Source organism: Micromonospora sp. NBC_01412, from assembly GCF_045040215.1.
Lineage (GTDB): Bacteria > Actinomycetota > Actinomycetes > Mycobacteriales > Micromonosporaceae > Micromonospora > Micromonospora rubida.
This window is the reverse complement of the sequence record NZ_CP109528.1, coordinates 6,240,557-6,353,311: the sequence shown is the minus strand read 5'-3', so window position 1 is coordinate 6,353,311 and position 112,755 is coordinate 6,240,557. Positions and strand designations below refer to the sequence as shown.

The following is a 112,755-nucleotide window of genomic DNA, read 5'->3' as shown; positions in this document are numbered from 1 at the left end:
ACGCGGAGGCGGTGATCGGGTCCCTGCTGGGCAGTCTGGTCCCCCGCGACGAGCTGCTGATCGCGACGAAGGCGGGGCTGCGGCCGGGCACCGGCCGGCGCCGGGACACCTCCCGGGGCCACCTGCTGCGCACGCTGGACGCCTCGCTGCGCAGGCTCGGCACGGACCACGTGGACCTGTGGCAGGTGCACGGGTACGACCCGGACACGCCGCTGGACGAGACCCTGGCCGCGCTGGACCACGCGGTGGCCAGCGGCCGGGTCCGCTACGTCGGGGTGTCGAACTTCTCCGGCTGGCAGACCGCGCGGGCGGCGGCCTGGCAGGCGGCGTGGCCGGGGCGGGCCCCGGTGGTGGCCACCCAGGTGGAGTACTCGCTGCTGGAGCGGGGGGTGGAGCGGGAGGTGCTGCCGGCCTGCGAGGCGCTGGGCCTGGGAATGCTGCCCTGGTCACCGCTGGGCAGGGGGGTGCTCACCGGCAAGTACCGGCACGGCCGGCCGGCCGACTCGCGGGCCGCGTCGGCGCACTTCGAGCCGTTCGTGGCGACGTACCTGGAGCCGCGCTGCTCCAGCATCGTGGAGGCCGTGGCCACGGCGGCCGGCGGGCTGGGGGTATCGCCGCTGGAGGTGGCGCTGGCCTGGATCCGGGACCGGCCCGGGGTGACGGCCCCGATCCTCGGCGCCCGGACGGTCGGGCAGCTCCTCGGGGCGCTCCAGGTGGAGCGGGTGACCCTGCCCGACGAGATCGTCGTCGCGCTCGACGACGTGTCGGCGGTGCCGGTGGGCTACCCCGAGCGGGACGGTTGACGGGGAGGGCCGCCACGCAGGTCGGGGCGGAGGCGGCAGTCACCTCGGGAGGGGGTGGCGAACGGCCGGCGGGCTGGGCAGCATGGAACCCATGGACTACGAATACGCGCCGCTGCGGTTGCCCTCGAACGTCGACCGGTTGACCGCCGCGGCGCAGTTGGCGATCCAGGCGGAGTTCTCGGGCTGGGAGCTGGCCCGGGTACGGCTGTACCGGGACGGCACGCGGCAGGTCATGCTGCGCCGCCGCCGGGTCAACCAACCCCAGCCGGGCCTGTCGTACTGAGCGCCGGGTCGCCTCCGGGCGACCCGGCGCGGTGCCGCCCCGGGACGCGAGCGGATGCTCGGGCCCTGAGGCAACCACGGTGCGGCAGCGCCGCCCCGGGACGCGAGCGGATGCTCGGGCCCCGGGGCGGCCACGGCCTAGTGGCGGTGCCCCGCGTGGTCGTGATCCTCGTCGTCGAGGTCGAGGAACGGGTGCTCGTCGAGGCGGCCCACGAGGCGGTCGTCTGCGGCGGGCTGGAACGGGCCGACCGCGTCCTCGTCGTCGAACGACTCCAGGTCGACCGGGGTGTCGACCTCGCTGACCATGACCACGCCGTCGAGCGGTTCCAGCTCCGGGACGTCCAGCGCGCTGAGTGAGCCGTCGCCGCTCTGCAGCAGCTCCAGCACCGCCTCGCCGACGCCCTCGACGGGTGCCGGCTCCTCGTCCTCGGGCGTGCCCTCCCGGCGGGCCGCCTCGGCGACCCTGATCAACGCGGCGACGCTGGGCACCCGGTAGTCGCGGCGCTGGCGCACCGAGATGACCCGCGGGTGCGGGTCGGTCGCCTCGGCGCCCTCAGCAGCGCCGAAGCGCTCGTCGGCCTCGTCGGGGTCGATGGACTCCACGTCCCAGGGCGTGACCTCGCCGAACGCGTCGAGCAGCTGCTCGTCGTACGCGAAGGAGGCGTTGTTCAGCGCGACGTACGCCTGCCAGACGTCGTCGTCGTCGATGCGGCCCTGGGCGGACCGGACGGCGGCCAGGTGCACGCGGGCGGCGTCGATCACCCGCTCCAGGGCAGCGTCCAGCTCACCGTGCTGGTCGGTCATGTGCGTTCCCTTCACAATGGGGATGTTCCGCGCCGAACGGTAGGGCGACGGACACGGTCAGCAACTCCGGAGGAACCGGTCGAGAACCCGCACGCCGAACTGTAGTCCGTCCACCGGAACCCGCTCGTCGATGCCGTGGAACAGTCCGGAGAAGTTGAGGTCGGCGGGCAGCCGAAGCGGCGCGAAGCCGAAGCAGCGGATGCCGAGTTGGGAGAATGCCTTGGCGTCGGTGCCGCCGGAAAGCATGTACGGCACCGGCCGGGCGCCCGGGTCCTCCGCGCGCAGGGCCACGGACATGGCGTCGACCAGATCGCCGTCGAAGGTGGTCTCCAGGGCGGGCTGCCGCTGGATGTACTCGATCACGATGTCCGGGCCGACCAGCTCGCGCAGCTGCTGCTCCAGCAGCTCGGACTGGCCCGGCAGGCTGCGGCAGTCGATGGTGGCGGTGGCCCGGCCGGGGATGACGTTGTCCTTGTAGCCCGCGGCGAACCGGGTCGGGTTGGCGGTGTTGCGGATCGTCGCACCGATGATGTTGGCGATCGGGCCGAGTTTGGCGATGGCGGTCTCCGGGTCCGCCGGGTCCAGCTCGACGCCGAGCAGGTCGGAGACCTCCTCGAGGAACGCCCGCACGGTGTCGGTGACCACCACCGGGAAGCGGTGCCGGCCGATGCGGGCCACCGCCTCGGCGAGGGCGGTGACCGCGTTGTCGTCGTGCACCATCGAACCGTGGCCGGGCCGGCCCCTGGCGTGCAGCCGCAGCCAGTCGATGCCCTTCTCGGCCGTCTCGATCAGGTAGAGCCGCTGGGACTCGTCGATCGTGTACGAGAAGCCGCCGACCTCGCCGATCGCCTCGCTGCAGCCGTCGAAGAGGCCGCGGTGGTGCTCGGTGAGGAAGTGCGCGCCATAGTCGCTGCCGGCCTCCTCGTCGGCGGTGAACGCCAGCACGATGTCGCGGGCCGGCCGGACGCCGGTGCGCTGCCAGTTCCGCACCACGGTCAGCACCATGGCGTCGAAGTCCTTCATGTCGATCGCGCCGCGGCCCCACAGATAGCCGTCGCGGATCTCCCCGGAGAACGGGTGCACCGACCACTCGTCGGGGTCGGCGGGCACCACGTCGAGGTGGCCGTGGACGAGCAGCGCGTCCCGGCCGGGGTCGGTGCCGGGGATGCGGGCGACGAGGTTGGCCCGGCCTGGGGCGGACTCGTGGATCACGGCGTCGACGCCGACCTCGGCCAGCTTCTCCGCGACGTACTCGGCCGCGGCGCGCTCCCCCACGCTGGTGGCGTTGTCCCCGGTGTTCGTGGTGTCGATGCGCAGCAGGTCACGGCAGAGGTCGACGACCTCGTCGGCGGGGTCGGGTCGGGCGGAAGCGGCGTCGCTCGTCATCGGTTCTTCATACCAGCAGCGACCATCGGGCAGGTCGCCCGGCCGGCCCTCCGTTTCGCGCGGCCCCGTGCCGGGTACCGCCGGTCGCGTCCCGCACCGCCCATTGGGCCGCCCCGCCGCACCCGTCGGCCGCCGCACCCGCCACCGAGGAGGGCACCATGACCGTTCCCCTGCCCCCGTTGCCGCCCGTACCCGAGGAGGGCTACCGGCCCGGCGGACCCAGCCTGGTCGACATCGTCGACGAGGAGCACCGGCAGATGCTGGCCCTGGCCGACCGGGTCGGCAGCCCGGACCCGGGCCCGGGGCTCGGCGACCTGGTCCAGGTGCTCACCGCCATGGTCTCCCGGCACCTGTCGGCGGAGGAGCAGTACCTGTTCCCCACCGTGCGGGCCGCCCTGCCGCAGGCCGGGGAGCTGGTCGACCGGGAGCTTGAGGCCGCCGGCGCGCTGCTGACCGCCCTGAAGGGGCTGGCCGGTCCGGCGGATCCCGGGCTGGCCGACGTGGCCGAGCGGGTGCGCCGGCACATCGCCCGGGTCGCCGCACTGGTCGGCCCGCTGCGCGAGGTGGCCACGGACGTGGAGCTGATCCGGCTGGGCAACCGGTGGGAGATCGCCGAGGAGGCCGCGCCGACCCGGCCGCACCCGGGCACCCCGGCGGCGCCGCCCTGGAACCGGATCGTCGAGCCGGCGGTGGGCGTGGTGGACAAGGTCCGCGACGCGGTGAGCGGCAGGCCGACGTACCTGACGGATCTGGAGCCGGAAACGGGCCGGCCGGCGACCGCGTCGGAGGCGCCGTGACCGCCGGGCTGACCGATTACCGGACGGGCCGGCCCGGACATCGGTCAACTCCGATCCACCCAGGGCCTTCCGTCGATCCCCCGAGTGGCCATACCGTCACCCTATGAATCTGGAGCTGCGACACCTGCGGGTGGTCTGCGCCATCGCGGAGACGGGGAGCGTGACCAAGGCGGCATCCACGCTCGGCCTGGCCCAGCCGGCGCTCACCGCCCAGCTCCAACGCATCGAGCGGACCCTCGGCGGCCCACTGTTCGAACGGGACCGGCGGGGCGCCCGGCCCACCGCCCTCGGCGAGCTGGTGCTGTCCCGGGCCCGGGTCCTGCTGCCGGCCATGCAGGGCCTGCAGGACGAGGCGGCCCGGCTGGCCGGCGCCGACCCGACGCCCGCCCGGTACCGATTCGGCGGGGTGAACAGCCCCATCCTCGGCCGCCTGGTGCATCGGCTCGCCGCGGCGTACCCCCAGGCGCAGATCACCACGTACGCCTCCTGGTCCGCCGACGAGCTGGCCCAGCTCGTCGGCGGCGGCCGGATGGACTACGCCCTGGTCGGGGTCTGCGGCGACTCGCTGCCACCGGCCGGACACGGGCTGACCTGGCGGGAGGTGGCGATGGAGCCGGTGCAGGTGCTGCTGCCCGGGGGGCACCCGATGGTCGAGCGGGACGAGGTGCGCCTGGTGGATCTGCGCGACGAGCAGTGGGTCGCCGCCCCCGGCGACGGCTGCTTCGGCGACTGCTTCGCCGCCGCCTGCGCCCGCGACGGCTTCACCCCCAGCAAGATGTACGAGGCCGACGTGCGCGGCTCCATCGACCTGGTGGAGGCCGGCGTGGCGGTGGCGCTGTGCCAGGCCACCTTCCGTCCCGTGCCCGGGCTGGTGACCCGCCGGCTGGCCGGGACTCCGCTGCGCTGGCGGCTGATGCTGGGCTGGCACCCGGACTCGGCCGGTGTGGGCTTCGCCGGCGAGGTGCTGGACACGGCAGTGTCGGCGTACACCGACTCGCTCGCCGCGCACCCGGACTACCTGGCCTGGCTGCTGCGGCACCCGGAGTTCGGGGTGCGCCAGCCCGCCCCGGCCGGCCCGGTGCCCGGTGGGGCGGGTTCCGGGGTGCGAACCGCCTGACGGTGGGTAACTGGGCGACATGACCGATCTCTACCCCACCGCCGACGACCGGGAGACGCTGCGGGCGGCCGCCGCCGCACACACCGCCGCCTCCCAGGACGTGGAGGCGTTCCTGCGCCGCCTGCCCGTGGTCCCCGACCCCGCCGACATCACCGAGTACGCCACCCTGCTCAGCCGGGAGGAACGGGCGCGCGGCGAGCGCCAGGCCGCCGCGGACGCCGTCGGGCTGCAGATCGGCAGCATGGAGTCGGAGTGACCGCAGCCCGCCGTGGTCCCCGTGTGCGGCCGGCACGCGGGGACCGGTGATACGGCGCGGGCGAAGCCGTCGAACGGCGCGCACGGGCCCCGTGAGCGGGCCCGTGCGGGCGTCGGGCCCCGTGCGTGCCGTCAGGAGCCGGTAGGCAGCCGGCGCGGGCCGGCGGGTGGCGTCAGCGTTCCACGAGGATGTCGTGGCCGAGGTCGAGCAGGGAATGCCGCCACTCGTCGTCGCTGGTGCCGCCCTTCGGTCGGGCCTCGGTCAGCGCCCGGATCCGGTCGACGGCGTCCCGCATCACCTCGATGTCCTCCGGGGTCAGGTCGACCTTGCGCTTGCGCAGCACCGCGAGGATCTGCCGGCCCGGCTCGGGCAGGTCGAGGGAGGGGTTCGGCCCGAACGACTCCTCGCCGGAGCCTCGGGTCAGCAGCCAGCTGCGGAGTTGCTCGGAGGTGACGTTCACCTCGGCGTGGAAGTCCTCCCAGAGCACCTCGACCTCGGGATCGAGTCGCGCCTCGCGTACCATCACGCCTCCTCTGCGGGCGGCGGCCCGGACGGTTCCGGTTCGCCGGTGTGGGAATGCAGGCCCTCCGGCGGCACCCGCACCCGGGCGGGGTTGGCCGTCGGGGGGGCCAGGATCGGTTCGGCCCGTTCGTCGTCTGGGTTCTCCTCGCCGCTCTCCTCGGGTTCGGTCATCTCCGCCCTCCGCCCGCTCACCGCGGGTGGGACGTGGTGGCCGAGGAGTAGTCCCGGTCGCCGGCGGTCACGTCGAAGGCGAGCGCGTCGTCGCGGGCGTCCACGGTCACCCGCTGCCCCGGCGAGATCGCGTTCTCCAGCAGCAGCCGCGACATCCGGTTGTCCACCTCGCGCTGGATCACCCGCCGCAGCGGGCGGGCGCCGAACTCCGGCTGGTAGCCGCGCTCGGCGATCCAGTCGATCCCGGCGTCGGTGAAGTCCACCCCGATGTCCTGGGCGTGCAGCCGGCGCCGGGTCTCCTCCAGCATCAGCTCGGTGATCTGGCGCAGTTGCTGCTGCTCCAGCCGCTGGAAGATGATCACCTCGTCGATCCGGTTGAGGAACTCGGGGCGGAAGTTCTCCTTGAGCCGGCGCATCAGCCGCTCGCGCAGCTCGTCGTTCTCCCCCGCCGCGCCGCCCGCGCCGGTGTCGAAGCCGACCGCGCGCTGGCTGCCGGTGATCAGCTCCGAGCCCAGGTTGCTGGTCATGATCAGGACGGTGTTCTTGAAGTTCACCGTCCGGCCCTGGCTGTCGGTGAGCCGGCCGTCGTCGAGCACCTGGAGCAGAATGTTGAACACGTCGGGGTGGGCCTTCTCGATCTCGTCGAGCAGCACCACCGCGTACGGGCGGCGGCGCACCGCCTCGGTGAGCTGGCCGGCCTCCTCGTACCCGACGTAGCCGGGGGGCGCGCCGACCAGCCGGGCGACGGTGTGCCGTTCCTGGAACTCGCTCATGTCCAGCCGGACCATCCGGTCGGCCTCCCCGAACAGCGACTCGGCCAGGGCCCGGGCCAGCTCGGTCTTGCCGACGCCGGTGGGGCCGAGGAACAGGAAGCTGCCCATCGGCCGGTTCGGGTCGGCCAGCCCGGTCCGCGACCGGCGCACCGCCTCGGCGACCGCGCCGACCGCGTCGTCCTGGCCGACGATCTTCTCGTGCAGGTGCCCCTCCAGCCCCAGCAGCCGGTCCCGTTCCTCCTCGGTGAGCTGGGCGACGGGGATGCCGGTGGCCCGGGAGACCACCTCGGCGATCTCCTCCGGACCGACGGCCGGCACCTGGGAGCCGTCGCCCTCGTCGCCCTTGGCCCGGCGGATCTGCGCCTCCAGTTCGGCGAGCTGGTCGCGCAGGGTGGAGGCCCGCTCGTACTGCTCGTCGGCGACCGCCTGCTCCTTGTCCCGGCGCACCTCGTCGAGCTGCTGCTCCAGCTCCCGCACGTCCGAGGCGGGGGTGCGGGTGCGCAGCCGGACCCGGGCACCGGCCTGGTCGATCAGGTCGATCGCCTTGTCCGGCAGGTACCGGTCGGTGACGTACCGGTCGGACATCTCGGCGGCGGCGACCAGCGCCTCGTCGGTGAACCGGACCTGGTGGTGGGCCTCGTAGCGGTCGCGCAGGCCGCGCAGGATGGCCACGGTGTCCTCCACCGTGGGCTCGGGCACCAGCACGGGCTGGAACCGGCGGGCCAGCGCGGCGTCCTTCTCGATGGTGCGCCGGTGCTCGTCCAGGGTGGTCGCGCCGATCACCCGCAGCTCGCCGCGGGCCAGCGCCGGCTTGAGCATGTTGGACGCGTCCATGCCGCCCTCGCTGCCCGCCCCGCCGGCGCCGACCAGGGTGTGGATCTCGTCCAGGAAGATGATCAGCTCGTCGCGGTGGGCGCGGATCTCGTCGATGACCTTCTTCAGCCGCTCCTCGAAGTCGCCCCGGTAGCGGGTGCCGGCCACCAGGCCGGCGAGGTCGAGCTGCACCACCCGCTTGCCGAGCAGGGTCTGCGGCACGTCGCCGTCGCAGATCCGCTCGGCCAGCCCCTCCACGATCGCGGTCTTGCCGACGCCGGCCTCGCCGATCAGCACCGGGTTGTTCTTGGTACGCCGGGAGAGGATCTCCACGGCCTGTTCGATCTCGGCGGACCGCCCGATCACCGGGTCGATCTGGTCGTTGCGGGCCAGTTCGGTGAGGTCCTGGCCGTACTGGTCGAGGGTCGGCGTGCCCCGGTCGGGCTTCGGGCCGGCCATCGGGCCGCGCTCGGCGCTGGCCGCCTGGAGCGACTCGGGCTGGATCCGGCCGGCGGCGAGCATCCGGCCGGCCGGCGACTCCGGGTTCAGCGGGAGGGCCATCAGGATGTGCTCGGGGCCGATGTAGTTGGCGCCCATCGCGCGGGAGAGCTGGTGGGCGTCGAGCAGGGCCCGCTTGGCTGCCGGGGTGAGCGACAGGTTCGGTGGCACCTCGCCCCGGGGCGCCCCGTCGCCGCGCCCGCCCAGGGCGTTGACCAGGGCGTCGGGGTCCGCGCCGGCGCGGCGGACCAGGTCGCGCAGCGGCTCGCGCTGCAACGCCGCCCAGAGCAGGTGATCGGTGTCCAGGTCGCTGCTGTGCCGCTGCGCGGCCCGGCGGGCCGCGTCGGCGAGCATCTCCCGCGCGTCGGCGGTCATCAGCCGGGTGATGTCGACCCGGTGCGCCGGCCTGCGTCCCCCCTCGCCCCGGCCGAAGTACCGGGCCAGGAACTCGTCCCACGGGTCGGAGCCGAAGTCGCCGGATCCCATCATATCTTTCCTCCCGCGGTCGGGCGCGCTCGCCGGTGCAGAATCCGCCGGCACGGACGGCGGTGGCTACCCGGCGGCCGGCGCGACAAACGCCCCCGGATGGCAGGCTGGGCGCATGGATACGAGGCCGCTGCTGATCGTGGACGCCGCCAACGTCGTGGGGTCCCGCCCCGACGGCTGGTGGCGGGACCGGGCCGGGGCCGCCGCCCGGCTGCGCGACGCCCTGACCCCGGTGGCCGAGGGCGGTGTGCCGCCGCTGCTGCCCGGGCCCGCGGAGGTGGTGCTGGTGGTGGAGGGCGCGGCGCGGGCGGTGCCGGCGGTGCCCGGCGTGCGGGTGGTGGCCGCGCCGGGCTCGGGCGACGACGCCATCGTCGAGCTGGTCGGCGCAGCCGCGGACCGCCGCCGGCTGGTGGTCACCGCCGACCGGGAACTGCGCGGCCGGGTGGGTGCCCTCGGCGCGGAGGTGCAGGGCCCGCGCTGGCTGCGCGGCGGGGCCTGACGGGCCGCGCCCGCGGCGACAACCCCGCCACCGGTCCGCTTGATGGGACTGGGCGACCCGCGGACGGGACTATCACCGACCCGCCGAGCGGACTTCCCGCACGTCAGGGCGGTAAGCGGACGGACGGGCGGCAACACTGACAGGGCGGTTGTTCTCTCCCCGACGGGGATGGGTTGTAATGGAGATCTCCCCGCCCCCAGGAGGTCCACGTGGCGAGCGTCGCCGAGCTGAAGGCAGCCATCGATGTCGCCCTCCAACAGATCGGTGACGGGCAGAGCGCCGTGCAGGCCGCCGGCGAGAAGCTCGCCGAGGCGCAGCAGACCCTGGCCGGGGCCCTGGAGGGCAGCGGGCACGAGACCGTCGAGGCGGCCCAGGCCTCGCTGACGCAGGCCAGCCAGGAGCTGGAGGAGTGCCTCGCGGCGACCCTCGTCGCGGTGGAGCAGGCGCAGCTCTACGTCTCGACCCTGTAGGGGCGGGCGTGTCCATCATCGAGGACGTCGGGGCGCAGGTGCGGGCCGCCGCCGAGGAGCTGCCGATCGCCCAGCTCGCCCTGGCGCTGGAGAAGTTCGGCCAGGCCACCGAGCGGCTGCGCTGGGTGCGGCAGGAGTCCGCCAACCCGATGGGGGTGCCCGAACTGTCCGCCGCCACCGAGCATGCCGAGTCCGCCGGGCACGCGCTGCGGGTGACGCAGGAGCAGCTGTCGGCGTACCTGGCGGCGATCGGGCTGGCCCCCGACGGCGCCCCCGCGGCCCGCCCGGCCGGCGACCGGCAGGTGCACGACGCGCCGCGCGGGGGGCCGCCCGCCACCGGGGAGCAGCCGCCGCCCGCCCAGGACGACAACCCGGTGCTGCGCCGCTGGTGGGCGGTGCGGGTGGCGGAGCTGACCGGCGGCCGGGAGGGCACGCCGGACGCGCCGGACGAGAAGGTCGGCGACTCCCGCGAGCTGCTGCGCCGGGTGCTCGACGGGGTCCGTTCCGGCGACCGGGACCGGCTGCACCGGGAGCTGCGCGGCGCGCACGCCGACGTCGGCCTCGGCCTGGCCGCGGTCGCCCCGCCGCTGCTGCGCGAGCTGGCCGGCGAGCTGCTCGGCCACCCGCCCCGCGCCGACGACCTGACCCGGCTGCGCCGGGAGCTGGAGGGCCGGGTCCGCGACCTGCTCCCCGGGCTGCCCCCGCCGGCGTTGGAGACGCTGCTGACCAGGATCTGCCGGATGCCCCCGCCGCAGCGCGGCAGCGGCGAGGAGCAGCCGCACGCCGCCGACCCGGCGGTCACCGCCGGCGTGGCGACCGCCGTGCTGCTGGCCCGCCTCGGCAAGTATCTGCCCCGCGACCCCGGGCAGCCCGACCCGGCCGGCGAGCCCGCCCGGGAGAAGCACCGCGAGGCCGAGCGGGACGCCTGGGACCAGGCGACGCGGGAGCGCGCCGCCCGGGAGCGCGCCGCCCGGGACCGGGCCGCCCAGGGCCGCCCACCCGCGCCGCCCGCCGGGAGCGCCGCCCGCCGGGACTCCGATGGCTGACCGGCGCACCCAACTGGTGACCCGGGTGCGCGGCATGCTCTCCGAGGCGCTGGGTGCCACCCGGGGCTGGCTCGCCGCCGCCGACGCCGAACTCGCCGCCGCCCGGGACCGGCTGGCCCGGGTCGAGCGCGCCGCCGCAGCCGTGCCCGCGAGGGTGGGGGCGCAGCGGGACCGGCGGCTGGCCGAGATCGACGCCCAGCACGCCGCCCGGATCGCCGAGCTGGCCCACCGGGCCGTCGACGCCGCCCGCCGGGAGGCCCCCGGCGCGGCCTCCGCCGACTGGACACGGTGGACCGTCACGCCGGCCGGGCGCGGCGAGCCGCCCGGCGCAGTCCGGATCGGCACCGTACGCATCCCCGGCGCGGAGCCGGTGCCGGCGCTGGTGCCGCTGCTCGACGCCGGGCACGTGCACCTGACCGGGGCCGACGCCGACGGCGGGGCCGCCGTGGTGCCGGCGCTGCTGCTGCGCAGCCTGGGCCGGGCCGACCCGGGCGCGGTGCGGCTGTTCGGGTACGACCCGGAGCACCTCGGCGGGGGCCTGGCCGGGTTCGCCCCGCTGGGCACCGCCGGGCAGCTCACCTTCGTCGGGCCGGGCGGGCTGGGCCGGCTGCTGGACGACCTGGTGGAGCAGATCCGCCGGATCAACGAGACGGTGCTGGCCGGCGAGTACCGCTCGCTGCGCGAGCTGGCCGCCGCGACCAACCGTCGCCCGGAGCCGTGGCGGGTGGCGGTGCTGCTCGGCGGCGACGAGCTGTCCCGGCACGAACGCGGCCAGCTCGACCGGGTGGTCCGCACCGGCGCGGCCTGCGGGGTGCACCTGGTGGTGCGGGGCGCGCCGGTGCCCGACGACCCCACGGTGACCCGGGTCGTGGTGGGCCCGGACGGCGCCCGGGTGGGCGGGCCGCCCGGCCTGCCGGTGACCCTGGACCCGCCGCCCCCGGCGACCCTGGTCACCGAGACCTGCCGGCAGGTCGCCGCCCGGGTCAACGCCGGCCCCCCGCCGGCCCCGTTCACCGACCTGCTGCCGCCGCCGGAGCAGATGTGGCGGGAGGACTCCTCCACCGGGCTGACCGCGCCGATCGGCGAGGGCCCGCACGGCCGTCCGGTGCTGCTCAACCTCGGCGACTACCCGCCGCACGCGCTGATCGGCGGCCCCTCGGGCACCGGCAAGACCAACCTGATCTTCGCCTGGATCGGCGCGCTGGCGTCCCGGTACTCCCCCGCCGAGCTGGAGTTCTACCTGCTCGACTTCAAGGAGGGGGTGTCCTTCGCCCGGTTCGCCCAGGGCCGGCGGGACCCGAGCTGGCTGCCGCACATGCGGCTGGTCGGGATCAACGTCAACACCGACCGGGAGTTCGGGCTGGCCCTGCTGCGCTTCCTCGCCGAGGAGCTGCGCCGGCGGGCCGACGCGGCGAAGAAACACGAGGTCACCAAGCTCGCCGAGCTGCGGGCGGTGGACCCGACCGGGCACTGGCCCCGGATCGTCGCCGTGGTCGACGAGTTCCAGGCGCTGCTGGCCGGCCGGGACGTGGTGGCCCGGGAGGCCGCCGACCTGCTGGAGGACCTGGCCCGCCGGGGCCGCTCCCAGGGCATCCACCTGGTGCTGGCGTCGCAGGACGTGCGGGGCATCGAGGCCCTGTGGGGGCGTCCGGCGCTGGTCGCCCAGTTCACCCTGCGCATCGCGCTGCCCAAGGCGCTGCGCATCCTCGCCGAGCGCAACGACGCCGCCCAGTCGCTGCCCCGCCACCACGCCGTGGTCAACGCCGAGTCGGGGCTGGCGGAGGGCAACGAGGTGGCTCGCATCCCGTCGGCCAGCGACTGGGACGCCTGGAGCGAGTTGCAGCACCGGCTGTGGCGGATGCGCCCGCAGGACGCGAAGCCGGCCCGGCTGTTCGACGGCGACGCGATCCCCCGGCTGCGCGACGCCCCGGACTTCCGGGCGCTGAACCCGCCCGAGGGCGACGGAGCGCCGCGCAGCCCGGTCGCGCTGCTCGGGGAGATCATCGACGTGCAGGCCCGCTCGGCGGTGCTGCGACTGCCCCGGGCGCCCGGGCGGAACCTGGCGGTGCTGGGCACCCGGGTCGACGAGGCGTGCGCGGTGCTGGACGCCGCCGCCCGGTCCCTGGCCCGCCAGCACCGTCCCGGCACGGCCCGGTTCTCCATCGCCTGCCTCGACCCGGACGCCGACCCGGCCGCCCGGGAGCTGTACGCCGACCTCGCCGACGACGCCGCCTGGTACGACGACGAGACCCTGCCGGAGCTGATGGCCGAGACCGCCTCGGCCCTGGACCGGCCGGGCACCCCGGCCACCCCGCACTACCTGCTCCTGTACGCGGTCGACGCGGCGGCCGGCCGGCTGGCCGCACGGGCCGGCGGGCGGACCGGACTGGAGCAGCTGCGCCGGATCCTGCACGACGGGCCGGAGCGGCGGACCCACGTGCTGGCCTGGTGGCGCGGCGTGGCCCGGATGCGGGTGGACCTCGGCGGGCCGGCCGCCCGCACCGACCAGATCGGCGCCTGGGTGGCCCTCGACGTGCAGGGCGCCGAGTTGGGCTCGTCGCTGTACCCGGGCAGCGGGGGGCCGGACTGGTACCCCCGGCCGTGGCGGGGGCTCTTCTTCGACCGGGCGGCGCACCGCACCGGCCAGGTCATCATCCCCTACGGACCGTCGGCATGAACGAACCGGTGACCAGCGAGACGTACGCGGCGCAGGTGCGCCGGCTGGCCGAGCTGACCGACCGGGTGCGCACCCAGCGGGCCGAGGCGCGCACCTGGCACGAGCAGCAGTGCGCCGCCGCCGAGCGGGCCGTCGCCGAGGCCACCGAGCAGCTCCGGTACGCCGAGCGGGAAGCGGTGGACGCGCGGGAGCTGGTGGAGCGGGTGGACGCCGAGTCGGCCCACCTGTGGCAGCAGCTACGGGCCCGGCTGGGCGTCGGCGCCCGCCGCGTCGGGGACCCGCCCGGCCCGGCCCGGGACGCGTCGGGCGACCCGCTGCTGCTGCTGCACGGGGTGCGCGGGCTGCTGGACCGGACCCGGCAGCCCGGGGAGCTGCCCGCGTCGGCGAACCCGCTGCTGGCGCTGTGCGGCGTGCTGGGGGCGGCGCTGATGTCCGCCCTCGGCGCGGGCGTCCGCGCGCTCGGCGCCCGCAACGGCGGCGACCTGGCGGTGGGGCTGCCGGTGTTGGCGCTGGTGGTGACGCTGCTCGGCCCGCTGGTCGGGCTGGCCCTGGCCAAGCGGCTCGCCGACCGCCGGCACGCGGTCCTGTCCCCCCGACCGGTAACCGTCGTCCTGGTGGCGGGCCTGGTCACCACCGGCGCGCTGCTGATCCTCACCCGCTGAGCGACAGGTCCTCACCCGCTGTGCTGCTGGTCCTCACCCGCTGAGCGGGACCACCCCGGCGGGTGGGCGGGCCGGGTGCACGTGGCGGGCGCAGCCGACGCGGGCGGGCGCAGCCGACGCGGGCGGGCGCAGCCGACGCGGGCGGGCGCAGCCGACGCGGGCGGGCGCAGCCGACGCGGGCGGGCGCAGCCGACGCGGGCGGGCGCAGCCGACGCGGGCGGGCGCAGCCGACGCGGGCGGGCGGCGCGGCCCTTCCCTACCGGTCGGCGGGGATGGCGACCGCCTCCCGCAGGAGGCGGCGGGCGAGGACCACCCGGTCGGCGTCGTCGTCGAGGCCGGGCAGGTCGCCGACCCGGGTCACCGCGCCGGTGAGCAGCGCGCGCAGCGCCGGCTCACAGGCGTCGGGCAGGGTGAGCGTACGGTCGAACAGCCGCAGCGCGACCGTGCCGTCCCCGGCCGGTTCGAGCTGCCAGCGCAGCCCCGGGCGGACGGCGAGCCGGGTGTCGGCGTCGAGGGCGGCCAGCGCGGCGGCCTGGGCCAGGGGCCGGATCGGCGCGGGCCGGGCTGCCGGCCAGGATCGGGCGCGCAGCCGCGCGGCGACGGTGCCCGGGTCGGCGCGGAGCAGCCAGTCCCGCAGCGCCTCGACGGTCTCGGTCAGCTCCGGCTCGATCGCGGCCGGGTCGGTCACATCTGTGCCGAACGGCAGGCCGGCGCGCAGCCGGGCGTCGGAGGCGGCGAGGGCGAGCAGCTCCTCGACGATGGCGTACCGGGTCAGCGCCCGGATCCCGACGGTCAGGTGCAGCGAGCTGGACTCCTGGGCCTGGGCGCTGTGCAGCCAGCCGCGCGGCAGGTAGAGCGCGTCGCCCGGTTCGAGGACCACGTCGAGCGCGGCGGGGCCCTCGGCGGTGGCGGAAACCTCGTCGGCCCGACCGCCCCAGGGCTGGCGTTCCAGCGGGTCGGGCAGCACCGGGGGGTGGATCCGCCAGTGCTTGCGCCCGTCGACCTGGAGGACGAAGACGTCGTGGGTGTCGTAGTGGGTGGCGAATCCCTGGCTGCCGGGCGGGGTCAGGTAGGCGTTGACCTGCAACGGCTGGGCGAGGGCGGTGCCGAGGTCGCGGGCGAAGTCGACCAGGGCGGGCCAGGTGCGGTGCAGCCCCTGGAGCACCAGGGTCGCGCCGGAGGCGTACAGCTCCAGCACCCGCTCGTCGAGGACCTGGTCGCCGATCTCGGCGCCCGCGCCGCCGCCGCCGGTGTAGCGCGCCGCCGGCACGAGCTGGCCGTCCTTGGCGATCCGCAGGAACGGGGTACGCAGCCCGCGGCGGCTGAGCAGCTCGTCGGCGTCGGCGGGGCTGAGCAGGTCGGTGAAGCCGTCGGAGTTGGGCAGCTCGGCGGCGCGCGACAGCAGCGGCGCCCGGCCCCAGTGGGCAGCGGCGAACTTGCCCGGCTCGACGGCGGCGCAGCGGGCGAGCGCCCGGGCGGCGGCGAACTTGCCCGACTCGACGGAGGCACAGCGGCCGAGCGCCCGGGTGGCGGCGGACGGAACCGCCGGGCGGTGGCGGCCGCCCGGCGGGTCGATGATCGTCACGACGTTCCGTCAGGCCGTGCCGTCGGCGCCGCCGTCCTGCTGACCCGGGGTCGCACCGCCGTCAGCCGGACCCTCGGCGCTACCGTCCGCACCACCGTCGTGCTGACCCGGAGTCGCACCGCCGTCAGCCGGACCCTCGGCGCTACCGTCCGCACCACCGTCGTGCTGACCCGGAGTCGCACCGCCGTCAGCCGGACCCTCGGCGCTACCGTCCGCACCACCGTCGTGCTGACCCGGGGTGGCACCGCCGTCGGCCGGGCCCTCCGGGCCGCCGCCGCTGGTCGTCTGGATGTCGTCGTCGTTGAGTGCCATTCGGTGCTCCCTCGGAAGTGCCGCCCCGCCGTGCGGCGGGGTCCGTCGTACAGCCGGTGGTACCCCCGGCGCGATCTTCTCTAACCACACCGTAGACGGAGGGTTCCGCCGACATGGCCGGTTCGCCCGGCCCGGCCGGCGCGGCCGCCCCCGCCGACCGGCCCTGCTCCGCCCCGTCTCGCCCCGCCCCGTCTCGCTTCGTCTCGCCCCGCCCTGTCTCGGCATCCGGCCGACGTGTTCGGTGAGTTGTTCGACGTTCGGTGCGGACAGGCAGCGCCCGATTGGGGAGGCGACGAGCGCCAATCCGGCCGCCGGCAGGCTGCCGCGGCGCAACGAGCACGCGGCGTTCCTCCGTACCAGGGCGATTGCGAAGTCGAGCGGGGGCGCTTCGATCAGGGAGTCTGGGGGTTCCTGGCGTGGGCGCCGCTCCACGGCAGGTGTGCCTCCCGGCGCCTATGGAGCTGAGTCGGATACGACATCAGCCGCGCTCGGCGTGCTCGGCGACCGCAAGCGACGACCCGACGGGGCGGTGGGTAACCCGACGGCGGTGGGTGACGCGACGGCGGTGGGTGACGCGACGGCGGTGGCCCGACCGGCGGTGATGACATAACCGACTCAGCTCCAAAGGCGCCGCCCCACGGCATCGACCGCCCCGCCCACAGCTCCGCCCCGGGCCACGATCCGGGCCGACCAGGGACCGCACCCGCGACAACGCAATGCCCCTGCCTTCCGTACCCCGGCAATCCGCGCCTCCTCTCTCCGCGGAATCGGTGAAGCAATTGATCATCGTCGCACGAAGACCTGTTTCGGTCTGTCGCACCGAGAGCGGACAGACTATGCTCGTGCCCGAGCCGCGACACTCCACAATGGTGTTACGACCGCCGAATAGTCAGTCATGGGGGGTTCGTCGTTCGGAAATGCGCCGTAGCTTGCCACCCCCAACCCTTGGGTTGCATATGACGAGCCGGGTGACGAAGGGGAGGATCACGGGTTGCATGTCGTGCTCAGAAGCCGGAGCCTTCGATTTCTACTCTTAGGCCAAACGCTTTCGTCGCTCGGTGATCGGGCGCTCATCATCGCCTTCGGCATCTGGGCGAAGGAGCTGACCGGCAGCGACGGCGCCGCGGGCGTGGCCTTCTTCTTCGTGGCCTTCCCCACCCTGCTGGCGCCGTTCGCGGGTGTCGTGATCGACCGCTACCCGCGACGCCGGGTCTTCCTGTTCGCCAACCTCATCATGGCGGGCGTGCTCCTGCTCGGCCTGCTGGTGCACGGCTCCGGGCAGTTGTGGCTGCTGTACCTCATCATCCTCTGCTACGGGTTCTCCACCATCTTCATCGACCCGACCCAGTCGACCATCATCGCGTCGATCGTCCCGAAGTCCGAGCTCGCCGACGCCAACGGGCTCTTGCAGACGGTCTCGGGTGGCGTCCGGCTCCTCGCCCCGCTCATCGGCGCGGGCCTGTTCACCGTCGTCGGCGGGCGGGCGGTCGCGGTCATCGACGCGGCGACCTTCGTGATGGCCGCGCTCTGCGTGCTCGGAGTCCGGGTTCAGGAGCCTCAGCGAGACGCTGCCACCTCGACCAGCTGGCGACAGGAGATCAGCGAAGGGCTCCGCCACGTGTTCCGGGCGGCGGCCCTGCGCGACGTCGTGCTGGCGCTCGCCCTCACGATGCTCGTGATGGGCTTCTCGCAGACCCTGATCTTCGCGATCACCGACGAGGGGCTACACCGCCCGGTGGCGTTCGTCGGGGTGCTGAGCAGCGTTCAGGGCGTGGGCGTCATCACCGCCGGCTTCGCTGCGGGCCTGCTCGCCCGTCGCGTCGGTGACGTCCGGGTGGTGACGATGGGAATCGCCTGCCTCACCCTCGCCGCCCTGCTGTATCTCGTTCCGCACGTGGCCACGGCGGTCGGCGCCGCGTTCGTGTTCGGTCTCGCGGTCTGCTGGACCACGGTCGGCCTCATCACGACCGTGCAGCTTCGCACCGCGCCCGAGCTGCGGGGCCGCGCCCTCGGCACGGCCATGGGCGCGGTGAGCCTGCCGCAGACCATCTCCATCGCCCTCGGCGCGGGGTTGTCGGTCGTCGTCGACTACCGGGTGCTGCTCGGCCTGATGGCCGGCGTCACCGCGGCCTGCGCACTGTGGTTGGCCTGGCGCGTGCCGGTCGGCGCTGCGGCCACGGAACCTCGGCCGGTGTCCGATCCGGCTGCTGACTGAAGGAGACTGTGATGCCCCTGGACGTGATCGGCGCGGGGTTCCTGCGCACCGGCACCACATCGCTCAAACTGGCGCTCGAGCGACTGGGCTACGAACCCAGCTATCACATGCGAGTCCTCAACGCGGAGCCGGCGCGGGCCGCCGACTGGCTCGCCGCCGCGCGAGATCCCGAGGCCACCGACTGGGACCAGATCTTTGACGGCTTCCGGTCCAGTGTCGGTTCGCCCGGTACGGCGTTCTGGCGACAGATCGTCGACGCGTACCCCGAGGCGAAGGTGGTCCTCACCGTCCGCGACCCGCAGAGCTGGTACGACAGCACGGCGAGCACGATCAAGCACACGCCCGCTTCGCCCGCCCTCGTCCGCCTGCTCACGTGGGGGCGCGCCAAGTCCGGCGACAGCTTGCTGGAGGAAGCGCAGCAGATGCTCAGCGAGCGGGAAGGCAGCCAGTTCACCGACCGGGAGGAGGCGCTCGCGGCGTTTCAGCGGCACGTCGACGCGGTCCGGGCGTACGTGCCTCCCGAGCGGCTGCTGATCTTCAACGTCCGCGAGGGTTGGGGGCCGCTGTGCGCGTTCCTCGGCCGGCCCGAGCCCACCGAGCCGTTTCCCGTGGAGAACGACCGCGCCAGCTTCCGCCGCCGGCAGCGCAAGGCGATGAACCGGGTGATCATGCGTCGAGCCGCCATCGCGGCCGGCATCGCGACCACCCTCGCGTTGACCGTGTGGGCGAGGCGCGGGATGCGCCGATAGCGGGCGGCGGGACCGCAGCACCCTCACTGGGAGCTGCGGTCACGCGCCGATGGTTACGCGCCTGCCAGGAACGGGCTCTGCTCCGTCCACCAGCATGAACCGTTCCGAATCGTGAACCGGATGGCCTCGGCGCGCCGGTCGATGTGCATCGTTCGTTCCTCGGTCCAGCCCTGCAACCGGAACTCGCCCGCGCCGACGTGCACCAGCCCGATCCGGGCGTCGGGGCCGACCAGGACCAGCCGGCCGTCCTCCGCCACTATCGAGGAATGCTGGTCGCCGATGCTGACCGTGTCGTCCAGCGGCTCCGCGGACCAGTTGGCGAATGCGGCGGGCACCGTGACCCGGCCGCGGAAACTCGCGAGTTCCCCCGGCCGCAATGGCAGCTCCGGTCGCTCGAAGAGAACATCGGCGACGTCGATACGGTCGACCGAGGTCCGGGGGAAAAGGTCGAGGAGCTCCGGCGTCAATGCCGTGTCGATCACCAGATGAATCCGATTCGACGGGCCGGAATTGGCGATCGAATGGGGCCGCGAGAAGTCTCCGTACCAGAATGTTCCCGGCTTCCAGCAGTGCGTGTCACCGTCGAGAACCAGAACGGCGCCATCGTTGGTCACGATCGGAATGTGCAGCCGGACCATGCCGTACGGCAGCCCCATCGGGGTGTCCCGGTGCGTGCCGACCTGCGCCCCCGGCGCCAGGGACATCAGCCGCGCCGCGCGCATGCCCCGCGGCAGCGAGGCGAGCACCTCGGCCAGATAGGGAGTGGAGTCCAGCCACCGCGTGTTCGTGAACGGCGCGGTGCCCGGGCCGCCGGCATCGGTTCGCTGTTCGTCGCCGCCCTGGTTGCGCAGCGCCAGCACCCGCCAGTCGACGGGACTCTCCAGGCCCTCGCCCTGCTCGGTGTAGGTGCGCTGGCGCGCCCAGGTGAGCCGGGTCAGATGACCCACCTCCGCCTGGAGCCGGTCGGTGTCGAAGGTGGGCGTCAGCCGCACGGCCGCGGGCAGACCGGCGAGGGGATCGGCGACCGCCGTCGCGGAAATGGTCATGACGACCTCCGGGTGGTCGTCGCTGCGGAGCCTGCCTGTGCCGCCCGCACGTCCTCGTCGTACGTGGCCAGGCGTCCCGTGACCCAGGCGAGGGACGGCGCGTTGGCCGCCAGCGCCGGCGAGTCGAGATTGCCGACGGTGTCGCAGGGCTGGTGATAGCACGGATCGAACATCCGCCCGGCCTGGCCGCCGTAGAGAACCTGCTGCTCCGGTGTCTTCACGCCCAGGGTTCCGGTGTCGATCCCGCCGACCGCGATGCCCGCCGCAGCGAACTCGAGGTGGTCCGAGCCGATGGAGGTGATGGCGTGCCGCTCGTACGGCAGGTTCCGGCGCTCGAAGTACCCGGCGAACAGATCGGCGACTACCCGGCCGCCGCCGCTGCCCGCATCCCAGACGAACCGGCCGCCGTTGGGCGACGCGAGCAACTCGCCATTGAGCAGCACGGCGATGCGGGCCCGGTCGGCGGCGGAGAGCTGAGACACGTAGTAGGCGGAACCGAGGTTGCCCACCTCCTCCGCGCCCCACCACGCGAACCGCACCTTGTTCCGCACGGTCGTCTGGTACGGCGCCATCGCGAGCGCGGTCTGCAGCACGGTGACGGCTGCCGTGCCGTTGTCGTTGATGCCGGGGGCCTCGGTGCCGCTGTCCAGGTGGGCGCCGAGCATGACGACGTTGTCCGGGTCGCCGCCCGCGGTCTCGGCGATGAGGTTCACCGTCGTCCGGGGCTGAGCGGATCCACGCAGCGTCAGGCGTACCCGGGCACCGGTCGCAGCCCGGCCGATGAGGTCCTCGCCGTCCTTCCGGGATATCCCGCCCACCGGAATGGTGAACATGGTGGGGTCGAAGGCCAGGAAGCGGTAGATGTTCTCCAGCTCCGGCACGGGGTAGTAGAGCAGCATCGCCCGGGCTCCCAGGGCTGCGACGACCTGCTGCTGCACCGCGTAGCCGCAGGCCGCCCGGGCCAGCACGACCACCGCACCGGCGACGGACACGCCGTCGTAGTCATCCGCGGCGCAGCCGGTCCGGCCGCCCGGCAGCGCGGCCAACGGCGCGTCGACGCCGCCAGCCGGGGTGGACGGGGTGAAGCGGGTCATCAGAACCGGAACGGCCATGCTGCCGTCCACGACGAGTCGTTCCTCGGCCACCTCGAAGTTGGTGTAGGGCACCGTCTGCGTCGTGACCTGATATCCGGCCAGGCGCAGCCGGGCGGCGACATAGGCCGCCGACCGGGCGAATCCGGGCCGGTCGTAGCCACGGTTCCCGCCGCTGCGGTCGGCGATGGCCTGGAGCGCTGCCAGGTGGGCGTGGAGGCGGCCGGAGGTCAGGCTCGAGGCGAGCCGCTCGGCCAGGGGATATGGCGCCGATTCGGCGGCGCGGACCACGGTGCTGGTCGCCCCCGCGGCCACCAGCATCACCAACGCGTTGATGGACAGGGCTCTGATCAGTCGTGCGACGCGCACTTCGCCTCCGGGTTCATAAAATGCAGGGAACGGGCCATCGGGTCGGCCGCCACGGCAATGTCATCGCCGACCGGCCGATGTGGAGGACGAGGCCGCGGTCCGCGAGACCGGCGACCGCGTCGCGCAGCGCGGGGTCGAGATCGGCCACGGGGCGCGGCGTCCGCAGCGCCTCGACGGCCGCGATCGCGACCGGATCGGCGATCGTCGAGCGGGTCGGCACGCCGCGGCGGGCGTCGTGCACGGTGAGGAAGCCGGGGCCGCGACGGTAGTAGCAGAGCCCGAACCGGAACGTCTCGCGCCACCGGGCCAGGTCTTCCGGCGCCACACCGGACACGTCCCGCGGCGGCGGCAGGTGCGTCAGCTGCCATATCGGTACGGGCCCGTCCACGGCGGCGGTCCAGCCGACGTCGGCCGCCAGCGCGCTCGCCTCACGCAGCAGGGCGAGCGCCGGAAGCGCGTTCTCGTCGTTCCCGATCCGAATCGTGCCGCCGATCCCCAACCGGCTGTGTGCCGCGAGGGTTCCCGTCACGGCGTGCCCGGCGGGTACGGTCCACTCGGCCGGCAGCGCGGCGCTCGCCGTCACAGCTCCGCTCCCGCCACCGGTCGCAGTGGCCGGGCCGCCGTCGGCAACGCGACCAGGCGGCCGCCCTCGGCGAAAACGAGTCCACGTTCGGTCAGATAGTCCACGGCGTGCCGAGCCGCCGTGTCTCCGCCCCGCTCCGCCAGCCGCGCGATCAGCGACGCCTCGGATCGGGGGTTCCGCAGCGCCTGGAGGGCGGTGACGGCGAGCGGATCGTTGACCGGGTACGTGCCCTGCGGCCATCCGTGCCGGTGGTCCTCGATGAGCAGGCCGTGCTCGGTCGTGGACTGCACCAGGCTGCTCGTCGGGCCCGACTCGGCCCAGGCCCGGACGGCCAGCCGCAGCTCCTTCTCCAGGTCCCCGGTCAGCCCCTTGCGGTCGCCCTCGAACTGGTAGGCCAGGTCGTAGAGCTGCTCCGGCGCGAGGGCGTAGACGTGGTGATACTGACGGGCCGGCTGTCGTGCCACGAAGCCGAGTTCGGGGCGCTCGAAGTACGGGCTGAACCGCTCGAGCAGAATGCGGGTCGTCCCGGCGGGCGGCTGCAGGTGGACCAGCGCCGGAAGCTGCCACAGGACAACCTGGTAGTCCTCGTCGCTCTCCCCCGGGAAGCCGTAGAGCATGTTCCAGTCGACGGTGAGCCCGAAGTCGTCGGCGTCCCGTAGCACCTGGATGTTCTGGGTCGCGTGGACGCCCTTCTCCATGAGCGTCAGGACGTGGCTGCTGAGACTCTCGATGCCCGGCTGGATGTGGCGCACGCCGGCGTCGGCGAGGGCGGCCAGTTGGTCGGCACGCAGGTTCGCCTTCACCTCGTAGCGGATGGTCACGTCCCAGTCGCGGTCGCGCAGCACCGGCAGCAGCTCCCGGAAATAGTCGTTGCTCATGATGTTGTCGACCATGACCACGTCGAGGATCCGGTGCCGAGCGACCATGTCGGTCAGGTCGGCGAGAAAGTCGCCGGCCGGCTTGGCCCGGAACGCCATGGCGGTCCCGTTGAGACCGCAGAACGTGCAGTGGTGCTTCTCGCCCCACCAGCAGCCGCGCGCCGCCTCGAGGGTCAACTCCGGGTTCACCGTGCGGGCGGCGCGGCTGGCGGTGAAGGCGGACTGCCAGCCGTCGTAGTCGGGGCGGGGCACCCGGGTCATGGGGATCATCGAGGCGGGCGGATTCCGCCGTGGGCTGCCGTCGGCGGCGCGCCAGATGAGGCCCGGGACCTTGGCGAGGTCGCCGCCCTCGTCGAGCGCGTCGACGAGGGCCACGAAGGCGTTCTCGCCCTCCCCGCTGACGACGTAGTCGAGGTACGGGAAGTGCTCGCTCATCGCCGCTCCCATCGGCCCCTCGCAGTTGCCTCCGCCGATGACGACCGGCAGCGACGGGCGCCGCCGCTTGAGCCGTCGCGCGACGGCCAGCGACGCGGTGTTCTGCGAGAAGGTCGTGGTGAAGCCCACCAGGTCGGGGTCGAGTCCGAGCAGATGGTCCACGGTCATGTCGATGAACCTGTCGGCGTACGGCCGCATGACCAGTGCCTTGCCGGGGTCGATCCGGCGGTCGGCCAGATAGGCGAGGAACTCGTCGGTTCGCCAGGAGGGGTCCTCATAGAGGGCGCTGGCGAAGACCCACTCGCCGATGGAGTGCCAGACCCCGACATTGGCGATGTACGCGTAGTCGTCGGGCGTGATCGCCCCGTCGCTCTCCTCGTCGAGCAGGTCGGCCCAGGCGAGGTTGGCGTAGTGCTCGACCACCTCGTGCGGGCGCCGGCAGCGGTCGGCGCATGCCTTGAGGATCCCGACCGGCAGCGATGCCGTCTGCAGTCCGTGCCACGGCATGGCCGTGAGAACGATTTTCATGGGACCGGTACCGCCTGTTCGGCTCTAGATGACGTGTACGGGCAGGGCTGCGAGCCCGCGCAGGGTGGCTGTCCGCTCGTACCGTGGCGCCTCGGCACAGCGGAACCAGGTTCCCGTGGCGTGCAGGGCCTTCAGAACCGCGATCAGTTGCTGGGTTCCGAGGGCGGCGCCCAGGCACGCGTGCGCGCCCCGGCCGAAGGCGAGGTGTACGCCGCGGCGGCGCGTCACGTCCACGACGTCGGGGTCGACGAAGACCTTCGGGTCCCGGTTGGCGGCCGCCAGCATGAGCACGAGGACCTCGCCGCGCCGCACGGTGTGGCCGCCCAGCTCGCGATCCCGCACGCACACCCGCGCGTCCGCCTGCACCGGGCCGTCGAGTCGAATCAGCTCGTCGGCCAGCGGCGCGAGATCTCCCCCGGCCGCGCCGATCATCCGGGCGGTGTCCTCGGACGTGGCGATGCGGGCGAGAACATTGCCGAGCAGCCGGCTCACCGACTCGTAGCCGGCGTGCAGCACCGCTCGCAGCGAGTTCGCCAGCACCTCGGGGGGCACGTCGTCGGCGGATTGCCGGGCGCGCAGCACGGCGGCGAGGTAGCCGTCCGCGGCCGGCTCGGCCAGCCACTGCGTGAGCAGGTGGGCGAGTGCGCCGCGCGCCTGGTTGCCTGGCCCCGCGCGCTCGGGTTCGAGCCCGGCGTCCATGCTGCGGACGATGGCATTGGACATCTCCTCGAACACCGGTCCGGCGGGCGGTGCGACGCCGAGGAACTCCGCGACGGTCCGCAGCGCGACCGGCCGGGCGAGACCTGGGATCAGATCGACGGCGCCGTCCCGCGGGAGCGCGGCGAGCAGCGCCTCGGCGGTGGCCGTCAACCGCCGCTCCGCCGCCTGCGCCGGCTGGGCATGCAACGCCGAGACCAGGAGGTGCCGGATCGCACCGTGTTCGGGCGGATCGAGCGACTGAATGCTGAGCTGGGCCGCCGGTATGTCGACACCGCATCGCCGGAAGTCGGACCCGAAATGCCCGGTGTCCCCGAGCACCTGCCGGCATTCCTCGTATCCGGTGAGGACCCAGGAGTCCAACTGGCCGTGCCAGTAGACCGGATCATGCTCGCGGAGTCGGTGGTAGAAAGGGTACGGATCCGCTATGACGTCTGCCGCGAGCGGATCGTACAACGGATCTGGCTGGCCCATCTCGCTTGCCCCCGTTCTCCTCGGATGGGAACGGTGCGGCGGCGAGACTCGCCGCCGCACCGCCGTCGGATCAGTGAAGGTAACGCATTGTCGTCCCCCTTCTCGTTTTTGGGTAAGGAAAGAGCCGTGCACATGCCTGTGCAACGGCGGCGTGCCGAAATATATTGACAGCCCAACGCTGTTAGCGAGTCTGCAGCCGACCGGCGGATGCTCTCCTCGGGTACACGAGGTGGCCGCGGCGAAAAACTGCACGCGGGTTCAAGATTGTTGGGCCAGATCCTGGCGGAGCGCCGCCAGCGCGCGGACGGTCTGGCTCGTCACCGTTCCCGGGGTGCAGCCGAGCCTCCGAGCCGTCTGCTGGACGCTGAGGTCGGCCAGGAAGCGGAGCGTCAGCACGGCCCGCTGGCGGGGCCCGAGCCGCCGCAGCGCCTGCACGAGGACGGCCCTGTCCTCCGTCCCGTCCGACTGCTCGAACGAGGGGCCGGCGTCGGCCGGGGCCAGCATGAGCACCTCGCGCCGCCACCTCGAGTGGCGACGTTCGGTCAGAAAGTCGCGAACGACGATCCGCCGGGCGTAGGCACCCAGCCCGGCGCCCTTGGCGAGGGACGGCCACTGCCGATGCATCTTCCACAGCGCCATCTGGACGAGGTCGTCGGCCTCGTGCCAGTCGCCGCAGATGTGGTACGCCTCCCGGCGCAGCCACCCGCGCAGCCGCCGGGCGAACAGTTCGAACTCGGAGACGGCGAGGTCATTCATTGCATGCAATGTGTCTCCTCGTGTTCCCTTGACGGTGTGAACGCGAGCGGTCCACCCGCTGCCTGAGCCCGTGCGTGTGGGCCCGGGTGGGCGACGTGGATGGACCGTCCTTTTTGGACTGCAGCCTGTAACACTGTGAAGGGTAGATACAACCTGCTCGATAGCAACACCTGGCGGCGAATATTTCGCGACGTGCCGAAAGTGTCGCAGTGGCCCTTTTTTCGCCATTTTCGTCGGCAGCCCGCAGGTGGCCAGGGCGCCTCGGCCGCCTCGGTGGGTGCCGGAAAGGTCCAGCGCAGTTGCCGCGGCGGTCATGGCGGGCGATCTGCCAGTTGGCCCGAAGGGAGGTGTGGAGGGCGACGGGCGGGCGGGGCTGTTCGGCGCGCCTTTGGAGCTGAGTCGTCTGCGACTTCTGGTGCATGTGCGTTTTCAGAACGCGGTGTTCGACTCACTCTCGGCCCGCACACGACGACGACGTTGGACCACCCCTACCCGAGACGGGTACCTGTGGCGACGAGTCCGTGCCGCACGGCTGCCCCCTCTGCGCCGGCGCGGAAGGCGACCCGGGGCAACGCGCCCACCGGGCTCTTCCCGCTCGCCGCCGTGGCGGTGCCGCACGGCCTCACCCCCGACGGGCCCGTACCGCCACGGCGGCTCGACCGGGCGGAGCGGCCGGCCCGGCCCGCGTCCGCACCACGGCCAGCGGACACGCGTCGGCCGGCCGTCCCCAGGGTCGGCCGGCCGAGGCGCCCAGCGTCGGGCTTCCACGCCCTCACGGGCAACGACTCAGGGAATCATCCGGCCCAGGTCCCGGGGCATGGCGGACTTGACGTCCTGCCACTCGCCCTGGGTGACGTGCTGGCGCAGGGTGTCCAGCACCACCTGGACCACCCGCTCCGGGCCGCCCTCCACGTCGTACGGGAAGCCCTGGCGGACCTCGTAGAGGAAGTCGTCCCGGTTCAGCTTGATCGGCACGTTCTCCGGCTGCCAGCCGTCGAAGTAGATCCCCCGCAGCAGCACGGGAAGCTGCGCGGCGAACTCCGCGCTCTCCTGCACCGGCAACCGGTCGCGCAGCAGGTGCAGCACCGTGCGCAGCGCCGCGTACGACTGGTTGCGCTGCTCCTTCGGCCAGCCGTACGCCGCCTCGATGTCCTTGAGGATCAGATTGGTCTTGTCCAGCGAGCTCTCGAACGCCGAGATCATCTGCTCAGCCATCTGTGCACCCCCGTAGGTCGTCATGCCACCGTCGGTCGTCATCGCGGCGCGGCGGCCCGGCCGGGCCCCGCCACTGCGAGGTGAGGCCCACCCGGCCCAGCCGCGCCCCAACGGGGCGGGGGCCACCGGGTGACCCGACCACGTGCAGCACGCCGCCACGCCGCCGACCCGCCGTGTCCCGAACCGTCACGCTCCGCACCTTTCGTACCTGTGTGCGCCGTCGCGCCCGTCTCCCGCCGACCGGCCAGGGACACGGACACGCCCATGTTGCGCCCGGCGAGGATGAGCCCGCCTCACTCTCTCCGGGTGACTTCCCCACGGACGTTCTTTCGGCATCGAGCCCCGGTCTGCGAGCTGCGCGCCGATCCGGGTGTGAACAACGGCCGGCGCGGCCCCGGGACCTTAGGGGAACCCGGCCAGGAAGATCAGGGACCTGCCGGGGGCGGGCAGCCACCCTTGGGTGACCCCCGCTCCCTACGCTGTACGACGTGACACTCATCGCGACCGAGTCGCTGACCAAGACGTACGGGGGTGGGGTCACGGCGTTGGCCGACCTCACCGTCGCGGTCGAGCCGGGGATCATCGGGCTGGTCGGCGCGAACGGCGCCGGCAAGTCGACCCTGATCAAGATCCTGCTCGGCCTCCTCGCCCCGACCAGCGGCCGGGCCCGGGTGCTCGGCCTCGACCCGACCACCGACTCCGCCCAGGTCCGCGCCCGGGTCGGCTACATGCCCGAACACGACGCCCTGCCACCGGACCTCTCCGCCGCGGAGCTGGTCACCCACCTCGGCCGGGTCAGCGGCCTGCCGCGTACGGTCGCCCGGGAGCGGGCCTCCGAGGCGCTGCGGCACGTCGGGCTCTACGAGGAGCGCTACCGCCCGGTCGGCGGCTACTCCACGGGCATGAAGCAGCGGGTCAAGCTCGCCCAGGCCCTCGTGCACGACCCCGACCTGCTGCTGCTCGACGAGCCGACCAACGGCCTCGACCCGGCGGGCCGGGACGCCATGCTGGCGCTGGTGCACCGCATCGGCACCGAGTTCGGCATCTCCGTGCTGGTCTGTTCGCACCTGCTGGGCGAGGTGGAACGGATCTGCGACACCCTCGTCGCCATCGACGGCGGGCGGCTGCTGCGCGCCGACCACATCTCCGCCATGACCTCCGCCATCGACGTGCTCGCCGTCGAGGTCAGCGAGGGCATGGAGGAGTTGGCCGTGCGGCTGGCCGCGCTCGACCTGCCGGTCCGCCGGGACGGCCGGCTGCTGCTCGTCGAGCTCGTCGACGACGCCACCTACGACCTGATCCTCGGCGCGGTTGCCGAGCTGGACCTGCCGCTGCACCGGCTGGACCAGCGCCGGCACCGGGTGGCCGAACTCTTCGCCACGAGGGAGCCCAGCCATGCCTGAGCCGACCGGCGTCATCCACGACATCGGCTACCAGCGTTACACCGGCCCCCGGCTGGGCCGCCGGGCCGTTTTCGGCGCGCTCTACCTGCACGGCCTGCGGACGGCGTTCGGGCTGGGGCGCAGCGCGAAGGCCAAGATCTTCCCCTGGCTGGTGGTCGGCATCGTCACGGCGGTCGCCGCCGCCCTCACCGCCGTGCGCAGCCAGATCGGCGAGACGGTGATGACGTACGCCCAGTTCGCCGACAACATGAGCTGGCTGGTCATCTTCTTCGTCGCGGTGGTCGCGCCCGAACTGGTCTCCCGTGACCTGCGCAGCGGGGTGCTGCCGCTCTACTTCTCCCGGCCGCTGCCGCGCTCGGACTACCCGGTGGCCAAGCTGCTGGCGCTGGCGACCGCGCTCTGGTTGCTGCTCGGCGGGCCGCAGCTCGTGATGTTCCTGGGCGCCGCCTTCACCAGCGGTGAAGGCATGCGCGGGGTCTGGAACGAGCTGCTCGACCTACTGCCGGCCCTACTCTACGCCGGGCTCTGGGCGGCGGTCTTCGCCTCGGTCGGGCTGCTGGTCGCCTCCCTCACCGGCAAGCGGGCGTTCGCGGCCGGCGGGGTCGTGGCCGTGTTCCTGATGACCACGCCGATCGTCGGCACCCTGTCGATCATGCCCTCCCAGACAGTCAACGAGCTGGCCTTCCTCGCCTCGCCGTCGACGCTGGTGGGCAGCGTGGGCGCCTGGGCACTCGGTGACCTGCTGGTGCCCGAGGGCCAAAGTGGCGGCGGAGTCCCGATCGGCGGCTTCGGTCCCGTCTACGCGGTCGCCGCCGTGCTGCTCGTGGCCGGCTGCGTCGCCCTGCTGCTCCTGCGATACCGGAAGGTGGCCGCGCGATGACCACGATCAGCGCCGACCAGGCGGCGGGGACACCGACCGCCGTCACCAGCACCCTCGATCTCGCGGGCGTCTCCCGCTGGTACGGCAACGTGGTGGCGGTCAACGACGTCAGCATGAGCCTCGGCCCGGGCGTCACCGGCCTGCTCGGCCCGAACGGCGCCGGCAAGACGACCCTGCTGCACATGATGGCGGGCTTCCTGGCCCCGTCGCGCGGGGTGGTGACCCTGGACGGCCGGCCCACCTGGCGCAACCCCGAGGTCTACCGCCGGCTCGGCCTGGTCAGCGAGCGGGAAGCGGTGCACACCTTCCTCACCGCGTACGAGTTCGTGCTGGCCAGCGCGAAGCTGCACCGACTGCCGGACCCGGCGGCGGCCGCCCGCCGGGCGATCGCCCTGGTGGAGATGGAGGGCGCGCAGGACCGCCGGATCGGCACGTACTCCAAGGGCATGCGGCAGCGCGCCCGGGTGGCCGCCGCGCTGGTGCACGAGCCGCAGGTGCTGCTGCTCGACGAGCCGTTCAACGGGATGGACCCGCGTCAGCGGCTGCACATGATGGAGCTGCTGCACCGCCTCGGCGACGCCGGCCGCACCATCCTGTTCAGCTCGCACATCCTGGAGGAGGTCGAGCAGGTCTCCGGCACCGTCCAGGTGATGGTCGCCGGCCGGCTGGCCGCCTCCGGCGACTTCCGCACCATCCGCCGGCTGATGACCAATCGGCCGCACGTCTTCACCGTGCACTCCGCCGACGACCGGGCGCTCGCCGTGGCGCTGATGGCCGAGGCGTCGGTGACGGGTGTCGAGCTGGACCGCGCCGGGTTGACGGTGCGCGCCGGCGACTACGGCGTGTTCACCCGCGTCCTGCCGAAGATCGCTCTGAGGGAGGGCATCCGGGTGCGACAACTGGTGCCCCAGGACGAGTCCCTGGAGAGCGTCTTCTCCTACCTGGTGGAGGCCTGAACCCATGTCTACCGTTTCCTGGATCACCCTGCGGGGGCTGTTCGGGCGTCGCCGGTTCCTCCTGCTGCTGCCGCTGCCCGTGGTGCTGGTGCTGTTGGCTGTGCTCTCCCGGTCACTCGGGGTGGATCCGGGCGAGTGGGGCCCGCCGGTGCTGGTCGGTCTCGGCCTGGCCGTGGTGCTCCCGGTCGTCGCCCTGATCGTCGGCACCGGCGTGCTGGGGGCCGAGATCGATGACGGCACCGTCGTGCACATCCTGACCAAGCCGCTGCCACGCTGGCAGATCGTGCTGCCGAAGCTGGCGGTGGCCGCCGGCGTCACCGCCATCACCGTCGCCGTCCCGCTCTTCGTGGCGGGCGTGCTGGCCGACTCCGTACGTCTCGGCCTGGCGCTCGCCGCCGCGTCGGCGGTCGGTGCGCTGGCGTACTCGGCGCTGTTCCTGGCGCTCAGCCTGCTCACCCGCCGGCCGGTGCTGCTCGGCCTGGTCTACGTGCTGATCTGGGAGGGGTTGCTCGGCAGCGTCGTCAGCGGCACCAGGGTGCTCTCCATCCAGCAGTACGTGATCACCCTCGCCGACCGGATCGCCCCCACGGGGCTGTTGCAGGGCGACGTCTCGGTGCCGGTGGCGGCGGTGATGAGCGCGCTGATCAGCGTGGGCTTCACCGTCCTCGCGATAGACCGGCTCCGCTCGTTCAGCATGGCCGGCGAGACGAGCTGACCTCACACGCGACGGTAGGTCGGGCCGCCGCTCAAGGACGCTGGCCTCAGCCGGTTGATCAAGAGGTTTGCGTCCCCGGGAACGCCTCCGGGGACGCAAACCTCTTGATCAAGCCTCCGTGGCCGGGACTGTCGACGATCAGGGGCAGCCGCGACGGTTGCGCGGGCGAGAGCCGGGGTGGGGGCGGCGGCAGAACACTCACAGGACGACCTCCCGAGGACGACAGCCCCGTGTCAGCGCTGCGACCGCCGCACGCGAGCCACGACAACTCCGCGAGCGTTGCACAGGGGGCAGCAGAGCAAAGGGGGCGCTAGCGGCGTTGCCCGCCGGTCGGCGACGACGTCAGCGTCGGCGTTCCCGCCCCTGGGGTGGGACTTCACGATCGTCTGCTGATTTTGGAGAACTCGCCCGGCGTGTCGTCTCACAAATCAGCAAACGATCACGACAGGCTGCCATGCACCCCGACGCCACAGAGGCCATCGTCGAGGCCGCCCGAGGCGGCATGCGCCAGGTGGACATCGTCCGGGCCACCGGCTACACCCGCGAACGGGTCAGGCAGATTCTCCGTGCCGGGGGCGTCGAGCCCCGCAGAGGGCGAGAAGAGTGCTGATGGCGGCGAGCAGCCGGGTTGAGGCTGAACTCGGCGCTGCCAATCAGGTCGATGAGGAACACGGCGGCGAGGCCCACACTGGCGATGGGAATCACCCAGAACGGCCATCGCGCAGGGGTCGCGCGTCGGACACGGGCTGCCAGGAGGTAATCGCCGGCGTTGCGGCGGAAGCTTGCGAGCATCCTAGGCACGGCTCGGCCGGCCGCCCCGACGGTGAACTGCAGGGCGGTGATCAGCTTGAACAGCCGGCTGACCGTCGGCACAACCGACACCGAGGACGGCCCGCTACGAATCCGTAGCCAGGAGGGACTGGATGCGCTGGCCGTTGCGCTGGGCGTAGTCCTGGTAGCAGTTGTTCATGAGAGCGTGCGTCTCGCTCGCCTGGTCGGCCAGCTTCCGCAGCCTCGGCGCCCACTCCTTCAGCTCCCGGTCGGAGTAGTCGTAGCCGAACTTCTCGTGGATGTCCTTGCTGGTCCACTTGTCGCTGTGGCCGTGGAAGCGGACCACCGCCAGGTCGGCGGTGGCCTCCAGCACCGGCGGCACCGACGAGCGGTGCCCCTGCGGCATGTCCACGCAGACGTACGCCAGCTCGTGCTCGCGCAGGAAACCGAGGGTCTCGTCCCGGTTGGCCCCGTCGAACCAGGATTCGTGCCGGAACTCGAACGCGGGTCGTAGCGGCGCGCAGCGGCGGGCCACCTCCAGCAGGTACTGCTTGTTGTCCCGCTTGATGGTGAACCAGGGCGGGAACTGGAACAGCAGCACGCCCAGCCGGTCCGCCTCGACCAGCGGGTCGAGGGCGGACAGAAATCGGGTCCACACCTCCTCGTACGCCTGCGCGGGCAGGTCGTCGGGGTAGACGTTGCGCTTGTCGGTGTCCGGCCGCAGGTCCTTGTAGAGCGCGGAGACCCGGGTCGGGTGGCCGGTGAGCAGGCTGAACGCCTTGATGTTGAAGGTGAACCCGGCCGGTGTGCGCTCGGCCCACAGCCGGGCGGTGCGCTCGGCCGGCGGCGAGTAGTAGGTGGCGTCGACCTCGACCAGCGGGAACTTCTTCGCGTAGTACGACAGCCGCTTCTCCGGGTTGTCCGCCGTCGGCGGGTACCACCCGGAGTCGAGCAGGGTCCGGTCGGTCCAGGACGCGGTGCCCACCTTGATCTCACCCACGGTCGGGGTTCACCGCGTCCACATCCGACCTGCGCCCGGAGGCCGCACGCTCAGGCTGCCCGCCGTTCCCGGTTCTGCTTGCACGCCACGCAGGAGGTGGCGGACGGGTAGATCTCCAGCCGCTCCACGGGAATCGGCACCGTGCAGCCCTCGCAGAACCCGTACGTGCCCTCGTCGAGCCGGGTCAGGGCGTGCTCGAACTGGGCCCGGCGGTCGAGGATGGTGCGCAGCAGCGACTGCGCGGTGTCCCGCTCGGCCGTCTTGGTGCCACTGTCGGCCTGGTCGTCGCCGGCGGTGTCGCCGACCTCCACCAGCCGCAGTACCTGGCTCTGGAGCATCGCCTGCTCGTACTCCGCGGAGAGCTCGTCGTAGCGTTCCCGCAGGGACGCCCGGATCTGGTCGGCGTCCGCCTGCGATCGGCCGGTGGCTACCGTGTCGTGGACGAGCATCGCTGCCTGCCTTTCGTGTGGCCTGGTGCTCCGGGAGGATGTCCCGGACCCCGCTTACGTGCGCGCGAGCGAGATCACCCGCGCCCTGTGAGCCGGGCGATTACCCCATCTCCCGGGCCGTCAAACCGACGAGTTTTCCGGCCCCTGGGCGCGCGTCCCTGCCTCCCGCCCGGCGAGGCTTCGGTCACCGTGTCGGTTCGCGCCGTCAGCCGGGGAACACCGGCTCCACGAGGGCGGGGTGCCGGGGGTCGTCGACGCGCACCACGACGTCGGCGAAGCCGGCCGGGGCGACCTCCTCGGCGTACCGGGCGAAGGCCGGCAGGGTCCACCGCAGCGCGGGGTCGGTGCGCCGGGCCAGCGCGGCCGGGGAGAGCTCCAGGTGCACGGTGAGGTCGACGGGCAGCCCGCCGCCGAGCAGCAGCGCGCCGCTGAGCAGCACGATCCCGTCGGGCGGCAGCGTGACGTACCCGGCCCGGCTGGCCCGGTCGGCGCGGGCGTCCCAGAGTGAGGGCAGCATTCGCCCGGTGCCGCCCGGCCCGGCCGGGTCGAGGACCTCCCGGCGCAGCCCGGGCTCGTCGACCCAGCTCTCGTAGTACGCGTCGGGGTCGGTCCGGCCGAACTCCAGCCGGACCGACGCCGGCCGCAGGAAGTCCTCGGCCCGGACGTGCAGCACCGGCCGGCCGAGCGCGCGCAGCGGGTCGATGAGCGCGGCGGCCAACGCGTCGGGGGCCGCCGCCGGGGCACCGTCCACGGCTACCCGGAGCCGGCCGGGCGCCTCGGCGGCGACGAGCCGTTCGGTCAGCTCGGTGACGAGCCGCTCGGGGGAGATGGGTCGTACCCGCATCCGACCATGGTGCCCGGTCGCGTGGCGCGTGGCCGGGCGGGTCAGGCGCTGCGGTCGATGGTGACCCGGGCGTCGTCGGCGAGCCGGTAGCCGACGCCGTAGACGGTGGTGACCAGCGGCACGTCGACCCCGACCTTGCCGCGCAGCCGGCGCACGTGCACGTCGACGGTGCGTACCCCGGCGTGCTCGTAGCCCCAGACGGCGTTGAGCAGTTGCAGCCGGGTGAACACGCGGCGCGGGTGGGCGACCAAGTGCAGCAGGAGGTCGAACTCCAGCCGGGTCAGGGGCAGCGGCTCGCCGTCGCGCAACACCGACCGGGACGACGCCAGGATGTGCAGCGCCGGGACGATCGAGGCCAGCGGGCGGGACGGCGACCGACCGCCGGGCGCCTGGTCCGGCCGGCGCTCCGGCGCGGGGCCGGTGGACACGACGGCCTCGCCCCGTTCGAGCAGCTCCCGGGCCACGTCGAGCAGCTGGCGGGCCGCCGGGGTCAGCGACTCCTCGGCGGCCAGCGAGATGTGGAGGGTCACGGTGAGCACGGGCGCCGTGGTGTTCGCGGGGCGGCGCTGACCGCCGGGGGGACGACCGGGGACCGCAGGCTGGGACGTATGCCATCCGGCGCGCGACGAGGCGGGGCTGACCGACATGGTCCTCCTTGGCTGGTCCGGGTGTATCCCACGGCCCGGGACGCCGCTGCCTCGATGCTTCCCGGCGCCCGGGTGAGGGTCAAGGGGCGGCAGCGTTGCATGGATGTGACAATTGACGAACACATCGGAGCCGAATGCTCGCTCTGCGTACGAGGTTTGATGATTACAGCAGAGTCATCACGATGACGGGATAGGGGGGTGCCCGCCGGGTCCGCATCGCCGTTTCGGCGGCGGTGGCGCCCGGCAGTGCGTCGCCGCCGTCCGACACGCGGACGTGGCGCACCCCGTTGCGGGTACGCCGCGCGCGTCGCGGGGGCGGCGGGCCGGCGCAGCGGTGCGGGTCGCTCAGCGGTGCGGGTCGACGCTGACCCGGGCCTCGTCGGCGAGCCGGTAGCCGACGCCGTAGACGGTGGTGACCAGGGGCGTGACGTCGCCGAGCTTGGCGCGCAGCCGGCGCACGTGCACGTCGACGGTGCGGGCCACGGCGTGCTCGTAGCCCCAGACGCTGCTGAGCAACTGGAGGCGGGTGAAGACCCGGCGGGGGTGCACGGCCAGGAAGTGCAGCAGGTCGAACTCGATGCGGGTCAGCGGGATCACCCGCGAGCCCTGCCGCACCACCCGGGACGCGGCCAGGATGCGCACCTCGTCCGGGTCCTCCGGCGGCGGGGAGACGGCGAAGGGGCGCGCCCCGGCCGGGGTGCCGTCCGGTTCCGGCCCGGCCTCCGCGGGACGGCCGCGCTCCGCCGGGGCCCACGGCTCCACCACCACCCGACGGTGCTCCGACGGGCCGGCCAGCAGCATGCCCTCCCCCGACTCGGCCAGCTCCCGCAGCAGCTCGACGAGCCGGGCGAGGCGGGGCGTCAACTGCCCGGGGGTGAGCTCGACGGTGACGGTCAGCGTCGGCGCGGACCGGAGGTGGGCCGGCGGGAGGCGGTCGGGCCGCCCCGTCGGGGCGCGGTCGGGGCGGCCCTGTGGGGCCCGGTCGGCGCGCCCCGACGGATGGAGACGCGGGGAGATGGCGACGACGGACATGATGCCTCCTGGGATGGCGATGCCGTCCGCCGCGCCCGGTGGGGCGCGGCGGTCAGAAGTGCGCTAGGCCGGCGGTCACCGGCGACGCGACAGACGGGGAACGGAGCGGGGGCGTGGGGCCGAGGGTGGGCAGACCGGCGATCCGCCAGGCGGCGAAGCCGCCGACCACGTCGGTGGCGCGGTGCAGCCCGATGTCCTGGAGCGCGGCGGCGGCGAGCGAGGAGGTGTAGCCCTCCTGGCAGAGGACCACCACCGGCAGGTCGTAGCCGACGGCCTGGGGCAGTCGCGCCGGACAGCGGGGGTCGAAGCGCCACTCCAGCACGTTGCGCTCGATCGCGAGGGAGCCGGGCACGGTGCCGTGCGCGGCACGCTGCGCGGCCGGCCGGATGTCCACCAGCAGCGCGCCACCGCGGTACGCCACGTGGGCCTGCTCCGGGTCGAGCCGGCGCAGTCGGGACCGGGCTTCGGCGAGGATGTCGTCGATGCCCCGGGAGCCGGGGGGCGGCACGGGGACGGAACAGTCCTGGGTGTGGTCGTGCGACATTTCTCGGTCCTTCCAGGGACGGCGGGCGGTCGTCCGCCCGGTCGGGGTCAATTGGGGTCTCACCAGGCGACGCCGGCCTCGGCGACCTCCGCCACCCCCAGCCGCCCGTCGACGAGCCGGTAGCGGGTCATCCGGGTCAGCGCGGGCCGGTAGACGTGCACGCTGACCGCCGGTCGGTCGCCGCGGTTGGTCACCACGTGCACGTGCCGGGTGCCGAACCGGCGGCCGGACCCGGCCGCGAGGCGGTGCGGGCGCAGCCGGCCGCCGCTGACCGTCTCCTCGGTGAGGACGCCGTCGACGACCAGGAACGCCCCGGAGGAGCCGCCGTGGTCGTGCAGGTCGGTGCCCTGGCCGGGCAGCCAGCTCAGCGCCCACACCTCGTGGTCGGCGGCGACGGCGAGCCGGGTGTACCACCGCTCGTCGGGGTCGAAGTGCAGCGGGACCGGCCAGCCGGCCGGGTCGGCGGCGTACCGGGCGGCGACGGCGAGCAGGTCGGGCTCGGAACGGCGGCGGCTGGTGACCATGGTGGGACCTCACGGGGAATCGGTGACGCGTGCCCCGACAGCATAGGATGCAAACCCTATCGGTTTAGTAGGTAATACCGCATGCTGAGACACGGGGTTTCACGCCGCGTCCGGCGTCGTCCGCGCGGCGGCGGTCAATGGCGGATCGGCGGCTCCGCCCTGTCGTCCATCGCACCTCCCCGCGCCGGCTCGGCAAGCTATCAGGCCGCCCGCCGCCCCCGCCGACTAACCTGGACGGATGAGCGACGACCTGGACGCGGAGACCCTCGCCTTCGCCCACCGCATGTTCGACCTCGCCCGTGGTGGGGCCACCGAGGAGCTGAGCGGGAACGTCGACGCCGGGCTGCCGGTCAACATGACCAACGACAAAGGCGACACGCTGCTGATCCTGGCCGCCTACCACAACCACCCCGAAACCGTCGCCGCCCTGCTGGCCCGCAGCGCCGACCACGCCCGGGTGAACGACCGGGGCCAGACCGCGCTGGCCGCCGCGGTGTTCCGGAAGAACCCCGACACGGTCCGCGCGCTGCTGGCCGCCGGCGCCGACCCCGAGCACGGCGGCCCGTCCGCGGTGGACACCGCCCGCTTCTTCGACCTGCCGGAGATGCTCGACCTGCTCACCGCCCGCTGACCCCGGGACAATCCCGGGCGGGGTATACAGGGTCGGTGGAGGATCCCGTACCCGAACAGATGCGCACGGCCGGCACCGCGCTGCTCGACGCGCTCGACGCGGCGGCCCGGGCCGCCGCGGCCCGCCCCTTCGACGACGCCGCCCGGCGGTGGCTGGAGTACCGGCCCCGGCCGCGACCGGGGGTCTGCCTGGCCGATCTGGACCGCGCCGGCCGCAAGGCCGCACACCGGCTGCTGGCCACCGGGCTCAGCCCCGCGGCGTACGCGCAGGCGATGGCCGTCGTCGCGCTGGAGGAGGTGCTGGACCGGGCCGAGGGCTGGCGGCGCGGGCGGCACAGCGGCGACTACTGGGTGGCGGTCTTCGGCGACCCGGCCCGCGACGACCGGTGGGCGTGGCGGTTCGAGGGCCACCACCTGTCGGTGAGCATGACCGTGGTCGACGACCAGGTCTCCCCCGCCCCGGTGTTCCTCGGCGCGAACCCGGCCACCGTCCGGCACGCCGGGTACCCGGTGTCGAGGCCCCTCGGTGTCGAGGAGGACCTGGCCCGCGCCCTGCTCGACGCCATCGGCCCGGCGGGGCGGGCGGCGGCGATCGTCGCCGACGAGGCGCCCGCCGACATCATCAGCGCCACCCGGCCGGACGCGCCGGGGTCGATCACGCCGCTCGGGGTGCCGGCCGACCGGCTCGGCCCCACCGGCCGGGCCATGCTCGACCAGCTCGTCGCCGTGTACCTCGACCGGCTGCCGCCGGAACTCGCCGTCCGGGAGGCCGGCCGGCTCGCCGGCGGCCCGCTGCACTTCGCCTGGGCCGGCCCGACCCGGCCGGGCCAGCGCCACTACTACCGGGTGCAGGGCGACGACCTGCTGATCGAGTACGACAACACGAGCGACGACGGCAACCACGCGCACACCGTGCTGCGCCGCCCGGCCAGCGACTTCGGCGCGGACGTGCTCGCCGCGCACCGCGCGGAGGCACACCGCTGAACGTGGAGGCCGGCCCCGCCCCGAGGCCGCCGTGCCTCGTCAGGCGGGCCGGACCGCCTCGATCAGGAACCGCCCGGCGTGGGCGACGAACGGGCCCTCGCGCTCGATCCGGTCGTGCAGGCGGGCGAGCTGCGGGCGGTACCGCACGACGGTGAACCCTGGCACCGTCCAGACCACCTTGCGCAGAAAGTAGACCACTGCGGCGATGTCGTGGAACACCGTGCGCAGGGTCGCCTCGCGCAGGTCGACCACCGTCAGCCCGGCCGCCTCCGCGGCGGCCACGGCCTGCTCGGGCAACTGGCGCACGGGCGGGGGCAGCGGGCCGAGCATTGCCTCGCTCAGCTCCCGTACGGTGCCGCCCCGGATCTGCTGGGACAGGAACGTCCCGCCCGGCCGCAGCACCCGGGCGACCTCGTCCCAGCGGGTGCTCACCGGGTGGCGGCTGACCACCAGGTCCAGCGTGGCGTCCCGCACCGGCAGCTCGCCGCTCCCGGCGACCCACAGGACCGTCGCGCCGACCGGGCCCAGCGTGTGCCGGGCCACCTCGACGTTGGGCGGCCACGCCTCGGTGGCCAGCAGCACCCGGGGCGGGTGCGGCACCTCGGCGAGCACCTCGCCGCCGCCGGTGTCCACGTCCAGCGCCGCGTCGGCCCGCGCCATCCGGTCGGCGACCAGCCGGGCGTAGCCCCAGGGCGGCCGTTCCTCGGAGGCGCGGTCGTTCAGCCAGGAGAAGTCCCAGCCCCGCACGGGCACGGCCGCGCCCTCGGCCACCAGTTGCTCGAAGGTCCCTCGCCCGCTCATCCGGCCAGCCTGGCCGCCGCCGGACGGTGGAGCAACCCGATTCGCCCCGGCCGCCCCCACCCGCCGACACCACCACGACGACGCCACCCGCCAACACCCGCCGGTGGTGGACGGCTGCGGCGGCGGACCGCCAGCGGCGGACGGCCGGCGGCACCCGACGGGGCTCAGGCGCGGGGGCGGGCGATCTCCACGGTCGGGCCGGCCACGCCGCCCAGCGCGTCCAGGGTGTCCGCCTCGGCGCGGGCGGACTCGAACTGGCGCATCAGGCGGGCGCCGAGCCACACCCCGACCCCGCCCACGCCGAGCGCGACCAGCTCGGCGGCGAGCATCGCGCCGGTCGCGCCGCGCTGCGGCGAGTGCGACCGGATCAGGCAGGTCAGCAGGAACAGCGCAGCCATCGCGACGTTGACCAGGTTAAAGGTGATCTTGGTCCGGTGGGTCCGGTCACCGGTGGCATCCCACAGGTCGACCATGCCGGCCACGGTGGACAGCCCGGCGGCGAACAGCGCGGCGACCGACGTCCAGTAGCCGACCTCTCCGAGGAACGCCGGACCCCCGGCCACGTCGGCCAGGTCGAAGACCACAGCGCTGACGAAGAGCCCGAAGGGGAACGTCACCAGCATCGGTTGGATCGGGTGCCCGTGCACCCGCAGCCGGCTCTCCATCGTGCCCTCCCCTGTTTCGTCTCAGCTCACCAGCATCCAGGGTGCTACCCCTGAACGACGGGAGGGAAACGACGGGCCGACCGAAGCGGGACGCACATCGGACACCACGGGGCCGGCTGACCGCCGTCGAGCGGACCGGTGGTGGGTCAGTTCTCCCGGGAGCGGGAGACCGTCACCACGAGGCGCTCGGCGACGTCCCGCACCGGGATGCCCAGCGACAGCGCGGCGCTGCGCAGCACCTGGAGCGCCTCCGGGGCGGGGCAGCCCCGCTGGGTCATGATCACTCCAACCGCATGCCCGATCACCCCGTCGACGAGTCGCGCGGCATCCAGCTCGTGGGCCTGGGTGGCCCGCCGCTCCCGGTCCCGCACCGCCGCGAGCAGCAGCCCGGCATGCTCGGCGAGCAGCATCGCGGTGAGCTGGTGCCGGGTGGTCAGCACCGCCGGCGCCGAGGCGTACAGGTTGATCGCGCCGATCACCTGCTCGTCGACGTCGACGGGCGCGGAGATCACCCCCCGCACCCCGAGGTCGCGGGCCTGGGTCGTCCAGGCCGGCCAGCGGGACTCCCGGACCAGGTTCTCCGAGAGGATCATCTCGCGGCGGTGGATGGCGCTCATCGCCGGCGAGTCGGGGCCGGGGCGCAGGTCGTCCAGGCCGGCCAGGGCCGGGTCGGAGGCGGCTACCCCCGCCGGTTCCCCGGCCCGTAGGGCGGTGAAGCCACACCAGGTGACCCCAGGGACGGCGGCGCGGGCGATCCGGACCAACTGGTTCAGCGCCTCGTCGAAATCGGTCACGGCGATGAGGCCGGCGGTCAGCTCCCGCAGCAGCGCCGCGGTTTCCAGAACGCTCAGAGTCTCGGTGTCGGGTGCCTGCGTCTCCAGGTTCACCGGGCCCCCGCCCCCGTCGTGGGGACGACCTTTGACCGGCGCCGCGCGCCGCCCTTCGGCTGTGTCATCGTCTGCTCTCTCCCGATTAATCCGACCCGGGCTACTACCCTGGCCAACCCAGGTCGAAACGGCCGAAAAGCGGCCTCCTTCCCGATCAACGCCGGGGTGGACGCCGGGTCGCCGCGGCCGGGAGGCTCCCCCGAGCGGGGGAGCCTCCCGGCGGCGGTCAGCGCGAGGCGGAGCTGAGCCGCCGGCCCACCGAGGCGATGAGCCGGTCCAGCTCAGAGCCGAACGGGTTGTCGTGGACGAGGTACGTCCAGGTGGCGCTGGGGCGGACCAGGGTCGACTCGTCCGGCTCCCAGTCGTCGTCGAAATCGGTCTCGGTGAAGGTGTCGATGGTGCGGGTCTCGATCTCCGGGACCAGCGCGTTGAACGCCGGCACCGCCGCCCGGTGGAACTCGTCAAGCGGGTCGAGCCGGCCCAGGGCGCGCAGGTGCACGCCCTCGCGCACCTCCGACAGCTCGGCCAGGTGCTCGGCCCACAGCCGGTCGAGGTGGTAGAGGGCGATCCACCGGGCCACCCGGGCGAGGAGGTCCTCGTCCATCTCCTCGGCCTTCTCCGGCACCCGCTCCAGCAGCATCAGCGCGGCGACGTCGCTGGTGAGCAGGCGCTCCCGCCGCTCGGCGAGGGCCTTGCGCTGCTGCTCGATCACCACGCTGTAGCGCCAGGTGTTGCGGTGGATCTCGTGGTTGACGCCCTCGGCGACCCGCTGGGCGTGCTCCACCGCGTAGTCGACCTGCGGGTCGGTGACCAGGCCGTCGGCGTTCATCCGGGGCGAGGCCGGCACGGCGTCGCCGGCGTGCCGGACCACCAGGTCGTCCTCCAGGCTGACGCAGAAGACCGAGCCGCCCGGGTCGCCCTGCCGGCCGGCCCGGCCGCGCAGCTGGTCGTCGACGCGGCGGCTGTCGTGCCGGCCGCCGCCGATCACGTAGAGGCCGCCCAGCTCAGCCACCCGGTCCCGGTCGGCCTGGTCGCTGCCGCCGAGCCGGATGTCGACGCCCCGGCCGGCCATCTGGGTGGAGACGGTGACCGCGCCGTACGCGCCGGCCTCGGCGATGATCGCCGCCTCCTCGTCGTCGTTCTTGGCGTTGAGCACCACGCAGGACACCCCGGCGGCGTTCAGCCCGGCGGCGAGTTGCTCGGACTCCTTGACGTCGAGGGTGCCGACCAGCACCGGCCGGCCCTTGTCGTGGCAGCGCTTGATCTCGTCGACCAGCGCCTCCTCCTTCTCGGTCCGGGTGGCGTAGATCCGGTCCGGCTCGTCCTCGCGGACGCAGGGGGTGTTCGGCGGGATCACCGCCACCTCCAAGCCGAAGAACTCGCGCAGCTGGTCGCCGACCAGCACCGCCGTCGCGGTCATCCCGCACACCTTCGGGTAGAGCGCGATGTACGCCTGCACGGCGATGGTGCCCAGCACCTCGCCCTCGGCGGTGGCGTCCAGGCCCTCCTTGGCCTCGACCGCCGCCTGGAGGCCGTCGGGCCAGCGGCGGCGCTGGGCCACCCGGCCGCGCATCTCGTCGATCAGCTCCACCGAGCCGTCCCGGACGATGTAGTCGACGTCGCGGTGCAGCAGGGCGTGCGCGTGCAGCGCCACGTTGACCGCGGAGAGCTGCCCGACATGCTCGGAGTCGTACAGGTCGATGCCGCCCAGCTTGGCCTCGACGGCGGCCAGGCCGACGGAGGTGAAGGCGACGCTGCGGCCGTCCTCGGCCACCGTGTAGTGCCTGCCCTTGCGCAGGCCGCGGATCAGCGCCGCGGCGGCGTGCACCGGGTCCTGCTCGCCGCCGACCGCGCCGGCGAGGACCATCGGCACCCGGGCCTCGTCGATCAGGATCGAGTCGGCCTCGTCGACGATGGCCGTGGCCAGCGGCGGCTGGACCCGGTCGTCGAGGTCGGTGACGAGCTGGTCGCGCAGGTAGTCGAAGCCGGCCTCGCTGACCGACACGTAGGTGACGTCGCAGGCGTACGCGTCGCGCCGCTCCTGCGGGGTGGACGCCTCGTTGACCCAGCCGACGGTCAGCCCGAGCAGGGCGTAGACCGGCTCCATCCACCGGGCGTCACGGCGGGCCAGGTAGTCGTTGACGGTGAGCACGTGCACCGGGCCGTTGCCGAGCCGGACGTGCCCGTACGCGGCGATCGTGGCGGTGAGGGTCTTACCCTCACCGGTGGCCATCTCGGCGACCTTGGCGGAGAGCAGGGCCATCGCGCCGAGCAGCTGCACGTCGTACGGCCGCTGGTCGAGCCCGCGCCGGGAGGCCTCCCGGCCGACGGCGCAGATCTCCTCGTACCCGGTGGCGGCACCGGCGGCCTCGGTGAGCTCGGCGTCGGTCAGCGCCGACAGCTCCTCCTCGCGGGCCTCGATGGCCGGCAGCAACTTCTCCAGCGGGCCCAGATCGACCGTGGTGCCTGGCCGCTGGAGGAACCGCCGGAACCTGCTCTTGAACCGTTGCGACACACCCATGAGCCGCAACGGTACGCGACCCCGGCCGGCTTTCGTGGCCCGGTCGGGCCGCGGCGGGGTGAGGTGCCCGCCGCGGCCCGCCACGATCAGCCGGCCAGCACCACCTGGAGCTCCTGGCGGCGGCGCTCAGCCAGGTCGGTGAGCAGCGCCGGGGCCTGCTCGAACGGCACCACCGCCGACACCAGGTGCTTGCGGATCGCGTCGCCGTACGCCCGCAGCAGCTCGATCGTCTCGGCCGAGAGCCGCTCCCGGTCCCAGGTCGGCGCGAGCCCGCGCGGCACCCGCCCGATCTGGGCGCAGCGCAGCGACAGCCCGTTGTGGTGGAACTCCTCGCCGAACCGGACGGCGTCGGCGCCGGCCTGGTAGAAGGCCAGGTCGATCACGGTGCCCTGGGGGCGGAGCAGGCGCAGCGCGAGCTGCAACGCCCACGCCTGGCCCCGGCACTGGAAGACCACGTCGGCGCCCCGGTCGCCGGCGGCGTGGTTCCACCGGGTCTTGAGCACCACCGCCGGGTCGTCGGCGTCCGGGTCGAGGGTCTCCAGGCCGAGCGCCTCGGCGACCGCCCGGCGCTGCGGGGTCGGGTCGAGCACCACCACCGACGCCGCGCCGTGCCGCTTGGCGAACAGAGCGGTGAGCAGGGCCACCACCCCGCTGCCGACCACCGCGACCCGGCGCCCGCGCACCCCGTCGCCGAGCGACCGGACGTCGGTGCCGCACAGCTCGGCGGCGGCGTGCAGCACCCCGTTGGCGCAGATCGGGCCCATGTGCGCGACGTACACGCCGAGCAGCGGGTCGAGGTCGTCGGGCAGCGGGACGAACCGCTCGGCGATCGGGTCGGCGACGTAGCCGGTGCGGTGGCCGTAGGTCATCGCAGCGACGGTGCCCACGGCGACCGCCGGGGTGCGGCTCTCCACCACCCGCCCCACCTGCATGTAGCCCAGCCGGTCGACCGGGTATGGGGTGCTGGCCTCCCCCGGCTGGAACAGCCCGAGGCCGGCGTTCCAGGCGACGTTGAGGTACGGGTTGGTGCCCTTGACGAAGCTCAGCTCGGTTCCGGTGGACACCCCGCTGTACAGCGTCTCCACCCGGAACGTTCCGTCCCGCAGCTCGCCGGCGTCCTGCTCGACCAGCTCGACCCTCCCGGGGCCGCTGACCACCACCACCCGGTCACGCATCGACGCCCACCCCCGCCGGGGCCGCCGCGGTGGCGGCCCGGAGTGTCGCGGCCGGGCCGGTGGGCAGCGCCACCGGCCGGCCGGTGGCCGCCGACTCGGCGACCGCGAGGGCCAGTCGCTGGGTGCCGAGCGCCTCGGCGTACGGGACCCGGACGTCGTCGCCGACGCCGCGCACCGCGTCGACGAAGGCCCGGTCGACGGCGGTGCGCGCGCCGTCGGGGTCGGCGGGCAGGTGCCGCTCGCCGTCGGCGTCCCGGATCGTCAGCCCGTCCTCGGCCAGCGACAGGGCCAGCCCGTCGGCGAGGATCTCCAACCCGGCCCGGTGCTTCCAGCCGAGCACGCAGGCCGCGGCGAGGGTGCCCACCGCCCCGTCTGCGAAGCGCAGGGCGGCCGTGGTCACCGAGTCGATGTCGGCCCCCTCGACCGGCGGCGGGGCGCCGTCGCCGTACGCGGTCACCTCGGTGACCTCGCCGACCAGCGCGCGCATCAGATCCAGCACGTGCGCGGCCTGCTCGACCACCGGGCCGCCGGAGCTGTCCCGCCGGGCCCACCAGTCCACCGGCGGCACCTTGTCCAGCCAGGCGCCGCTGACCATCCGCACCGGCCGGCCGGCGAGCAGCTCGCGGGCCTCGTCCACCACGTGCAGGTACCGCCAGTGGTGGCCGACCCCGGTGAGCAGCCCCCGCCGGGCCACCAGGTCGGCGATCCGCTCGGCGGTGTCCAGGTCCACCGAGACCGGCTTCTCCACGAACATCGGCACCCCGGCGGCGACGACCGCCTCCTCCACCGGGCCGTGCGCGAACGGCGGCACGCAGACGTACACCGCGTCCGGGCCGGCCGCGAGCAGCTCCTCCACGTCGGCGAACGTCGCGGCGCCGTGCGCGTCGGCCAGTTCGGCCGCCGCGCTGCGCGTCACGTCGGTCACGCCGAGAATCTCCACGTCCTCGAAGCCGCCCAACACCCGGGCGTGGCGTTGCGCCACCCCGCCGGCCCCGACAAGTCCCACCCGGCACACCCGCATCGACAAACCCTCTCACCACGGTTTCACGTATTCGCGTAGAGCACTCCCCCCGGGGCTGCGCGACCAAACGTTCACCTGCGTGAACGGCCCGGTGTGCGGCCCGTGATCAATCTGTTAGGGATGATTCGGTTAGCGCGTGGGTGGTTTTGGGAAAACACCACCCTGTGTTTCCGCAGCGATCTTTGGGGGGTGTGTCTGTGCGGGCTACTGAATCGAGCGTCTCACCGGTGGTGGAGGCGTGGGCGACATACCGGACCACCTCGGCGAGCGAGTGGACGCCGCGGCGGCTGGTGCGCGCCAAGGGCGACAGCCGGGTCAGCGTGGTGCTGCCGGCACACAACGAGGAGGCAACGGTCGGTGCGATCGTGTCGACCATCCGGGAGCACCTGATGGACCGGGTGGCCCTGGTCGACGAGCTGATCGTGGTCGACTCCCGGTCGACCGACCGGACCGCGCGGGTGGCCCGGGCGGCCGGCGCGGAGGTCGTCGGCCAGGACGAGATGACCCGGGGCCTGCCCCGGCTGACCGGCAAGGGCGACGCGCTCTGGGCGGGGCTGGCCGCCGCCGACGGGGACGTGGTCGCGTTCATCGACGCCGACCTGCGCGAGTTCCGCCCGCACTTCGTCACGGGCCTGCTCGGCCCGCTGCTGACCGACCCGTCGGTGGAGTTCGTCAAGGGCTTCTACCACCGGCCGCTGGTCGGCGCGACCAGCGTGGAGGCCGACGGCGGGGGGCGGGTCACCGAGCTGATGGCCCGCCCGCTGCTCAACCTGTTCTGGCCGGAGCTGGCCGGCTTCGTCCAGCCCCTCGCCGGCGAGTACGCCGGCCGGCGCGGCGTGCTGGAGCGGGTGCCGTTCGTCTCCGGGTACGGGGTCGAGACGGCGATGCTGATCGACCTGCTGGACCTCGTCGGGTTGGACGCGCTGGCCCAGGTGGACCTGGGTGAGCGCAAGCACCGCCACCAGGACACGGCGGCGCTGGGCCGGATGTCGGCACAGATCATGCTGACCGCGTGGTCGCGGTTGCAGCGGCGCGGCTGGGCCAGCCCGGGCACCGCGCCGGCGGCCCTGCTCACCCAGTTCCGGCGGGGCGGCTCCGACGCGCTGCCCAACCTGGAGCGGGAGATCGTGGTCAGCGACGTCTCGGTCGAGGAGCGGCCCCCGCTGGCGGAGCTGCGCCACCGGCTGCCGCGCCGCCGGGTGGCGGCGTGAGGGTGCGCCCTCGGGTCCGGCTCGCCGGTCCCGGCCGGGCGACCGACCCCGGTCACTCGCACAGAGTGGCCGCGGCGCACGGGGTGGCTGCGGCGCACGGGATGGCCGTGGCGCACGGGGTCGCCGCAGCGCTCGGGATGGCCGTGGCGTGACCACGCCCGCTGCGGGGCACGTAGGTGACACACAGCGGTCGGCCGACGGGGGCCCCGCCGAGGGAAGGAACCCAGCATGAGCCTGACCGTCCTGATGAACGCCGGGCCGTGGCTGTCCGTGCCGCCGCCCGGCTACGGCGGCATCGAGAACATCATCGCCACCCTGGTGCCGGAGCTGCGCAGGCTCGGCGTGCGGGTGGTCCTCGCCTCCGTCGACAGCAGCAGCCTGCCGGTGGACGAGAAGATCTCCGTCTTCCCCGACGGCCAGTTCGACGCCCTCCAGCGGCCGTACAACCAGGTCTGCGGCATCGCCCAGGCGCACCTGGGCGGGGTGGTGCGGGCGCTGCACACCCGCGACGACATCGACCTGGTCCACGACCACGTGGAGGCGGTCGGCCTGGCGACCCTCGCCGCGATGGGCCCGGACGCCCCGCCGGTGCTGCACACCCTGCACTGGGACCTGGCCAAGCATCCGGCCCTCTACGGCAACCTCGACGGCGGCGACCGGGTCCGGGTCAACGGGGTGTCCGCCTCGCAGCTCGCCCGCGCCCCCCGGGCGCTGCGCGACCACTCGGTCGGCCACGTGCACCTGTCCACCCCGCTCGCGGTCGACGCGGACCGGCGCCCCCGGCCGGACAAGGGCGACTACCTGATCATCCTGGGCCGGATCAACCCCGGCAAGGGCCAGGACGTCGGCGCCCGGCTCGCCCAGCGCGTCGGCGTGCCGCTGGTGCTCGCCGGCCCGGTCGGGCCGTACCACCGGCCGGAGGACCTGGCCGCGGCCGGCGACGAGGCCCGACAGAACCCGGACGTGCGGTTCTTCTACGACGAGGTGGCCCCGCACGTCGACGGCGACCTGGTCCGCTGGGTCGGCACCGTCGCCGGGCAGGAGCGCGACGACCTGCTGGCCGGCGCCCGCGCCTCGCTGTTCCCGCTGCGCTGGGAGGAGCCCGGCGGCACGGCGGTGGTCGAGTCGCTGGCCCTGGGCACCCCGGTGGTGGCGACCGCCCGTGGCTGCCTGCCGGAGCTGATCGAGCACGGCCGCACCGGCCTGCTCACCACCGACGAGGAGGAACTGGCCGACCTGGTCCTGGCCGCGAAGGCGCTGGACGCCGACGAGTGCCGGCGGGAGGCCGCGACGCGGTTCACCCCGGCGGTGATGGCGCAGCGGTACGTCGGGCTGTACGAGCAGGTCCGCCGGGGTGCCACCGCACGCCACCTGCAACCCGCCTGACATCGGGGCCCCTGCCGGGCGTACGCGGACGGCGGGGGCCTCGCGCGTCCCCGGCCCGGCGGCCGGTTTACGGGCGGCGACGGCGGGAACGCGCGCCGCGAGACTTCCCGTACCCGGTGAGGAGATCGCGGTGACCGGTCCGATGGCCCACTCGCGGGCCCGACGCAACCCTGCCGACGGCCGCGCCCCCGTGCGCCGTGTCGCGGCCACCGTCGGCGTGGTGTTCCTGGTGATCGGGGTGCTCGGCTTCATCCCCGGGGTCACCACGTACTACAGCGACCTGCGTTTCGCCGGGCACGACTCCGAGGCGAAACTGTTCGGGCTGTTCCAGGTGTCGGTCCTGCACAACATCGTGCACCTGCTGTTCGGGATCGCGGGCCTGGCGCTGGCGCGCACGGTCTCCGGGGCGCGCGCGTTCCTCGTCGGCGGCGGGGCCATCTACCTCGTGCTGTGGCTGTACGGCCTGGTGGTCGACCACTCCAGCGGGGCGAACTTCATCCCCGTCAACGGTGCCGACAACTGGCTGCACCTGTTCCTCGGCGTCGGGATGATCGCGCTGGGCGTGCTCACCACCCGGGGCCAGAACCGGCGCTGACGGGGCTCCGTTTCACCCCGTCCCGTGCCGGGTATCTGCGGATCACCCCCCGACACGGAAACGAGGACCGCGCATGTCGAGCCGGATCACCTGCGAGGTCCGCGACGAGGCGCCGGTGACTGTCGTACGGCTCACCGGTGCGCTCGACCTGGCCACCATGCGCCCGGTGCACCAGGTCCTGGACCGGTGCCTCGCCGACCAGCCCGACGCCCTGGTGGTCGACCTCGGCTCCGTCACCGTGCGCGACCGGTTGGCGCTGTCGGTGTTCACCGCCGCCGCCCGGCGGGCCGCTGACTGGCCGGCCGTGCCGTTCGTGCTCTGTTCCGCGCCGCCCGACGCGGCGGGCTGGCTGGCGGAGTCGACCGTGGGCCGGGTGGTGCCGGTGCGGCGGGACTGCGCCGAGGCCACCCGGACGGCGGGGGCCGCCGCCGCGCCCCGGCTGCGCGCCCGGCTGGAACCGGTCGCGGGGGCCTGCCGGCGGGCCCGGGAGCTGGTCACCGACGCCTGCGGGCGGTGGAACCTGCCGGAACTGGTCGGCCCCGCCTCGGTGGTGCTCAGCGAACTGGTCGGCAACGTCGTGCGGCACGCCGGCACCCCGATGCAGGTGACGCTCACGCTGCGCCGGTCGTACCTGCAGGTCGCCGTGGCCGACGGCAGCGGTGGGGCGATCCGCCCGAGCGCGGGCAGGGACCTGCGCGCCGAGGGCGGCCGGGGGCTGCTGCTGGTCCGGGAGCTGGCCCAGCGGTGGGGCAGTTCGCCGGTCGGGGACGGCAAGGTCGTCTGGGCGATGCTGCCCGCCACCTGACACCTCTCACCCGGAATTGACCGAAATTACCGCTCTCGCCTGGTTACATGGTGGGAGGGCAGGGTAAGCACGCCCGTCCTTTCTGTCGTGACGACGGGGTGAGAAGCGATGCCCAAGCGGGTAACCACGGAACCCGGACGAGACCGAGGCCCCGCGATCCTCGCGCCGGCCCGCTTCGGCGGCTACCCCGGCCCACTGCGGCCGGCGCTGCCCGGGGCCAAGCTGCTCAAGCTGCTCGGCACCACCGACGCCAAGCAGATCGGCCTGCTGTACCTCGTCACCTCGTTCGTCTTCTTCCTCATCGGCGGGGTGCTGGCGCTGATGATCCGGGCCGAACTGGCCCAGCCCGGGATGCAGTTCCTCTCCCCCGAGCAGTACAACCAGGCGTTCACCATGCACGGCACGATCATGCTGCTGCTGTTCGCGACGCCCCTGGTGTTCGCGTTCGGCAACTACATCGTCCCGTTGCAGATCGGCGCCCCGGACGTGGCCTTCCCCCGGCTCAACGCCTTCGCCTACTGGCTGTACCTGTTCGGCGGGACCATGGTGGTCGCCGGGTTCTTCACCCCGAACGGGGCCGCCGACTTCGGCTGGACCGCCTACACCCCGCTGAGCCAGCAGCAGCACTCCCCCGGCATCGGCGGGAACCTGTGGGTCGTCGGCCTGGTCATCTCCGGCCTCGGCACCATCCTCGGCGCGGTCAATCTGATCACCACCACGCTGACGCTGCGCGCCCCCGGCATGACCATGTTCCGGATGCCGATCTTCACCTGGAACCTGCTGCTCACCAGCCTGCTGGTGATCCTGGTCTTCCCGCTGCTGGCCGCCACGCTGTTGGCGCTCGCCGCCGACCGGCTGCTCGACGCTCACGTGTTCGACCCGGCCACCTCCGGGCCGATGCTGTGGCAGCACCTCTTCTGGTTCTTCGGCCATCCCGAGGTGTACATCATCGCGCTGCCGTTCTTCGGCATCATCACCGAGATCATCCCGGTGTTCGCCCGCAAGCCGATCTTCGGCTACACGGGACTGGTGCTGGCCACCATCGCGATCGCGGTGCTGTCGATGACGGTCTGGGCGCACCACATGTTCGCCACCGGCCAGGTGCTGCTGCCGTTCTTCAGCATCGTCAGCTATCTGATCGCGGTGCCCACCGGGGTGAAGTTCTTCAACTGGATCGGCACCCTGTGGAAGGGCCAGCTCACCTTCGAGACGCCGATGCTGTTCGCCATCGGCTTCCTGGTCACCTTCCTGCTCGGCGGGCTCACCGGGGTGCTGCTGGCCAGCCCGCCCGCCGACTTCCAGGTCACCGACACGTACTTCGTGGTGGCGCACTTCCACTACGTGATGTTCGGCACCATCGTCTTCGCCGCGTTCGGCGGGGTGTACTTCTGGTTCCCGAAGATGACCGGTCGGCTGCTCGACGAGCGGCTCGGCAAGATCCACTTCTGGACGATGTTCCTCGGCTTCCACGCCACCTTCCTGGTGCAGCACTGGCTGGGCGGCGAGGGCATGCCCCGCCGGTACGCCGACTACCTGCCCGGCGACGGCTTCACCACCCTGAACGTGATCTCCACGGTGGGGTCGTTCGTCCTCGGCGTGTCCACGCTGTTCTTCATGTACAACGTGTGGAAGTCCTGGCGGTTCGGGGCGATGGTGACGGTCGACGACCCCTGGGGCTTCGGCAACTCCCTCGAATGGGCGACCACCTGCCCGCCCCCGCTGCGCAACTTCGACCGGATGCCGCGGATCCGCTCCGAGCGCCCCGCGTTCGACCTCAAGTACGGTCACCTCGTCGCCGACCTCGGCCGGGACCTGCCGCAGCGCACCACGAAGCCGCCGCAGACCTTCTCCGAGGAGCTGCACCACGAACGACATGTGCCGGAGTCCCCGTCGGGTGAGGGCGCGCACGGAGCCCAGGAGGCCGTCGAGTACCAGCCGGCGCCGCAGTCGGGGGCGCGGCCGGTGGACGTGCCGGACCCGGAGGAGATCCGCCGGCCCAGCTTCGAGCAGACCGACGCGCCGGAGGCCGAGGCGCCGGGCGCGGAGCCGGCCCAACGGGAGAACGAGCGGTGGCGCCACCCGCGCAGCCAGGACGACACACCCGAGCACTGAGCCCCGGGCGACACGCGGCGGGGCGGGCCGGTCACCCGGTCCGCCCCGCCGCTCAGTCGCGGGGCGGCTGCGGGGCGGTCGCCCGGTCGCCGTTGTGCCGCGCCGAGACCCGCGCCCTGCCCCCCTCGGACTCGGCCGCGCCGTTCTGCCACGGCGACGCGGCGTCGGCGAGCATCGCCTGCCGCAGCCAGGTCAGCGCCCGCGACAGCAGGCGGGACACGTGCATCTGGGAGATGCCGAACCGGGCGGCGATCTCGGCCTGGGTCTGGTTGCCGTAGAAGCGCATCGCCAGGATGCGCCGCTCCCGCCAGGGCAGCCGGTGCAGCAGCCCGCTGACGGTGACCCGGTCGTCGACCGACTCCAGCGCGTTGTCGCTCTCGCCGACCAGGTCGCCGAACTCGGCCGAGCTCTCCCCGCCGACCGGCGCGTTGAGCGAGGCCGGGCTGTACCCGGCGGCGGACTCCAGGGCCGCGAGGATCTCCTCCTGCGGGGTCTCCAGCCGCTCGGCCAGCTCCGCCACGGACGGGGCCCGGGACAGCTCGCTGGTCAGCGCCGCGGTGGCCTGGCCGACCTCCAGGATCAGGTCGCGCAGCCGGCGGGGCACGTGCACGCCCCAGGTCCGGTCCCGGAAGTGCCGCTTGATCTCGCCGACGATGGTGATCGCCGCGTACGCGGTGAACGAGCCGCGCTCCGGGTCGTACCGGTCGACGGCGTTGACCAGCCCGAGCCGGGCCACCTGCTCCAGATCCTCCAACGGCTCACCCCGCCCCCGGTACCGGCGGGCGAGCCGGCCGGCGAACGGCAGCGCGAAGCGGACCAGATCGTCGCGCGCCTCCTGCCGCCGCTCGGGGGGCAGGCCCTCGATCCGCGCCGCGTACGCCAGCGCCGCCGCGTCGAGGTCCTCCAGACCCCGTTCGGTGGGTGGTGGTGTGGTCGTGGTGGTCTGTCCGAACATCCGCGCCTCCCTCAGGAAGGTCCCCGCCTGATCGGGAAAGCCGGTCGCGTGCGTGGTCGAGCCACGCACCGGGCCGGAAGTGGGTCACCTGACGTGAATCGTCGAGGAGCGTCTACCACAGGCTGCGCGGCGTGGCCGGGCCGTCGCAGCCAGCGGTGTTCCCGCTCCGTAGGTACTCAATCACGGCGGCCCGGGGTCGCGAGGATGTTTCGGCCGGCTGGTGCGACCGGCCTCGGCGTGGCTGCGCGGCGGGCGGTTCGACACCGGCCGGGCGCCACTCCAGGCGCGGCGGATCGGGTCAGCAGACCACCAGTCCCTGGTGGCCGGCCCCGGCGCGCAGCGCCTCGACGGCGGTCTCGATGGGCAGCGGCGGCGGCACCGGCAGGTCGTACGGCTGGGCCCGCAGCACCTCGGTGGCGCGGCGGGTGGGCACCGCCGTGACCGGATAGCCCCGGGCCGCGGTGCGGTCCAGCGCCCGGCGGCGGCTGCCGAAGGCGGCCACCGCCAGCCACTGCGGCAGCCCGGCCAGGGCCGGCGAGCGCATCCCCGGCGACTCCGGCAGCACGTCCACCGAGCTGAACGGCTCGCTGCCGGCGAGCCACCACTCCACCGCGTCGACGGCGCGTCGGGTGGCGTTCTCGCACCAGTACGGCACCAGCCCGGCCCGCAGCACCTGCCACGGGTCGAGCAGCCGCCCGCACTCGACGACCAGCCGGTCGCCGGTCTTGCCGGCCCGCCGCAGCCACGCCCGGTACAGGTCCGCGACCGCGCCGCTGAGCGACTCCACCCGGGGGAACAGCACCCGGTGCAGCCGGTGCCCGCTCCGCCCGGCCAACGCCCGGACGGCGAGCTCGAACCCGGGTTCCACGCCGTGCTCGGCGTAGCCCTGCGGGGCGTGGAACTCCGGCGGCTCCCAGCGGGAGCCCTCGCCACCGGCGGAGCGGAGCACCTGGCGCAGCGCGTGCGAGTCCGGGTGGAAGTCCACCGGGTCCAGCCCGCTGGCCGGGGAGCCGGCCTGGAAGCTGTGCCCCAGCCCGAGGTCGTGCACCGGCCACGTCCGGGCGTCACGCAGCAGCAGCAGCGGGGCGCCGGGCTCGACCCGGTCGGCCAGGAACCGGGCATACGCCGCCGGCAGGCGCTGCCAGCGCACGGCGAGCGAGACGGTCGCCCCGGCGAGCGCGCCCCGGCTGGCCGGACAGTGCACCTGCCGCACGTGCACGTCGGGGTTGCCGGCGACCAGCCGGGCGGCGAGCGCCGCGCCATGGTCGAGGGCGGCTCCGGGGCGGTCCACCGCCCCCCGGCTCCAGTGCACCGTCGTCTCGAACGCGGCCGGCAGCCAGGGCACGCCCAGGGCCACCGCCAGGTGCGCCGCCGCGCCGTGCGGGGAGCCCAGCACCACGCCCGGGTAGCGGCGGCGCGGGTACTGGTCGACGATCCACCGCGCCACCCGTGCGGCGTCGACCTCCGCGGTCTGGTCGGGGGTGAGCGCGACCCGTCCGGCGGCCCGGGCTGCGGCGGCTCGGCGCACCGGCTCGGGCGCGCCGGTGAGCCGGGACAGCGCGCCCGGCTGGCCCATGTCGGCGCAGTCCTGCCCGCGCAGGGCCCGGGCCGCGGCGGCGACCAGGACGCGGCCGGTGCTGCCGACCGCCACCACCCGGTCCCCGGCCAGTCCGGCCCCGTCCGCCGTGAGTCCCCCACGCACCGGGTGCGCGGGTCCCAGCCCGCTTCGCTCGATCGCCACGCGGCCCGGCTTCCCGTCCCGATGGGGTCTAAACGGGGCCTCCGCCACCCGCCGGGGGCATTCCCCGTTGGACGGGCACTTGCCCCCTGCGGTCCCCGCCGTGCCGGCTGGGCGGGGCGTCCGACGCCGCGCCGGATGGGCCGCGCCGCCCGGGGCGGGCGGGTTTCGACGTGTCCCCGACGGGGATTGTGCGCCATGGCTACCGACGACGCCCCGGCGGCGACCATCACCCCGTACGAGGACGGCCCGTTGCTGGTCCGCGGCGACTTCGCCCTGGTCACCCCCGAGGGCCGGACCATCGACGCGCGCCGGGGCACCGTGGCGCTGTGCCGGTGCGGCAGGTCGGCGCTCAAGCCGTTCTGCGACGGCACGCACAGGGCGGTACGGTTCCGCGCCGGCACCGACCGGGAGGGCTGACCGCCCGGCCGACACCGCCCGCACGAAGCTGCTCCCGGGCCGCGCCGGGGCGAACGCGAGCGGTCAGGCGACGGCGGTGACCGCCGGGCGGTTCACCGGCCGCAGCGAGCTCTCCCCTCGGGCCCAGGCGTCCAGGACATGCCCCGCGAAGAGGCCGTCGACCGCCAGCGCCGCCGCCGCGCCGAAGATCAGGTCGGGTACGAGCGCCGGTTCGGCCCTGGCCAACCCGCCGCACAGGTCGTGCGCGGCGACCTGCTCGTGCACGGCGTCGGCCTCGACGTGCTCGTCGTAGAACCGGGTGGCCGCCTCGTCCAGGCCGAGCCGGCGCAGGCCGTTGCCGTAGCGGCGGTTCGGCAGCGAGGAGGTCATCTCGAACGCCGCCAGGTGGCCCAGCAGCGCGCCGCGCAGCCGGCGGTGCAACCCGAACAGGGAGATCAGGTTGTTGGCGGCCAGGGTGACCGCCGGGACCCGGTCCAGGTGGGCGGCGTAGCCGATGTCCAGGCCGAGCCGGTCCATGGTGCGCCGGAACAGCTCGGCGTGCATCCGGTCCAGCCGCCCGTTGCCGTACTCGTCCATCTGGATCTCGACGAGCGCGGCCTTGGCCGGCCCGCCGAGCCGGGGCAGTCCCCAGCTGTGCGGGTCCGCCTCCCGCAGGTGGTAGACCGAGCGGTGCACGACGAACTCGCGGAACTGCTCCAGGGTCGCCCGGTGCTGCACCGTGACGGCCAGCGCCGGGCCGTCGTCGGCGGCCACCAGCTCGGCCAGCGCCCGAGGTACGCCGGCGGGCGGCACCGCCGGCGACGGGCCGGTCAGCCGGCGCAGCGCCGCCTCGAAGACCCGCTCGGCCCCGGCCCGCAGGGCCAGCAGGCCGGGCTGCCACTCCCAGTGCTCGGCCACCCCCGCCCAGCCCCGGTAGTGCAGCTCGTAGCAGAGGAAAAGGGTCAGCTGGAGGTCCTCGTCGATGATCGGGCCGAGCCCGCCGTCGTCCGGGGCGAACCGGGCACCGAGGCCCACCGGCGGGTCGTGCGGTGGCTGGCGCAGCGCCGCCACCAGCGCGGCGGAGACCGGGCCCCGGGCCCTCGGCAGGGGCGCGGGACCGTAGCGACGGTCGGCGGGCTCAGGCATGGCTCTCCTCGCGGGTGCCGGCGTACCCGGCGGGTGCCCCGGCCCGGCGGGACTAAACGAGGTCGTCGGCCTCGACGACGACCCCGGTGTCGAGCATCCGCTCCCGGACCAGCCGGGCCGCGGTGCCGTCGGCGAACAGGCCCCGCAGGTCGGCCAGCGCCGGCTCCGGCGGGCGCAGCGGCACGGTGGGGTCGACCACGGCCTCCAGCACGCTCGGCCGGTCCGCGGCGAGGGCCTCGTCCCACGCCGCGCCGACCAGTTCCGGCCGATCCACCCGGACGCCGTGCAGGCCGAGCAGCCGGGCCCACCCGGCGTACGGCACGTCGGGCTGGCGGGCGGACGCCCCGGCGGGTGACCGGCCGCCGCCCGTGCCCGAGTGGTCGCGGTTGTTGAGCACCAGCACCACCAGCCGGGGATCGGTCCACTCCCGCCAGTGGTGGGCGACGGTGATCAGCTCGGCCAGGCCGTTGAGCTGCATCGCGCCGTCCCCGGCCAGCGCGATCACCGGCCGGTCCGGGCGGGCCAGCTTCACCGCCACCGCGTACGGCAGGGCGCAGCCCGTCGAGCCGAGGGTGCCGCAGAGCTGGGCGGTCACCCCGGGCGGCAGCTCCAGGTGCCGGGCGTACCAGTAGATGACCGAGCCGACGTCGACGGTGACCGCGGCCGAGCGGGGCATCCGGGCGGAGAGCTGGTGCAGCACGAGCTGCGGGTTGACCGGCTCGCCGGGCTCCCCGGCCCGGGCCGCCGCCTCCTCCCGCCACCGGTCCACCGAGCTCTCCACCGTCCGGCGCCAGTCCCGCCGGGACCGGTCGGGCACCCGGTCGAGCAGCGCGCGCAGCGTCTCACCGGCGTCGCCGACCAACGGCACGTCCACCGGGTAGCGGCTGCCGATCCGGCGACCGTCGATGTCGATCTGGATCGTGCGGGCCTGCCCTGGCATCGGGTAGTAGTCGGTCCACGGATCGTTGGTGCCGACCATCAGCAGGGTGTCGCAGCCACCCATGAGCTGCGCGGCGGCGGTGCTGCCGACCTCGCCGAGCACCCCGGTGTGGAACGGCAGCCGCTCGTCCAGCACCGGCTTGCCGAGCAGGCTGGTGGCCACCCCGGCGCCGAGTCGGTCGGCCAGCGTCAAGATCTCGTCGGCCGCGCCGTGCGCGCCCTGACCGACCAGGATCGCCAGCCGGCCGCCGGCGCCGAGCAGGGACGCGGCGGCGGCCAGGTCGGCGTCGTGCGGGAGCACCCGGGCCAGCGGCTCCCCCGGGGTCGCCGACGTCACCCCGGCGGCCTGCGGCAGCAGGTCGGGCACCACGGCCGTCTGCACCTCCCGGGGCAGCACGACGCAGGTCGGACTGCGGGTCGCGGCGGCGGTGCGGAACGCCTGGTCCAGCACGCCGGGCACCTGCTCGGGCGCGCGCCCGTACCGGACGAACTGGTTGCAGACGTCGCCGAAGAGCCGGCTCAGCCCGATCTCCTCGTGGGCGCCGCCGAGCGGACCGGTGATGTCCTCCCCGACGATCGCCACCATCGGCTTGCTGTCCAGTTTGGCGTCGTACAGGCCGTTGAGCAGGTGGACGGCGCTGGGCCCCTGGGTGGCCAGGCAGACGCCGATCTCGCCGGTGAACTTGGCGTGCCCGCTGGCCATGAAGGCGGCGGTCTCCTCGTGCCGGGCGGGGACGAACTCCGGGTCCCCGCCCGAGCGGTCCAGGGCCGCGACGACCGGGGCGATGGCCTCGCCCGGGCAGCCGAAGACGCGTGGCACCCGCCAGGCCCGCAGCCGCTCCACCACCAGGTCGGCCCCCGTACGCTCAGCCATTTCCCCGCCCGGGGGTGGCGGCGTCGACGTAGCGCAGCACCGCGCCCACCCCGTCGGTCAGCTCGGGCGCCTCCTCGGGGGCCAGCACGGTCAGCTCCGCGTCGGTGCCGACCAGCGCCCGGACCAGCGCCGCGTCGGCGCGTACCCGGTGCGGGTCGGGCACCGACATGGCGGTGAGCAGCCCCGGGTCGGTGGAGATGTCGGTCGGCCGCGGGCCGATCCACAGCTCCTCCGTGGACGACGGGTCGTCCACGATCAGCATGGTGTCGACCTGGTTGCGTTGCAGCGCCCACACGACCGAGTCGAGACCCGCCCCGACGTCCTCCTGCATGCCGAAGCGGTCCAGTGTGGCGGTGACCCGCTGGTCGGCCACCTCGGCGATGGTCTGCACGGTGAGGTCGTCCATCAGCGTCGGGTCCGCCCCGCCGTGCCGCGACCCGGCGTCGGTACGCACCACCACGTCCTGCCAGCGCTCGGGAAGCTGGGCGGCGATCATGCCGGTGGCCCGTACGTCACCAGCGACCACCAGCACGTCCGCGCCGACCTTCTCGGCCAGTTCCACGGTGGCCGCCGCCACGTCGCCGGCGTTGTGGTGCCACGCCTCCGTGGCGGCCCGTTGGTAGCGGGACTGCGACCAGCCGCCCGGTTTGACCCGGCGCAGCTGGAAGTCCTCCCGGCCGGTGATGTGGGCGCGGCGGGGCACCCCGCCCGCGCTGACCGCCACGGCGTCGGCGCCGGTCCGGTCGGCCAGCACCCGCACCCAGGCGATCTGTTCGCCGCGCTGGGCGAGCAGCGGCATGGTGTGCGGCAGCTCCGAGACCGCCGCCAGGTCCCGCAGCGGCGGCGCGGACAGGTACTCGCTGAGCACCGCCCGGCCCCGGGCCGCGAACACGGCGATGCCGTAGTCGCCGGGCATCGGGTCGTGGCCACGGACCACCCGCTCGACGGCGTCCACGGTCGGCGCGTCGGCGCCCTGTGCCAGCAGTTCGCCCTTGAGGGCCCGCCAGCGCAGGTCGAGCGCCGGACGGGCGTCCTCGGTGTCCCGGGAGGCGTCCAGATATACCGAGCACCACGGCCCGGGACGGTTGTAGAGCGGGCGCAGGAAGGACAGCTGCATGCTCGACCCCTTTCCAGCTCGGCCCCCCGCTTACCCGCGCCGGTGGCCTTGTCACCTGACCGCGCCACGAACGTGACTCACGTTCATTCACGTCGTTCACCCGAGCGTGCGGATACGATCAGTGCAGGGAACCGGACTCTCGGTGGTGAACGACTCTCGGTGGTGCACATGGACAGCGACCTGGAATACCGGCGGATCGCTCGCCCCACGCAGCGGATCGTCACCGGCCGGGTCGTCCGGCTGCTCGACGGCTATCCCCGCGAGCTGAGGATCGGCCAGCCGGTGCTGGTCGCCGTGGTGACGGCGGCCAGCGTGATGGGCCTGCTGCTGCTGGCGTTGCGTTCCCTGCTGTCCAGCGGCGGCGGTGGGGCCCGGCGCAGCTGGAAGGAGCTGCGCAAGGGCCCGGAGTTCCTGGTCACCCCGCTGCGGCTGCGCGACGCCGCCGACCAGCTCTGCGAGGTGGAGCTGCACGGGCACCTGCCGCAGAGCGCCCTGCACCCGGCCGACTGGGTGCAGATCACCCTCCGGCCGCAGGACCCGGACCTGCCGCCCCGGGTGGAGCGGATCGTCAACCTCACCACCGGGCAACTGCTGCGCCCGCGCACCGCCACCCTGTGGAGCCATCTCGGCCCGCCGCTGCTGATCCAGGCCGTGCTGGGAGCGGTGCTGATCGCCGCGATCGCCGTCGCCGTCGTGCTCACCTGAGGGAACCCCCTGGCGGATTTCCACGCGGCGCGGGCGGCGCGCTACCGGCCGGCGCGCTACCGGCCGGCGCGGCCCGCCGTCCGGCCGCGGGCGAGGAATCGCTCCACCGTGGCCGCGAATGCCGACGGGTCGTCCACCCAGGGGAAGTGCCCCGCCCGTGGCTGCACCACCAGCTCGGCGTCGCCGAGCAGCGCGGCCAGCTCGCGTACCGCCGTGCGGGTCGGCCAGATGTCGTACTCACCGACCACCAGCAGCACCGGCGTCGGAAGCGCCGCGAGCCGCCCCGGCAGTGCCGGATCAGGGACGAAGCCGGCGTAGAAACCGTCCGTCGCGGGCGGGGCGAACTGGTCCGGCTCGGCGGACGCCTGCGCCCGCGCCGCGGCGTTCCACTCGCCGTACAGCAGCGGCGCGGACAGCCAGCGGTACCGCGCCAACTCCTGCGGCGTGCCGGCCTCGGCGTGCAGCGCGGCGACAGCCTCCGCGTGCCAGGGTTCGTGCGCCCGCAGGGCGAGCACCTCCGCAACCCCGAGGTCCGACTGGAGGTCGACCACCCGTAGCGACGGGTCGACCAGCACAAGGCTGTCGAGCCGGCGCGGATAAGTGGCAGCGTAGAGCAGGCAGACCCCGCCGCTGGCCGAGTGCCCGAACAGGTCCATCCGGTCCAGCCCGAGGTGACGGCGCAGCGCCTCGACGTCCTCGACGATCCGGTCGACGCGATAGGTCGCCGGATCGGCCGGCACGCCGGACCCGCCCGTGCCCCGGTTGTCGAGCAGGACCAGGGTCCGGTGCGCGCTGAGCCCGCCCAGCTCACCCAGATACTCGACGGCCTGCCCGGGGCCACCGGGGATGCAGACCAGCGGCGGACCTGAACCAACGAGCCGGTAGCCGAGGTCGGTGCCGTCCCAGGAGCGAAAGCGCTGCACGCCGCCGGATTCTGCCACGGACCGCGGAGCCCCGCGAACACGGCCGCCAGCCCGGAAGGCAATAGCGCAGGCGTGCGTACGGAAGCTCGGCTGCCCGGCCGCCTATTGACCATCCGGCGGCGGGGCGGTCCACCTGGAACACCCGGACCATGTCGGCGGGCCGCACGGTCAGCCGACCAGCGTTCGCTCCGGCCGCCGGTGATCGGCAGCATCGCATCCCCACCCCGGGCGCCCCAATGCCCGAAGACCAGGATCGCGAACGGCGGCATGTCGGGCCAGCACCACGACGCTGGGCACAACCGTCACCGGCTGCGCCCCCGCGCGCCTGCCATTTCACGTTAGTGGCCTCGCGCCCGCGTAAGGCCACTAATTCCGTGAAATAGTGTGACCTTGTGGGGCGCAGGGTCATTGCGTTGTCGCGGGTGCGGTCCCTGGTCGGCCCGGGGACCGTGGCGGTGGCGGAGTTGTGGGCGGGGCGGTCGATGGGGTGGGGCGGTGCCTTTGGAGCTGAGTCGTCCACGTCATCACCGCCGGTCGGGCCACCACCGTCGCGTCACCCACCACCGTCGCGTTACCCACCACCGTCGTGTTCCACCGCCGTCGCGTCGTCGCTTGCGGTCGCCGAGCGCGGCGGGCGTAGGTGATGTCGTATCCGACTCAGCTCCATAGGCGCCGGGAGGCACACCCGCCGTCGAGCGGCGCCCACGCCAGAACCCCCAGACCTCCTGATCGAAGCGCTCCCGCCCGACTTCGCAATCCCCCTGGGTCCACGTGGCCTTGGGGTCAGCGTGAGCCTGGGGAGGGCCGCAACGAGTCGCGGGGTTTCCGGCGGGGCGGGGGCGGGCAACGGGGTGCCATGTTCGAGGGATTCGCGTTGGAAGAGATCGACGTCGGAGAAGTCCGGCTGCGGGTGCGTCACGGCGGGTCAGGACCGCCGGTGGTGCTGCTGCACGGCCACCCCCGCACCCACGCGACGTGGCACCGGGTCGCGCCGCTGCTGGCCCGGGAGCACACCGTGATCTGCCCGGATCTGCGGGGCTACGGAGGCTCGTCGAAGCCGCCGAGCGACCCCGGCCACACCGCGTACGCCAAGCGGGCGATGGCCCGCGACGTGGTCGGCCTGCTTGACGCGCTCGGCCACGACCGCGCGGCGGTGATCGGGCACGACCGGGGCTGCTACGTGGCGATGCGCACGGCGCTGGACCACCCCGGCCGGGTGAGCCGGCTGGGGGTGCTCGACGGGGTGCCGATCGGCGAGGCCCTGGCCCGCGCCGACGCCCGGTTCGCGGCCCGCTGGTGGCACTGGTTCTTCCTCGGCCAGTCGGACAAGCCGGCGGAGCGGGTGATCACCGCCGACCCGGACGCCTGGTACGGCGGCTCGCCGGCCGTCATGGGCGCGGAGGCGTACGCCGACTACCACCGGGCGATCCACGACCCGGCGACGGTGCACGCGATGTGCGAGGACTATCGGGCCGGGCTCGGCCCGGACCGGGCGGCCGACGACGCCGACCGGGCCGCCGGGCGGCGGATCGCCTGCCCGGTGCTGTTCTGCTGGTCGGAGCGGGACGACATGGTCGACCTGTACGGCGACCCGGCGGCGATCTGGCGGGACTGGGCCGACGACGTACGGGTCGCCGCGATCGACTCGGGCCACCACATGGCCGAGGAGGCGCCGGAGCAACTCGCCGCCACGCTGGCCGCCTTTCTCACCGGCTGACAGGCACCGGGGCTGGTGAGCCGAGCCAGCGCGCCGGGGCCCCGTGGGTGTCGGCTGCGGTCAGCCGACCGGGGTCAGCGGGCGGTCCGGCTCGGGTGCGGTGCGCAGCATGCCCCGCCGGGCGGCCCAGCGCTCGAAGATCAGGGTCGCGAACGGCGGGACGGCGCAGGCCAGCGCCACGAGGGTGGGCCACAGCCGCCACCGGTGCAGCCAGGCCACGGCCAGCACCAGCAGGCCGTACACGACGAAGAGCCCGCCGTGGATCGGCCCGAAGATCTTCACCCCGATCTCGTTGTCCGGCGGCCCGTACTTGACGGCCATGCTGACCAGCAGGGCCAGCCAGGAGCAGGCCTCGGCGATCGCCGCCGCCACGAACAGTTTGGTGATCTTCTCGCGCATCGTCACTCCCCCACCGGTTGCCGGCCATGTTAACCAGCCCGGCCGGCCGATCCGGGTTGCGACGGGCGGACGCGACGGGGATCACGCGGGCCCCGGCTGGGTACGTGTAGGGACCTTCGGGTCTTCCCCGGCCCGCGCCGCCGTGCGAGGTTAGGGGGACCAACGGTGACAGGGCGGTGACGATGGGCGAGGACGTCGGTGTACGGACATTCAGCCGCGAGGACCGGGCACGCTATCGCGAGAAGGTGCGGCGGTGCCTGGACGTCTTCGCCGAGATGCTTCGGGAGTCCCGGTTCGACGTCGAGCGGCCGATGACCGGGGTGGAGATCGAGCTCAACCTGGTCGACGACGACTCGATGCCGGCGATGCGCAACGCCGACGTGTTGACCGCCATCGCGGACCCGAGCTTCCAGACCGAGCTTGGGCAGTTCAACATCGAGATCAACGTCGCGCCGCGCCGGCTGGCCGGCGCCGGCACCGCCGCGTTCGAGGACCACATCCGGGCCAGCCTGAACGCCGCCGAGACGAAGGCCCGTGGCATCGGCGCGCACATGGTGATGATCGGCATCCTGCCGACGCTGCGCCCGGAGCACCTGACCGCCGAGACGCTGTCGGCCAATCCGCGCTACAAGCTGCTCAACGAGCAGATCTTCGCCGCTCGCGGCGAGGACCTGAGGATCTCGATCAGCGGGGTCGAGCGGCTCGCGGTCACCGCCGACACCATCACCCCCGAGGCGGCCTGCACCAGCACCCAGTTCCACCTCCAGGTCAGCCCGGCCCAGTTCGCCGACTACTGGAACGCCGCCCAGGCGATCGCCGGCATCCAGGTGGCCCTCGGCGCGAACTCGCCGCTGTTCTTCGGCCGGGAGCTGTGGCGCGAGACCCGCATCCCGCTGTTCCAGCAGGCCACCGACACCCGGGCGGAGGAGATCAAGGCCCAGGGGGTACGCCCGAGGGTGTGGTTCGGCGAGCGGTGGATCACCACGGTGTTCGACCTTTTCGAGGAGAACGTCCGCTACTTCCCGGCGCTGCTGCCGGTGTGCGACCCGGAGGACCCGGCCGAGGCCCTCGCCTGCGGTGACGTGCCGAAGCTCGCCGAGCTGCGACTACACAACGGCACCGTCTACCGCTGGAACCGCCCGGTGTACGACGTGTTCAAGGGCCGCCCGCACCTGCGGGTGGAGAACCGGGTGCTGCCCGCCGGCCCGACTGTGCTGGACACCGTGGCCAACGGCGCGTTCTACTTCGGTCTGGTCCGGGCCCTCGCCGAGTCGGACCGGCCACTGTGGTCGCAGATGTCGTTCAGCGCCGCCGAGGAGAACTTCACCAGCGGTGCCCGGCACGGCATCGACGCCCAGGTGTTCTGGCCCGGTCTGGGGTACCTGCCCGTCACCGAGTTGGTGCTGCGCCGGCTGCTGCCGCTGGCCCACCACGGCCTGGACCGCTGGGGGCTGGACCCGGACGAGCGGGACCGGCTGCTCGGCATCATCGAGCAGCGCTGCCTGACCGGCCGTAACGGGGCCACCTGGCAGGTGGAGACGCTGCACCGGCTGGAGTCCGCCGACCACCTGGACCGGCCGGCGGCGCTTCGCGAGGTGGTCCGGCACTACGTGGACCTGATGCACAGCAACCGCCCGGTCCACGAGTGGCCCGTCCCCTGAACACCCGTGGCCCGGGCGGCTGCCCGTTCGATGGGGGTGAACGCCGCCGCCGACTCCGCGTGCTGGTTATATGGACGCAGCGTACACATTAGGGAGTGCACCATGAGCAGCCCCACCCGCGTCGCCGTCGTCACCGGTGGCTCCCGGGGTATCGGCCGGCAGGCCGCCCTGCGGCTGGCCACGGACGGGATCGCGGTCGCCGTCGGCTACGGCGGCAACCAGGCCCAGGCCGAGGCCGTGGTCGCGACGGTCACCGGGGCCGGCGGCCGGGCCATCGCGGTACGCGCCGACGTCGCCGACGAGACGGCGGTGGCCGCCCTGTTCGACGCCGCCGAGGCGTCCTTCGGCGGCGTCGACGTGGTCGTCCACGCGGCCGGCGTGATGACGCTCGCCCCGGTCGCCGAGTTCGACCTCGACGCGCTCGACCGGATGCACCGCACCAACGTGCGGGGCACCTTCGTGGTCAACCAGCAGGCCGCCCGCCGCCTGCGCCGGGGCGGGGCGATCATCAACTTCTCCACCTCGATCATCGGCCTGGCCCTGCCCGGGTACGCCGGCTACGCGGCGACCAAGGGGGCGGTCGAGGCGCTCACCCTGATCCTCGCCCGGGAGCTGCGTGGCCGGGACGTCACCGTCAACGCGGTGGCCCCCGGCCCGACCGCCACCGACCTGTTCCTCGACGGCAAGGACGAGGAGACCGTCGCCCGGATGGCCGCCCAGCCACCCTTGGAGCGGCTCGGCACCCCGGAGGACATCGCCGAGGTCGTGGCCTTCCTGGCCGGGCCGGGCCGGTGGGTGAACGGGCAGGTCGTCCGCGCCAACGGCGGCATCGCCTGAACCCGCCCGGCGGCGGCATCGCCTGAGCCCGCCCAACGGCGGCATCGCCTGAGCCCGCCCGGCGGCGGGCAGGACGCGGCGATCAGGCCGTCTCCTGCCGGACGCCGCGGCGCCAGACGGCCCGGATCCCGAGCGTGTCGGTGATGGTGGTGGTGGGGTCGCCGTCGACCAGCAGCAGGTCGGCGCGGGCACCGGGCGCCACCCGGCCACGGTCGGTCAGCCCGAACCGGCGGGCGGGCAGGGCGGTGGCCGCCCGCAGGGCCTGGACGGGGGTGAGCCCGGCCGCGACCAGCAGCCGCAGCTCGTGGTGCAGGCTCGCGCCGTGCGCGAGGCCGCCCAGGGACGGCACCGGCACCGACACGTCGGTGCCGGCCAGGACGTCGACGCCGGCCGCGTGCAGGGCGCCGACCGTGGCCAGCACGTCATCGAGCTTGCCCTGCGGGTACACGTCGAAGCTGCCGCACAGGGTGTCCAGCCACGGCTGACTCAGCTTCGACCGCACCCGCTCGTCGGCCGCCAGCTCCGCGCCGGTGCCGCCCATGATGGACGAGACCAGCACCAGGCAGGGGATGACGAACGCGCCGGCGTCGGCCAGCGCGGCGACCAGCTCCGGGGGGTGCGGGCGGTCGATGAACACGTGCGTGAACCCGTCCACCCCCGTCGCGATGCCCTGGGCGGTGGCCTCCGCCGTGAGGGCGTGTGCGAGCGCCATCCGGCCGTGCTCGTGCGCCGCGCGCACCCCGGCGGCGACCGTTTCCTCGCTCATCATCGGCAGCCCGGGGTGGCCCAGCACGCTCCCCTCTTCGATCATGATCTTGATGTAGTCGGAGCCGTCGGCGACCAGCGCCGCCACCGAAGCGGCCGCTTCCTCCGGGGTGCTGACGTCCGGCATCACGAGCGGCCCCTCGGACGGGTCGGGCAGCTCGACGCCCGGGGGCGGGCCGTCCCCGGGGAACAGCTCGGAGGGGTGGCCGCCGGGGGCGGTCAGCGCGAAGCCCGCGGAGCGCACGTCCGCCAGGTTGTCACTGTCGGCGACCTTCCCGCGCCGCACCGACGTGAATCGGCCCTGCATCTCCAGTTCGGTGGTGACCCCGAAGAGCAGCGCATCCCGCAGCCCGGCCGGGGAGGTGTGGACGTGGGAGTCGATGAGACCGGGCAGCAGGGTCGCGCCCCGGGCGTCGACGACGGTCGCGCCGTCGGGCACGGGCCCCCCGAGCGCCACGATCCGCTGCCCGTCGAGCACGACGGTGCGCTCCTCGATGACGCGTTCGCCGTCGAAGATCCGGGCGCCGGTGATGGCGGTGATCATGATCAGCTTCCTCTCCTTCGAGAGGGCTCACGACTCCTTAACGCCGTTAAGCCCCTAACGGCGTTAAGGATTACTTGAACGGTGTTAATCTGTCAAGCGTGACCTCCTCCTCCCCCGGCCGGGCGACCCGGCTCGACCGCCACCACGTGGTCCGCACCGCCCTGCGGCTGGTCGAGGAGGTGGGCCTGGACGGGCTGACGATGCGCCGGCTCGCGACCGAGCTCGACGTGAAGGCGCCCGCGCTGTACTGGCACTTCGCGAACAAGCAGGAGTTGCTCGACCACGTCGCGCACCTGATGACGCTGGACTGGCTCCGGGCGCTGCCCGAGGTCCCCGCCGGGGCGTGGGACGAGTGGATCACCACGCGCGCCCGCGACTACCGGCGGCTGCTGCTCTCTCGCCGCGACGGCGCCCGTCTGGTGGCCGGCACCCGGCCCCTGGCCGAGAGTTTCCCGCTGCTCGACGCCGCGGTCGGCACCTTCGCGCAGGTGGCGGACTGCCGCCCCGGCACGGCGCTGCGCTGCCTGGTCACCGTCAACACGTACGTGGCCGGCTTCGTCCTCGAGGAGCAGGGCGAACTGGACCGCGAGCCCGACCCGGCGGAGCAGCCCGGGGCGGACCCCGCCCGGCTGGCCCTGCTGCGATCGGGGCGCCCGGCCCCCCACCTCTCCGCCGCCATCGACGAGGTCGGCGCCTCCAGCGGTGAGGAGACCTTCGAGTACGGGCTGGGCCTCATCGTCGAGGGGGTTCGCGTCCGCCTGGCCTAGCTGGACGTCCGCAGACGCCGTCACCGCCGACCCGACCCTCGCCCAGCTCACGGCGAGCGATATCGGAACGCCTCAGAGCCGTACGTGGCGGGCCACCAACCCGGGCAATCCTATTGACAGTCGATAGGTTGCGAGCGATAGTCGATGCATGTTGGCAGAGCATCGAGCGGTGGGCCCGCTCAGAGTCTTTCTGGTGCTGCTGTTCGGGATCCTGGTCATGTTCCAGACCCTCTCGCTGCCCGGGCAGTTCGCGCACATGGCCAAGGAGTCCCCGGACCAGGCCTACCTCAGGTGGCCGATGACCGCCGTCACGGTGTTCTGGGTGCTGTGCATCCAGGTCGTGATCGTCTCCACCTGGAAGTTGCTCACCCTGGTCAAGCGCGACCGCATCTTCAGCGACGCCGCCCTGGCGTGGGTGGACGCGATCGTGTGGGCGATCGCCGCCGCCTGGGTGGTGCTGCTGGGCGTGTTCCTCTACTTCGGCATCAACGCCTCAGACCCCGGGCTGCCGGTCCTGCTGTTCCTGATGCTGGTGGGTGTCGCCGTGCTGGGGCTCCTGATGGTGGTGATGCGGGCTCTGCTGCGGCAGGCCACGACACTGCGCACCGACATGGAAGCGGTGATCTGATGCCCATCGTCGTCCGCATCGACGTCGAGCTGGCGAAACGCAAGATGAGCGTCGGTGAGTTCGCCGAGCGCGTCGGGCTCACACCGGCGAACGTGGCGGTGCTGAAGAACGGTCGCGCCAAGGCCGTCCGGTTCAGCACGCTGGAAGCCATGTGCCGGGTGCTCGACTGTCAGCCCGGTGACCTGCTCGAGTGGGTCGAGGAATGAGGAAACGATGAGGTATTTCGTCGCCGTCCTCGCCGTCGCGATCGGCGTCGCCGGCATCGTGTGCGGGGAGGCCGACGACTCGCCGGGCCTCCAACTCCTGGGCGTCGTGCTCATCGTCGGCGCGATCGTGTTCGTCGTGCGAACGGCCCGGCGCGGCGGGTAGCCGCACCACGGCCGGCCCTGTCGTCCCGTACCCTCGGCGTCCGGCATGCCCCGCGTCACGGTGGTGCTGGACGACGTCTCCGGGGAACGCGACGCTCAGCCCTCCCCCGCCGACGGGGCCTCGGGGTCGTCGATGACGGCGCCGGCGTGGAACACGACGCCACCGAGGACGTCCCGGACCCCGCGCCGACGGTCGAGCCGCGCCCCGGCGAAGGTGACGTCGCCGTGGAACGAGGCGCGCCCCTCGGGACCGCCGAGCCGAAAGGCGGCCCCGGCGAACGCGCTCGCGTCGAAGCGGGTGGCGCCGTGGAACTGGGCGCCCGTGAAGTCCGCGTGACCGACCTGGCACCCGCTGAGGTCGAGGTCGACCAGCGTCGCGCCGCACAGCGGCAGGTCCGTCTCCGGCCAGTGCCGTTCTCCCGCTCCACCCGCGCTGACGGGTGCCGGGCGCAGGCGCTCGGCGAGCAGCCCCTGGGCGTCGCGCCGCAGCCGGACCTCCCCGGCCTGGGCGGGGGTCAGCTCGCCGGTCACGTCGAACAGCAGTGGCACCCGCAGGTACGCGCACACGGCGTCGGCCACGCGCTGGCGCAGCTCCGGCCGCCCGTCACCGAGCTCGCCGAGGGCCCGCAGCCCCGCGCGGCGGACGTCGGGATCGCGGTCGGCGAGCTGACGGGAGTAGGGCGCGACCGAGCCGTCCGCGACGAGCACGCTCGTGCCGTCCGGCCCCGGCGCGGACGCCCAGCCGAGGGGCCAGCGCGCCGGCTCCTCGCCGGCCGTGCCGGCCCACCGGGCGCCGTCGAGGTCGATACTGGGCTGGTCGAGGTGCACCGGCCCGCCGAACCAGGCGTCCCGGAACGTCGCGTCCGCGCCGAACCGCGCCTTCCAGAACCAGGCGGGGCCGTCGAAGCGGACGCTCCGGAACGACACGGCCCCGCCGAACCGGGCCCCGTCGCCGCCCTCCTCCCAGCCCTGGTAGTCGCCCATCAGGACGGCGACGGGCCAGCCCGGGTCGTCCTCGTTCGGCTCGTCCCAGGGCGCGGGTCGGACGCCTTCGACGGCGTCCCAGGTTGGATCGTCCTCCCACAGTTCTTCCTCGCCCCGCCCGAACCAGGCCATCGCGGCGAAGCCGACCCGTTCGAAGCTGGCCGGACCCCGGAACCGGGCACGCCCGAACACGGCGTCGGCGGCGAACCGGGCGCCGTCGAACCGGGCCGGGCCGTGGAAGACGGCACGGGCGAAGACCGCGTCGCCGGTGAACCGGGCGTCGGCGAACGAGGTCGCCCCGAAGAACCGGGTGTCGGCGAACCGGGCCCCGGCCAGCTCGCAGCCGCCGAGATCGGCCTCCACGAGGATCGCACCGGACAGGTCCACGACGACACCCGGCGACGCCCCGCCCGCCCCCGCGTCCTCACTCGCCCCGGAGGCGGGGCGCAGCAACCCGACGAGCACCCGCAGGGCCTCCCGCCGCGGCTCGCCGTCCTCGCCGTCCGCAGCGCCCGCTCCGGCCACCGCAGTCGCGGCAGGGGGTGTACGCAGGTAGGCGCAGATCGCGTCGGCCGCGTCCTGGCGCAGCGCCGGGTCGGCCGCGCCGAACTCCGCCAGCCGCCGCAGGGCGCCCTCCCGCTCCGCGCCCCGCGCCTGCGTCACCTGCCGGACGGCGATCCGGAACGCCTCGACGCCTACCTGCCCGACCGGCACGTGCCCCTCCAGACCCGGTGCGGCAGCCCGTCCACCGGCAATCCCGCCAGGACCGTCCCCGACGTGCCGGCGAAGGATAGCGGCGGGCGGTGACAACATCCCGGCGTCGTGACGCCGGGTGCCCTCGCCGAGCAGGACCGGCGCGATGTGCAGGTCGATCTCGTCGATCAGTCCCAGTTCGAGGAGCTGACGGCCGATGCTCGGCGAGAACACCTCGAGGTTCTTGCCGCCGGCCGCCGCCAGCCCGATGGTGTCGGCGTGGTCGCCGGGTCAGGCCCACCAGCGTCGCCAGCCGCGCCACGCCGGCCGGCGCCGGGTGGGCCCACGCGACCTCGGCGGTCACCGTACGCGCGCCGGGCCGACACCGGGCCTCGATGCGGGCAAGGTATATGTCAATTGATCGATGACTTGTAGGGTGAGCCCGTCGTCACCTACCCCTGGAAGGGAAGTGGACATGCCCAGAATCACCGTTCGCGTCCTCGGCGCCCTCGGCGCGAGCGTGCTCGGCGCAACTCTCGGCCTTCTGGCGGTCGCCGCGCCTGCTCAGGCTGCGGCCCGCGACGGAATCTGCGACGCCGGCGAATTCTGCTACTACTACAACAGCGACAACGCGGGATCGATCTCCGATCACGCCGGATCACTGGCCGACTACGGCTCGACCCAGCCGAGCTGCTACGAGTTCAAGGGTGCCGGCAGCGGCCAGGGCCAGTGCGTCAAGAACAACGCCGCTTCCGTATGGAACCGCACCAGCAACACGGTGCGGGTCTACTACAACAGCGACTACAACGCCTCCTACGCCTACCAGAACTTCGCGCCCGGCGTGAAGGCGAACCTGAACGCCACGTTGAAGAACAACAACGCGTCCCACCAGCTGATCTCCGTCGGGACGAACTATCCGGCCAAGGACGACTACCCGTACAAGGGTGCGACCTCGGGCATCGACCCCTGGAACTTCTACAAGGGACAGTGCACCAGTTTCGCTGCCTGGGCGGTGCGGAGCCGGGTCGGCATACCCTTCCACAACCAGTACGCCGGCCAGGCGCAGTGGGGTAACGCCAACCAGTGGGTGGCCGCTGCCGGGCGCGCCGGGGTGCCGGTTTACAACAGCCCGAAGGCCGGTGACGTCGCGGTCCGCCTGGGCGGCACCTACGGTCACGTCGCCTTCGTCACCAGCGTGAACTCCAACGGCACCTTCGAGATCGACGAGTACAACTACGTCAGCGCGGACAAGTACAGCCACCGGACGGTGTCGGTGGGAACCGCCAACAACCAGTTCTCCAAGTTCATCCGCTTCAAGTGACCTTTTGCCTCAGCTGAGGGATGCGGGCACGCCGGCCCAACGAGGTGGGCGTGCCCGCATCGCAGGTGATCGCCGCCACGAATTGCGGATGCTCAAGATCGTGACCTGCCGTCCGCAGTAGCGAAATGAGGTTGTACGAGCGCCCGTGATCAGCTTGGGTCAGTCCTCGTGACTGCCCTGGATCAACTTGTGCGGCCGGATCGCTATCCCCGTTCATCCCGCTACGACCCGGCGTGGTTGCTCAGGCTCGACATGGGGCCGAACCCCCTGTGGCTGCTGGAGGACCTCGCTCGGGACCTTGATCTGCGCCCGGGGATGCGGGTGCTCGACCTCGGTTCCGGCAAGGGCGCGACGTCGGTGTTCCTCGCCCGCGAGTACGGCGTTCACATCGTCGCGGCCGACTGGTGGGTCGGCGCGGACGAGGCGGCGGCCGTCTTCGCCGAGGCCGGCGTCAGCGACCGGGTGGATGCGGTGCGGGCAGAGGCGCACGTCCTGCCCTTCGAGGAGGAGAGCTTCGATGCCATCGTGAGCGTCGACGCCTTCGAGTACTTCGGCACGGCCGACAGCTACCTGCCGTACCTGGTGCGGTTCCTGCGCCCGGGTGGACAGCTGGGTATGGCGACGCCCGCGATGACCCGGGAGATCCGCGAGCTCGGGGCCATCCCCGCGCACATCAAGAAGGTGGTCGGCTGGGAGGCGGTCGCCTGGCACACGGCGCAGTGGTGGCGCTTCCACTGGGAGATCACCGAACTGGTGACGGTCACGTCAGCGCGACTGCAACAGGACGGCTGGCGGGATTGGCTGCTGTGGACCCGGGCAGGTGCCGAGGCGCAGCCGGCTCGCCAGGCATCGCACCAGCCCGTGATCGACATGCTCACCGCAGACAACGGCGAGCTTCTCACGTTCGCGTTGGTGACCGCGCGCAAGAACTGAACCCGTTCCGAGCCGGGTGGGTCGGGCGGGGCCCTGGTGGCTGGCCGTAGGGGACGGGCCTCGCCCGCCAGGGCGGCTCGGTCACCGGGTGAGGCCGACGAGCGTCGCCAGGCGCGCCACGCCGGCCGGCACCGGGTGCGCCCGCGCGACCTCAGCGATCACCGTACGCGCCGCCGGCCGGCACCGGACCTCGGCCGGCGCGACACCGTCCGCGTCGACCAGCACCCGCCCGGCCCCGTCCAGGTCACCCACCTGCAAGTACGCCCGCGCGGCGTCCACCAGGTACCCGGCCCGATACTCGGCCGGCAACCGCCGCCACGCCTCCCTCGTACCACCTGCTCGTGCCGACCCACCGCCTCCCCGGCCTCCCCCAGCTCGACCGCCGCCACCACCCGGGCCAACTCGACGGCGACCGGCCCGAAGCTGGTCCGGTGCGGGTCGTCCCCGGCCCCGAGCGAGGCGGCCACCCCGGCGGCCCGGTCGGCCAGCTCCCCCGCCCGGCCGGCATCGCCGCAACCGGCGGCGGCCAGGACCCCCTGGATCAGCAGGGCCCCGTGCACCGTCGACGGCGCAAGGCGGCGCGCGGCGTCGCCCGTCACCGCCAGCGCCAACCGGTCGCGGCCCAGCGCCCGCAGCGCCTGCCCGACCGACACCGCCGCCGACGCCGTCAGCACCGGATCGCCGCCGGCCACGGCCACCGCGCGGTCGGCGGCCAGCCACCCCAGGTCGGCCTCGCCGAGCTTCACCAGCACCGAAGAGGTGATCCGGTACGCCTGCACCAGCAGCTCCGGCGCGTCCACGCGCAGGCCCCGGGCGGCATCCAGCAGCCCCGGCAGCAGCCGCACCAACTGGGCGTAGTACGCGTGCTGGTAGGTCAGCCAGGCGTGCTCCACGTGCCGGCCCGTCTCCGCCACCGACGCCGTCGCCCGGCGGATGTCGTAGCGGGCGAGGGCGGCGCGGACCTCGTCCACCCCGCCCAGCGGGCCGACACTCGTCGGCGGCGGGCGGTTCTCGCCGAGCAGCGCCAGCACATCGACTCGGAGCACCTCGGCGACCTCCTGGACGACCGGGTACCGGTCCAGCGAGCGGACGCCCCGCTCGACCTTGTCCACCCAACTCTTCGACCGGCCGAGCCGATCCGCGAGCATCTGCTGCGTCATCCGCCGCCGCACCCGCCAGCACGCCACCCGGCGGCCGATCGGCTCGTCAGCGCTGGTCACGTAACCACCGCCGGTCCGGCACCGCCCGGGTGGTCTCCTCCACCGGTACGCGCTCCGCCTCCGCCAGGTCGAGCAGCCGCTTCCGGGCGGCCTCCCGCTCGGCCGCCTCGGCCTGCTCACCCCGACTCTGTGCCGTCTCATCGCTCTGGCCCCGCATGCCGCCTCCATCGAGCCGTTGCTGTCATCAGATATTCCGAAGCGTGGATGCCCGGCGGCCGAAGCGCGACGGGCATCCACGCCGGCGAGGACGGCCCAACAGCGCCAACCGAGGGGGGCGACCTCCTCCAACAACCTCCCATAGGTACCGTTGGGTAGTCAAGGGCTGGCAGAGGTGGTCTACTCGTGTTGCCAACCGAGGGGAACACAGTGCCACCGCGTTACCGCTATGAGCAGATCGCCGACGACCTCGCCAAGCGCATCACGTCGGGAGAGTTCCCGCCAGGCGCGAAGCTGCCCAGCAGGCGGGAACTCATCGAGCATTACGGGGTCACCGAGCCGGTGATCGACCGCGCGATGCAGGTGTTACGGATCAAGGGCATGACCGAGACGCTTCCCGGCGTGGGCGTGTTCGTCGCGGAATAGCGCCCAGCTCGCCGTGCCGGCTCGATCATCCTCGGCCAGAACACAGACATACGGAAGAGCTTGGGGTGGCTGTCGCGGTAGGCGAGCTCCTCGTCGTGGACTGGGCACCGTCCGCAGAACAGAGGCCACGCGCGATTATCAGCTTCACGTTCGACTGCGGGACCATCACCAGCCTCGACGGCCTGAACTTGTCTGGGCAAGAGTTGGAAGACGTCGGCTTCTTCTCAGACCAGGAGGCCGAGCAGCGTCTTCCCGGCAACGTCGCTCCACGAGTCCACGCGGCGATATGCGCCCGGGCCCAACACGCCCCGGTGTACATGACCGGCGGTGCTTCCGCCCGGTCGTGACCGGCGCCTGGGCACCACGTCACGCGTGACCGCTCGCCTAGAGTCAGCGGATGTATTTCGTGTGCCGGTGGCGGGAGGAGTCGCCGTTCAGCAAGCGGGTCGTCGCCACGCCCGACTCGACCGTGCTCGGCTGGTTCGCCGCCCATTGGGACCCCCGTACGAGGCTGGGCCGCCGAGCGGCTCTGCCTGTCGCTCACGCGGTAACTCGCGGCGCTCGACGACGCGGACTGCGAATAGCCGGAGTACTGGCAGATTGAGCTGCAGATGTGCTTCGACGACGCACCGGACTTGACCGATCTCGAAGAGTTGCCGATCCAGAACTCCGACTTCACCCTCGTCCCTGCTGGTCCGGAGCGGACCGCCGAACTCGCCAGGGTACGAGCTGAGATGAGCGTTACCCACCACTCCGCGCCGTACTGCGCGCAACCCCGGTGAGCAGCAAACTGCCCACCGGCGGCATTCAGATCAGATAAAGAACGAACTGTCAACAAACGGCTCAGAATTGGGTTAGGCCACGCGGGGACCGGAACTGCAAGGGCATTGAGATTGTCATCTCTACCGACAGAGTTCCTGGTTGACGAGGAGAGCCGGTTCTATACTTGCCGCCGGAATGCACTCCGGCCCATCCGGGTCGAGGGGGACAACCAGTACAAGGATTTGCGTATGCGCCGGAATTCTGCTCTGCACAACGGCGCTGCCGGCGCCCACCGAGCCGCGATCGCCGAGGAACAGGAGTTTCTCGATGTGGCCACGGCCCGGCGCGACAGGCTGGCCGACCACCTGCAGGCCGAGCTCTCCTCAGACGCCCTGGACGCGTTGGAGCGGGCCCGGCAGCGCATGCTCCGCCAGCAGTACGAAGAGCTGCGGCGAGCACGGGAAGGGCTTGTCTTCGGCCGCCTCGACGGCCTCGATGGCACCGTGCGACACGTGGGCCGGGTCGGTCTCCGCACCGACGGCGAGGACAGTGAGCCACTGCTGGTGGACTGGCGCGCTCCCGCAGCGCGGCCGTTCTACACCGCGACGGCTGTCGACCCACAAGGTCAGGCACGGCGCCGTCACGTACACACGGCGGGATCGGTCGTCGTCGGCGTGGACGACGAGCCGCTGGACGGCACCATGACGGCGGAACTCGTCGGTGAAGGCGCTCTACTGGCCGCCCTCGACCAGCGGCGCACCGGCCACATGTCGACGGCGATCTCCACGCTGCAACGCGAACAGGACGACATCATCCGGGCCGAGGCGACCGGCCCGCTGATCGTTCAGGGCGGTCCCGGCACCGGCAAGACCGTCGTCGCTCTGCACCGCGTCGCCTATCTGCTGTTCGCCCACCGAAAGATGGCCGACCAAGCGGTCCTGGTCCTCGGCCCCTCGCCGCGGTTCCTCCAGTACATCGCCCAGGTGCTGCCCGCGCTCGGTGAGACCGCCGTCGTGTCGGCGACCTGCGACACTCTGCTGACCGAGATCCGCGTGGGCCGCGACGAGGGCAGGCTTCTCGCCGAAATCAAGGGCCGCGCCCTCTGGCAACCCGCGCTCGAAAACTACGTCACGTCGCTGCTCCCCCGGCCCCGCGAGCTGAAGCTGCGCTGGGAGGGCGAGTTCTACGTCATCGCAGCCGCAGCAGTGGCACAGGCGCTTGCCTCGGCGGTGCAGGGACGTCCGTACCACCGCGCCCGCGCGGCGTTCGCCGAGCAGCTGCACCACCTCCTTGCCGAGGCCGTCGTCGAGCAGCGCGAGGCGCTGATGAACGAGATGGAGGAGGGCTTCGAGGACATCCTCGCCCGCTTCGACAGGGGCATGAAGCACGACCAACCCTTCGGCAGGACGTCCACCGGCAGCGACGTCGACGGATTACTCTCCGAGGAGGAGATCGAGCAACTCCGTTCTCGCATCGCCGAGAACGCCACCATCGCCCGATTCATCGAGACATGGTGGCCCACCCTCGACGCCGAGCACCTGCTGCGCGATCTCCTGACCGACCGCACCCTGCTGGCCCGGTTCGCCCCGCAGTTGTCCCCGGAGGAGATCACCGCCGTCTCGGCGGAGCCCGCCCCGTGGGCATCGAGCGACATCCCCCTGCTCGATGCCCTCGCCGACCTGCTGGGTGAGGTCGAAGCCCCGCAACCACAGGGCGAGTTCGTCGCCGACCGCGCTCGCCGGCAGCGCGGCTGGGTGTACGGCCACGTCGTCATCGACGAGGCGCAAGAGCTGTCCGAGATGCAGTGGCAGATGGTCCTACGGCGCTGTCCCAGTCGCTCCATCACCGCGGTCGGCGACATCGACCAGGCGGAGGCAGCGCACCGGCACACCAGCTGGGCACAGGCGGTGCGGGCTGCTTTCGGAGACCGCTGGACCGCTGCGGAACTGACCATCTGCTACCGGACCCCGCGCGAGGTCATGGACCTCACCGACTCGGTGCTGAAGAAGGCAGGCAGCCACAACGCGCCGCCCCGGGCGGTACGCTCCTCCGGCATCGCCCCCTGGGAGCTCAGGATCACGCCCGCCGAGCTTGCCGACGCCGCCGTCCAAGCTGTGCGGGAGCTGCAGCAGCGGTGGTACGGCGGCATGGTCGGGGTGATCGCCCCCGCCGACCGCATCGCCGAACTCCTAGCCATGCTGAGCGACGTGCCGGTGCTCACCGCGACCCAGTCCAAGGGATTGGAATGGGACGCGACGCTACTCATCGACCCCCAGGGCATCGCTGCTGAACCGCGCGGCTGGAACGGTCTCTACGTCGCGCTCACCCGATGCACCCAGGAACTCGGGCAGTTGATGCTCACCTAGCAATCGCCACGCCCGTGGAAAACACACTGACCGGTCCGCAGCCGCCCGCCGGTCAGGACGGCCGGCCGCCGAACTCCCAGTTGTGCACCTCGATGTCGGCGTACCGGTCCGAGGTCAGCAATGCGCGCGCGTCGTCCGGATCCGACGCCCGCACCAGCGCCGCCGTGCCCAGCCAGGTGACGCCGTCGTCGGAGAGCAACGGACCAGCAGACGGGTCATGCCCACTCGCCCCTTTGCTCTGCTGCCGTCACCGCAACACCAGCACGAAGCCGCCTTATGGCACGGGCCAGCATGAACGGACGGCAGGAAACGCCGCGCGCCGCGCACGTTGCACAGGGGGCAGCAGAGCAAAGGAGCCGATACAGGTATCACCAGCAGATCGGCGACGACGCCAACGCCCACCCCGTCCGTCAAACCGGTCAAACCCAGCACGTCACCGATCCCTCCCCCCGACAGCCCTCGTCGGCGACGGTTGCCTCACCCGGTCCCGCGCCAACTGTCAGGCCCGGGGAAGGTCGGCTCCACGAGAGAGTGGTTCGGATCTGTGGATCTCGGCCAGGGTGTCCGCGAGCGTGGCGACAACCACGTCGAAACCCGCCTCGAAACCCGCCTCGAAACCCGCGTTTCCACGGATGACCTCCACGGCGAACGCGGACGGGTCCGCCTGCCTTCTTGCCCCTCTCCCCGGGGGAGAGCCGGCAGTGGGTGCATGGAAACAGTTGACAGGAACGGTCGCCCGCCGGCTCATCCTGCGGGGTCGACCGCTGCGGTCGGTCGCGACCGACAGCGGGCTCTACGACCAGCCGCACCTGGTCCGCCACTTCAAGCGGATCCTCGGCGTCGGCCCGGCCGCCTTCGCCCGCGAAACCGGCGCGGCTCTCGCAGCGTCACGGCCCATGACGTCGTACGTCGGCCGTACGCTCCCGGCATGACGAAGAGTGAGAAGCGCACCCTTGCCGCGCCCGGCGTCGACCTGGTCTACGACGTCCGCGACCCGCTCTCCGCGTCCGCCGGGCACCGCACGTTGCTCATGATCGGCCAGCCGATGACCGCGGAGGGCTTCGGCTCGCTCGCCGAGCACTTCACCGACCGCACGGTCGTCACCTACGACCCCCGCGGCCTGGGCCGCAGCGTCCGCACCGATGGCCGGACGGACCACACGCCACAGACCCAGGCGGGCGACCTGCACCTGCTGATCGAGGCGCTAGGCACCGGCCCGGTCGACGTCTTCGCCAGCAGCGGCGGCGCGGTGACCGCGCTCGAACTGGTCGCATCCCACCCCGGCGACGTCGGCACGCTGGTGGCACACGAGCCGCCCATCAACACCGTGCTCCCCGACGCCGCCGCCGCTGACCGAGCCCGGGCCGCCTTCCACGAGGCGTACCAGGCGAAGGGCACTGGCGCCGGAATGGCCGCGTTCATCGCGATGACGTCCTGGCAGGGCGAGTTCACCGACGCCTACTTCGCCCAGCCCGCGCCCGACCCGGCGGCGTTCGGTATGCCGACCGACGACGACGGCACCCGCGACGACCCGCTGCTGTCGAAGGCTTCCTGGGCGATCATCGACTACCGCCCCGACGCGCAGTTGCTCACCGCGGCACCGACGCGGATCGTGATCGCCGTCGGCGAGGAGTCGGCGGGGACGTACACCGCACGTACGGCCGTCGCCACCGCCGCGCTGCTCGGTCAGGAGGCCACGGTGTTCCCCAGCCACCACGGCGGCTTCCTCGGCGGCGACTTCGGCTACGCGGGCAAGCCCGCCGAGTTCGCGGCGCGGCTGCGCGACGTGCTGGACGCCGGCTGACGGGCGCGGGCCTTCGCGGTGTCCGGGTTGGGGCTCCATGAACGTCTGCTGTTTTTGGAGAACTCGCCCGGAGTGTCGTCTCACAAATCAGCAAACGATCACGCGGTGACGCCTGGCAGGCCCTACAGCGCCACGATTGCCGCCGTCTCCGCCGGCAGTTCGATCCGGTCCCGGGTCACCGTGACCCCCTCCCCCGTTGCCAGCAGCACCCGGCGCGCCATCCCCGGCAACGTGATCCGCTGCGGCTTGGCCGCCAGGTTCGCGACCACCAGCGTCTCCCCCCGCCGCATCACCAGGAACTGGTCCCCGTGCCGGACGTCGACCCGGTCCAGCCGAGGATCGGACAGGTCGGCCCGGCTCTTGCGCAGCGCGATGAGCCGCCGGTGGAACTCGTACATCTCGCGGTGTTCGGGTTTGTCCAGCTCGGCCCAATCGAGCCGGGAGCGGGCGAAGGTCTGCCGGTCCTGCGGATCGGGAACATCATCAGAGGTCCACCCGTGCGCCGCGAACTCCCGCCTACGGCCGGTGGCCACGGCCGTCGCCAACTCCGGCTCGGGGTGGCTCGTGAAGAACTGCCACGGGGTGCTGGCCGCCCACTCCTCCCCCATGAACAGCATCGGGGTGAAAGGGGCGGTGAACAGCAGCGTCGCGCCGACCCGGAGCAGGGAAGGGGACAGCGACGCCGAGAGCCGGTCGCCGGTGGCCCGGTTGCCGATCTGGTCGTGGTTCTGCAGGGTAGGCCACGAACCGGTGGCCCGGGGTGCGCCGCCGGTCCACGGGCCGCCCGTGGCTGCGGTTGCGGAAGCTGGACCAGGTGCCGGCGTGGAAGAAGCCGCCGGTGAGCACGTCGGTGAGGCAGTCGAGGGAGCCGAAGTCACCGTAGTAGCCCTGTCGCTCCCCGGTGAGCAGGGTGTGCAGGGCGTGGTGGGCGTCGTCGTTCCACTGGGCGTGCAGGCCGAAGCCGCCGGCCTCCCGGGGGGTGATCAGCCGGGGGTCGTTGAGGTCGGACTCGGCGATCAGCGACAGCGGCCGGCCCAGGTGGGTGGCCAGCGAATCGACCTCGACTGCCACCTCCTCCAGGAACGGGGTGGCCCGCGAGTCGGGCATGGCGTGGACGGCGTCGAGTCGCAGCCCGTCGACGTGGTAGTCGCCCAGCCACATCAGCACGCTGTCGACGATGTAGCGGCGCACCCCGTCGGAGTGTGGGCCGTCGAGGTTGACGGTCCGGCCCCAGGTGTTGTCCTGCTCGGTGAGGTACGGCGCGAACATCGGCGCGTAGGCCCCGGAGGGCCCGAAATGGTTGTAGACGACGTCGAGGATCACCCCCAGCCCCTTGGCGTGGGCGGCGTCGACCAGCCGTTTCAGGCCGTCCGGCCCGCCGTACGGCTGGTGCGGGGCGTACCAGCAGACCCCGTCGTACCCCCAGTTGTGCTCGCCGTTGAAGGCTTTGACGGGCAGCAGCTCGATCATGTCGACGCCGAGGTCGACGAGGTGGTCGAGGCGGCCGATGGCCGCGTCGAAGGTGCCCTCGGGGGTGAACGTGCCGACGTGCAACTCGTACAGGACGCTGCCGGGCAGTTGCCGGCCCGTCCAGGCGTGGTCGGTCCACTCGAACGCCGCGTGGTCGTAGCGCCGGCTCGGGCCGTGCACCCCCGCCGGCTGCCAGGCCGACCGGGGGTCGGGCAGGGCCCGCTCGTCGTCGTCGAGCAGGTAGGCGTAGTCGGTGCCGGGGCCTGCGGCGGGCACCTCGACCCGCCACCAGCCGTCGGGGCCGACGCGCATCTCGTGGTCGGCGGCGCCGGGCAGGCGCAGCCGGACCCGGCCCGCCTCCGGCGCCCACACCGTGAACTCGGTCATGACACACCCTCCACGGACTCGATGGTGGGAGCCAGCAGCGCGACGGGGCAGGCTGCCAGCAGATCGGCCAGCGGAGTCTCCCCGCCACTGTAGACCCGGCCCGTGAACAGGTCCGTCACCTCGTGAACGGGAAGTGACAGGCTGGTGTCGCCCCAGCCGCCGGCGCGGGCCAGCCCGAACGGCAGCCGGGTGGCGACCGCGATCGCACCGCCCCGGTCGAAGGCGACGGCGTGCCCGGCGGCGGGACCCTGGGCGGCCAGCGGGCGGTAGCCGGTGAACAGCCCCGGGCGGTCGCGGCGCAGCCGCAGGGTCCGCGAGACCACGAGCAGCTTCGCCGCCCCGTCGGCGTCCACCGGCGGGAGCCAGCCGCCGTCGAGGCGGGCCAGCAGGTCCCGGCGTACGGCGAAGTCGACCGGGCGGCGGTTGTCCGGGTCGACCAGGGAGTTGTCCCACAGCTCGGTGCCCTGGTAGGTGTCGGGCACCCCGGGCATGGCGAGCTGGACGAGCTTCTGCCCGAGCGAGTTGGACCAGCCGGCCGGGGTGATCTCGGCGGCGAACGCGGTCAACTCGGCGTGCAGCTCCGGGTCGTCGTACATCCGGTCGACCACGGCGTGCATGGCGTGCTCGAAGGCGGGGTCGGGGTCGGCCCAGCTCGTGGCGACCGACGCCTCCCGGGCGGCCTTCTCGGCGTACGCGTGCAGTCGCTCCCGCTCGATCGGCCACGCCCCGACGGCGGTCTGCCAGAGCAGGTGGGCGAACGCCGGGTCGGGCAGCGGCGCGGCGACCGTCCAGCGGGTGACCAGCTCGGCCCAGCGCTCGGGCAGCTCGGACAGCACCGCGAGCCGGGCCCGGACATCCTCGCCCCGCTTCGTGTCGTGAGTGGACAGGGTGGTCATCGCCGCCGGCCAGCGGGACTGCCGGGCGGCTACGAACCGGTGGAACTCGGCCGGCGGGGTGCCGAAGTGGGCGGGGCTGCCGCCGACCTCGTTGAGGGCGACGAAGCGGCTCCACCGGTAGTAGGCGGTGTCCTCGACGCCCTTGGCCATCACCGCGCCGGAGAGCTGCGGGAACCGCTGCCCCAGCTCGTCGTCGGGGTCGCGCAGCCGGCGGGTGACCGCGTCGAGGGCGGCGGTCAGGTCGGGGCGGCGTCGGCCCGCCTCGGCGCGGGCGGCGGCCAGGTGCCGGGCGCCGTGCGGCGGGTAGCCCCGGTAGACCGGGAAGCACGCGGCCAGCTCCGCCAGGGCCGCCCGGGCGTCGTCGGCGTCCAGTTCGGGGGCGAGCGCGGCGAGCCGGGTCAGCTCGGCGGCGAGCAGCCGGGTGGCGGCCTCCAGCTTGGTGTCGTGGATGAGGTCCGGCCAGGAGGTGTGGTGCCCGGTCAGCCGGGTGTCCAGGGCGGTGAGGTCGCCCTCCGTGCCCGGGTCGACGAAGAGCCCGCAGACTGCGGTGAGGGCGTCGTAGCCGGTGGTGCCGTCCACCGGCCAGTCGGGCAGCTCCTCGCCGTACTCGAGGATCTTCTCCACCAGCAGCCACGCGTCCGGCGCGGCGGCGCGCAGCCGGGCCAGGTAGCCGGCGGGGTCGCGCAGCCCGTCGGGGTGGTCGACCCGGATGCCGTCGACCTCGCCGGCCGCCGCCCAGCGCAGCACCTCCGCGTGGGTGGCGGCGAACACCTCCGGGTCCTCCACCCGCAGGCCGGCCAGGTCGGACACGGCGAAGAACCGGCGGTACGTCAGCTCGCGGTCCCCGCGCCGCCAGGAGACCAGCTCGTAGTGCTGCCGGTCGTGCACCTCGCGGGCGGTCCCTTCGCCGATCCCTTCGCCGGTTCCCTCGGCGGTGCCGTCGGCGATCGGGAAGCGGTGCTCGTGGAAGCGCAGCTCCCCGTCGACGATCTTCAGGTCGTCGAGGGCGTCCGGGGCGTCGGCGAGCACCGGCAGCAGCAGCCGGCCGCGGTCCCAGTCGATGTCGAACCAGCACGCGTACGCCGAGGCGCGGCCCCGGCGCAGCACGTCCCACCAGGCGGGGTTGGCCGCAGGCTGGGCCACCCCGGCGTGGTTGGGCACGATGTCGACGACCAGGCCGAGCCCGGCGGCACGCAGCGCCCGGACCAGCCGCACCCGGCCGGCCTCGCCGCCCAGCTCGGGGTTGACCGCCCGGTGGTCGACCACGTCGTAGCCGTGCGCGGAGCCGGGGGTGGCGGTGAGCAGGGGCGCGCTGTAGAGGTGGGTGACGCCGAGGTCGGCCAGGTAGCCGGCAAGGCCGGCGGTGGCGTCGAGGTCGAACCCGGGGCGCACCTGCACCCGGTAGGTCGCACCGGAACGTGGGCCGTCGGGCATGGTCAGACCGTCCTCTCCAGGACCACCAGGGAACGGTCCGGGACGCAGATGGTGCCGCCCGCCTCGACGAGGGTCGGCTTCTCCGGTTCCGGTTCCGCGGTGCTGATCACCAGCTCCCACCGCTGGCCGAACTCCTCCCCGGGGAGGGTGAAGCCCAGCGCGGCGTCGTGGGCGTTGAAGCAGAGCAGGAACGAGGTGTCCCGGTGGCGCTGGCCGTACGGGCCGCGCTCGGGGATGCCGTCGCCGTTGACGAACAGGGCCACCGAGCGCCCGAAGTCGTTGCCCCAGTCCTCGCCGGTCATCTCCCGGCCGTCGGGGGTGTACCAGGCCAGGTCGGGCAGGCCCGAGTCGGCGGCCCGGCCGCCCACCGGCAGGCCGGTGAAGAACCGGCGGCGGCGGAACACCTGGTGGCGGCGGCGGAACTCGACCAGCCGCCGGACGAAGCCCAGCAGCGCCTCGTCGGCGCCGTCCCAGTCGACCCAGGCCAGCTCGCTGTCCTGGCAGTACGCGTTGTTGTTGCCGTGCTGGGTGCGGCCCAGCTCGTCGCCGTGGCCGATCATCGGCACGCCCTGGGAGAGGAGCAGGGTGGCCAGGAAGTTCCGCCGCTGCCGCTGGCGCAGGGCCAGCACGCCCGGGTCATCGGTCTCCCCCTCGACGCCGCAGTTCCAGGACCGGTTGTGGCCCTCGCCGTCGCGGTTGGACTCGCCGTTGGCCTCGTTGTGCTTGTCGTTGTACGACACCAGGTCGTTGAGGGTGAACCCGTCGTGGCAGGTGACGAAGTTGATGCTGTGGAACGGGCGGCGGCCGTCGTCCTGGTACAGGTCGGCGGAGCCGGAGATCCGGGAGGCGAACTCGGCGAGGGTGGCCGGCTCACCGCGCCAGAAGTCCCGCACCGTGTCGCGGTACTTGCCGTTCCACTCGGTCCACACCGGCGGGAAGTTGCCCACCTGGTAGCCGCCGGGGCCGACGTCCCACGGCTCGGCGATCAGCTTCACCTGGCTGACCACCGGGTCCTGCTGGACCACCTCGAAGAAGGTGGACAGGCGGTCGACCTCGTAGAACTCCCGGGCCAGGGTGGCCGCGAGGTCGAACCGGAAGCCGTCGACGTGCATCTCGGTCACCCAGTAGCGCAGCGAGTCCATGATCAGTTGGAGCGAGTGGGGGCTGCGCACGTTGAGGCTGTTGCCGGTGCCGGTGTAGTCGACGAAGTACCGCCGATCCTCCTCCGAGAGCCGGTAGTAGCTGGGGTTGTCCACGCCCTTGAAGCTCAGCGACGGGCCGAGGTGGTTGCCCTCGGCCGTGTGGTTGTAGACCACGTCGAGGATGACCTCGATGCCGGCGGCGTGCAGCGCCCTGACCATGCCCCGGAACTCCTGCACCTGCTGGCCGAGGTGGCCCAGCGCGGAGTAGCCGTGGTGCGGGGCGAAGAAGCCGATGGTGTTGTAGCCCCAGTAGTTGCGCATCCCCAGGTCGGCCAGCCGGTGGTCGTGGACGAACTGGTGCACCGGCATCAGCTCGACGGCGGTGATCCCGAGCTGCTGGAAGTACTCGATCATGACCGGGGAGGCGATCGCCGCGTACGTGCCGCGCAGCTCGTCCGGGACGCCGGGGTGGCGCATGGTCAGCCCGCGCACGTGGGCCTCGTAGATCACCGAGTGGTGGTACGGGGTGCGCGGCGGCCGGTCGTTGCCCCAGTCGAAGTACGGGTTCACCACCACCGACTTGGGCATGAACGGCGCCGAGTCGGTCTCGGACATCCGGTCCGGGTCGCCCAGCTCGTAGTCGTAGACGGCCGCGTTCCACTGCACGTCCCCGTCCACGGCCTTGGCGTACGGGTCGAGCAGGAGCTTGTGCGGGTTGCAGTGCAGCCCGTCTGCCGGGTCCCACGGGCCGTGGACCCGGTAGCCGTACCGCTGCCCCGGTTCGATGCCGGGGATGTACGCGTGCCAGACGTACGCGTCGACCTCGCGCAGCTCGACGCGGCGCTCCGCCCCGGTGTCCCACTCGTCGAACAGGCAGAGCTCGACCAGCTCGGCCACCTCCGAGAAGATCGCGAAGTTGGTACCCATCCCGTCGTAGGTCGCCCCCAGGGGGTACCGCTCGCCCGGCCAGACCTGCATGTCGCTCCTCAGCCCATGATTGTGAACGCCCCTACCGGGCGGCCCGGCGAGTGCGCACGCCGGTAGTGCCCCGCCGCCCGTCCACCCAATCCACCATTTCGTGCCGTAACCAAAATCCACCCTCCTGATACCGGCCGTCCGTTTGGGTGGCGTCCGTCACGTTGGGCCCTCTCGGGATGCGGTTCGGCCCCGGATGCCCTTTCCTTGATGCGGAGGCGTGCGCCCGCGCGCGCCACCACTCGGCCCTCGGCCACCCCCACCACTTTCCTCTTCGCCGCCACCGTTGCCGGCGCGTTCCACCATGCATGGACGGAGTTTGATGTGACGACCCTGCGGGCCGGCGAGCAGACCGCCACCGCCACGGACCGGACCTGCCGGCTCGTGCCCACCTCCCGGCCTTTGATCCCACAGTCCGCCGGGTCCGGGGTGCCCCCGCAGACCCGCCGCATCCTGATGCTGTCGTGGGAGTACCCGCCGGTGCTCGTCGGCGGCCTCGGCCGCCACGTCCACGCCCTCTCCGTCGCCCTCGCCACCGCCGGCCACGAAGTCACCGTCATCACCCGCCACACCCACGGCGCACCCCTCGAGGAATACGCCGACGGCGTCCGCATCCTCCGCGCCACCGAAGACCCCGTCACCTTCCCCCTCACCACCGGCAGCCTCCTCGCCTGGACCATGGCCTTCAACCACACCCTCACCCGCACCGCCCTACGCGCCACCGAATCCGGCACCTACGACCTCATCCACGCCCACGACTGGCTCGTCGCACACACCGCCATCACCCTCCGGGACCACCTCGACATCCCACTCGTCACCACCATCCACGCCACCGAAGCAGGCCGACACCAAGGCTGGCTCCCCGAAGAGATGAACCGCACCATCCACGGCGTCGAACACTGGATCAGCAGCGAATCCAACCGGGTGATCGCCTGCTCCGGATACATGCGCGACGAGGTCAACGCGCTGTTCGGCGTGCCCACGGGCCGGGTCGACGTGGTGCCCAACGGGGTGGAGCCGCACCGCTGGAAGGTGCCGGCCTCGGCGGTCGCCTCGGCCCGGGCCCGGTTCGCCGGGGACGGCCCGCTGGTCACCTTCGCCGGCCGGCTGGTGTACGAGAAGGGCGTGCAGCACCTGCTCGCCGGGCTGCCCCGGCTGCGCGAGCGGCACCCCGGGCTGCGCGCGGTCATCGTCGGCGACGGGCCGTACAAGTCGGCCCTGGAGGCCGAGGTGCACCGGCTCGGCCTCGGCGGCGTGGTGAGCATGCCGGGCTTCCTCGGCGGCACCGACCTGCCCGCCGTGATGGCCGCCTCGGACTGCTTCGCGGTGCCGAGCATCTACGAGCCGTTCGGCATGGTGGCCCTGGAGGGGGCCGCGGCCGGGGCGCCCCTGGCCGTCGCCGCGACCGGCGGGCTCGCCGAGATCATCGAGCCGGGCGTCACCGGGATGACCTTCGCCCCGCAGGACCCGGACGGGCTGACCGAGGCGGTGCACGCCCTGCTGTCCGACCGGGAGCGCGCCCGGGTACTGGCCCGCCGGGCCCGTGCCATGGTGCACGAGCAGTACGGCTGGGCGGCCATCGCGTCCCGCACCGCCACCACGTACGCGGCGGCGATCGCCAAGGCCCCGGCGTTCACCGCGGAGCGCGCCGAGCGCCGGATGACCGAGGGCCGCTCCCCGGCCCACATCGCCGAGGGCAACCTCCTAACCGCCGCCGGCCTCCGCTAACCCACCCACCCGCCCCGCCCCGCCCTGCCCTGCCCTGCCCTGCCCTGCCCTGCCCTGCCCCGTCGATCTTGCACTTTCGGCCCCTGGTTTGTCCGGACTGTCGAATATGTCGGGGCCGCCAGTGCAAGATCGGCGGAAGGGGCGGGTCGGGGCGGGGGTGCGGAGACGGGAGACGGGCCGCCGACCCCGGTGGGGGTGGGCGGCCCGTCTTTGTCGGGGAGCCGGCGGGTCAGCGCTCCGTGAGGGGGGCGTAGTCCCGCTCGGGGGACCCGGTGTAGAGCTGCCGGGGGCGGCCGATCTTGGTCTCCGGGTCGTTGATCATCTCGCGCCACTGGGCGATCCAGCCGGGGAGCCGGCCGAGGGCGAAGAGCACGGTGAACATCTTCGTCGGGAAGCCCATGGCCTTGTAGATCAGGCCGGTGTAGAAGTCCACGTTCGGGTAGAGCCGGCGGGACACGAAGAAGTCGTCGGCGAGGGCGATCTCCTCCAGCTTCATCGCGATGTCCAGCAGCGGGTCCGGCTTGGCCATCCGGCCGAGCACGTCCTGGGCGGCCTTCTTCACGATGGCGGCGCGCGGGTCGTAGTTCTTGTAGACCCGGTGGCCGAAGCCCATCAGCTTCACGCCGTCCTGCTTGTCCTTCACCTTGCGGACGAAGGACTGCACGTCGCCGCCGTCGGTCTGGATCTTCTTCAGCATCTCCAGCACGGCCTGGTTGGCCCCGCCGTGCAGCGGCCCGAAGAGCGCGTTAACCCCGGCCGAGACCGAGGCGAAAAGGTTGGCGTTGCTGGAGCCGACCAGCCGCACGGTCGACGTGGAGCAGTTCTGCTCGTGGTCGGCGTGCAGGATGAACAGCATGTCCAGGACCTTGGACATGACCGGGTCGACCTCGTACGGCTCCGCCGGCACGCCGAACGTCATCCGCAGGAAGTTGTCCACGTAGCCGAGCGAGTTGTCCGGGTACAGCAGCGGCTGGCCGATGGACTTCTTGTACGCGTACGAGGCGATGGTGGGGACCTTGGCCATCAGCCGGACCGTGGACATCTCGACGTGGTCGGAGTCGAACGGGTCCAGGCTGTCCTGGTAGAAGGTCGAGATGGCGCTGACGGCCGAGGAGAGCACTGCCATCGGGTGCGCGTCGCGAGGGAAGCCGTCGAAGAACCGGCGCATCTCCTCGTGCAGCAGCGAGTGCCGCCGGATCCGCTCGCTGAACTCGGTCAGCTCCTGCTGGCCGGGCAGCTCGCCGTAGATCAACAGGTAGGAGACCTCCAGGAAGGAGGACTTCTCGGCCAGCTGCTCGATCGGGTAGCCCCGGTACCGCAGGATGCCCGCGTCGCCGTCGATGTAGGTGATCTCGGAGGAGCAGGCTGCGGTGTTGACGAAACCGGGATCGTACGTGGTCATCCCGGTTTCCTTGAGAAGCTTGCTCACGCCGATGCCGGCGGGGCCCTCGACCGCCGAGTGCACCGGCATCGACAGCTGCCCACCGGGGTGATCGAGCTTGACTTCCGTCATGTGGTTCCTCGCTTCGCCGGCAGATCTACGTTGAAATTGCCTTCGCTTTTACCGTAAACACGGTTGCGGGAACACCGCTCGCCGTGGTTCGGCGGTGAGGTATGCGTCACCCGATTCCCGGCCCACAGGCGGGGAAACCCGGCGGGCGCGAGCCGGGCGACGAACCATGGCAAAGCGCCAAGAAGGGCCCACTGCCGCGCGTCACGCGTCGGCAGGGGCCCTTGCTACGGAGGGGCGAAACTCTCAGGAAACACTCAGTTGGAGCAGCTCGTCGCCGGGGCCGACCCGGTAGACGTCCAGCCGGTTGACGCCGGCCCGGAACAGCCGGTCGTCGGGGAGGAGGGCGGCGAACCGCCGCCCGCCGGCATCGGGCGGCACGACCGGGACGACCGCCCCGATCCGGCCGTTGACCGCGACGGCGAGCAGCGTGCCGTCGCGCACCGACGCACCGACGGTGCCCCAGACCAGGGCCGGCAGCTCGCCGGCGTCCGGGTCGACGGCGCGGAACGCGGCGAGGTCGGCGACCCGGGCGGTGCCGTCGGCAGGCCGCTGCCCCACTGCGGTGCCGACCAACGGGTGGGGTGGCGGCTGGGGCTGCGGCTCCGGCACTCCGCCGGGGATGCTGACCGGCTCGCCCGGCAGGTCGTAGAAGCGCTTGTCGGCGCGTTCGCGCGGGGCCTGCCGGGCGGAGCGCCCGTCGACCTGCCACGGAATCCGCACGTGCGCGTGGTCGGCGACCGTGGGCAGCAGGTCGACGTGCTCCCAGTTGCGGTCGTCGACCCGCCCGGCCCGCTGGCCGGGTTCCTTGACGAACGTCGGCACCCAGGCCACCTGCCCGGCCGCCGCGCGCACGGCGCTCATCCCGCGCCCCTGGAAGCCCTTGTCGAAGCTGACCCCGTGGTCGGCGGTGACCACCACGAGGGCCTTGTCGTACAGGCCGGTGGCGCGCAGGGTGCGCAGCGTCTCGCCGATCAGCCGGTCGGTGTACCCCAGCTGGGCGAGGTGCCGCTGCCGGGCCAGCTCGACCCAGCCCGCGCCGTCGTTGGGCAGGTCCTCCGGGGCGGCGTAGCGGGCCCCCGACGGCAGGAACACCCAGGGTGCGTGCGGCATCAGCAGATGCAGGAAGTGCAGGGTGGGCCGGCTGCTGGGGCGCAGCCCGGCCAGGAACGTGGTGAACCGGGCCGGCTGGTTGTCGTCGAGGCTGTCCCAGCGGAACTTCGGGTCGGCCGGGACCGGCTCGGCGGCGTCCAGCCCCGCCTCGGCGGCGGTCAACTCGCGGTACGACTCCTCGGGGGCGACCCGGCTGTCCACCGGGGCGGTCACCTGGCGCAGCAGCCGGCCGCTCTCCCGGACCAGGGTGCCGAGGCCCCGGCTGGGGCTGGCCGGCTGGGCGCAGCGGCTGGGCGGGCAGAGCCGGGTGATGCTCTCCTGCGCCCGGATGTCGTACAGGCCGCCGAGGGCGGTGAACAGGTTGTCCGGGTACTGCGAGTAGTGCGGGGCGACCGACCGGGCCGGGTACCGGCCGGTGAGCATGGCCGGCAGCGCGTACGGCGTCCAGCCGCTGACCCCGGTGGCGTTGCGGTACCAGGTGGAGCCGGCCGCCAGCTCGGCTAAGTGCGGGTAGCGGGCGGCGTCGATCCGGGCGTCGGGGCCGAGCAGGGAGACCAGCGGCAGCTCGTCGAGGACCAGCATGACCACCGGCGGGTGCTCCCCCGGGCCGGCCGCGCCGGCCGCGCCGGCATGGCCACCCGGCAGCACCACCGCCGAGGCCGGCGAGGCGAGCAGGAACAGCGCCACGAAGGCCGGCGGCCCCGCCGCGGCCACCCGCAGCGCCCACCCCGGGCCGCGCCACCGCCGGTGCGCGGCGGCCCCGGCCGCGCCCACCACCGCCGCGACCAGCAGCAGCGGTACGCCCCGCAGCGGCGTGCCGTGCCGGCCCGCCTGGACGGCGAGGGCGGCGAGCAGCAGGCCTACGGTCCCGGTGTGCACGGCGGTCCGGACGGCCCGCCCGGCCAGCCTGCTCGCCACGCCGAGCAGGGCCACCGGCAGCGTGGGGACCAGCGCGATCAGCGCCACCAGGGTCAGGATCTCGCCCCGGGTGGCCCGGTGGAACAGGAAGAAGTCGGGGCTGTGGCCCAGCACGTCCAGCATCGGCTGGGTGACCACCAGCCCGACCAGCGCCACCACCTCCAGCAGCGGGCCCCGCTCCGCCCGCCACCCGGCCGGCGGGGTGGGGCGGCCCGGGGCCGGGTCGGCGGCCCGGGAGGTCGGCGGCGCCGGCGCCGGGTCAGCCACCCACCACCGCCTGGTAGAGCGTCCGGGTGCCCGAGGGCAGCTCGACGCGCCGCTCGATCCGGCACCGGGCGGCCAGCAGCCGGACGAACTCGTCGGGCCGGTAGGCCGGGAAGAGGCCGGGCGGTCGGTTGGCCAGCAGCCGCCGGGCCATCGGGTCGTCCGGATGGACGAACTCGACCACCAGCCGGCCGCCGGGGGCGCAGGCGGCAACGAGCTGGTCGACGAGCTGGGCCAGCGGCACGTTGCGCCCGATTGCGAGGTGGTGCACGACGGCGAGGGCCAGCACCAGGTCGGCACGGGCCCGGGTGGCGAAGGCGGCCCGCTCCACGCCCCGCCAGCCGCCGCCGGGCGACGGGTCGGCCAGGTCCATCACCAGCGGCAGCACCCGCCGCTGGTCCTCCGCGCGCAGCGCCGCGTACAGGTCGTCGACCACGGCCGGGTCCTGCTCGACGGCGACGACGTAGCGGGCGTGCCGGGCGGCGATCCGGGCGTACCGGCCGTCGTTGGCGCCCAGGTCCAGCACCAGGCCGGGCGGCGGGCCAGCGGTCAGCGCCGCGGCGACGAAGCGTTCCTTGGCGGCCCGTTCCCCCGCCGAGTACGTGCAGGTGCGCTGGTAGTCGACCCAGTGGCTGCGGGCGCGGCGCGGGGCCAGCCGGTGGATCAGCTTCTCGATCCGGCGCACGGCGGCCAGGGCCAGTTCCCGGGAGTACCCGGCGGTGCGCAGTTGCGCCCGCACGTCGCTGGTGGTCGCGGTGGCGTGCCGCTGCTGCATCGCGGAGTGCAGGTGCACGTGGGTGGGGACGCCGGGCAGCAGCCGGCGGGCTCCGGTGAACAGCCGGCGCATCTGCTCCGGGGGGATGCCGTCGACCTGGGCGCGCAGCCAGGGCTGGAAGTCCACGCCGAGGTGCGCGGTGAGCAGCAGCGGGTAGAGCAGGGTCTGGCAGAACTGCCGGTAGCCGGCCCAGGGCTCGCCGTCGCGGGCCGGCTCGAATGAGCCGACGTCGATGAAGACCGGTCGGACGCCGTGCCACTGGAGGTTGTAGGCCGATCCGTCCTTTGTGGTGAAGCCGGCGGCCAGCGCCGCGCGCAGGACCTCCAGGTGCAGCAGCGCGGCGTCGCGCAGCATGCCGAACGACCACTCGTACGGGTGGGAGACGAACGGGATGCGCTCGTGGCGCAGGACCGCGGCCCACGGCTCTCCGTCGGGGGCGCGGAACCGGTCCGACGCGACGGGCTCGGTGCCGCAGACCTTGCCGGCGGCGAGCAGCGGCGGGAAGAACTCGCTGGCGGCCAGGGCACGCCAGTCCTCGGCCGCCCGCGCGTCGAGCCCGCGCAGCACCTCGCCATCGGCGTAGAAGACGCGGTTGGCCGGGTCGCGGAACGAGCCTGGCTCGGCCCGGACGCCCGTGTCGGGGGTGGTCATGCCGGCGGACCCGGCTCAGGAACGGTCGGTGTGCTGGCGGCGGAACCGGGCCGTCAGCCGGCGCCAGTAGAGCTTCGCGGCCACCGCCGCTCCGGCCACCCCTCCGACCACCGCCTGCACGATCAGGCTGCCGGAACCCGCGTCCAGGTAGGCCAGGTGCATCACGGGCCGCTCCTTCCCCTCGCCGTCTCGGAGTCAGCTTCCGGCCCGCCGCGCAGGGGGTTTTGTGCCGAAAGGCCGGACTTATCCTCATTGCCACCGTACGCGACGACCGACCGTGTCGCGGCCACACCGCCCACTCCGACCGCGTCCGTTCCGTTCCGTTCCGTTCAAGACGCGACACCCGGCCCCGCGTACGGTCGGCGGCATGACACCTCGCTTCGACCTCGTCGGCCTGACGGTCACCGACATGGCCCGGACCCTCGACTTCTACCGCCGCCTGGGCCTCGACGTCCCGGCCGGCGCGGAGGCCGAACCGCACGTGGAGTTCACGTTGGCCAGCGGCCTGCGGCTGGCCTGGGACACGGTGGAGACGATCCGCGGCTTCGACCCCGGCTGGGCGGCGCCGACCGGCGGCTCCCGGGTCAGCCTCGCGTTCCGCTGCGCCGACCCGGCCGAGGTCGACCGGTGCTGGGCCGAGCTCACCGGGGCCGGCTTCCACGGCCACCTGGCGCCGTGGGATGCGGTCTGGGGCCAGCGGTACGCGGTCCTGCACGACCCCGACGGCACGGCCGTCGACCTGTTCGCCCCGCTGCCGGTCGACTGACCCGGGGCCCGGACGGCCGGGCCGACGCCCGACGGCAGCCGCAGCCCCAGCCACCGCTCCCCCGGCACCGAACCGGTCGGGTGCGCCGTCCGGTCCGGCCCGGCGACCAGCAGCCCGGCGCGGCTGGACCAGAGCAGGTCGAGGCACCCGTCCGGCAGCACCCGGCCGGGGGGGCCGTCGCTCACGCTGGTCCACAGCACGGCGCCGCGCAGGGCCACCGGACGTTCCCGATACATCCGCCCCAGCCCGCCACACCCGTTAGCCTGCGCAAGTGCGTTGGACGGTGCTGGACGCCCCGCTGGATTCCTCCGGCCGGGGCCGGGGCGAGGAGCGCGGGGCCCGCGCGCTGCGGGCCGCCGGCCTGCTGCGGCGGCTCGGTGCCCGCGACGGCGGCGAGGTCCCGGCCCGGATCGACGACCCGCGCCGGGACCCGGCGACCGGGCTGATCGGCGCGGACCAGGTGCGCGCGGCCAGCCGGGCGATCGCCGACGCGGTGCGGGCCGTCCGCTCCGGCGGGGACCGTCCCCTGCTCCTCGGCGGCGACTGCACGATCCTGCTCGGCGTCTTCCTCGGCCTGCCCGCCGGCACCACCCTGTGGTTCCTGGACGGGCACGTCGACTTCTTCGACGGCTCCACGTCGGCCACCGGCGAGGGGGCCGACATGGAGCTGTCCGTCCTGACCGGGCACGGTCCCGACCTGTTCGGCCGGGCACTGGTCGATCCGGCGCTGGTGCGGGTGATCGGCCACCGCCCGCCCCGCGACGACGAGGCCCGCCGGGAGGCCGACCGGGTGGACCCGAGGATCGACCAGGTTCCCGCGGCCCTGCTGCGGCGGCGGGGCTTCGCGGCGGTCGCCCGGGAACTCGCCACCGAGGACGACACCCCGGCCTGGCTGCACCTCGACGTCGACGTGCTGGACCCCGGGGCCCTGCCCGCCGTCACCTACCCCGAGCCGGGCGGGCCCGACGGGGACGAGTTGCTGGCGTTGCTCGGCCCGCTGGCCAGCGCCGACCGGCTGATCGGGATGAGCGTCGCCGACCTCGACGCCGACGCGGACCCCGACGGGCGGCACGCCCGCCGCCTCGTCGAGCTCCTCGCCGCCGCGCTCAGTCCCTGACGGGTCGGGCCGGCGAGGCGCTTGCCCGGCCACCGTGAGCGCCCTATGCGTGCGCTGTGGAGTCCGTGACCGCCGGCAGGGAAACCGTGAACACGGTTCGCCCCGGGCGGCTGGACACCTCGACCCGGCCGTGGTGGGCGTCCACCACGGCCGCCACGATGGCCAGCCCGAGGCCCGTGCTGCCGTGGGCGCGCGACCGGGAGCTGTCCCCCCGGGCGAAGCGCTCGAAGACCTCGTTCTGCAGGTCGGCCGGGACACCGGGGCCGTCGTCGGTGACGCTGAGCACCACTCCGGCCGGGACGGGGGCGAGCCGGGTCGTGACGGTGGTACCCGGCGGGGTGTGCACCCGGGCGTTGGCCAGCAGGTTCGCCACCACCTGGTGCAGCCGGGCGGCGTCGCCGGGCACCACCTGCTCCGCCTCGGGCAGGTCGAGCTGCCAGCGGTGCTCCGGGCCGGCGACGTGCGCGTCGCTGACCGCGTCGACGACCAGCGCGGTCAGGTCCACCGGCTCGACCGCCAGGGGGCGGCCGGAGTCGAGCCGGGCCAGCAGCAGCAGGTCGTCGACGAGGCTGGTCATCCGGGTGCTCTCCGACTCGACCCGGCGCAGGGCGTGCGCCACGTCCGGCGGGACGCGGTCGCGGCCCCGGCGGGCCACCTCGGCGTACCCGCGGATGGCCGCGAGGGGGGTGCGCAGCTCGTGGCTGGCGTCGGCGACGAACTGGCGTACCCGGGTCTCGCTGGCCTGGCGGGCGGCGAGCGCGGCGGCGACGTGCCCGAGCATCCGGTTGAGCGCGCCGCCGACCTGGCCGATCTCGGTGCGGGGGTCGGTGTCGGCGGCGGGGACCCGCACGGACAGCGCCACCTCGCCCCGGTCCAGCGGCAGTTCGGTGACCCGGGCTGCGGTGGCGGCGACCCGGCGCAGCGGGCGCAGGGTGGCCTGGACGATCAGCGCGCCGAGGCTGCCGGCGACGAGCAACCCGGCGGTGGCGACCCCGGCCTGGGCCAGCACCATCCACCAGACGGTCTCCTGGACGCCGGCCAGCGGCTGGGCGAAGACCAGCATGCCGCCGCCGATGCCGTCGCCGTCGTTGTCGGAGCCGAGTTGCCGGGCGACGGCCCGGTAGTCGCCCAACTCGCCGAGGTCCACCGTGTGCGGCCGGCCGTCGGCGGCCAGGTCGGCCAGGGGGGCCGCCGTGTCGGTGGCGAGCGCCTCGGCCGGGCCGGCCGAGGTGCGGACCTTCGCCTCGACGACCCGGCCGTCGGCCACCCGGGCGACGATCGAGCCGGCCGGGAAGCCGGGCGGCAGCTCGACGGCGCGGGGCAGCGCGGGCGGGTCGGTGAGCCAGGACGGCCGGTTGGCGCCGCGTCGGTGCTCCTCGAGGGTGAGCTGGTCGTCGACCTGGCCGATGAGGAAGTGCCGCAGGGCGACCGTGGTCAGGCCGCCGATCCCGATGCTGACCAGGGCGAGCAGCGCCACGACGGCGGCCACCAGTCGGGTACGCAGCGGCCAGCCGGCCAGCCAGCGGCGCAGCCGGTCAGTCCGCGGGCTTGAGGACATACCCCGCGCCGCGCAGCGTGTGGATCATCGGCGCCCGTCCGGCGTCGATCTTCTTCCGCAGGTACGAGATGTACAGCTCGACGACGTTGGCCTGCCCGCCGAAGTCGTAGTTCCAGACGTGGTCGAGGATCTGCGCCTTGCTGAGCACCCGGCGCGGGTTGCGCATCAGGTACCGCAGCAGCTCGAACTCGGTCGCGGTGAGGGTGACCAGCTGGCCGTCGCGGCGCACCTCGTGGCTGTCCTCGTCCAGGCTGAGGTCGCCGACGGTCAGCACCGCGTCCTCCCGGGTGGCGACCGCGAACCCGGAGCGGCGCAGCAGCGCCCGCAGCCGGGCGATCACCTCCTCCAGGCTGAACGGCTTGGTGACGTAGTCGTCGCCGCCGACGGTGAGCCCGGCGATGCGCTCCTCCACCGCGTCCCGGGCGGTGAGGAAGAGCACCGGCACGGTCGGGGTGTGCTCGCGCAACCGGCGCAGCACCTGGAAGCCGTCCAGGTCGGGCAGCATCACGTCGAGCACCACCGCGTCCGGCTGGAACTGCCGGGCGGTGCTCAGCGCCGTCATCCCGTTGCCCGCCGTGCGCACCTGCCAGCCTTCGTAGCGCAGCGCCATCGAGAGCAGGTCGGTGAGCGTGGGCTCGTCGTCGACCACCAACACCCGGACGGGTTCCCCGTCGGGTCGGCGCAGCTCGATGCGGCCCTGCGCGGCCTGCCCCTCCATGACCATGCCTCCCATCGTGGGACGGTCGGCTGTGCCCCACATCGGCAGACCCTGTGTACCAGCTGTGCGGGCCGGCCGGTGCCGGTACCACGCTCATCACGTCGGGCTCGACGGCTCACTGCGTCGGGGCCCGGCGGATCACTGCGACATGCCCAGCGGGTCGGTGCGGACGAAGCGCATGGTCCAGGTGCCGGTGTCGTCCGGGCGGTCGCGCCGGTAGAGGTGGTCGGCGGTCGGCACCGGGGAGCCGCCCGGGTGGCGCAGCACCCAGCGCTGCGGGGGCGCCCCGTCGGGCCCGGCCGGCACCTGACGCACCAGGTCGTGCGCGGGCCCGCCGACGAACCGCACGGTCACCTCGGCCATCACCCCTCCGCTTCGCCGCCGTCACCCCGGGTCGCCCTTCCCGGTGGAAGCTACCGCACCGCACCGGAAGGCGCGGGCGGTGCGGTGTCTACACCCCCCGGCGGTTTGCCCTGCTCGGGAGCCGGGTACCGGGCGGAAGTGACGGGATTGCCGCCCGCCGATGGTGGCGAGCTAGACGAGGAGCGGTCGATGAGGACGCTGGACGGCCGCTACCAGCTCGAACAGCGCATCGGCATCGGCGGGATGTCGGAGGTGTGGCAGGCCCACGACACGGTGCTCGACCGGCCGGTCGCGGTGAAGCTGATCTCCCCCGGCCGGGACGAGTCGACCTCGGTGGAACGCATCCGCGCCGAGGCCCGCTCCGCAGCCCGGCTGGTGCACCCGAACGTGGCCAGCGTGCACGACTTCGGCGCCTCGTCGACGCTGCCCGGCCGGTCGGCGCCGTACATCGTGATGGAGCTGGCGGAGGGCGAGACCCTCGCCGCGCACCTGCGCGCCGGGCCGCTGGACTGGCGCATCGCCGTGCGGGTCTGCGCCGAGATCGCGGCGGCGCTGGCCGCCGCGCACGCGCACGGCATCGTGCACCGCGACGTGAAGCCGGCCAACGTGATGCTCACCCCGTGCGGGGTCAAGGTGCTGGACTTCGGCATCGCCACCCCGGCCGGCATGCCCGACGAGATGCCGGACGGCATGGTGGTGGGCACTCCCGCGTACCTCGCTCCGGAGCAGCTCGACCGGCGGCCCGCCACCCCGGCCGCCGACATGTACGCCCTCGGGGTGCTGCTCTACTACTGCCTCACCGGCCGGCTGCCGTACCAGGCCGACAGCACCAGCGAGCTGCTCGGGGCACGCCGCCGGCAGCAGCCGGACCCGTTGCCTGCGGTGGATGGCCTGCCGCCGGAGGTGGCCGGGCTCTGCGGGCAGCTGATGGCCGACGACCCGACGTGCCGGCCGACCAGCCTGATGGCCGCGCTGCTGCTGGCCGAGGCGGTCGACGCCCGGGTGTACGTGCCGATGCTCGACATGTCCCCGCCCCGGCAGCGCGAGGAACTGGTGTCCCCGTGGACCGAGCAGGCCGCCGCCGAGGCGACCCAGGCGGCGGGCCTCGGCGAGCGGCCGGCCGAACCGGGGCGCGACCGGGTGTCCTGAGGCCCCGGCCGCCCGTCCCGGGGCCGGCGACCCAACCCGCCCCCGCGACGGTGGCGGTTTCGCCGGGCGCTGGCCGGGTAGCCGGGCGGGTGACTGAGGGGGGAACGGAATGCCGGATCCGAGTTCCTGGCTGCACGAGGCCACCGCGACGGCGGCGGGTGGCCACGTCCGAACCGACGACGGAGGACTGTCCAGCCCCCTGGCCTCCCCGCTGGCGCCGCACTGCACAGGCCTGACGCCGGAGCAGCTGTTGGCCGCCGCGTTCGCGTCCTGCCTGCACCACGCGGCGATCGAGGCCGCCGGGGAGATCACCGACGAGGCGCACACCGTGCAGGTGCGCGCCGAGGCCCGGCTGGGCCGCGACGACGACGGACGCTACCGGGCCGACGTGCACGCCTCCATCTCGTCGGCCGGGTTGAGCCCGCAGCAGCTCGCCCAACTCGTCGAGCATGCGGACCGGCTCTGGCCGTTCTCCAGCGGCGACAGCACCCGTCACCGCCTCACGGTCACCCCGGCGGAGAACGGCGGGCGCTGAACCGCTCCGCCCGACGCGGCCCTCACCAGCGGAAGCCGGCGGTGACCGCGCGGTGGTCGCTGTCCGGGGTGTGCAGCACCCCGGCCGAGGTCGGGGTGAGCCCCCGGTAGAGCACGTGGTCGGGGCGGGTCACCGGCAGCTCCGCGGGCCAGGTGAAGCCGAAGCCCTGGCCGGCGTCGGCCTGGGCGTCGCCCAGCAGTCGGGTCAGCGGGGCGAAGACCCGGTCGGTGCTGGCGGTGTTGAGATCGCCGAGCACCACCAGGTGCCGGGCCGGGTCGGCCCGGACGGCGGCGGCGAGCCGGCGCACCGTCTCGTCACGGGTGGCGGTGTCGCCGGCGCGGGCCGAGCCGAGGTGCGCGACGTACACGACCAGGTCTCCGCCGGGGGCGGCGACGACGGCCCGCAGGGCCCTGGTCCAGCCGAGCCCCGTGTCGACCCCGGTGGACTCCCGGACCGGGTACCGGCTCCACAGGGCGACGGTGGAGACCTCGGCGTGGTGCGGGTACCGGCTCCACAGGGCGACGGTGGAGACCTCGGCGTGGTGCGGGTACCGGCTGTGCAGGGCGGCGGCGACGCGGTCGTCGCGGTTGACCTCCTGAAGGGCGATCAAATCGGCGCCGGAGCTGACGAGCGCATCCACGGTCCCGGCCGGATCCGGGTTGCCGGCCCGCAGGTTCTGGCTGGCCACCCGCAGCGTCACCGGGCCGGCGCCGGCGGCCGGCGGCAGCAGGGCGGGGCCGAAGAGGACCGCCCAGACCGTCGCCGGGAGCAGCGCCGCGACCAGCGCGGGGCGGGAGCGGCGCAGCAGCGCCCCCAGCACGAGCGCCGGCACGCCCAGGCCGAGCAGCGGCGTGACGCTGTCGAGCAGGCTGCCCAGGCCGCGCACGTTGGGCACGGCCCGGTGCCCGGCCAGCAGCCCGGCGAGCAGAACCGCGAGCAGCATCAGCACCGGGCCGCGCGGGGCCCGGAAGCGGGCTCCCCCGGCCGCCTCGTCGGTCGTGCCCCCGGTCACCGTCCGGATCGTACCGACGGCACCGGCCGCCGGCCCGGGTGATCCGGGCATCAGCCGGGCGCCCGGGCACGACGCGCGCCGGAAACCGCCGCCCCGGGACCGCTGGCCCCTGCCGCCTCGTCGGATCGGGTATTCGATCATCACCCGAAAGAACGAGTCGATCATGCCGCCGTAACGGGCCGCGCCGGCCCGGCGAAAGATCTTTCTTGTCTCTCCACGACGGTAATGACGGACATAGCCGGTAGACCTGGATAGCCGGCTTGCTGCCCGGCCGAAGGAGATGTCCGGTCGGAAATCCGCAAATTGTGGCGCATGCCACCAACCACCCCATGGGGAAAGCGCGTCGGGCTCTCTAGCCTCGGCGGGTGCGCCCCGACGAACCCGCTGAGCAGAAGCAGACCGCCACCCGCCCGGATGACCGTCCGACCGATGCCACATCGACCGGGTGGACGACCGGCCGGCACCGCCGACCCGAACCGCCGCGCCGCGCCGGCCGCGCGCTGCTCGGGTCGACCCCGATGCGCGCGGCCCTGGCCACCGGCCTGACCTGCTGCCTCGGCGTGGCCGCCTTCGCCGGCACCCGGCACGCCGACACCGCCCCGGAACCGGTCCGCGACGCCCTCGCCGACCGGGCCGCGGTCGCCGCCGAGGCCGAGCGACGCGCCTCCCGCTCCCTCGACCGCACCCCCGCCGCCCCGCCGACGCTCTCCCCCAGCCCTACGGCGAAGCCCAGCCCGAGCGCCAGCCGCAAGCCGCCGGTCAGGCCGGCCCGGCCCCGCCCGGTCGCCGGCCTCGATCAGCTCCAGATGGACAACGCGAAGACCATCGTGGACGTGGGACGGGGCCTGAGGCTGCCCCGCCGGGGCCTGGTGGTGGCGGTGTCCACCGCCATGCAGGAGAGCGACCTGCGGAACCTGGCCAGCAACGTGCTGCCCGAGTCCTACGAGTACCCGCACCAGGGCACCGGCTCCGACCACGACTCGGTCGGGCTGTTCCAGCAGCGACCCAGCAGCGGCTGGGGCAGCGTCCGGGAGCTGATGCGCCCCGCGTACGCGGCGCGGGTGTTCTGCGAGGCGCTGCTGAAGGTCCCCGGCTGGCAGGAGATGAGCGTCACCGCCGCCGCCCAGTCCGTGCAGGTCTCGGCGTTCCCCGACGCGTACGCCCAGCACGAGAAGCGGGCCGCCGCGGTGGTGGCGGCGCTGGCCTGAGCCGGCTCGGGCCACCGGGTGCCGCCCGCAGCTCGGCACCGGTCACCGCTCAGCTCGTGGGCACCCCGCCGGGCGGCACGGACGCGGCGGCCGTCGGCGTGTCCGTGGCCACCGGCTCACCGGCCGGTCCGGTGAGGATCTCGTCGAGCCGGGTCGCCCGGAGCCGGCGCGCCGCCAGGGCGGCCTCGACGTCCCGGCGGGCCCGCACCGCCTCGGCGTACGCCTGCTCGCGGAGCTGCCGGGCCTCCTCGCGGGCGGCGTCCAGCTCGAACCGGGCCCGGGCCAGGGCCTCGGCCGCAGCCCGCTCGGCCTCCGGCGGCGACGACCGGCCCGGGTACGCCCCGACCCCGTCCGCCCGGCGCCGCTCGACCAGGTCACACAGGCCGGCCGCCTCCCGCCGGAGCCGGTCCCACTCACGGCTCGTCCCGGTGGCGCCCTCCGCCCGCGCGGCGAGCCGGCTCAGCCGGACCGCCAGCTCGTCGAGGCAGGAGTCGACCTGCCGACTGTCGTAGCCGAACTCCACGACGGAAAATCTCATCCTGTCGCCCCCAGGCAGCCGGTGCTTCTTCCCACCTGCCGATCCTCGGCGGTGCCGGCGGGACGCCGAGGGGGTTCGGGAGAATTGTTCGGCATCCGGGCGACGACGCCCGCCGTCGGGGCGGGGGTCAGGCCCGCTTGGGCAGCACCACGACGCGGCCGAAGAACTCGTCGATCCGGTGCACCACGTCGTTGAAGTCGTCCAGGTCGATCGGCTTGGTCACGTACGCGTTGGCCTGGAGGGTGTAGCTGCCGACGATGTCGGTGTCGGCGTTGGAGGTGGTGAGCACCACGATCGGGATGGTGCGCAGGTCGTCGTCCTGCTTGACCTCGCCGAGCACCTGCCGCCCGTCCATCCGGGGCATGTTCAGGTCGAGCAGTATCACGTCGGGCCGACGGGCCTCGGTGTGCCGCCCCTCGCGGCGCAGGAACTCCATGGCCTCCTGGCCGTCGCTGACCACGTCGATGACCTTGTCGACGTCGGAGTCGGCGAGGGCCTCCTCGATCATCAGAACGTCGCCGGGATCGTCGTCCACCACGAGGATGCGAACGGGGCCGGGGGTGTTTCCAGCCATGAGTGACCTGCCTCGGGTTTGACGCGGACGGCGACCTCACGATCGCCTGTTGGCGGGGAAATCTAGCCCATCACGGGGCGGACTGCGACCTCGGGTGCATCGTGTCGGACCGGTATCCCAGGACCTCGGCCAGCCCGGTCACCTTCAGCACCCGCTCCACCCGCCCGGTGGCCCCGGTGACCCGCAGCCAGCCGCCCCGGGCCGCGGCCCGGTTGTCGGCCCGGACGAACGCGGCGATGCCGGTGGAGTCGCAGAAGGTCAGGTCGGTGAGGTCGACCAGGAGATGCTGCTCCCCCTGGTCGGCCAGCCGATCGAGGACGGCGTTCAACTCGGGCGCGGTGCTCAGGTCCAGCTCGCCGGCGAGTCGCAGGCACGCCCCGGCACCTTCCCGCTGGGCGTACGTGACGGTGAACGTCAAACGTGGTCCCCCTCGCTCCACCGCACGCTGATGCTTGCAGTGAAGCAAGTATAAGCAGCGACCCGCGTCCCCCCGCACCTGCGCACGGTCAACGCGACCGCGCGCCCGCGTCGAGCGGCGCCCCCGCCGCGCCCAGGAAACGCGCCGCCCGCGGGGAGTCCCGCAGCTCCCCCGCGTAGTGCCTGAGCGTGAGCCCGACCACCGAGGCCGGCACCCCCCGACTGACCAGGACGGCGACCAGCCACTCCACGAACTCGGCGAACAGCGAGGCGTCGTCGACGTAGACCGCGGCGGCGAGGAAGTCGACGATGTGGCCGAGGTCGCTGACGGTGGAGTCGAGCTGGGCCGGCGCGTACTCCCGCACCCCGGGAACCCGGTCACGCAGGTCGGCCAGGGCTCCGTCGATCAGGTCACCACGCCGCCTCACCAGGCTGGCGTACTCGCCGTCGGCGAACTGCGGGGACAGGTCCGCCGGCTGGACGCGGCGCAGGGCCCGCTCGTCGGCCACCAGGTCGGCCGCGCTGGGCGCGTCGGGGGCCCAGGCCACCCCGAGCCGGCGGGCCCAGCGCCCGTCGTGGCCGAAGCCTCGCCCGCCGACGACCACCGGCACGTCGGAGCGGCGGCACGCCTCGATCACACGGTGCGCGTACGGCAGCCGCATCGGCAGCGCGCAGGCCAGCCCGACCGCGTACGCGTCGTGCCGGTGCAGGTACGACACCAGGTCCGCGGCCGGCACGCTGGCCCCGAGGAAGGTGACGTTCCAGCCACGCAACCGCAGCACCTCGGCGACCAGCCGGGGCGGCAGGGCGTGCCACTCGCCGTCCATGCAGGCCACGACCACCCGCCCCCGGGTGGGGCGGGGATTGACCCGGGCGACGACGGCGGCCACGACCCGCTCGCTGATGTGGGTGGCGGCGTGTTCCTGGGCGACACTCCACTCGTTGCGCGCCCACCGCTCACCGATCTCGACCTGGGCGGGGGCGACCAGTTCCAGCAACACCCGCTCGGCGGGCACTCCGGCGTCGACCAGCCCGAGCGCGGCGTCGACCGCGGCATACTCGTCGGCCGCCTCCAGTGATCCGAGGAAGCCGTGGTACGAGTCGGCCGGGGAGGTCTCGGCGGTGGCGGCGATCACGCGGCGATCTCCTTCGACAGGGCGGTCAGGACGGGGCGGACACAGCGTGCAGGTGCCGGGCCGATCGGCCGTGCAGCCCGGTGGCCCGCAGCGCGAGCACGGCGATGTCGTCGTGGTCGCGCTGGGCCAGCCAGTCGCAGGTGACCTGTTCGACCCGCTCGGCCAACGCCGGGGCGGGCATCCGCTGGCAGCCGCCGAGGGCCTGGACCAGCCGGTCGGTGCCGAACTGCTCGTCGCCACGCCGGCCGCCCCGCGCCTCGGTCACCCCGTCGCTGTAGAGCAGGCAGGTCTCGCCCGGCGCCAGCTCGACGGTCACCTCACCGATACGCGGGTCGGAAACCACGCCGATCAGCATCCCGCTGAGGCCGACCGACTCCACCTCACCGGATGTGCGCAGCACCAGCGGGGGCAGGTGGCCGCCGCTGGACATGGTCAGGGTCAGCCCGCCGTCGCGTCGGGGGCGGACCACGCCCAGCACCATGGTGGCGAACCGGCCCTGGCCGTGTGCCAGGGTGGTCTCCAGCAGCGCGTCGTTGAGCAGCCCCAGCAACCGGCCGGGGTGCGGCTCCACCCGGTGCAGCGCCTGGAGGCACTGGCGGAGCTGGCCGGTGAACACGGCCGCCTCGACCCCCTTGCCCGAGACGTCACCGAGGAAGAACACCGTGCCGCCGTCGGGCAGCCGGTGCGAGCCGTAGAAGTCCCCGCCGATGCGCAGCCCGGCCTGCGCCGGTCGGTACGCGGTGCCCCACTGCACGCCGGCCGTCTCGGCCGGCTCGACGGGCACCAGGCTGACCTGGAGGGTGTCGGCGACCTCGGCCTGGTCGCGGTAGAGCACGGCGGTGGTCATGGCGGTACCCGCCCGGGCCGCGAAGGCACGGACGAGGTCGAGGTCGGCCTCCCCGTAGTGGCGGGCGGCGCGGCGGGCGACCAGCAGCACGCCGGCCGGTAGGTCCCGCCCCGGCAGCGGCACCACCCGGACGATGGCGTCGGCGGCGAGGCCGGACAGCCAGCCCCCCTCGACGGTCTGTTCCACGAGCCAGTCCAGCGCGTGCGGCTCGGTGCCGGCGAGCGCCTCGTCGATGGCGGCCGGCAGGTCGATGGTGTCGAGCACCCCGCTGTCCACGGTCGGGGTGTCGTCGTCGGCGGCGCGGGCGGCCCGCCACCAGCGGGCCCGGCCGGACCGGGCGGCCAGCACCAGCACGGCCACCTCGGCCAGGGTGGGCACGGCGAGCCGGACCACTGCGGCGGCGGCCCGGTCGGGGTGCAGCGGGTTGCCGAGCTTCTCCCCCACCACGGCCAGGAAAGCCGAACGGGCCCGCTCGGCGAGCAACGCATCGGCCCGGGTGACGCTTTCGGTGACGTCCTCGACGTACCAGCAGCACCGGGCGGCGGACAGCGGCACCCGGCGGACCCGCAGCCGGCGGTCGTGGTGGGTGAACTCGCCGACGCCGGACACGCCGTGGAAGCCCGCGATCCCGGACGCGGCGAGCAGCGCGCCGACTACCACCTCGGGCAGCAGGCGACCGGCGACCGGGCTCAGGTAGCGCACCGCACTGCGGGCGTCGCAGACGATCAGGCCCTCGCGGAAGTGCTCGACGACCTCGGACCAGGCCGGGGCCGGTGGGCCGCGGTCGAGGGTCAGCCGCGGCAGCCCGGCCACGGGTCGCACCGGTACGTCGGCGGGCCGCGCCGGATCCGGCGCGGTACTCGGCGTGGAGATTAGTCCGTCGCCCGGGTCCGCGCCCCTGACGTCGGCAGCAATCACCAGCTGAGCCCCACTCCTCCTCGACACCCGACCGTCCCCGAAACGGCGTATGTGGTCCGATCCCTCCACCCGGCCCACCCAAACCCTACGCCGGTGTGCCGGCACCGCCAGCCTGAGCGAGGTGCTCGCCGCCGGATCGGCCGCCGACGCCCGCGACGCCGGCTGACCCCGGGGCCCGTGCAGGGGGTGGCCCCCGACCCTGGGACCAGGAGTCGGGGGCCGGGAGGGTGGCCTCAGGTGGCGGTCACCGGTTGCAGGCGCGGCCCGTCGGCCCGCCGATCGGCGTCGCCCGGCGGGGGTTCCGCGTCCTCCGGCGGTCCGGAGTCGGGCGTCTGGAACAGATAACGGACGAACTCCCCACCCGCCTCGTTGTCGTCCGCCCCGGGCCATTGCCCGGTGCAGTCGATGCCGACCACCTCGCGGCCGACGCCGTCGGGCTCCTCCAGCAGCGCCCACAGGCTCACCCGATAGCACCTGGTCGCCTGTGGCGTGAGCCGCCAGCGGGCGTACCAGCCGGGACGGGCGGGGACGATTTCGACGATCCTCTTCATGACGACCTTCCCTTCCGCGCGTGTCGGAAGCACTCCGGCCCACCCAATCGTGAAGCCGGGGCGGGTGAGCCCGGCTCACCCGCCCCGGATGACGCCGCCCCGGCCGCCCGTCGGCCGGCCCCGTGCCACGGGGCGCGGCCCGTTTCGGCCCCGACGACGCCGGGAAGGCGACGGTCGAGACAACGGACCGGAGAGGGGCGAGGTGTGCCATGCGTAAACAGATGGAGGGTGACAACCAGCGCCGCCGGGCGCTGGCCCGCCAGGCCCGCGAACGCGGCCGGCAGGCCAGCGAGACCGGCGCGAGCCTCAGCGCGTCCAAGCAGCCCACGCACCTGGACCGGGGCAAGCGGGCCGGGCCGCCGCCGGCCGGCCGGCACAAGCCCGACAGCACCCGGGGCGGACCGGCCCCGCCTCCGGCCGCTCCCGCGCCGGCCGCCCGTCCACAGCCGCGCCCGCAGCGCGGCCCCGGAGGGGCCCCGGGGACGATCGGCGTGGGCTACCGGGAACTGGTCGATGACGTCGGCCGGCGGGCGGGAGTCGACTTCCGCACCGCGAAGGTGGCGGCCGAGGCGACCGTGCTGGCCTTGGCCTGGGCGCTGGACCAGGCCGCCCGGGAGCGGCTACTGACGGCCGTGCCGGTGTCGCTGCACGACGTGGTCCCGGTGGACGGCATCGAGCGCCACCACGACCTGCCGGGCTTCCTCGCCGAGGTGGCCCGGCTCAGCGGCCGTACCCCGGAGCAGGCCCGCTACCAGGCGGAGGCGACGCTCGCCGCGCTGGCCGACCAGGACGGCGACCTGGTCGCCTCGCTGCACGTACCGGACGGGCTGCGCGACCTGCTCGGCCCAGCGGCCGGCGGTTGAGGCGCGGGCCGGGCGACCGTGCCCGCCGGCCCGCCGCCGGGAGGTGGAGGCCCGGCCGCGGCGGCTACGGTGCCGGGATGCACACCGCCGCCGACGGCCCGCACCTGGTGGTCGACCCGGCCCGCCGCACCGGGCGCACCCTGCTCGCGGGCGGGGTGGCCCAGTCGTACGTCGACGTGGCCGACCCCCGACACCTGCACTTCGAGTACGTCCGCCGGATGGCCGCCGTGGTCGACCTGGCGGCGCCGCCCGGTGCCCAGGTCGACGCGCTGCACCTCGGCGGGGGCGCCCTGACCCTGCCCCGGTACGTCGGGGTGACCCGGCCGGGCTCCGCCCAGCTCGTGGTGGAGCGGGACCCCGCCGTGGTCGAGCTGGTCCGCCGCGAGCTGCCCGCGCCTCCGGCGGGGGTACGCGTCGCCGTCGCCGACGCCCGCGAGGCGGTGACCACGGCCCCGCCCGGCGGGTACGACCTGGTGCTCGCCGACGTCTACCGGGCGGCCCGGATGCCGGGGCACGTGGCCAGCGTGGAGTTCGCCGCCGAGGTGGCCCGGGTGCTGCGCCCGGACGGCATCCTGCTGGTCAACGTCACCGACCTGCCCCCGTTGGTGTTCACCCGGTCCCGGGTGGCCACGCTGCGGGCCGTCTACGCCGACGTGTGCCTGGTCGCCGACCGGCGGATGCTGCGCGGGCGGCGCTACGGCAACGTGGTGCTCGCCGCCGCCGGCCGGGCGGGCCGGCTGCCGGTCGGCCGGCTGGCCGCGCGGGCGGCCCGCGACCCGGTCCCCGGCCAGGTGCTGCACGGGCCGACGCTCGACGAGTTCGTCGGCGGGGCCCGCCCGGGCACGGACGAGTCCCTCGGCGTCACCTGAGCCGCCCCGGGCCGCCCGGCGCGGGCGGGGGTGGTCCGGGCCGCCCGGGCGCGCGGGATGGGGGTGGTCCGGGCCGCTCGGCGCGGAACGGGTTTCCGGCCCGTCGCCGGGGGTAGCCGCGCCGGATGAGGGACGCCGACGACAGGTCCACCGCCCGGCGGGCCGCGATCGTCATCGGCTTGGTGCTGGCCACCCTGCTCGGGCTGTCCCTGATCTGGGCCACCCGGCGGCTACTGGTCTGGGCCGTGGTCGCGGCGTTCTTCGCCGTCGCGCTGAAACCCCTGGTCGACGGCGTGCAACGCCGCTTCGTGCGACGCCGCGCCCTGGCCACCCTGGTGGTCTTCCTGGCCGCGTTCGGGGTGCTCGCCGCGCTGATCGCGGTGATCTTCCTACCGCTGGTGGACGAGTTGGGCCGGTTCGCCGACCGGGCCCCGGACCTGGTGCGGGAGACCCGGGCGGGGCGGGGCCCGGTCGGCGAGGCGCTGGAGCGGCTACGGCTGCGGCGGTACGTGACCGGCCACTCCGACCAGATCGAGCAGTACGGCGACCAACTGCGCGAGCCCGCCGTCGGCCTGGTCCGGCGCGTGCTGGAGACCCTCGCGGGGCTGGTCACCGTGATCGTGCTGGCGTACCTCATGGTGCTGGAGGCCCCGAGGATCACCGCAGGCGTGACCGCCCTGCTCAGCGACCGGGCGGCACGCCGGGCCCGGCGGATCGGCCGGGGCGTGTCCCGGGTGGTCACCGGCTACCTGAGCGGGAACCTGCTGATCAGCGTGATCTGCGGCGCCCTGACCTTCCTGGTGCTCGTCCTGACCGGGGTGCCGTTCGCCGGGGTGATCGCGCTGCTGGTGGCGATCGCCGACCTGCTGCCCCTGGTCGGCGCGACGCTGGGGGCGATCCTCGCGGGCGGCGCCGGCTTCCTGCACTCCCCCACCGCCGGGATCGTGGTGCTGGTGTTCTTCGTGATCTACCAACAGGTGGAGAACCACCTGCTGCAACCGGTGATCATGGCCCGGGCGGTCCAGCTGAACCCGCTGACCGTGCTGGCCAGCGTGCTGTTCGCGGCGGAGCTGGCCGGCCTGATCGGCGCGCTGCTGGCCATCCCGGTCGCCGGGATCGGGCAGCTGCTGCTGCGCGAGTTCGGGCCGAGGAGGAGCCGCCGCCCGCGCCCGGCCGACGAACGCTCCGGCGAAGGCTGATCGCCACGCCGGGCGCTCGCTCAGCCGTGCCGGACCGGGACCTCCGGCGACGAGCTCTCCAGCGGCACGGCGTTGGCGGGCACCAGGCCGAGCCGCACGGACGGCCGGGACAGCGCGGCGTCGAGCAGCCAGTCCGCGCCGATCCGGGACCGGTTTCCCGGCATGGCCAACAGGTGGTAGCCGCGGGTGACGGCCTTGGCCGGCAGTCCGGACAGCGGCACCTTCAGCGGGTTCGCCGCGGCGTCCTTGCCGCCGAGATCGACCACCCAGCCAAGGTCGTGGTGCTTGTACGGCCGGCGCCGGCCCTGCCCGTAGGAGGCGGCGATGTTGTGCGCGGCCAACTTGCCCTGGCGCTGGGCGTGCTGGGCGGTCATGGTGCAGACCTGCCCGGGGCGGGTCAGGTCCGGTACGGCGGCGGCGTCGCCGCAGGCGTACACCTCGGGGAAGCCGGGGACGGTGAGGTACTCGTCGACCACCAGGCGCCCCTTCTCGGTGCGCAGGCCGAGCTCGGCGACGAACGGGTCAGGGCGCACCCCGACGCACCAGACCAGGCTGCACGTGGGCACGCACTCGCCGTCGGTCAGCCGCACCCCGTCGAACGTGGCCTCCGCCACCGAGGTGCCCATCCGCACATCGACGCCGCGCCGGCGCAGCACCCGGTCGGCGGTCACCGACATCCGCTGGTCCAGTTCGGGGAGCACCCGGGGGGCCACGTCGAGCAGCATCCAGCGGGGTCGGATTCCCAGGTGCGGGCGCTGGGCGACCAGCCGGTCGGTGAAGAGCTGGCCGTGCGCGGCCACCTCGGTCCCGGTGTAGCCGGCGCCGACCACCACGAAGGTGGTGCGGGCCCGCTGCTCGGCCGGGTCGTCGGTCAGCTCGGCCCGTTCGATCTGGCGTACCACGTGGTCGTGCAGGTAGAGCGCCTCGGGCAGGCCGCGGAAGCCGTGGGCGTACTCGGTGACGCCGGGGATGGGCAGCAGCTTGTTGACGCTGCCGACGGCGAGCACCAGGCGGTCGTACGCGAGCCGGCCCTGGTCGCCCTCCTGCATCGTGTAGCCGACCCAGCGGTTCTGCAGGTCGATCCGGTCGGCCTCGCCGACGACCACCCGTACGCCGTCGAGAGTGCCGCTGAGCGGCACCGCGATCCGGCCGGGCTCGACCACCCCGGCGGCCACCTCGGGCAGCAGCGGCAGGTAGAGGAAGTAGTCGGTCGAGTTCAGCAGGACGATCTCGGCCCGGTTCCGGGCGATCCCGCTCAACGTCTTCGCCGCGTGGTAACCGGCGAACCCGGCCCCCACGATCACCACCCGAGGCTTCGTCATGGGGGGTGCCGTTCCCACCGCCGGCCTGGGCAAACGTCAGGAGTCAGTCCGGCCGGAGTCGGACGCGCGGACGCCATGGGGCCACCGTAGGAGCGCGGCTCGTGATCCGTCATCACCCGCTCCGGGTGAAACGGGTCCGCGGGTCAGAGGCGGGCTCAGGCCCGGTCGGATGCGGTGATCGCCCACCGCTCGTGGTCCCGCCACGCCCCGTCGATGAACAGGTAGTCCGGCGAGTAGCCCTCCAGCCGGAAGCCGAGCTTGCGGGCGATCCGCCGGGACGGCTCGTTGCCCGGCTGGATGTTCGCCTCCAGCCGGTGCAGGCCCAACACGTCGAACGCGTGTCGCACCACCAGGCCGATCCCGGCCGACGCGTGCCCGGTGCCGCTGAACGGCAGGAACGCCGCGTAGCCGAGGTAGCCGCCGCGCAGCGCGCCGAGCAGGATGCCGCTGATGTTGACGTACCCGGCGATCGCCCCGCCGGCCCGGTCGCAGATCAGGTATCCGGCATGGTTCCGGCGCCGGATCCGGACCAGGTACGTGGCGTACGCCTCCGGGGTGTCCGGGGCCGACAGCCACGGGTGGTGCAGCTGCCGGCTACGCCGGGCGGCGGCGACGAACTCGGCCTCGTCGGAAGGTCGGGGTCGTCGGATCGCGGCGGGCCCACCGGTGCTCAGGTATCTCACGGCCAACCACTCTGACCGGCGGGGCGGGACACTGTCCAGCCGGTTGCCGCCGCCGGGCAGCCGGCACGGCGCGGCACGCTCCATGGCACGCCGGTCGGCCCCGGCCTCAGTTGCCGCTGGGGTTGCTCGCACTGGTCGTCTCCACCTTGTCCAGCTTCCGGATGACTATCTGCTCCACGGTTCTCACCTCCCTCCGAGGGGGTCGGGCCCGGTCCCACCTCCCTCCGAGGGGGTCGGGACCGGTCCCACCTCCCTCCGTGGGGGTCGGGACCGGTCCCACCTCCCTCCGTGGGGGTCGGGACCGGGCCGGGCGCGCAGCTCGTGCGGCGGACCCGGCAGCAGCCGCCCTCCTCGGCGCTCATCGGCACGCCGACGGGCCGGCGACGACCGCCGCGTCGACGGGTGTCCCGCCGCAGCCGGCCGGGCAGCGCGGGTGCGGCGGGTGGGCGATGAGGAAGTGCTGGTCGGGGGCGACCAGGTTGATCCCCTGGAGCTGACCGGGCCGGACGGCCGGCACGCCGGTCAGCAGGGCAGTCGCCAGGTGGGCGGCGAGGTGCCCGGAGAGGCCGGCCGAGGACGCGCTGACCGCGCTGCTGCTCTCCCGCTGCACGGTGTACTCGGCTGACGGATCGTCGCGACGGCGCTTGTCGTGCTCGGCGAGCCAGAAGCACTCGTAGCACGGGCCCACCCCGGGCAGGTACGCCGCCGCCGTCACCACCGGGCCGTGGTACCCGGCGTCCACCCAGGGGGTCGCGGTGCCCAGGCAGACCCGGTTGGCCCAGGCCCGGATGGCGCCCGGCCGGTCGGCGCAGAGCAGCAGCACGTCGCAGCCGGCGACCAGCCGGCGCAGGTCGCCCGGACCGCGCACCTCGGACCGCTCGCCGGTGACCTCGATGTCGGAGTTGAGCCGGCGCAGCCGGGCCACCGCGGCGTCCACCTTGGGCCGGCCGATGTCGTCCTCGACGTACATGGTCTGGCGGTTGAGGTTGGACAGCTCGACCACGTCGGGGTCGACGCAGTGCAGCCGCCCGACCCCGCCGGCGGCCAGGGCGAGTGCGGCGGCCCCGCCGGTGCCGCCCAGCCCGACCACGACCGCCCGGGAGTGCTTCAAGGCGAGCTGCGGCTCCCAGGAGGTGGCGCGCGGGACCAGGTCGATCCAGCGGTGGAACCGGCGGCCGCGGTCGTGGCGCTCCCGGTCCCGGTCGGTGAGTTCCGGCGGGTCGGGGGCAGCCGCGTCGGCGAGATACCCGGCGGCGGCGAACAGGTCGAGCGCGGCGCGGACGGCGCCGGCCTTCTCGCCCGGGTGCGCGGCGAGCACCTGCCGGACGATCTCCTCGACGCCGCGGGTGCCGTCGGCGGCGCACAGCGTCGTCCAGATCGCGCCGGTGGGGTCGAGCACCTCGGCGGCGATGCCGTAGACCGAGCCACCGACACGGATCCGGCCGCCCGGCAGCAGGTGCAGGCCGTGCTCGGGTTTGACCTGGGGATACCACCCGGACGTCGCCAGTGATGCCATCGATCCTCGCCCCCGAACGGCAGATCGCTGTCCCGGGAATCAGCCTCGCGCAGCCTGGCCGGGGAACGCAACACCCGGCGGCCGATCGGTGGCCGGTCGGGTACCCGAGCCGCCCGTACGGGCACCGCGGCGGAGCCCGGCACCGGACCACCGCCGCCGCCGACCAGGCGGTCTGCCTCGCGCGGATCGGCGACGCCACGTGGGGGCAGCGTGGAGGCGCGTCAGAGGGGCCGGGGCTGGGGCTGGTCGAGGGGCATGGGGACCTGGAGGTAGGTGGTGCCGCGCAGGTCCAGCCAGGCCCGGTCGGGCGCCCGGACCAGGCGCAGCATCACCGCCGTGCAGGCCGGGCAGCGGGCGACCAGGCCGGGGGCCTGCGGATAGACGTGCAGGCCGGCGAGCGGGCCGGTCATGCCGCACGACTGGCAGCGCCCGGTGGCGGTGCTCAGGTCGACGGCGAACAGCTCGCGCAGCGGGCCGTCGAGCATGTTGCCGTCCAGGTAGGACATCTCGGTCATCGGGTCTCCTCGGCGGGGTCGGGGCCGGATCGGCTGGTGCCGGCCGCGTCCGGCCGGGCCTCGGGTCAACCGGTCGGGCCGAAACGTTCGGTGCGGACCCGCCGGGGCTGGTGGCCCAGGCCCACCAGCAGGTCCGCCACCGTCTCGACGAAGCCGGTCGGCCCGCAGACGTAGCAGAGCGGCTCCAGGTCGGGCGGCCAGCCGTGCACGTTCACATCGGCCAGCCCGATCCGGTGCGGCTCGCCCCGCCACCCGTCGGGCGCGGCCCGGGTGTACACGTACGCCACGTCGAGACCCTGGTCGTCGCGGGCACGGCGGCGCAACTCCTCGGCGTAGAACATGTCGGTCGGGGTGCGCACCGAGTAGACCAGCCGGAACGGCGCCCGGCTGCCGGCGGC

The 112,755-nt window shown here is 73.7% G+C and carries 108 protein-coding genes and 4 pseudogenes (2 of these 112 only partly in view); 50 read left to right on the top strand and 62 right to left on the bottom strand.

The features are described 5' to 3' along the window. On the top strand, positions 1-803 hold the 3' portion of the coding sequence (locus tag OG617_RS27875; RefSeq protein WP_405095904.1) for an aldo/keto reductase. Its footprint begins 169 nt before the window's first position; the window shows 803 of its 972 coding nt (coding positions 170-972); the start codon falls outside the window, past its left edge; the stop codon is at positions 801-803. A 91-nt stretch (positions 804-894) separates the two neighbouring features. Next, entirely contained in the window at positions 895-1,086 is a 192-nt protein-coding gene (locus OG617_RS27870) for a DUF5703 family protein (protein ID WP_091265978.1), read from the top strand. A gap of 137 nt (positions 1,087-1,223) precedes the next feature. Here OG617_RS27870 and OG617_RS27865 read toward each other — a convergent pair whose 3' ends face one another. Together OG617_RS27865 and OG617_RS27860 are read right to left on the bottom strand one after the other, a co-directional pair. Then, entirely contained in the window at positions 1,224-1,889 is a 666-nt protein-coding gene (locus OG617_RS27865) for a hypothetical protein (RefSeq protein WP_405095903.1), read from the bottom strand. 57 nt (positions 1,890-1,946) lie between these two features. After that, positions 1,947-3,275: a M20/M25/M40 family metallo-hydrolase gene (locus OG617_RS27860; RefSeq protein WP_405095902.1), complete on the bottom strand. Its 1,329-nt coding sequence runs from the start codon at positions 3,273-3,275 to the stop codon at positions 1,947-1,949. Positions 3,276-3,433: 158 nt separating this feature from the next. Between OG617_RS27860 and OG617_RS27855 the strand changes: the two genes are divergently transcribed. From OG617_RS27855 to OG617_RS27845, 3 genes are all read left to right on the top strand, one after another. Then, entirely contained in the window at positions 3,434-4,072 is a 639-nt protein-coding gene (locus OG617_RS27855; protein ID WP_405095901.1) for a hemerythrin domain-containing protein, read from the top strand. A 103-nt stretch (positions 4,073-4,175) separates the two neighbouring features. Continuing rightward, a complete protein-coding gene (locus OG617_RS27850) occupies positions 4,176-5,189 on the top strand; it encodes a LysR family transcriptional regulator (RefSeq protein ID WP_405095900.1) in 1,014 nt (337 codons plus the stop codon). 19 nt (positions 5,190-5,208) lie between these two features. Beyond that, complete coding sequence (locus OG617_RS27845; protein ID WP_405095899.1) at positions 5,209-5,445, top strand: hypothetical protein; 237 nt, start codon at positions 5,209-5,211, stop codon at positions 5,443-5,445. Positions 5,446-5,617: 172 nt separating this feature from the next. On the opposite strand, the gene OG617_RS27840 is transcribed toward OG617_RS27845, so the two are convergent. Genes OG617_RS27840 through OG617_RS27830 form a run of 3 tightly spaced genes read right to left on the bottom strand, consistent with a single transcriptional unit; the run spans position 5,618 to position 8,711 of the window. Next, complete coding sequence (locus tag OG617_RS27840; RefSeq protein WP_405095898.1) at positions 5,618-5,968, bottom strand: DUF3140 domain-containing protein; 351 nt, start codon at positions 5,966-5,968, stop codon at positions 5,618-5,620. Continuing rightward, positions 5,968-6,138: a hypothetical protein gene (locus tag OG617_RS27835; protein ID WP_396685279.1), complete on the bottom strand. Its 171-nt coding sequence runs from the start codon at positions 6,136-6,138 to the stop codon at positions 5,968-5,970. The genes OG617_RS27840 and OG617_RS27835 overlap by 1 nt, the downstream gene beginning before the upstream one ends. A 17-nt stretch (positions 6,139-6,155) precedes the next feature. Continuing rightward, the gene (locus OG617_RS27830) at positions 6,156-8,711 is read right to left on the bottom strand and encodes an ATP-dependent Clp protease ATP-binding subunit (RefSeq protein WP_405095897.1); all 2,556 of its coding nucleotides are present in this window, start codon (positions 8,709-8,711) and stop codon (positions 6,156-6,158) included. 112 nt (positions 8,712-8,823) lie between these two features. On the opposite strand from OG617_RS27830, the gene OG617_RS27825 reads away from it, so the two are divergent. The 5 genes from OG617_RS27825 (at position 8,824) to OG617_RS27805 (ending at position 14,062) form a co-directional block, all read left to right on the top strand. Beyond that, on the top strand, positions 8,824-9,207 hold the full coding sequence (locus tag OG617_RS27825; RefSeq protein WP_396685275.1) for a hypothetical protein: 384 nt from the start codon (positions 8,824-8,826) through the stop codon (positions 9,205-9,207). 209 nt (positions 9,208-9,416) lie between these two features. Next, entirely contained in the window at positions 9,417-9,677 is a 261-nt protein-coding gene (locus OG617_RS27820; RefSeq protein ID WP_074473389.1) for a hypothetical protein, read from the top strand. Between the two features lie 8 nt (positions 9,678-9,685). Continuing rightward, the gene (locus tag OG617_RS27815) at positions 9,686-10,723 is read left to right on the top strand and encodes a hypothetical protein (RefSeq protein ID WP_405095896.1); all 1,038 of its coding nucleotides are present in this window, start codon (positions 9,686-9,688) and stop codon (positions 10,721-10,723) included. Then, positions 10,716-13,400, top strand: coding sequence for an FtsK/SpoIIIE domain-containing protein (locus OG617_RS27810; RefSeq protein ID WP_405095895.1), 2,685 nt, complete (start codon positions 10,716-10,718; stop codon positions 13,398-13,400). The genes OG617_RS27815 and OG617_RS27810 overlap by 8 nt, the downstream gene beginning before the upstream one ends. Continuing rightward, the gene (locus OG617_RS27805) at positions 13,397-14,062 is read left to right on the top strand and encodes a hypothetical protein (RefSeq protein ID WP_405095894.1); all 666 of its coding nucleotides are present in this window, start codon (positions 13,397-13,399) and stop codon (positions 14,060-14,062) included. Before OG617_RS27810 ends, OG617_RS27805 begins: the two co-directional genes overlap by 4 nt. Positions 14,063-14,318: 256 nt before the next feature. Here the strand turns inward: OG617_RS27805 and OG617_RS27800 are convergent, their stop codons facing one another. Then, positions 14,319-15,647: a cupin domain-containing protein gene (locus OG617_RS27800; protein WP_405095893.1), complete on the bottom strand. Its 1,329-nt coding sequence runs from the start codon at positions 15,645-15,647 to the stop codon at positions 14,319-14,321. 9 nt (positions 15,648-15,656) lie between these two features. Continuing rightward, positions 15,657-15,959 (bottom strand): hypothetical protein, encoded by a 303-nt coding sequence (locus OG617_RS27795; protein ID WP_405095892.1) that lies wholly within the window; start codon positions 15,957-15,959, stop codon positions 15,657-15,659. A gap of 1,000 nt (positions 15,960-16,959) precedes the next feature. Between OG617_RS27795 and OG617_RS27790 the strand changes: the two genes are divergently transcribed. Both OG617_RS27790 and OG617_RS27785 read left to right on the top strand, forming a co-directional pair. Further along, a complete protein-coding gene (locus tag OG617_RS27790) occupies positions 16,960-18,174 on the top strand; it encodes an MFS transporter (protein ID WP_405095891.1) in 1,215 nt (404 codons plus the stop codon). 11 nt (positions 18,175-18,185) lie between these two features. Continuing rightward, on the top strand, positions 18,186-18,923 hold the full coding sequence (locus OG617_RS27785) for a sulfotransferase family protein (protein WP_405095890.1): 738 nt from the start codon (positions 18,186-18,188) through the stop codon (positions 18,921-18,923). A gap of 53 nt (positions 18,924-18,976) precedes the next feature. On the opposite strand, the gene OG617_RS27780 is transcribed toward OG617_RS27785, so the two are convergent. The 7 genes from OG617_RS27780 to OG617_RS27750 form a co-directional block, all read right to left on the bottom strand. Then, positions 18,977-19,915, bottom strand: a complete 939-nt coding sequence (locus OG617_RS27780) for an aspartyl/asparaginyl beta-hydroxylase domain-containing protein (RefSeq protein WP_405095889.1) — start codon at positions 19,913-19,915, stop codon at positions 18,977-18,979. A 50-nt stretch (positions 19,916-19,965) separates the two neighbouring features. Next, complete coding sequence (locus OG617_RS27775) at positions 19,966-21,429, bottom strand: M28 family peptidase (protein WP_405095888.1); 1,464 nt, start codon at positions 21,427-21,429, stop codon at positions 19,966-19,968. Between the two features lie 13 nt (positions 21,430-21,442). Next, on the bottom strand, positions 21,443-22,012 hold the full coding sequence (locus tag OG617_RS27770; protein ID WP_405095887.1) for a DUF5825 family protein: 570 nt from the start codon (positions 22,010-22,012) through the stop codon (positions 21,443-21,445). Next, complete coding sequence (locus tag OG617_RS27765) at positions 22,009-23,853, bottom strand: RiPP maturation radical SAM C-methyltransferase (RefSeq protein WP_405095886.1); 1,845 nt, start codon at positions 23,851-23,853, stop codon at positions 22,009-22,011. The genes OG617_RS27770 and OG617_RS27765 overlap by 4 nt, the downstream gene beginning before the upstream one ends. 24 nt (positions 23,854-23,877) lie before the next feature. Next, positions 23,878-25,026, bottom strand: coding sequence for a cytochrome P450 (locus OG617_RS27760; RefSeq protein WP_405095885.1), 1,149 nt, complete (start codon positions 25,024-25,026; stop codon positions 23,878-23,880). A 276-nt stretch (positions 25,027-25,302) separates the two neighbouring features. After that, entirely contained in the window at positions 25,303-25,800 is a 498-nt protein-coding gene (locus OG617_RS27755; RefSeq protein ID WP_405095884.1) for a SigE family RNA polymerase sigma factor, read from the bottom strand. Between the two features lie 786 nt (positions 25,801-26,586). Further along, positions 26,587-27,015: a DUF2267 domain-containing protein gene (locus OG617_RS27750; protein WP_405095883.1), complete on the bottom strand. Its 429-nt coding sequence runs from the start codon at positions 27,013-27,015 to the stop codon at positions 26,587-26,589. Between the two features lie 488 nt (positions 27,016-27,503). On the opposite strand from OG617_RS27750, the gene OG617_RS27745 reads away from it, so the two are divergent. The 4 genes from OG617_RS27745 to OG617_RS27730 are packed head-to-tail and all read left to right on the top strand — an operon-like array spanning position 27,504 to position 30,969. Next, a complete protein-coding gene (locus tag OG617_RS27745) occupies positions 27,504-28,418 on the top strand; it encodes an ABC transporter ATP-binding protein (protein ID WP_405095882.1) in 915 nt (304 codons plus the stop codon). Then, positions 28,411-29,298, top strand: a complete 888-nt coding sequence (locus OG617_RS27740) for an ABC transporter permease (RefSeq protein ID WP_405095881.1) — start codon at positions 28,411-28,413, stop codon at positions 29,296-29,298. The genes OG617_RS27745 and OG617_RS27740 overlap by 8 nt, the downstream gene beginning before the upstream one ends. Then, a complete protein-coding gene (locus OG617_RS27735; RefSeq protein WP_405095880.1) occupies positions 29,295-30,254 on the top strand; it encodes an ABC transporter ATP-binding protein in 960 nt (319 codons plus the stop codon). Before OG617_RS27740 ends, OG617_RS27735 begins: the two co-directional genes overlap by 4 nt. Positions 30,255-30,258: 4 nt before the next feature. Next, on the top strand, positions 30,259-30,969 hold the full coding sequence (locus tag OG617_RS27730; RefSeq protein ID WP_405095879.1) for an ABC transporter permease: 711 nt from the start codon (positions 30,259-30,261) through the stop codon (positions 30,967-30,969). A 534-nt stretch (positions 30,970-31,503) separates the two neighbouring features. Here OG617_RS27730 and OG617_RS27725 read toward each other — a convergent pair. The 8 genes from OG617_RS27725 to OG617_RS27690 all read right to left on the bottom strand — a co-directional run bounded on the left by OG617_RS27725 (position 31,504) and on the right by OG617_RS27690 (position 36,780). Next, entirely contained in the window at positions 31,504-31,842 is a 339-nt protein-coding gene (locus OG617_RS27725; protein ID WP_405095878.1) for a hypothetical protein, read from the bottom strand. A gap of 22 nt (positions 31,843-31,864) precedes the next feature. Further along, positions 31,865-32,740 (bottom strand): DUF72 domain-containing protein, encoded by an 876-nt coding sequence (locus OG617_RS27720; protein WP_405095877.1) that lies wholly within the window; start codon positions 32,738-32,740, stop codon positions 31,865-31,867. A gap of 50 nt (positions 32,741-32,790) precedes the next feature. After that, positions 32,791-33,189 carry a TraR/DksA family transcriptional regulator gene (locus OG617_RS27715; protein WP_396685234.1) on the bottom strand — a complete coding sequence of 133 codons (399 nt, stop codon included), beginning with the start codon at positions 33,187-33,189 and terminating at the stop codon, positions 32,791-32,793. A gap of 205 nt (positions 33,190-33,394) precedes the next feature. Beyond that, positions 33,395-34,033 carry a uridine kinase gene (locus OG617_RS27710; protein ID WP_405095876.1) on the bottom strand — a complete coding sequence of 213 codons (639 nt, stop codon included), beginning with the start codon at positions 34,031-34,033 and terminating at the stop codon, positions 33,395-33,397. A gap of 41 nt (positions 34,034-34,074) precedes the next feature. Next, the gene (locus OG617_RS27705; RefSeq protein WP_405095875.1) at positions 34,075-34,680 is read right to left on the bottom strand and encodes a winged helix-turn-helix domain-containing protein; all 606 of its coding nucleotides are present in this window, start codon (positions 34,678-34,680) and stop codon (positions 34,075-34,077) included. 345 nt (positions 34,681-35,025) lie between these two features. Continuing rightward, the gene (locus OG617_RS27700) at positions 35,026-35,712 is read right to left on the bottom strand and encodes a winged helix-turn-helix domain-containing protein (RefSeq protein WP_405095874.1); all 687 of its coding nucleotides are present in this window, start codon (positions 35,710-35,712) and stop codon (positions 35,026-35,028) included. Positions 35,713-35,764: 52 nt separating this feature from the next. Then, complete coding sequence (locus OG617_RS27695; protein WP_405095873.1) at positions 35,765-36,256, bottom strand: rhodanese-like domain-containing protein; 492 nt, start codon at positions 36,254-36,256, stop codon at positions 35,765-35,767. A 59-nt stretch (positions 36,257-36,315) separates the two neighbouring features. Then, positions 36,316-36,780, bottom strand: coding sequence for a cysteine dioxygenase (locus tag OG617_RS27690; RefSeq protein WP_405095872.1), 465 nt, complete (start codon positions 36,778-36,780; stop codon positions 36,316-36,318). Positions 36,781-37,018: 238 nt separating this feature from the next. On the opposite strand from OG617_RS27690, the gene OG617_RS27685 reads away from it, so the two are divergent. Together OG617_RS27685 and OG617_RS27680 are read left to right on the top strand one after the other, a co-directional pair. After that, entirely contained in the window at positions 37,019-37,411 is a 393-nt protein-coding gene (locus OG617_RS27685) for an ankyrin repeat domain-containing protein (RefSeq protein ID WP_405095871.1), read from the top strand. A 59-nt stretch (positions 37,412-37,470) separates the two neighbouring features. Then, positions 37,471-38,394 (top strand): DUF3500 domain-containing protein, encoded by a 924-nt coding sequence (locus OG617_RS27680; protein ID WP_405103986.1) that lies wholly within the window; start codon positions 37,471-37,473, stop codon positions 38,392-38,394. A 39-nt stretch (positions 38,395-38,433) separates the two neighbouring features. Here the strand turns inward: OG617_RS27680 and OG617_RS27675 are convergent, their stop codons facing one another. The 6 genes from OG617_RS27675 to OG617_RS27650 form a co-directional block, all read right to left on the bottom strand. Next, a complete protein-coding gene (locus OG617_RS27675; RefSeq protein ID WP_405095870.1) occupies positions 38,434-39,195 on the bottom strand; it encodes a methyltransferase domain-containing protein in 762 nt (253 codons plus the stop codon). A 164-nt stretch (positions 39,196-39,359) separates the two neighbouring features. Then, positions 39,360-39,860 carry a DUF2231 domain-containing protein gene (locus tag OG617_RS27670; protein ID WP_396685219.1) on the bottom strand — a complete coding sequence of 167 codons (501 nt, stop codon included), beginning with the start codon at positions 39,858-39,860 and terminating at the stop codon, positions 39,360-39,362. Positions 39,861-40,006: 146 nt separating this feature from the next. Then, complete coding sequence (locus OG617_RS27665) at positions 40,007-40,747, bottom strand: GAF and ANTAR domain-containing protein (protein WP_405095869.1); 741 nt, start codon at positions 40,745-40,747, stop codon at positions 40,007-40,009. 226 nt (positions 40,748-40,973) lie between these two features. Next, complete coding sequence (gene secA2, locus OG617_RS27660; protein ID WP_405095868.1) at positions 40,974-43,268, bottom strand: accessory Sec system translocase SecA2; 2,295 nt, start codon at positions 43,266-43,268, stop codon at positions 40,974-40,976. 86 nt (positions 43,269-43,354) lie between these two features. Then, positions 43,355-44,443 carry a zinc-binding alcohol dehydrogenase gene (locus OG617_RS27655; RefSeq protein ID WP_405095867.1) on the bottom strand — a complete coding sequence of 363 codons (1,089 nt, stop codon included), beginning with the start codon at positions 44,441-44,443 and terminating at the stop codon, positions 43,355-43,357. Further along, positions 44,436-45,464, bottom strand: coding sequence for a Gfo/Idh/MocA family protein (locus OG617_RS27650; RefSeq protein WP_405095866.1), 1,029 nt, complete (start codon positions 45,462-45,464; stop codon positions 44,436-44,438). The genes OG617_RS27655 and OG617_RS27650 overlap by 8 nt, the downstream gene beginning before the upstream one ends. Before the next feature lie 230 nt (positions 45,465-45,694). On the opposite strand from OG617_RS27650, the gene OG617_RS27645 reads away from it, so the two are divergent. The 6 genes from OG617_RS27645 to ctaD all read left to right on the top strand — a co-directional run bounded on the left by OG617_RS27645 (position 45,695) and on the right by ctaD (position 51,573). Next, positions 45,695-46,675, top strand: coding sequence for a glucosyl-3-phosphoglycerate synthase (locus OG617_RS27645; RefSeq protein WP_405103984.1), 981 nt, complete (start codon positions 45,695-45,697; stop codon positions 46,673-46,675). Beyond that, positions 46,672-46,827 carry a hypothetical protein gene (locus tag OG617_RS27640; RefSeq protein WP_405095865.1) on the top strand — a complete coding sequence of 52 codons (156 nt, stop codon included), beginning with the start codon at positions 46,672-46,674 and terminating at the stop codon, positions 46,825-46,827. The genes OG617_RS27645 and OG617_RS27640 overlap by 4 nt, the downstream gene beginning before the upstream one ends. A gap of 76 nt (positions 46,828-46,903) precedes the next feature. Then, a complete protein-coding gene (locus OG617_RS27635) occupies positions 46,904-48,061 on the top strand; it encodes a glycosyltransferase (protein ID WP_405095864.1) in 1,158 nt (385 codons plus the stop codon). A gap of 142 nt (positions 48,062-48,203) precedes the next feature. Continuing rightward, complete coding sequence (locus OG617_RS27630) at positions 48,204-48,656, top strand: DUF4383 domain-containing protein (protein WP_405103982.1); 453 nt, start codon at positions 48,204-48,206, stop codon at positions 48,654-48,656. A 73-nt stretch (positions 48,657-48,729) separates the two neighbouring features. Further along, positions 48,730-49,461, top strand: coding sequence for an ATP-binding protein (locus tag OG617_RS27625; protein ID WP_405095863.1), 732 nt, complete (start codon positions 48,730-48,732; stop codon positions 49,459-49,461). Between the two features lie 108 nt (positions 49,462-49,569). Further along, positions 49,570-51,573: a cytochrome c oxidase subunit I gene (gene ctaD / locus OG617_RS27620; RefSeq protein WP_405095862.1), complete on the top strand. Its 2,004-nt coding sequence runs from the start codon at positions 49,570-49,572 to the stop codon at positions 51,571-51,573. An 82-nt stretch (positions 51,574-51,655) separates the two neighbouring features. On the opposite strand, the pseudogene OG617_RS27615 reads toward ctaD, so the two are convergent. Next, a pseudogene (locus OG617_RS27615) lies at positions 51,656-52,528 on the bottom strand (SigB/SigF/SigG family RNA polymerase sigma factor); the annotation flags it as partial. A 298-nt stretch (positions 52,529-52,826) separates the two neighbouring features. Further along, a complete protein-coding gene (locus OG617_RS27610) occupies positions 52,827-54,230 on the bottom strand; it encodes a hypothetical protein (protein WP_405103980.1) in 1,404 nt (467 codons plus the stop codon). Positions 54,231-54,464: 234 nt separating this feature from the next. On the opposite strand from OG617_RS27610, the gene OG617_RS27605 reads away from it, so the two are divergent. Further along, positions 54,465-54,686 (top strand): CDGSH iron-sulfur domain-containing protein, encoded by a 222-nt coding sequence (locus OG617_RS27605; RefSeq protein WP_405095861.1) that lies wholly within the window; start codon positions 54,465-54,467, stop codon positions 54,684-54,686. Positions 54,687-54,749: 63 nt separating this feature from the next. Here the strand turns inward: OG617_RS27605 and OG617_RS27600 are convergent, their stop codons facing one another. Genes OG617_RS27600 through OG617_RS27590 form a run of 3 tightly spaced genes read right to left on the bottom strand, consistent with a single transcriptional unit; the run spans position 54,750 to position 58,741 of the window. Then, positions 54,750-55,811 (bottom strand): iron-containing redox enzyme family protein, encoded by a 1,062-nt coding sequence (locus OG617_RS27600; RefSeq protein WP_405095860.1) that lies wholly within the window; start codon positions 55,809-55,811, stop codon positions 54,750-54,752. 52 nt (positions 55,812-55,863) lie between these two features. Next, the gene (locus OG617_RS27595; RefSeq protein ID WP_405095859.1) at positions 55,864-57,624 is read right to left on the bottom strand and encodes a thiamine pyrophosphate-binding protein; all 1,761 of its coding nucleotides are present in this window, start codon (positions 57,622-57,624) and stop codon (positions 55,864-55,866) included. Further along, the gene (locus tag OG617_RS27590; RefSeq protein WP_405095858.1) at positions 57,617-58,741 is read right to left on the bottom strand and encodes a Vms1/Ankzf1 family peptidyl-tRNA hydrolase; all 1,125 of its coding nucleotides are present in this window, start codon (positions 58,739-58,741) and stop codon (positions 57,617-57,619) included. The genes OG617_RS27595 and OG617_RS27590 overlap by 8 nt, the downstream gene beginning before the upstream one ends. 159 nt (positions 58,742-58,900) lie before the next feature. Here OG617_RS27590 and OG617_RS27585 point away from each other — a divergent pair, with 159 nt between their 5' ends. Beyond that, entirely contained in the window at positions 58,901-59,446 is a 546-nt protein-coding gene (locus OG617_RS27585) for a hypothetical protein (RefSeq protein WP_405095857.1), read from the top strand. A 56-nt stretch (positions 59,447-59,502) separates the two neighbouring features. Here the strand turns inward: OG617_RS27585 and OG617_RS27580 are convergent, their stop codons facing one another. Beyond that, a complete protein-coding gene (locus tag OG617_RS27580) occupies positions 59,503-60,369 on the bottom strand; it encodes an alpha/beta fold hydrolase (RefSeq protein ID WP_405095856.1) in 867 nt (288 codons plus the stop codon). Positions 60,370-61,225: 856 nt separating this feature from the next. Between OG617_RS27580 and OG617_RS27575 the strand changes: the two genes are divergently transcribed. Further along, positions 61,226-62,086, top strand: coding sequence for an alpha/beta fold hydrolase (locus tag OG617_RS27575; RefSeq protein ID WP_405095855.1), 861 nt, complete (start codon positions 61,226-61,228; stop codon positions 62,084-62,086). 60 nt (positions 62,087-62,146) lie between these two features. Here the strand turns inward: OG617_RS27575 and OG617_RS27570 are convergent, their stop codons facing one another. Then, on the bottom strand, positions 62,147-62,485 hold the full coding sequence (locus OG617_RS27570; RefSeq protein ID WP_405095854.1) for a DUF3817 domain-containing protein: 339 nt from the start codon (positions 62,483-62,485) through the stop codon (positions 62,147-62,149). 182 nt (positions 62,486-62,667) lie between these two features. Between OG617_RS27570 and OG617_RS27565 the strand changes: the two genes are divergently transcribed. Next, positions 62,668-64,146, top strand: coding sequence for a glutamate--cysteine ligase (locus OG617_RS27565; RefSeq protein ID WP_405103978.1), 1,479 nt, complete (start codon positions 62,668-62,670; stop codon positions 64,144-64,146). 102 nt (positions 64,147-64,248) lie between these two features. Next, positions 64,249-64,983: an SDR family oxidoreductase gene (locus tag OG617_RS27560; RefSeq protein WP_405095853.1), complete on the top strand. Its 735-nt coding sequence runs from the start codon at positions 64,249-64,251 to the stop codon at positions 64,981-64,983. An 82-nt stretch (positions 64,984-65,065) separates the two neighbouring features. Here the strand turns inward: OG617_RS27560 and OG617_RS27555 are convergent, their stop codons facing one another. After that, positions 65,066-66,292: an amidohydrolase family protein gene (locus OG617_RS27555; protein WP_405095852.1), complete on the bottom strand. Its 1,227-nt coding sequence runs from the start codon at positions 66,290-66,292 to the stop codon at positions 65,066-65,068. Between the two features lie 98 nt (positions 66,293-66,390). On the opposite strand from OG617_RS27555, the gene OG617_RS27550 reads away from it, so the two are divergent. From OG617_RS27550 to OG617_RS27535, 4 genes are all read left to right on the top strand, one after another. Further along, positions 66,391-67,059 carry a TetR/AcrR family transcriptional regulator C-terminal domain-containing protein gene (locus tag OG617_RS27550; protein WP_405095851.1) on the top strand — a complete coding sequence of 223 codons (669 nt, stop codon included), beginning with the start codon at positions 66,391-66,393 and terminating at the stop codon, positions 67,057-67,059. Positions 67,060-67,228: 169 nt separating this feature from the next. After that, a complete protein-coding gene (locus tag OG617_RS27545; RefSeq protein ID WP_405095850.1) occupies positions 67,229-67,687 on the top strand; it encodes a DUF2975 domain-containing protein in 459 nt (152 codons plus the stop codon). Next, positions 67,687-67,893 carry a helix-turn-helix transcriptional regulator gene (locus tag OG617_RS27540; RefSeq protein WP_091094605.1) on the top strand — a complete coding sequence of 69 codons (207 nt, stop codon included), beginning with the start codon at positions 67,687-67,689 and terminating at the stop codon, positions 67,891-67,893. Before OG617_RS27545 ends, OG617_RS27540 begins: the two co-directional genes overlap by 1 nt. Positions 67,894-67,900: 7 nt before the next feature. Next, the gene (locus OG617_RS27535; protein WP_405095849.1) at positions 67,901-68,056 is read left to right on the top strand and encodes a hypothetical protein; all 156 of its coding nucleotides are present in this window, start codon (positions 67,901-67,903) and stop codon (positions 68,054-68,056) included. Between the two features lie 95 nt (positions 68,057-68,151). Here the strand turns inward: OG617_RS27535 and OG617_RS27530 are convergent, their stop codons facing one another. After that, positions 68,152-69,966, bottom strand: a complete 1,815-nt coding sequence (locus OG617_RS27530; RefSeq protein WP_405095848.1) for a pentapeptide repeat-containing protein — start codon at positions 69,964-69,966, stop codon at positions 68,152-68,154. A 241-nt stretch (positions 69,967-70,207) separates the two neighbouring features. On the opposite strand from OG617_RS27530, the gene OG617_RS27525 reads away from it, so the two are divergent. Both OG617_RS27525 and OG617_RS27520 read left to right on the top strand, forming a co-directional pair. After that, on the top strand, positions 70,208-71,053 hold the full coding sequence (locus tag OG617_RS27525) for a CHAP domain-containing protein (RefSeq protein ID WP_405095847.1): 846 nt from the start codon (positions 70,208-70,210) through the stop codon (positions 71,051-71,053). 252 nt (positions 71,054-71,305) lie between these two features. Further along, the gene (locus tag OG617_RS27520; RefSeq protein WP_405095846.1) at positions 71,306-71,986 is read left to right on the top strand and encodes an SAM-dependent methyltransferase; all 681 of its coding nucleotides are present in this window, start codon (positions 71,306-71,308) and stop codon (positions 71,984-71,986) included. A gap of 81 nt (positions 71,987-72,067) precedes the next feature. On the opposite strand, the pseudogene OG617_RS27515 reads toward OG617_RS27520, so the two are convergent. Next, positions 72,068-73,146 (bottom strand): annotated as a pseudogene (locus OG617_RS27515) (helix-turn-helix domain-containing protein). Positions 73,147-73,192: 46 nt separating this feature from the next. Continuing rightward, positions 73,193-73,363, bottom strand: a complete 171-nt coding sequence (locus OG617_RS27510; RefSeq protein WP_405095845.1) for a hypothetical protein — start codon at positions 73,361-73,363, stop codon at positions 73,193-73,195. A gap of 185 nt (positions 73,364-73,548) precedes the next feature. Between OG617_RS27510 and OG617_RS27505 the strand changes: the two genes are divergently transcribed. From OG617_RS27505 to OG617_RS27490, 4 genes are all read left to right on the top strand, one after another. Next, complete coding sequence (locus OG617_RS27505; RefSeq protein ID WP_405095844.1) at positions 73,549-73,788, top strand: winged helix-turn-helix domain-containing protein; 240 nt, start codon at positions 73,549-73,551, stop codon at positions 73,786-73,788. 65 nt (positions 73,789-73,853) lie between these two features. Next, entirely contained in the window at positions 73,854-74,135 is a 282-nt protein-coding gene (locus tag OG617_RS27500; RefSeq protein WP_405095843.1) for a hypothetical protein, read from the top strand. A 288-nt stretch (positions 74,136-74,423) separates the two neighbouring features. Beyond that, on the top strand, positions 74,424-74,570 hold the full coding sequence (locus OG617_RS27495) for a hypothetical protein (RefSeq protein WP_405095842.1): 147 nt from the start codon (positions 74,424-74,426) through the stop codon (positions 74,568-74,570). Between the two features lie 228 nt (positions 74,571-74,798). Then, the gene (locus OG617_RS27490) at positions 74,799-76,916 is read left to right on the top strand and encodes a HelD family protein (RefSeq protein ID WP_405095841.1); all 2,118 of its coding nucleotides are present in this window, start codon (positions 74,799-74,801) and stop codon (positions 76,914-76,916) included. A gap of 52 nt (positions 76,917-76,968) precedes the next feature. Here OG617_RS27490 and OG617_RS27485 read toward each other — a convergent pair whose 3' ends face one another. Then, on the bottom strand, positions 76,969-77,115 hold the full coding sequence (locus OG617_RS27485; protein WP_405095840.1) for a hypothetical protein: 147 nt from the start codon (positions 77,113-77,115) through the stop codon (positions 76,969-76,971). Between the two features lie 520 nt (positions 77,116-77,635). On the opposite strand from OG617_RS27485, the gene OG617_RS27480 reads away from it, so the two are divergent. After that, complete coding sequence (locus OG617_RS27480) at positions 77,636-77,848, top strand: hypothetical protein (RefSeq protein ID WP_405095839.1); 213 nt, start codon at positions 77,636-77,638, stop codon at positions 77,846-77,848. Further along, a complete protein-coding gene (locus tag OG617_RS27475; RefSeq protein ID WP_405095838.1) occupies positions 77,845-78,720 on the top strand; it encodes an alpha/beta fold hydrolase in 876 nt (291 codons plus the stop codon). Before OG617_RS27480 ends, OG617_RS27475 begins: the two co-directional genes overlap by 4 nt. 122 nt (positions 78,721-78,842) lie before the next feature. Here OG617_RS27475 and treZ read toward each other — a convergent pair. The 3 genes and pseudogenes from treZ to glgX form a co-directional block, all read right to left on the bottom strand. Then, positions 78,843-80,577 (bottom strand): annotated as a pseudogene (gene treZ / locus OG617_RS27470) (malto-oligosyltrehalose trehalohydrolase). After that, positions 80,574-82,907, bottom strand: a complete 2,334-nt coding sequence (gene treY / locus OG617_RS27465; protein ID WP_405095837.1) for a malto-oligosyltrehalose synthase — start codon at positions 82,905-82,907, stop codon at positions 80,574-80,576. Before treY ends, treZ begins: the two are co-directional and overlap by 4 nt. Positions 82,908-82,909: 2 nt before the next feature. Then, positions 82,910-85,027: a glycogen debranching protein GlgX gene (glgX, locus tag OG617_RS27460; RefSeq protein ID WP_405095836.1), complete on the bottom strand. Its 2,118-nt coding sequence runs from the start codon at positions 85,025-85,027 to the stop codon at positions 82,910-82,912. Between the two features lie 321 nt (positions 85,028-85,348). On the opposite strand from glgX, the gene OG617_RS27455 reads away from it, so the two are divergent. Further along, the gene (locus OG617_RS27455) at positions 85,349-86,752 is read left to right on the top strand and encodes a glycosyltransferase family 4 protein (protein WP_405095834.1); all 1,404 of its coding nucleotides are present in this window, start codon (positions 85,349-85,351) and stop codon (positions 86,750-86,752) included. Positions 86,753-86,981: 229 nt separating this feature from the next. On the opposite strand, the gene OG617_RS27450 is transcribed toward OG617_RS27455, so the two are convergent. From OG617_RS27450 to OG617_RS27435, 4 genes are all read right to left on the bottom strand, one after another. Further along, complete coding sequence (locus OG617_RS27450; RefSeq protein WP_405095833.1) at positions 86,982-88,265, bottom strand: citrate synthase; 1,284 nt, start codon at positions 88,263-88,265, stop codon at positions 86,982-86,984. 243 nt (positions 88,266-88,508) lie between these two features. Beyond that, positions 88,509-90,560 carry a sulfatase-like hydrolase/transferase gene (locus OG617_RS27445; RefSeq protein WP_405095832.1) on the bottom strand — a complete coding sequence of 684 codons (2,052 nt, stop codon included), beginning with the start codon at positions 90,558-90,560 and terminating at the stop codon, positions 88,509-88,511. Then, positions 90,553-91,983, bottom strand: coding sequence for a class I SAM-dependent methyltransferase (locus tag OG617_RS27440; protein WP_405095831.1), 1,431 nt, complete (start codon positions 91,981-91,983; stop codon positions 90,553-90,555). Before OG617_RS27440 ends, OG617_RS27445 begins: the two co-directional genes overlap by 8 nt. A 15-nt stretch (positions 91,984-91,998) precedes the next feature. Next, on the bottom strand, positions 91,999-92,148 hold the full coding sequence (locus OG617_RS27435) for a hypothetical protein (protein WP_350889158.1): 150 nt from the start codon (positions 92,146-92,148) through the stop codon (positions 91,999-92,001). Positions 92,149-92,350: 202 nt separating this feature from the next. On the opposite strand from OG617_RS27435, the gene OG617_RS27430 reads away from it, so the two are divergent. Then, on the top strand, positions 92,351-92,749 hold the full coding sequence (locus OG617_RS27430) for a VOC family protein (protein WP_405095830.1): 399 nt from the start codon (positions 92,351-92,353) through the stop codon (positions 92,747-92,749). A 271-nt stretch (positions 92,750-93,020) separates the two neighbouring features. Continuing rightward, positions 93,021-93,866: an arginase family protein gene (locus tag OG617_RS27425; RefSeq protein ID WP_405095829.1), complete on the top strand. Its 846-nt coding sequence runs from the start codon at positions 93,021-93,023 to the stop codon at positions 93,864-93,866. 43 nt (positions 93,867-93,909) lie between these two features. On the opposite strand, the gene OG617_RS27420 is transcribed toward OG617_RS27425, so the two are convergent. From OG617_RS27420 to OG617_RS27410, 3 genes are all read right to left on the bottom strand, one after another. Next, positions 93,910-95,424, bottom strand: coding sequence for a sensor histidine kinase (locus OG617_RS27420; protein WP_405095828.1), 1,515 nt, complete (start codon positions 95,422-95,424; stop codon positions 93,910-93,912). Then, positions 95,402-96,148 (bottom strand): response regulator transcription factor, encoded by a 747-nt coding sequence (locus OG617_RS27415; RefSeq protein WP_405103976.1) that lies wholly within the window; start codon positions 96,146-96,148, stop codon positions 95,402-95,404. The genes OG617_RS27420 and OG617_RS27415 overlap by 23 nt, the downstream gene beginning before the upstream one ends. 132 nt (positions 96,149-96,280) lie before the next feature. Next, entirely contained in the window at positions 96,281-96,505 is a 225-nt protein-coding gene (locus tag OG617_RS27410; RefSeq protein ID WP_405095827.1) for a hypothetical protein, read from the bottom strand. A 189-nt stretch (positions 96,506-96,694) separates the two neighbouring features. On the opposite strand from OG617_RS27410, the gene OG617_RS27405 reads away from it, so the two are divergent. Then, positions 96,695-97,654 carry a serine/threonine-protein kinase gene (locus tag OG617_RS27405; RefSeq protein WP_405095826.1) on the top strand — a complete coding sequence of 320 codons (960 nt, stop codon included), beginning with the start codon at positions 96,695-96,697 and terminating at the stop codon, positions 97,652-97,654. A gap of 109 nt (positions 97,655-97,763) precedes the next feature. After that, on the top strand, positions 97,764-98,189 hold the full coding sequence (locus tag OG617_RS27400; protein ID WP_405095825.1) for an OsmC family protein: 426 nt from the start codon (positions 97,764-97,766) through the stop codon (positions 98,187-98,189). Positions 98,190-98,211: 22 nt separating this feature from the next. Here OG617_RS27400 and OG617_RS27395 read toward each other — a convergent pair whose 3' ends face one another. Next, positions 98,212-99,201 (bottom strand): endonuclease/exonuclease/phosphatase family protein, encoded by a 990-nt coding sequence (locus OG617_RS27395; RefSeq protein WP_405095824.1) that lies wholly within the window; start codon positions 99,199-99,201, stop codon positions 98,212-98,214. A gap of 365 nt (positions 99,202-99,566) precedes the next feature. Here OG617_RS27395 and OG617_RS27390 point away from each other — a divergent pair, with 365 nt between their 5' ends. Further along, on the top strand, positions 99,567-100,409 hold the full coding sequence (locus OG617_RS27390) for a hypothetical protein (RefSeq protein ID WP_405095823.1): 843 nt from the start codon (positions 99,567-99,569) through the stop codon (positions 100,407-100,409). Positions 100,410-100,458: 49 nt separating this feature from the next. On the opposite strand, the gene OG617_RS27385 is transcribed toward OG617_RS27390, so the two are convergent. The 6 genes from OG617_RS27385 to OG617_RS27360 form a co-directional block, all read right to left on the bottom strand. Beyond that, on the bottom strand, positions 100,459-100,947 hold the full coding sequence (locus tag OG617_RS27385) for an ATPase (protein ID WP_405095822.1): 489 nt from the start codon (positions 100,945-100,947) through the stop codon (positions 100,459-100,461). A gap of 127 nt (positions 100,948-101,074) precedes the next feature. Then, the gene (locus OG617_RS27380) at positions 101,075-101,521 is read right to left on the bottom strand and encodes a response regulator (protein ID WP_405095821.1); all 447 of its coding nucleotides are present in this window, start codon (positions 101,519-101,521) and stop codon (positions 101,075-101,077) included. A 70-nt stretch (positions 101,522-101,591) separates the two neighbouring features. Beyond that, the gene (locus OG617_RS27375; protein ID WP_405095820.1) at positions 101,592-101,939 is read right to left on the bottom strand and encodes an STAS domain-containing protein; all 348 of its coding nucleotides are present in this window, start codon (positions 101,937-101,939) and stop codon (positions 101,592-101,594) included. A gap of 88 nt (positions 101,940-102,027) precedes the next feature. Then, entirely contained in the window at positions 102,028-103,074 is a 1,047-nt protein-coding gene (locus OG617_RS27370; protein ID WP_405095819.1) for a B12-binding domain-containing protein, read from the bottom strand. A 25-nt stretch (positions 103,075-103,099) separates the two neighbouring features. Continuing rightward, entirely contained in the window at positions 103,100-104,734 is a 1,635-nt protein-coding gene (locus tag OG617_RS27365) for a PP2C family protein-serine/threonine phosphatase (protein WP_405095818.1), read from the bottom strand. Between the two features lie 338 nt (positions 104,735-105,072). After that, the gene (locus OG617_RS27360) at positions 105,073-105,390 is read right to left on the bottom strand and encodes a hypothetical protein (protein WP_405095817.1); all 318 of its coding nucleotides are present in this window, start codon (positions 105,388-105,390) and stop codon (positions 105,073-105,075) included. Positions 105,391-105,599: 209 nt separating this feature from the next. Between OG617_RS27360 and OG617_RS27355 the strand changes: the two are divergent. From OG617_RS27355 to OG617_RS27345, 3 genes and pseudogenes are all read left to right on the top strand, one after another. Then, positions 105,600-106,250 (top strand): annotated as a pseudogene (locus OG617_RS27355) (DUF2267 domain-containing protein); the annotation flags it as partial. Positions 106,251-106,330: 80 nt separating this feature from the next. Continuing rightward, on the top strand, positions 106,331-107,122 hold the full coding sequence (locus OG617_RS27350) for a spermidine synthase (protein ID WP_405095816.1): 792 nt from the start codon (positions 106,331-106,333) through the stop codon (positions 107,120-107,122). Between the two features lie 125 nt (positions 107,123-107,247). Then, positions 107,248-108,321, top strand: coding sequence for an AI-2E family transporter (locus tag OG617_RS27345; protein WP_405095815.1), 1,074 nt, complete (start codon positions 107,248-107,250; stop codon positions 108,319-108,321). A gap of 20 nt (positions 108,322-108,341) precedes the next feature. Here OG617_RS27345 and OG617_RS27340 read toward each other — a convergent pair whose 3' ends face one another. The 5 genes from OG617_RS27340 to OG617_RS27320 form a co-directional block, all read right to left on the bottom strand. Beyond that, complete coding sequence (locus OG617_RS27340; protein WP_405095814.1) at positions 108,342-109,643, bottom strand: NAD(P)/FAD-dependent oxidoreductase; 1,302 nt, start codon at positions 109,641-109,643, stop codon at positions 108,342-108,344. Between the two features lie 155 nt (positions 109,644-109,798). Beyond that, positions 109,799-110,326, bottom strand: a complete 528-nt coding sequence (locus OG617_RS27335) for a GNAT family N-acetyltransferase (RefSeq protein ID WP_396678229.1) — start codon at positions 110,324-110,326, stop codon at positions 109,799-109,801. Positions 110,327-110,684: 358 nt separating this feature from the next. Continuing rightward, complete coding sequence (locus OG617_RS27330; RefSeq protein ID WP_405095813.1) at positions 110,685-111,842, bottom strand: HesA/MoeB/ThiF family protein; 1,158 nt, start codon at positions 111,840-111,842, stop codon at positions 110,685-110,687. Between the two features lie 221 nt (positions 111,843-112,063). Beyond that, positions 112,064-112,357, bottom strand: coding sequence for a DUF6510 family protein (locus OG617_RS27325; RefSeq protein ID WP_405095812.1), 294 nt, complete (start codon positions 112,355-112,357; stop codon positions 112,064-112,066). Positions 112,358-112,422: 65 nt separating this feature from the next. Continuing rightward, positions 112,423-112,755, bottom strand: the 3' end of a protein-coding gene (locus tag OG617_RS27320) for a ferredoxin reductase (protein WP_405095811.1). The gene runs 402 nt beyond the window's last position; the window shows 333 of its 735 coding nt (coding positions 403-735); the start codon falls outside the window, past its right edge — the gene reads right to left on this strand; it ends in the stop codon at positions 112,423-112,425.

Coding starts and splice junctions, on each gene's coding strand:
- OG617_RS27855 (WP_405095901.1), top strand. CDS start 3,434: ATGACCGTTCCCCTGCCCCCGTTGCCGCCCGTACCCGAGGAGGGCTAC.
- OG617_RS27570 (WP_405095854.1), bottom strand. CDS start 62,485: ATGCGCGAGAAGATCACCAAACTGTTCGTGGCGGCGGCGATCGCCGAG.
- OG617_RS27525 (WP_405095847.1), top strand. CDS start 70,208: ATGCCCAGAATCACCGTTCGCGTCCTCGGCGCCCTCGGCGCGAGCGTG.
- OG617_RS27765 (WP_405095886.1), bottom strand. CDS start 23,853: ATGAAAATCGTTCTCACGGCCATGCCGTGGCACGGACTGCAGACGGCA.
- OG617_RS27835 (WP_396685279.1), bottom strand. CDS start 6,138: ATGACCGAACCCGAGGAGAGCGGCGAGGAGAACCCAGACGACGAACGG.
- OG617_RS27705 (WP_405095875.1), bottom strand. CDS start 34,680: ATGTCGGTCAGCCCCGCCTCGTCGCGCGCCGGATGGCATACGTCCCAG.
- OG617_RS27785 (WP_405095890.1), top strand. CDS start 18,186: ATGCCCCTGGACGTGATCGGCGCGGGGTTCCTGCGCACCGGCACCACA.
- OG617_RS27555 (WP_405095852.1), bottom strand. CDS start 66,292: ATGATCACCGCCATCACCGGCGCCCGGATCTTCGACGGCGAACGCGTC.
- OG617_RS27385 (WP_405095822.1), bottom strand. CDS start 100,947: ATGAGATTTTCCGTCGTGGAGTTCGGCTACGACAGTCGGCAGGTCGAC.
- OG617_RS27625 (WP_405095863.1), top strand. CDS start 48,730: ATGTCGAGCCGGATCACCTGCGAGGTCCGCGACGAGGCGCCGGTGACT.
- OG617_RS27330 (WP_405095813.1), bottom strand. CDS start 111,842: ATGGCATCACTGGCGACGTCCGGGTGGTATCCCCAGGTCAAACCCGAG.
- OG617_RS27810 (WP_405095895.1), top strand. CDS start 10,716: ATGGCTGACCGGCGCACCCAACTGGTGACCCGGGTGCGCGGCATGCTC.
- OG617_RS27730 (WP_405095879.1), top strand. CDS start 30,259: ATGTCTACCGTTTCCTGGATCACCCTGCGGGGGCTGTTCGGGCGTCGC.
- OG617_RS27520 (WP_405095846.1), top strand. CDS start 71,306: ATGGGGCCGAACCCCCTGTGGCTGCTGGAGGACCTCGCTCGGGACCTT.
- OG617_RS27870 (WP_091265978.1), top strand. CDS start 895: ATGGACTACGAATACGCGCCGCTGCGGTTGCCCTCGAACGTCGACCGG.
- OG617_RS27410 (WP_405095827.1), bottom strand. CDS start 96,505: ATGGCCGAGGTGACCGTGCGGTTCGTCGGCGGGCCCGCGCACGACCTG.
- OG617_RS27740 (WP_405095881.1), top strand. CDS start 28,411: ATGCCTGAGCCGACCGGCGTCATCCACGACATCGGCTACCAGCGTTAC.
- OG617_RS27405 (WP_405095826.1), top strand. CDS start 96,695: ATGAGGACGCTGGACGGCCGCTACCAGCTCGAACAGCGCATCGGCATC.
- OG617_RS27420 (WP_405095828.1), bottom strand. CDS start 95,424: ATGTCCTCAAGCCCGCGGACTGACCGGCTGCGCCGCTGGCTGGCCGGC.
- secA2 (WP_405095868.1), bottom strand. CDS start 43,268: ATGGGTGTGTCGCAACGGTTCAAGAGCAGGTTCCGGCGGTTCCTCCAG.
- OG617_RS27450 (WP_405095833.1), bottom strand. CDS start 88,265: ATGACGGAAGTCAAGCTCGATCACCCCGGTGGGCAGCTGTCGATGCCG.
- OG617_RS27830 (WP_405095897.1), bottom strand. CDS start 8,711: ATGATGGGATCCGGCGACTTCGGCTCCGACCCGTGGGACGAGTTCCTG.
- OG617_RS27750 (WP_405095883.1), bottom strand. CDS start 27,015: ATGGCTGAGCAGATGATCTCGGCGTTCGAGAGCTCGCTGGACAAGACC.
- OG617_RS27710 (WP_405095876.1), bottom strand. CDS start 34,033: ATGCGGGTACGACCCATCTCCCCCGAGCGGCTCGTCACCGAGCTGACC.
- OG617_RS27440 (WP_405095831.1), bottom strand. CDS start 91,983: ATGACCACCCCCGACACGGGCGTCCGGGCCGAGCCAGGCTCGTTCCGC.
- OG617_RS27865 (WP_405095903.1), bottom strand. CDS start 1,889: ATGACCGACCAGCACGGTGAGCTGGACGCTGCCCTGGAGCGGGTGATC.
- OG617_RS27540 (WP_091094605.1), top strand. CDS start 67,687: ATGCCCATCGTCGTCCGCATCGACGTCGAGCTGGCGAAACGCAAGATG.
- glgX (WP_405095836.1), bottom strand. CDS start 85,027: ATGCAGGTCTGGCCGGGCGAGCGGTACCCCCTGGGGGCGACCTACGAC.
- OG617_RS27510 (WP_405095845.1), bottom strand. CDS start 73,363: ATGCGGGGCCAGAGCGATGAGACGGCACAGAGTCGGGGTGAGCAGGCC.
- OG617_RS27590 (WP_405095858.1), bottom strand. CDS start 58,741: ATGCAGCTGTCCTTCCTGCGCCCGCTCTACAACCGTCCCGGGCCGTGG.
- OG617_RS27380 (WP_405095821.1), bottom strand. CDS start 101,521: ATGGCTGGAAACACCCCCGGCCCCGTTCGCATCCTCGTGGTGGACGAC.
- OG617_RS27630 (WP_405103982.1), top strand. CDS start 48,204: ATGGCCCACTCGCGGGCCCGACGCAACCCTGCCGACGGCCGCGCCCCC.
- OG617_RS27700 (WP_405095874.1), bottom strand. CDS start 35,712: ATGTCCGTCGTCGCCATCTCCCCGCGTCTCCATCCGTCGGGGCGCGCC.
- OG617_RS27650 (WP_405095866.1), bottom strand. CDS start 45,464: ATGCGGGTGTGCCGGGTGGGACTTGTCGGGGCCGGCGGGGTGGCGCAA.
- OG617_RS27795 (WP_405095892.1), bottom strand. CDS start 15,959: ATGGCACTCAACGACGACGACATCCAGACGACCAGCGGCGGCGGCCCG.
- OG617_RS27715 (WP_396685234.1), bottom strand. CDS start 33,189: ATGCTCGTCCACGACACGGTAGCCACCGGCCGATCGCAGGCGGACGCC.
- OG617_RS27755 (WP_405095884.1), bottom strand. CDS start 25,800: ATGAATGACCTCGCCGTCTCCGAGTTCGAACTGTTCGCCCGGCGGCTG.
- OG617_RS27680 (WP_405103986.1), top strand. CDS start 37,471: ATGCGCACGGCCGGCACCGCGCTGCTCGACGCGCTCGACGCGGCGGCC.
- treY (WP_405095837.1), bottom strand. CDS start 82,907: ATGCCCGACGGCCCACGTTCCGGTGCGACCTACCGGGTGCAGGTGCGC.
- OG617_RS27695 (WP_405095873.1), bottom strand. CDS start 36,256: ATGTCGCACGACCACACCCAGGACTGTTCCGTCCCCGTGCCGCCCCCC.
- OG617_RS27475 (WP_405095838.1), top strand. CDS start 77,845: ATGACGAAGAGTGAGAAGCGCACCCTTGCCGCGCCCGGCGTCGACCTG.
- OG617_RS27400 (WP_405095825.1), top strand. CDS start 97,764: ATGCCGGATCCGAGTTCCTGGCTGCACGAGGCCACCGCGACGGCGGCG.
- OG617_RS27600 (WP_405095860.1), bottom strand. CDS start 55,811: ATGCCTGAGCCCGCCGACCGTCGCTACGGTCCCGCGCCCCTGCCGAGG.
- OG617_RS27595 (WP_405095859.1), bottom strand. CDS start 57,624: ATGGCTGAGCGTACGGGGGCCGACCTGGTGGTGGAGCGGCTGCGGGCC.
- OG617_RS27575 (WP_405095855.1), top strand. CDS start 61,226: ATGTTCGAGGGATTCGCGTTGGAAGAGATCGACGTCGGAGAAGTCCGG.
- ctaD (WP_405095862.1), top strand. CDS start 49,570: ATGCCCAAGCGGGTAACCACGGAACCCGGACGAGACCGAGGCCCCGCG.
- OG617_RS27560 (WP_405095853.1), top strand. CDS start 64,249: ATGAGCAGCCCCACCCGCGTCGCCGTCGTCACCGGTGGCTCCCGGGGT.
- OG617_RS27635 (WP_405095864.1), top strand. CDS start 46,904: ATGAGCCTGACCGTCCTGATGAACGCCGGGCCGTGGCTGTCCGTGCCG.
- OG617_RS27430 (WP_405095830.1), top strand. CDS start 92,351: ATGACACCTCGCTTCGACCTCGTCGGCCTGACGGTCACCGACATGGCC.
- OG617_RS27565 (WP_405103978.1), top strand. CDS start 62,668: ATGGGCGAGGACGTCGGTGTACGGACATTCAGCCGCGAGGACCGGGCA.
- OG617_RS27655 (WP_405095867.1), bottom strand. CDS start 44,443: ATGCGTGACCGGGTGGTGGTGGTCAGCGGCCCCGGGAGGGTCGAGCTG.
- OG617_RS27840 (WP_405095898.1), bottom strand. CDS start 5,968: ATGGTACGCGAGGCGCGACTCGATCCCGAGGTCGAGGTGCTCTGGGAG.
- OG617_RS27690 (WP_405095872.1), bottom strand. CDS start 36,780: ATGGTCACCAGCCGCCGCCGTTCCGAGCCCGACCTGCTCGCCGTCGCC.
- OG617_RS27685 (WP_405095871.1), top strand. CDS start 37,019: ATGAGCGACGACCTGGACGCGGAGACCCTCGCCTTCGCCCACCGCATG.
- OG617_RS27670 (WP_396685219.1), bottom strand. CDS start 39,860: ATGGAGAGCCGGCTGCGGGTGCACGGGCACCCGATCCAACCGATGCTG.
- OG617_RS27360 (WP_405095817.1), bottom strand. CDS start 105,390: ATGAAGAGGATCGTCGAAATCGTCCCCGCCCGTCCCGGCTGGTACGCC.
- OG617_RS27735 (WP_405095880.1), top strand. CDS start 29,295: ATGACCACGATCAGCGCCGACCAGGCGGCGGGGACACCGACCGCCGTC.
- OG617_RS27675 (WP_405095870.1), bottom strand. CDS start 39,195: ATGAGCGGGCGAGGGACCTTCGAGCAACTGGTGGCCGAGGGCGCGGCC.
- OG617_RS27340 (WP_405095814.1), bottom strand. CDS start 109,643: ATGACGAAGCCTCGGGTGGTGATCGTGGGGGCCGGGTTCGCCGGTTAC.
- OG617_RS27605 (WP_405095861.1), top strand. CDS start 54,465: ATGGCTACCGACGACGCCCCGGCGGCGACCATCACCCCGTACGAGGAC.
- OG617_RS27850 (WP_405095900.1), top strand. CDS start 4,176: ATGAATCTGGAGCTGCGACACCTGCGGGTGGTCTGCGCCATCGCGGAG.
- OG617_RS27325 (WP_405095812.1), bottom strand. CDS start 112,357: ATGACCGAGATGTCCTACCTGGACGGCAACATGCTCGACGGCCCGCTG.
- OG617_RS27415 (WP_405103976.1), bottom strand. CDS start 96,148: ATGGTCATGGAGGGGCAGGCCGCGCAGGGCCGCATCGAGCTGCGCCGA.
- OG617_RS27490 (WP_405095841.1), top strand. CDS start 74,799: ATGCGCCGGAATTCTGCTCTGCACAACGGCGCTGCCGGCGCCCACCGA.
- OG617_RS27860 (WP_405095902.1), bottom strand. CDS start 3,275: ATGACGAGCGACGCCGCTTCCGCCCGACCCGACCCCGCCGACGAGGTC.
- OG617_RS27845 (WP_405095899.1), top strand. CDS start 5,209: ATGACCGATCTCTACCCCACCGCCGACGACCGGGAGACGCTGCGGGCG.
- OG617_RS27345 (WP_405095815.1), top strand. CDS start 107,248: ATGAGGGACGCCGACGACAGGTCCACCGCCCGGCGGGCCGCGATCGTC.
- OG617_RS27805 (WP_405095894.1), top strand. CDS start 13,397: ATGAACGAACCGGTGACCAGCGAGACGTACGCGGCGCAGGTGCGCCGG.
- OG617_RS27350 (WP_405095816.1), top strand. CDS start 106,331: ATGCACACCGCCGCCGACGGCCCGCACCTGGTGGTCGACCCGGCCCGC.
- OG617_RS27535 (WP_405095849.1), top strand. CDS start 67,901: ATGAGGTATTTCGTCGCCGTCCTCGCCGTCGCGATCGGCGTCGCCGGC.
- OG617_RS27825 (WP_396685275.1), top strand. CDS start 8,824: ATGGATACGAGGCCGCTGCTGATCGTGGACGCCGCCAACGTCGTGGGG.